This window comes from Neolewinella xylanilytica (assembly GCF_002934605.1).
Taxonomy (GTDB): Bacteria; Bacteroidota; Bacteroidia; order Chitinophagales; family Saprospiraceae; genus Neolewinella; species Neolewinella xylanilytica.
Window position 1 is genome coordinate 2133842 of the sequence record NZ_PTJC01000005.1, and the last position, 115343, is coordinate 2249184.

Consider the following 115343-nt stretch of genomic DNA (forward strand, 5'->3'; position numbering starts at 1 on the left):
CCGGCCGGTCAATCTGGACCACGAGGATCGCCTCGGCCTCGAACTGACCGCCAGCTACCGCCCCGTGGAAGCGTTGACCCTTACGGGGGAGTGGAACTACTTCGGCTACCGGCAGCGGGGGAAGACCGTCGAACGGGACTTCGCCCTCGAACAGCAGAGCTGGACGGCGGGGGCGCGGGCCAGTGTCTCCTTACCCGGCGGGTTCCAGGCGCAGGCGAGCTTCCAGTACAGTGCGCCCTTTGCCACGGCACAGGGAACGCGGCTGGGACTCTCCAGCGCCCTCTTTGGGATGAGTAAGGAATGGGACAAGCTATTCACCCTGACCCTGAACGTCCGTAGCCCACGCTTTCAGCGTACTGTGACCGACTTGCCTGAGCTCTACGAGTCGGGGGAGCGGTTCCAGACCGGATGGCGATTCGGGGCTACGCTGATATACCGCTTCGAGCGCGGAGCAGACAGCCGGGAGCGGGATGCGCGCGGCAACATCCGGTAAGCTTAAAGCCCATATTCCGCCCGCAGCTTTTTGGTCATGCCGGCCACCACCAGGTCGTAGCTGTGATCGATCAACTCTCGCACTAGCGATTCGGGGAGCGTACCCCCCTCGACGTGTACCGTGTTCCAGTGTGCTTTACTCATGTGCCAGCCCTGCATGATTTCCGGATGACGCTCTCGTAATTCGATGGCTCGCTGCGGGTTGCACTTAAGGTTGATACGAAAATCAGCTTCGTCGAGCCCGGTCAGGGCAAACATTTTTCCCGCCACCTTTAAGACCAGGGTAGTCGGGCCGAAGGGTAGCGTCTCCGTTACGGCAGGTTTTTTTAAACAATATTCCCGGAAAGTAAGCAGATCCATCAGGTTGGATTTATAGCCGGAACAAGGTATGGATATCGGGCAAACCGGAAGAAATGTTGTGTAAACAACTATAACCGGCAAGTATTTCACCCCCCTGAAAGGGATAAATACATCCCGGAACGTACCTTTAAGCAGTTCGTTGACCTTGCCTTCACCTGCCCTACCCTGATATGAAACGTGTTGTCTTCGTCTCTCTACTGCTATGGTTCAGTGTTGTTCTTTCCGCACAGTATCACCTGTCGGGGAACGTTAGCGATGCGGACGGCGCGGCCATTCCCTTCGCCAACGTCGCGCTTTACTTGGCCGCTGATTCCTCCCTGGTCAAGGTGGAAACCACCAATGACCTGGGCTCCTTCGACCTGGCAAACGTTCCGCAGGGGGAGTACGACCTCGTGATATCTTACGTCGGAACCCCCGATCTGCGCCAGGCCCGCATCATCCTGTCCGGTAACCGCGACCTGGGCACGATGGCCATGGCCAGGCCGGGCGTCGACCTAACGGGCGCTACGGTCACCGCCCAACGGGCGCTCGTGGAAGTCAAGCCCGATCGCACCATCTTCAACGTACAGGGTACCATCAACGCCGCCGGCAGCGACGGACTGGAGTTGTTGCGCAAAGCACCGGGCGTCAGCGTCGACAACAGCGACAACATCAGCGTCCTGAGCCGCTCCGGCGTACTCGTGTACGTGGACGGCCGCAACGTACCCCTCCAGGGCGCCGACCTCAGTAACTACCTGCGCAACCTCACCGCCGAGCAGATCGAACGCATCGACATCATCACCAGCCCGGGAGCCCGCTACGAGGCGCAGGGCAACGCCGGCATCATCGATATCCGGCTGAAAAAGGCCGAAGACGAGGGGGCCAACGGTAGCATGACCGCGGCCGCCAGTCAGGGGCGCTACGCCCGCTACGCGGTGAATGTCGGGGGCAATTACCGCAATGATCGCTTCAACCTCTTCGGCAACCTGAGCTACGGCTACAATCAGAACTTCAGTCAGAGCAACTTTACCTCCCGGCAGCGCTCCTTCCTGCTGATCGACGATTTGTACAGCGTACCCATTCTGCGCACCCCGGGCATTCGTACCGGACTGGACGTGTACCTCGGCGACCGGCATACGGTAGGCATCCTCTTCACCGGACAGTACGAGGACGGACGCCGGGTGGTCAACAACAGCACCGAAATCTACGAGCGGGAACGTCCGGGGGTTGTGCTGCTCGAACCGGACAGCATCCTCCGCGCCCAGGTATTTGACGACGGCGATCACAACCTGAATACCTTCAACGTCAATTACAACTTCGCCATCGGTGCCGGGCATAACTTGAACCTTGACCTGGACTACGGCCGCTACCGGCACGCAAACGTGATCGATCAACCGAACCGCTATTTCTCCCCGGGGGGGCAGCTGCTCAGCGTATCGGACAACAGCTTCGACACGCCGATCGACATTACCATCCATACCGCGCGGCTGGATTACAACCTACCGATTGGTAAGGGGGCGGCGAGCGCGGGTGCCAAGTATTCCGGGGTGGAGACGAGCAATACCTTCCTGTTTTATCAGGGGTTAAGCGGCGACCGGACCCTGATCGCGGAACGAAGCAATCTCTTTCACTACGATGAATCGGTATTCGCGGGCTACCTATCGTATGGCGGGCAATTGAGTGAATCCGTCAGCTTCTCCGCTGGGGTACGCATGGAAGTGACCGATGCTGCCGGTACCCTCACCGCCGTCGAAACGGGCAGGAGCGAGCCCTCGGTAGATTTTAATTACGTCAGTTTCTTTCCCAACGCCGGATTGACCTACTCCACTCCCGACGGCAATACGATCAATCTGCGCTACGGCCGCCGCATTAATCGCCCCGATTACAGCAGCCTCAACCCCTTCCGCGTCCAACTGAACGAGCTGAGTTATCGCCGCGGCAATCCCTTCCTCCAGCCCGAAAAGGTGAATAACGTGGAACTGGGTTACGTACTGGGCGGACGGTACAACTTCAAGCTCGCCTACAGCCGTACCGACGACCAGGTGGCCCAACTCTTCAGCCCCGACGATTCCATCGCACTGGCCGGTTTCGAGACCTACGACAACCTCGCCCGGCAGACCGTGGTGAACTTTACCGCCAGCGCGCCGATCCAGATCACTGCCTGGTGGCGCTCCTACCTCAACGCCAGCGCCGGCTACATCAGCAACGAAGCCGATTACGGTGAGGGTGGAATCGTAGATATCGACCTTTTCAACTATCGGTTTTACAACCAAAATACCTTCACGCTTCCCGCCGGCTTCACCGGGGAGATCACCGGCCAGTACATCGGACCCGGCGTGGGCGGGGGCATCTTCGTTTACGACGGCTTCGGCGTAGTCAATCTGGGGCTGCAGCGCAGGTTGCTGGCCGATAAACTCACCGCTAAGCTCACGGTCAGCGACATTTTCTACACCTCGATCATCAACGGGGAGTCCAATTTTAACGGACTGATCGCACAGGGTAGGGTAGCGCAGGACACCCGCCGGGTCGGCCTCTCGCTGAGTTATAACTTCGGTAACCAAAAGGTCAAAGTTCGTAGCCGGGACACCGGCCTCGACGAAGCGGCGGGCCGGGTGCACTAAGGCATTTATCGAGTCGACCGCATTGCGCTCTTTCGTCCGATTGTAGCTTGTTTCGCTGACCTGACACGGCGGGCCACGACTTTAGCCAGGCTGATCTCCGTCAGCTTAATTACCCCCCTTGCCGAACCTGGGCTCCTGCGCCCGGCGCCCAAAATAGTCGCCCGATGAGGCGTGACGCATGCCTATCGTTCCGCCGCGGGATCGGCCTGCGGGTTAGCCAAAAATTTTCTGTCGACGAACGAGGAATTTCATCCGACGAGCAACCGTCGGTACGACGCGCTCGTCCCTCTTTTTTTCGCTGATCTAGTCCCGACGTCCACTCGTCGAATGTTTGTCGTGGGGTAGAAAATCGAGGGTAAGTTTGTGAAAACCAATCGTTTAAAAGGATCCCCATGCCAACGTTCACCCACTTCGCTTCCTTATTTTTGATGCTCTTGTTTACGCCGAGCCTTACGCAGGCCCAGGACTCCGCAGCCAATAAATTCATCATTCGTGGTCAGGTACAGGATGCCGCGGGCACGGCCGTCGCTTTCGCCAACGTTGCGCTCTACACGGCCTCCGACAGCACCCTGGCTAAAGTGGAAACGACCGGCGACGACGGACTATTCCGCATCGTCGACGTACCCGGCAATACGTATGACCTGGTGGTCACCTACATCGGCGCCCCCGAGCTGCGGATGCCGGGAATCCGGGTCGACCGGGACGTTGACGTCGAGGTATTACAGCTTAGTCCTGCGGGCGTGGAACTCGCCGAAGCCACGGTGACCGCCCGCCGCGCCCTGGTGGAGGTGAAACCGGACCGAACGGTCTTCAACGTAGAAGGCACCATCAATGCCGTTGGAAATTCCGGTCTGGATCTGCTCCGGAAGGCCCCCGGGGTTACCGTCGATAACAACGATAACATCAATGTACTGAGCCGCTCGGGCGTCCTCCTGTACGTAGACGGACGGCGCATGCCCCTATCGGGCGCCGACTTGGCCACCTACCTCCGTAACCTGAACGCGGAAGAGATTGACCGCATCGACATCATCACGAACCCCGGGGCCCGCTACGAGGCGGAAGGCAACGCCGGCATCATCGACATCCGACTCAAGAAAGCGGAAGACGAAGGTGCTAACGGCAGCGTCAGCGTGAATGGCAGTCAGGGCCGTTACTCCCAGGGGAACGTTACGGCCAACGGTAACTACCGCAACCGGTGGATCAACGTGTTCGGCAGCGCCGGCTATGCCAACTCACAGTGGTATAACGTAACCGGACTGGAGAACTACCAAAACAGTTTGCTACTCGATCAGGTGGTGTTCAATTCTTCCGTCAACTCCTCACCCAATTACCGGATCGGGGCGGACTTTAGCGTTGGCGAAAAACATACACTCGGCTTCCTGGCCAGCGGGCGGTACAATGATAATACGGGCTACGTCCGCGACGACGTCGACATTTTCAATCTGGCTACCGGAGTGGAAACCGTTGACAGTACCCTGGCGGCGCGTACCGACAACGACTCCGATCGGTCGCAGAACGCTTATAACCTGAACTACCGTTATCTCCCCGGGGAAGGGCAGACGCTGAACGTCGACCTTGACTTTGGCCGCTATCGCAACGATGCCTTATCGGAACAGGTCAATGCCTACACCAATGCCGCGGGGTCGCCGCTGTCGAGCATCTATTACTACTTCGATACGCCGATCGACATCGATATCTACACTGCCAAGGCGGATTACGAACGCACGCTTTGGGGCGGTACGCTGAGTGCCGGTGGTAAATTCTCCCGGGTGATGACCGAAAACACCTTTCTGTTTTACGACGTGCATCCCGGGGCGCCGAGCGAGCGCACGCTGGACGAACAGCTCAGCAACCGCTTCGATTACACCGAAAACGTCTACGCCGGTTACCTGAGCTACCAGGGAAAATGGAGCGATCGGTGGCAGTTTACCGCGGGCTTGCGGGCTGAAATCACCGATGCGGAAGGCGAATTGATGCCTTTCCTTGAAGAACTACGGGAGCCGCCCGTCGAGCTGAATTACGTGAGTTTCTTTCCGAATGCCGGGCTGACGTATAGCCTCGATGCCCAAAAGGGAAATACGCTCAACCTGGCATACGGTCGACGGATTAATCGGCCGGACTACAACGTCCTAAATCCCTTCCGCGAGCAGATCAGCCAGCTGACCTACGAGCGTGGCAACCCCTTTCTCCGCCCGGAAATCGTCGACAACCTGGAGCTGGGCTACACCCATGCCTACCGCTACAATTTCAAGCTGGGCTATAGCAGTACGTCTAACCAGATTACGCGGCTCATCGGGCCTGACAACGAAGATCCCCGCGCCGGTTACATCAGCTGGGACAATCTGGCCAGCCAGCGCGTCATCTCCTTCAACGCCAGCGCGCCGATGCAGCTCCAGGAAAAGTGGAATCTCTACGTGAATGCGTCGGCTAGCCACCTGTATAACCAGGCCGACTACGGTGACGGGGCGGTGATCGACGTGAAGGCCTTCACTTACAGCTTTTTCGTACAGAATACCATCAACCTGCCCTGGAATCTCGTCGCGGAAATCGGCGGTTACTTCTCCGGTCCGGGCGTGTGGGGTGGCGTGCTGCGCTACAACGAGCAGGGAGCCCTGAACCTGGGACTGCAGCGGAAATTTCTCAACGATCAGCTCAATGTCAAACTGAGTGCGAATGACATCCTCTTCACCTCCGGTTGGACGGGAACCAGCGAATTCAATGGGCTGCGAACGGTTGGCTACGGAAACTGGGACAGCCGCCGGGTCGCCCTCAGTTTGAGCTATTCGTTCGGAAACCAGCAGGTCAAAAGCCGCAACCGGCGTACGGGGCTGGAAAAGGAAGCGGAGCGCCTTGGCGACGGGGAATAGCGGTCATCGGGGAGGCGGGGCGACCTGACACATCGGATGTCTGACAGAATGTCAGACATCCGATGTGTCAGGTGGGGGGGTTACCTTGCGTCCTCAAAAATTTACTATGGTATCGATCATTATGGGCTCCGATTCGGATTTGCCCATCATGCGGGAAGCCGCCGAAGTGCTGGAAGGGATGGACATTCCCCTGGAGGTCACCGTCGTTTCCGCTCACCGTACCCCCGACCGATTGTTTGACTATGCAAAGGGGGCGGCGGGGCGCGGGATACAGGTGATCATCGCCGGAGCCGGTGGAGCGGCCCATTTACCCGGTATGGTGGCCAGCCTTACCCCGCTGCCGGTAATCGGGGTGCCCATCAAAAGTCGCAATAGCATCGATGGTTGGGACTCGGTGCTTTCTATCTTGCAGATGCCGGGGGGGATTCCGGTGGCCACCGTCGCCCTGGACGGGGCCAAGAATGCCGGACTGCTGGCCGCGCGGATCCTCGGGGCCCAGGACGAAGCCGTACGCGGACGAATGGTCGCCTACCAGGAGGCCCTGCGCGCGGCCGTGGAAACGAAGTACCGGAAGCTCGAAAAAGAAGGTTGGAAGTAGTTGGGTAGGTACCCCGGCGGCCGTGCCGTAACTTCGCACTTTGGAGAAGCGTTACCCCCCAAAGTATATCCATATGTCAACCGCCACCAGTAAAGCCGATAACTTCATTGAGGAGATCATCGTCGAAGATCTCGAAAACGGGAAACACGACGGTCGAATCCATACCCGCTTTCCGCCGGAGCCGAACGGGTACCTGCACATCGGTCACGCCAAGGCGATCGTCATCAATTTCGAAACGGCCAAAAAATACGGGGGTAAGACTAACCTCCGGATGGACGATACCAATCCCAGTACGGAGGAGACATTGTTCGTAGACAACATTCAGAACGATATCCGTTGGCTCGGCTACGAATGGGAAGGGGAGACCCGCTACGCCTCCGATTACTTCGATGAACTCTACGCCCTGGCACTGAAGCTCATCGATAAGGGGTATGCCTACGTGGATGAATCCAGTGCCGCCGACATCGAAAAGCAGAAAGGGGACATCGGCGTACCCGGGACCAACAGCCCCTTCCGGGATCGGAGTCCGGAAGAGAACCGGGACCTCTTCGAGCGCATGCGGGCCGGGGAGTTCCCCGACGGTAGCCGCGTACTGCGGGCCAAGATCGACATGGCCCACCCCAATCTGCTGCTGCGCGATCCGGTGCTGTACCGCATCAAGCACGAAGCCCACCACCGCACGGGTGGTAAATGGTGTATCTATCCACTGTACGACTTCGCTCACGGCCAGAGTGATTCCATCGAGGAGATCACCCACTCCCTCTGTAGTCTGGAGTTCCGCCACCACCGCGACCTGTACAATTGGCTGATCGAGGCCCTGGAGATCTTCCCCAGCCGGCAGATCGAGTTCGCCCGCATGAACGTCGACTACTTCATTACCTCCAAGCGTAAACTGAAGCTGCTCGTGGACGAAGGCATCGTCACCGGTTGGGACGACCCGCGCATGAGCACCCTGGCCGGTCTGCGCCGCAAGGGGTACCCGGCCGAAGCCATCCGGAACTTCTGCATGGATACCGGCGTCACCCGCCGCGACAACCAGCAGAGCCTGGATCTGCTTGAATTTAAGGTGCGGGAAGTACTCAACCGAGACGCTCACCGGTACATGGCCGTGCTCGATCCGGTGAAGCTCGTGATTACCAACTACCCCGAGGGGCAGTCGGAGATGCTGGAATCGGAAAACAACCCCGAAGACGAGCGCGCGGGAACCCGGCAACTCCCGTTCAGCCGGGAGCTATACGTGGAACGGTCTGACTTCCGTAAGGAGCCCCAGAACCGCAAGTACTACCGGCTGGCACCGGATAAGGACGTCCGCCTAAAAAGTGCCTACGTCATTCACTGCGATGGCCACGAAGAAGATGCCGATGGCAACGTCACCCAGATCAACTGTACGTACTATCCGGATTCCAAGTCCGGGGACGATACCAGTGGCGTAAAGGTGAAGGGCACGCTGCACTGGGTGAACGCCGAAACCGCCGTCGACCTCGACGTGCGGATGTACGAACCGCTCTTTACCGACCCCACCCCGATGGACCACGAAGATCGCGACTTCATGGAGTTCGTGAACCCGAATAGCCTGGTATCCATCCGGGCGAAGGGAGAGCCCGCCCTCGCCGAAGCCCAAGTAGGGCAACAGTTCCAGTTCCTGCGTCAGGGATATTTCACGGTCGATCCGGACAGTACCGAAGGACACCCGGTCTTCAACCTTACGGTTGGCCTGAAATCGAGTTGGAAGGGGTAAGGGCAACGTGTTGGGAGCATAACATAACCCACCGGCTTGCCATAGTTAACTGACGTGGATCATAAGGTGGCAATCAGCCGCCGGATTTCTTCACGTCCGTATACCCGAGGTACAGCAGCTCTTCGACGACCCGGTCGCGCTGATTGCCCTGGATGATGATCTCACCGTTCTTGACCGAACCGCCAACGCCACATGCGACCTTTAGTTTTTTGCCGAGGGCTTGCAGATCTTCTTCCGGACCTTCGAAACCGGTGACGATGGTAGCTTCCTTGCCCCGGCGCTGTTTGCGGTCGATGAGAACGCGCAGGGGGGCGGACTTCATTGCTCCCGCGCTTTCGGCGCCCGCTTCTTCCGGTGGGACGGGCTCGTCCGGTCCTGCGGGAAGATCGCTCAGCCCGGAGAGGGAAGCAAACGGGTTATCGGTAGCGGCGGGTTGCTTGGGGGTATAGTCCTTACGGGCCATAATCAGGTAGTTTTAATAGTGGTGGGAGGGCGGACGTCGATTTTGCCCGCCCGGGCCGCCGCCAATATATCCGGCTTAAAACCGAAAACCAAATGGAGGTAGGCCGTGCGCGATGCCAGGAACCACCAGACGAAGAGAATAGCGACCAAACCGATCAGGACGGCGAAGGACGCCAGCATCGACCAGCCGAGCACCCAGTGCAGGAACAATCCTACCCCGAGGCAGAAAAAGCCGGAACCGATGTACGAGATAAACAAGGCACCGTAGTAGAAACCGGGCTCGGGGAAGCAAGGCTGGCCACAGGTCGGGCAGTGGGTATACTGGGCGAAGGGCTGACGGAAAGAAAGCGCGCCGGTGGGGAAGAGATCGCCCCCGTGGCAGGGAGGGTACTTGAGCGAAAAGATGCTGTAGAATTTACGGGCCATGCGCGCGCTTGCAAGTGTTCGAACGTTATAGTATCGGTAACGAGGAGCGGAGGCCAAAGTTAAATCGCGGGGAAATCCAATTTGATTATGCTATTCGGTAACTATTTCCGCCCGCTTCTGCATTATATAATTGCCTGGGTAAAGTTTCCTATATTAGGACTTGCATTTGGGTAATAAATGATTTCAGTTTTGAAAAGGTAGTTGGAATGCGTCAGTTAAAGATCAGTAACAAGATTACCAGCCGCGAAAGCATTGCACTGGAAAAGTATCTGACCGATATCGGAAAGATTGATCTGTTGACTCCGGAGGACGAGGCAGCTTTGGCCGCCCGCATCCGGGAAGGAGACCAGGTGGCTCTGGAACGACTGACCAAGGCTAACCTGCGGTTCGTGGTATCCGTCGCGAAGCAGTACCAGAACCAGGGATTAAGCCTTTCCGACCTCATCAACGAAGGTAACGTAGGACTCATCAAAGCCGCCAAACGCTTCGACGAAACCAGGGGCTTCAAGTTTATCTCCTACGCAGTTTGGTGGATCCGCCAGAGCATTATGCAGGCCATCGTCGAATACAGCCGCCTGGTGCGCATGCCCAATAACAAGGCAGCCGGCTACACCAAGGTAACCGAAGCGATCGCCACCTTCCAACAGGAATTCGAGCGGGATCCGGAGCCGGAGGAACTGGCCGAAATGCTGCAGATTTCCGTAGCCGATGTAAACCGGGCCATGCGTGGACGTATGCGCCACCTATCCTTCGATGCGCCCGTTGCCGGTGACGACAGCGACATTACCATGCTGGATACCCTGCCGAACGACGAAGACTCCAATCCGGATCTGAAAGTGATGGGGGAATCGCTCAGCAAGGAAGTCGTTGCCAACTTAAACTTGCTTGCCCCCCGCGAACGGGCGGTGCTGGCGGCCTACTTTGGATTGGACGGAGAAGAACAACTCAACCTCGAGGAGATTGGCGATCGCTTCGATCTAACCCGCGAGCGCGTCCGTCAGATCAAGGAACGGGCCATTCGTCGCCTGCGCCGCAGCCGGAATAAAAACCTGTTGCGGAGTTACCTGGGCTAAAACCCGCGATGCTCCATCGCCGGTAAACTAGTGGAAATGGCGGCGCCAGCGTTCCGCCACCCGGCTCAACGCTTTACGATACGGAAGCCGAGAGCGGTAATTTCCGGCAGCGGGTCCTGACGGGAAAACTGACTCACCACCAGGCGGTGGTCACCGGTTTGGGTGAAGCGGGTACCTTCCTGAATCGATATATTCGTAACGCAGCCTCCGGAATTACAATCGCCGTACCATTCCCCAAACTTATCGGCCAGTTCGAGGGAAAGCGGTTGACTGAGCACGGTACCGTCGGGTAGGTGGGTATTCAGGTGAACGTAGAAATTTTGATTGGCAAATTGCTGGCCGTGATCGACGGTGAGCACGAGGTCGTAGCTACCGGCGGTATCGGTTACTGGGAAAGCGAAATCTACGCTGTCGGCGTACCGCCACCCTCCGGGGCCGAAGGCTTGCTGTTGCTGATAAACTACATCCGACCCGCAGGAGGCGAGTAAAAGAGCGATCAGGATAGCGAATGCATACCTGCTCACGTGAAGTACTCCTTCATGCGTTCGAAAAAGCCTTTGTCTCCCTTTTCCAGTTTGGGATCGAAGTTTTCCATCCCCCGCATCCGTTCGAGCAGTTCGGTCTCTTCGCGGGTGAGGGTCTTCGGCGTCCAGAGGTTGACGTGAATCAGCTGGTCGCCGCGATGGTGGCTCTGGAGGGCGGGCAACCCCTTACCGCGCAGGCGGAAGATCTTTCCGGATTGCGTGCCCGCAGGCACCTTGATCTTAACGCGTCCGGCGATGGTCGGTACTTCGACCGAAGTGCCCAGGGCGGCATCGGCGAAGTTGAGGTACAGATCGTAAATCAGCTTTTGCCCGTCGCGCTGTAACTCCTCGTGGGGCTTTTCCTGCACGTTGATGAGCAGATCGCCAGGGGGGCCACCGCGGCGGCCGGCATTGCCTTTGCCGCGCATACTTAGTTGCATTCCTTCCTCGACGCCCGCGGGAATATTCACTTCAATGGTATCCTCCCCATAGACCCGGCCGTCGCCTTTGCAGTTGTTACAGGTAGCCTTGATCTGGGTGCCGGTACCGGAACAGGTCGGACAGGTAGTGGTGGTGGCCATTTGTCCGATGAAGGTCGACCGGACCTGCCGCACCACACCCGCGCCACCGCAGGTACGGCAAGTTTCCACGCTGCTCGCATCCTTTGCGCCGCTTCCGTCACATACGTCGCATACCTTTTGCCGCTTCACCTTGATGCGTTTGGTGACGCCTTCGGCGATCTCCTCCAGCGTAAGGGGAACTTTGATCCGCAGGTTGGATCCGCGTTCTCCGCGGGGCTGCCGCCGGGCGCCGCCGGCACCGCCACCGCCGAAAAACGAGCCGAATGCGCCACCCCCGTCGCCGAACATGTCGCCGAATTGGGACATGATGTCTTCCATGGTCATGCCGCCGGGGCCGCCTCCGTAGCCGCCCTGACCGTTAACGCCGGCGTGACCGAAGCGGTCGTAACGCGCGCGTTTGTCGCTGTCGTTGAGGACATCGTACGCTTCGGCGGCTTCCTTGAACTTCTCTTCGGCTGCGGTGTCGCCCGGATTTCGGTCCGGGTGATACTTCATCGCGAGTTTTCGGTAGGATTTCTTCAGGGTGTCGGAGTCCGCGTTTCGATCAACGCCAAGGATCTCGTAATAATCTCTTGCCATAAGGCTATGCTCTTAAAATTGTGCTGGAAAGGGGTGCGGCTTACTTGCCCACGACCACTTTCGCGTGGCGAATAATGCGGCCGTTCAGGGTGTAGCCACGCTCTAAGGTGTCGACTACCTTGCCACTCATATCAGGATGGGGAATCTCGGTTACGGCTTCGAAGAGATCGGAATCGTAATCTTTTCCGGTGCTTTCCATCGGCTTGAGGCCCTGGGAAGCTAACGCGGACAGCAATTTTTTATGTACCAGGCCGATGCCATTATTCCATATTTCCGCGGTTTGCTCGTCCTTTTCGGCGAGCTGAGCGGCACGGTCGAAATCGTCCAGTACGGGTAGCAGGGCTTTCATGGTTTTGCTACCGGCGGTATCCATCATCTCCAGGCGCTCGCGTTGCGTGCGGCGCTTATAATTATCGAACTCGGCGTAAAGACGGAGGTACCGGTCCTCTTTTTCCTCCAGCCGCTGTTGCAGTTCGTCTAGATCTATGGTGTCAGGAATGTCTTCCTGCAGGTCCTTATCGGATTTAAGATCACCCTCGATGGTGTGTTCTTCCGGAGCGGCATCACTGTGCGACAACATTTCGTCGTCGACGATGGGGTCGTCGGGTTTCTTCTGACTCATACTTTTAAAAAATTTTCTCACGCGGTTAAGCGGGCAAATGTAGGGCCATTCGACATTACGGAAACATTGTCACGCCATATCGGCATGTTCTGCCTTGTTGGAAAGGAGATTAGCCCTTTACCTCGAAATTGAATCCTTCGCGGGTTAATTTCCGGTACCGGGTCTCGTCGAATCGGTACAGCCGCGCGGGGCGGTGACTGACTCCCTTCTGCGTTCGGTTGAGGGGGAGGATCAAGTCCATGGACAGTATTTTCTTCCGGAAGTTCCGTTTTTCGAGCTTGGTTTCCCAAATCGATTCGTAGAGGTGCTGGAGCTGGGTGAGCGTAAATTCCGGTGGTAGCAGCTCGAATCCAACCGGCCGGTTGCGAATAGACCGTTGCAACTGGTCTCTCGCCGTAACGATGATTTCGTTGTGGTCGAAAGCGAGTTCGCCCAGGGTGGTCAGATCGTGCCACGCTACCTCCCGAGTGAGCGTCAGTGCCTGCGGCGTGAAGTCGGCGATCTTGACCAAGCTGTAATACGCTACGGTGATGACCCGCCCGTACGCATGCCGGCCTGGTGCTCCGAAGGTGAACAGCTGCTCCAGGTAGACGTTTTCGAGCCCGGTCATTTCCCATAGTACGCGCCGGGCGGCCTCGTCGAGGTCCTCGTTCTGGCGCACGAAGTGGCCCGGCAGTGCCCAACAATCCTCGAACGGTGCCTCGTTTCGGCGAATGAGGAGCACCTTCAGCGCGCCCTCGTCGAATCCGAAGATGACGTTGTCGACCGTGAAAGCCGATTTAAAATAACTATCGAAATGCGACTCAGGCTCCACGAAGGGCTTTTGGCAAAGATAGAACACCAAAGTCGGAGCCGGAGCAGAAAGGAGTAGATCGAAAATATACCGTCGTTCATCGAAGCGAAGCCATCGGTGCGGAGATCGACCTTATCTTCCACGCCATTCAATCAAAGTGATCCGAGCGACCACGCAAACCCGCCTATTTTGAAAAATCTAATTATCGTCTTCCTCACCTGGGTCGTTATGCTGCCACTCGCTGCCCAATCGGTAACGGACGCCCCCCCCGCCGAGGAAATAGCCACGGCTTACTTAGAAACCATCGGTGGCGCCGATGCCTGGAAATCCTTGCAGGCCTACCAATTTGAAGGCAAGGCTAACATGCAGGGGATGGCGTTTCCCCTCACGGTGACTTCCGCGATGGGCGACAAGACTCGGGTGGAAATGAACATTCAGGGTAATAAGATGGTGCAGGCCTACGACGGAACCACCGCCTGGATGTACTTCCCCATGCAGGGCATCACCGAACCCAAGGAAATGTCCGCGGAAGAGGCCGCCGACCTCACGTCCAGTCCGTTCCTGGACGTGTTCGTCGACACCGAAGCCCGTGGGTATACCCTGGAAAACGTAGAAGGCCGCGAAATCGAAGGCGCCCCGACCTACGGCGTCCGCGTCACGAACGACGAGGGCTTCGATCGCACCTACTATTTCGATACCGAGACGATGGTTCCCGTTATGATGTCCTTTGTCAGCGAGGGGGGGCAGATGAAAGGGATGACCATGGAAACCTACCTGAGCGACTACCAGGAAGTCGAAAACCTGGTCGTACCCATGTACATGGAGAATAAAATGAACGGACAGACCATCATGTCCATGACCTTCGAAAGCGCCAACATCAATCCCGAGCTACCGGAGAACTTCTTCTCCAAGGATAGTATGTAGGCAATCGTCCGAACTCCTCCAAGCGTACGCGGACCGCTACCGCACTCACTCCTTGTATTATGCGATCGATTTTGTTATTCGGCGGGCTCTGCCTGTCCGGGCTGCTCTCTGCGCAATCGGATTTTGCCACCACGACCGCCCACTTCGGTGATTTGCGCGCCCGGCAAATCGGCCCCGCCACCATGAGCGGTAGGGTCAGTTGCCTTGCCGTCCATCCCGGGGACGCCGCCACCGTCTACATCGGAGCCGGGGGCGGCGGCGTGTGGAAAACCACCAATAACGGCGCTACCCTCCAACCCGTCTTTGACGATCACGTGCAAAGCATCGGAGCGATTGCCTTGGCTCCCGCCGATCCGCAAACGGTCTACGTCGGTACGGGGGAGCCGTGGGTGCGAAATAGCGTCAGCATCGGAGACGGTGTTTACCGGAGCCGCGACGGCGGCAATCGCTGGCAACACATAGGGCTGGACTCCACCGAGCGGATCGCAGCCATCGTGGTGCACCCCAAGCATCCGGACACCCTTTACGTGGCCGCACTCGGTCCGCTGTGGAGCGATGGGACCCAACGGGGTGTCTTTCGGTCTACCAACGGCGGGGCGGATTGGGACCGGGTGCTTTACCTGGATGAAGCCACCGGAGCAGCCAGCTTGAGTATGCACCCCGAGGATCCGAATATCCTATTCGCCGCCATGTGGAGCCACCGCCGCTATCCCCACACCTTCGATTCGGGCTTCACCGGTCGATCCGGCCTTTACCGGAGCCGCGACGGCGGGGAAAGCTGGGAACTGCTTTCGGAGGGGCTGCCCGCCGAGACCCTGGGGCGCATCGGGGTTGCCGTTGCCCCGGGCAACGGTGAGGTCGTCTACGCCAGCGTGGAAACCGGAAGCAAGGAAACCAAAGGCTTGTACCGGAGCGAAGACGGAGGCGATACGTGGTCGTTAGTCGACCGTACCTTCCCCAATCAGATCCGTCCGTTCTACTTCGCGCAGCTTGCGGTCGATCCCTCGAACGACAGCATTGTCGTTAAATGTGGCCTCAGTGCGGTCATCACTCAGGACGCCGGTAACAGCTGGCGGACTTTCGACCAAAGCGTGCATTCCGATGCTCACGATATCTACATCGACCCAGCCGACGGCCGGCACATCCTGGTAGCGACGGACGGGGGCGTTTACGAAAGCTTCGATCGGGGGTACACCTTCAAGATGTGGCAGAACCTCCCCGTCAGCCAGTTCTACCATGTCTCGGTGGATAATGCCGATCCCTACCGCATCTACGGTGGCCTGCAGGACAACGGGAGTTGGTACGGCCCCAGTAGCCAGCCCGGGGGGATACAGAATTCGGATTGGCGGAAGACGCTCGGCGGCGACGGTTTTTACAGCTTCCGGCATCCCACGCAAACGCACTATGTGTTCAGCGAATACCAGGGGGGGAACCTGGCCCGGTTTGACGAGCGCACCGGGCGTGCCAAAAGCATCACGCCGTATCCGGACACGGAAGCTGGTGAATTGCGGTTCAACTGGAGTGCTCCGCTGCACCTGAGCGCGGACGGCGAGCGACTCTACTTTGCCAGCCAATACCTCTTTCTGAGCACCGATGCGGGGGATAGCTGGCAGCGCATAAGTCCGGACCTGACCACCAATGATACCAGTCTGCAACAGCAATGGAAGAGTGGGGGACTGAGTATCGACAACTCCGGCGCCGAGAACCACACCACCGTTTACGCCGTGGCCGAGAGTCCAAGCGATCCGAACATCATCTGGGCCGGAACGGACGACGGGAACCTACAGGTGACGCTCGACGGCGGTGACAGTTGGAACCTGGTCAACCCCGCGTCCGAAGGACCGCCGCAGGGCAGCTGGGTCACCTTCATCGACGCCAGTCCACACGACTCCCGCACTGCGCTCGTCACCTTCGATAACCACCGGCGGGGAGATATGGCGACATACCTCTACCGGACCACCGATGCCGGGCAAAACTGGGAGCGGCTGAACGGTGAGGCCGTGCGCGGTTACGCCCTGAGCGTCCGTCAGGATCCCAAGCAGCCTACTTTGCTTTACCTGGGAACGGAATTTGGGCTGTACCTCAGCCTGGACGGCGGTGACAGCTGGGCGCCCTTTCGTAACCAGGTTCCGCAGGTGGGCATCCGCGACATGGTCATTCATCCCGAACAGGGAGACCTGATCCTGGCAACCCACGGCCGCGGCGTCATCATTCTCGATGACCTCGAAGCGCTGCGACAGGTAGGACCCGGTCTCGACGCAGCACCCATCACCTTCCTGGAGCGCGACACTTTCTTTTTTTCTGAGCGCGGGGCCGCAGGTGGAAACGAATACGGAGGAGGGGGTATGTACCGCGGTCCGAATCCAAGTGATGACCTGAACATTCTCTACTATGCAAACAGGCGTCACACTTTTGGAAAGATGTTCGTGAACATCTACCATGAGGGGAAGCTGATCCGCACGCTCCAGGCCGGTAAGGGTGCGGGACTTAATGTCGTATCGCTACCCACGACCCTGGAAAAACCCAAAGCTCCGCCGAGTGATAATCGGTCGGCCCAATTTGGTACGATGTACGGACCTCGCCTGCCCGCCGGAGCCTACCAGGTAGCATTGGTCAAAGGTCGCGATACGTTTCAGACGGAGATCGTTCTCGCCGTGGATCCGGAATCACCCTATACGGAAAACGCCCGTGCAGACCAGTACGCCCTGCTGATGCAGCTCTTCAGCGACTCGGAGGAACTAGCCTACCTCCACGAAGTACTCGAACGGGTCTGGAAACAGGCAAAGGAAGCCGACCTAAGCGATTTGGCCCAGCGGGCGGCGGCGCTACAGGCTAACATCGTCTTTACCGGTGGTGACGGCTACGTAGACGAAGGCGAAAAGATCGGCGAAAAGGTCAGTCAGCTTTATTCGGCCGTCTCCTCCTTCCCCGGTCGCCCGTCGGCGAGTCAGCGCACGGAAGGGGAGGAATTACACCGACAGGTGGAGGCGCTGGGCGCCGAAGTACGTGCCTTCACGGAAGGGCTGTCTGGCCACGATATCGCTATTCCGACAAAAGAGGCGTTCTTAGCGGCGGACAATTAACGTACGCCATGCGCATCACCGAACAACCCGGACCCTATCGAGACCTGGAAACGCGTTCCGCCGGGGAACTGCTCACCCTTATCAACGAACAGGACCGGCTGGTAGCTCCCGCGGTAGGAGATTGCATTGCCCCCCTCACGGACCTGGTAGAGGCGATCGTGCCCCGTATGGAAAGGGGCGGGCGGCTCTTCTACATCGGAGCCGGTACCAGTGGGCGGCTCGGAGTCCTCGATGCCAGCGAATGCCCGCCGACCTATGGCGTACCACCGGGCCTGGTGATCGGGCTCATCGCCGGTGGCGACCGTGCCCTGAGGGACGCCGTGGAATCGGCCGAAGACAGCGAGGCACAAGCTTGGAAGGACCTGGAGCCCTATGCGCCCAATACAGACGACACCCTCATCGGAATCGCCGCTTCCGGGACGACTCCTTACGTAATCGGCGGACTCCAACGGGCGGGGGAAGCCGGGCTACTGACGGGCTGCGTTACCTGTAACCCGGGTGCCCCAGTGACCGAGGTTTGCCAGCATCCCATCGTGGCGGTGGTGGGCCCGGAAATCGTAACGGGAAGTACGCGGATGAAAAGCGGTACCGCCCAGAAGCTGATCCTGAATATGATCACGACTTCGGTCATGATCCGGCTCGGTCGGGTGAAGGACAACCGCATGGTGGACATGAAGCTCAGCAATGCCAAACTCGTGGATCGGGGGACGAAAATGATCGTGGAATCCACCGGCCTGCCCTACGAGGAAGCCCGTCGGCGGTTGCTAGAGACAGGGAGCGTTCGCCACGTAATCGACGGAATGTAGGGGTTCCATGCCCAGGACGCTCCGGCAAAATTCGACGATCACGCGCTGCGTCGCCATCCAGTCTTCGGACTTAATATCGCTGGCCATAAAGTGGCTTTTGGGTGTCGGCAGGGTAATGAGCTGTTTTTTGTCTTCGGGCGTAACGAACAGATCCTGGATCTCGGGTAAGCGGGTAACCTCCACGTGCTGATCCTTCTGGAAGAAATTTTCCTTGTAGTAGAGCGTAAGGACCGGACACTCGATGGATTCAAAGGTGGTGTCGCGCATGGTGGTTTGGACCAGGATCTGCAGCTGTACCAGCGCTTCCGCTGGATAAATCGTGTCGAAATACTGGGCTGCCTCGGGTTCGTCGTGGGTTATCTTTCGATTCTGCCCCAAAGCGGCCAGATGGGCCAACTCGTGTCCCCAGGGCGACATCAGCAGCGACGCCCCCGGTTGATCGTCTTCCACGTTGGGGCCGATGTTGATCATGGCGTGCACCCGTTCGGGATAGGTAGCTGCCAGCTGTAACGATAGGGTTCCGCCAGTAGAGGTGGAAAACAAAATGACCTTCTTCCCGATCCGTTGGCCGATAAGGAGGGCGGTCTTAGCATCCTCCCAGGCGCGTTCGGCGGTAAACAACTCCAGTGCATCGTCCGGAAGGAGTCCGTGCCCGGACCAACGGCTCAGGTAAACATTAGCGCCGAAAATAGCCGGTACGTTCACGTTGACGGGGAAGCCATCGCGGTAGCTGGCTCCGAAGCCGTGCAGGTAAACGAAGGCGTATTCCGTAACTGCGTGGGTAGCATCCGCCCATACGATACGGGCTTCATTGTTCTGACGGGTAGGGGCATCCCGTTCCCGCCGTTGAATGAAATCCTCCAGTTCACCCAGTTCCGGCAGCTTGGGCAGGGTCGTGCTGTATTCGGGTGGGTCTAGGGCGGGGCCCATGAAGTAGGCCGCCGCAGCCACCGCGAGGAGCGCCCCGGGCACGATCCACCATTTTGAGGGATACTTCATAGATACAGATCGTTTGGGGAGGAATAAAACGGTGTAACCCTAGTGCTTCGCTTCTTTAGTGACCACCTCGTCTTCCAGGCTCGGGGCTTTCCAGCGTTCGTAACCGATCGGTTCGCTGGCCACTTTACGGATGGCGGAGGTCGTCCGCTTTTTGTCCACCACCATGGCCAGTGTCATGATGAGGCTGGTACCGATGATGATAAAGAGCAAAATGCCGGGTTCGAAGTTAGCGACCTCTAGTTGTTGCGGAATACTGTAAAACAACAGTATCGTGATCAGCCCCCTCGGAGCAACGAAGAGTTGGGGGAAAAGGTCCGCGCCGATAAATATCCGCAACAGGACAAAGCGGATCAGGTAAATACTGAGGATAATCAGAAGACTGACGATGGCCACGTCAACACTGAGGAGGGAAGCCAGGGAAATGGTGACCCCGAAGATCACGAAGAAGAAGGTACGCACCACGAATGCCGTCTCCACCGTGACGACGTGGAGGTCTTCGTAGATGTGCAATGCCTTCTTGTAATTGAGCCATTTCTTGAGTGGTCCCCTGAAGAAGAGCCGCATATTCGCGATAATCAGCCCGAAAATCAGGATGATGATCAGCGAGGAAAGGTGAGCCATCTTGCCGAGCGAGTAAAGCAGCAACAGCACGGCGATCAACAGAAAGAGCTTAACGTGGCTTTTGATATTCTGAAAGATCAGTACGATGGCGTAGCTCGCGACCACGGATGCGGCGATGGTGACGAGAATATTGCCCAGGTAAGCCAAGCCACTCGCGTGGTGTTCGATCACTTCGAGGCCTTCTTCCGGGGCGACCGGGACGGGCGTCTGGCTCAGTAAAAAATAGAATAACATGATGCCGAGGATGTCGGAAAAGGTGCTTTCGTAGATATGGAACTCCCGCTTGGCACCCTTCAGTCCGGTTACGCTCGGAATAATGATGGCGCTCGATAAAATGGACAACGGGGTAGCGTACAGCCAGGCTACCTCGCTTGACATGCCGTCGATAAAGTATTGCAGGATAATCGCCGCCACCCAAGTGGAGGCCACCAGCCCCAGGGCGGCAACCACGAGCGCCTTTCCGATCGACAGGTATTTATCCCGCTCCAGCTTAAGTTCCAGTGCGGCCTCCAGCACGATCATGATCAGGCCGACGATGCCGAGGATTTGCAGGATCGGGAAGAAATTCAAATTGCCCAAGCCCGCCGCATCCAGGCCAAACTTCGCCACGATACCGAGAATGATCAGCATCAGTACGGAGGGGATATTCGTCCGCTTGGCCACCTCGCTGAAGAAAAAAGAGAGGATGATGATGACCGAAGCCTCCATTATCAGGATGTATGGATCGATTTGCTGCATGGTGCGTTCTTGATAAGGTTAGCGCTGTGCTATGGTGGCGGGGTATCCCCATTCCTGTAGAAGGGCGAGAAGTTCGGTGAGATGTTTTTCCTCCCGCACGGAAAGGCGGGCGTGGATGCGATCTTGACCGTATTCGGCGTAGGCCAGTTCCGGGCGGAAACTGCGGTCGAGGTACGGCGTGGTGGTCAACCGGTCGGCAAGTTCCTCCAGCGGATCTTCCCGGTCCTCGGGCGGCGTAAGCACCAACTGATAGTACCCTCCGATGTCCTTGCCGGTTATGAGCGAGTATCCCTGCGTCAGCAACGAGGTGTAATTGACGAAGTGCAGCCCCTCTCCCGTTTGCAGATAAAGTCCGATGCGGTTAATACGGGAAATAACCCCCGTGTACCGTTCGGTCTTCATGCGTTTTCCCACGCTGATCAGGGGAGTGAAGAGGACGATTCTTCCACTCAGGTAATCGCGAAGGCGGGAAAACCCCGCCGCGACGATCAGCAAGGTGACCAGTCCGTGAACACCCGGGTTGATGAACACGAAGATCACGATCAGTACCAGGGCTGCCGTCGGTTCGTAGAGCAGCAGGGCCGCTGCCAGCACGTTGAAGGCCCGGGCCCGAAAGCCTTCGGGGCGTTTTGTTTTTCCCAGCCGGTCACGGAGCAGGTACAGGAGCACGTATACGCCGTACAGGACGACAGCCCCGAGCAGCAGGTCCATCCAGTTAAATAGGGGCAGCAAGCGGTACTCCATGGGTTAGCGGGTATAGGTTAAGTAGGCTTCGGCTTCTAGCTGTCGGCCGACGTCGTTGACCACGCTCTCCGTGATCTCCAGCGAACCGTCGGCGATACGGGTGACCAAGCCGATGCGGATCAGCCGCTGCAAAATGCTGGCGTACCGTTCCTGATAGGCCGGACCGAACAGCTTACGGAGCCGATAATCCCGCGTCCTTTTTTCGAGCAGGATCGTGGAGAGCAGCGTAGCGGTGTCGGGAGAAAGGAAGCCCGGCAAGGCGTACCGGCGCTCCCGGGGCTGATAGACGCGGTCGTCGTCGAAGCGTCGGGTGTAGTAAGCCCAGCGATTGATGGTATCGCCGACGTTGCCATCGGTCGCTCGGTAAATTCGGCGCACCAGTTTGGCAAAGTGGGCGTCGCTGAGAATTTCACCGTCTTCGTCCACCAGCAATTTGTGGGTGGCCCCGTGGCGGATGCGAACGGCCTGCTCCATGTCGGGGAGGGAGAAATTGTCCAAATTGATTTCCGACTGAAAAACCCGGTCGATATCCAGGTACCGACTCAGGTGATTGTAGACCGCATTGCTAGTGGAAACCAGGTAGAAGATCCGGCCGGAGTAATCGTCGATGTGTCTGCCCATCGCCCGCACGTTGGCGGCGAAGGTGGTGGCTTTATCCGTCCAGGTCTCCAGGTCGTCGATCCAGACCAGCGGCCGGGACTGCAGGGTATACTTCTGTACGAAGCTGAGGGCCGCCTCGAGGTCTCCGGTAGTTTTGGTCCGTCGCCCCTGGACGGTTACGGTGGCATGGGGTTGCAGCCGAATGGTATCGTCGGGAAAGAAGCGATTGGTGACCAATTCGCCGAAGAGCGTCTTTCCCGCCAGGCGCTCACCGGTGAGGGCCACGGCGCCACGGTAACCGAACTGCCAGTTTTCGACGAGTTCCCGCAGGTGGTCCGTTTCCTTGTCGCGGCCCACGAGGAAGGATTCTCCGATGTAGCCCCGGGTGATGAGAATATTGGTGTAGGAACTGTTCTGGGCCGAAAGCGTCCGCTGTCGCACTACGCGCACGGTTTTTTCCGCTAGGCTGAGCTTCTCTTCCCGGGTGGCTTCGCCGATGCGGCGGTTCAGTCCGCTGGCATATTTGCCGAACCATTCCCCGACCTGCCCGAGCACCCGTCCCTGTTTGCGGGTGAAGGCGTTGATGCCCCGTTGGAGGGGCAGCGGCAGGAAGCCGGGAACGCTTCGGTAAGCCGAGGCTAGTTCGAGGTCGGTGTAGATAAGGTGTTCCACGCGTTGCCGGAGCGCCTGATACTCCGCCTGGAGTTCGGTGGTTTTCTCCAGGTAGGTAGCCAGCGGTTGCGCGAGCTGGTGGTTGTCGAAGTCGACCTCGTTGCCGGCCTTGATCTCACTGGCTAACAGGATGGTTCGGTTGCGGACGTTCGCGGTGGCCACGTTCAACCCATTGCGCATCTGGGCGCTGAGCTCCCACATTTCGTAGAGCAGCGGCATGATCTGGGCGCTTACCCACTGATCCGTAGCGCGGCGAAAATTGATCTCCTTGAACCGGAGGATTCCTTGCTCGGAGGCTACGGTAACCCGCTGCTGTTCGCTCAGTCGGGCCAGGCCGGCGGTGATCGCGTTGGTGTAGCGGTCCAGTCGGGTAGCGCCCGGATCTTCGGCCACGTAATCCTCCATTTTGGCGGCGATGACCCCGGGCCGTTCCGGGGTGGCGTCTTCCTGTTTGATAAAGCGGACGATTTCATTAGCGCGTTCCTTCGATTGCTCCAGGGTGGCGCGGCTACCGGCGATGGCTTCTTCCACCAGCTCCCGGACTTTAGCGAGGTGGTCGGACTGGTTCGTGAGGCGGTCGTACTCTTCCGCGAGCGATTCGGACTGGCCGGCGATCTTATCCAACTGGTGGCGGTACAGCGGCCACGGATTGTGCTGCAGCTTCCAGGCACGGAGTTGTTTCTTACGGTTACGATCGTTCCGTTGCAGGGCGTCGAGCCGGGTGCCATGGTCGGTCTCCCATTCTTCCAGGGCGGCACGGAGCGCTTCCCGCGATCGGCGGTACAGATCGTTTACCGTTGCCGCTTCGGCCTTGTTTTCGCGGACCATCAGCGATGCGATCTGCAGTTGCAGTTGCACATCGCGGTAGAGGAGTAAAAAGTGTTTCGCCCGTTCCGCCCACTCGAAATGGATTAGCCGGCATTCCAGGTCGGTGGGATCGGCGTCCTCTCCGGCCGGACAAGCATCCCCCCGCTCGATCATCGCCTGGGCCAGTTTGCGGGCATTAGCGGCCATTTCGTGCACCGGGTGCTCGGGGTCTAGCCGCTGAATAACGAGCTCGGCGGCGGTGGAAAAGGAAGCGGGAAGGTCGGCGATCATCGCGGTAAGATAGAAAGGCTACCAAAGAGATCGGTGCACTAAAATCGCCACCCGGATCGGGGCGGGGCATCCAATATGCGGCCCGCGGAGCCGGGAACCAATTGTTATGCAACCTAACAATGCTTACGGGAGAACATCGTGACCGGCGATCCGGCTTACGCAGGTATTCCTCATTCTCAAATACAAACCCATGTTCTACCACGACGGAGGTAAACTCCAATACCACGTAAAGGTCGACAAGCCCGACCCCCTCTTCGCCAAAGCGCTCCAGCAGGCCATCGGCGGCATCCAGGGCGAAATTCGCGTCTGCCTGCAATACCTTTTCCAGGCCTGGGGGTCGCGCGGCCCGGCCAAGTACCGCGACATGCTCCTCGAAACCGGTACCGAAGAGATGGCCCACATTGAAATGCTCGCCACGGCCGTCGCCCTCAATCTGGAAGGCGCGCCCCTCGAGCAGGAGAAAGCCGCCAACGACCCCATCATGCGCGCCACCATGGGCGGTATGAACATCCAGCATGCCATCACGACCTGCATGGCCGCCATGCCGGTGGACGCCAGTGGCAATCCCTTCGATTGCAGCCACGTCTACGCCAGCGGCAACGTCGCCGCCGATATGCTGTCCAATGCCATGGCGGAAAGCACCGGGCGGATGCTCGCTGTCCAGCTCTTCAAGATGACCGACGACAAAGGGATGAAGGACATGCTCCGGTTCCTCATCGCCCGCGACACCATGCACCAAAACCAGTGGATGGCCGCCTGGGAGGAACTGGGTGGAAGGGACAACCACCCCATTCCCAATAACTTTCCCCAGGAAGAGGAACTCGCCGACTACAACTACACCTTCTACACGACGGCCAAGGACGACAGCGTACCGCCGCCCACCGGCCGGTGGAGCGAAGGCGTTAGCTTCGACGGCAAAGGCGTATTCAAAACGAAGCCGATGAAGCCGGTCGGCGGCAAGGCCGATCTCGGTTTCGCCAGTCCTAAAGCCGCCGTGCAAAAGGGACAGGAGAAGCCGTAAGCGCGGCGAAGGACGACAAAATCCGTCGCTCGCACGCCAAAATGGCAGCAACGGGTATCTTGTTGAAGACAAGATGCCCGTTGCCCATTCTAACACCTACCCATGTCACCTGCTTCGGGCGTTGCCCTGCTGTTCCCGGTTTTCGTTTTCTCCTGCGCTCCGGCGCCCGAATCCGACCCCGGCGCCTTGCCGCCCGACCGGGTCTACGCCCTTACCGAGGTCCGACCGCTGGAATTCCTGAACGAGGGCGGCAGGTACGGTATGCTGCGCCTGGAAATCTCGGGAGACAGCGCGCGGATCTACAACCCCTTCACCGAGTACTCCCAGACCTTGGCGGCTATTTTGGCGGACGGAGCGCAGGAGACGACCGACTCCGTGTACTTGAGCTATATCCCCGAGTCCGATTCGACCCTAAGCGCCACCCTGCACACCCCCGCCCAGATATACCAACAGCGCTATCGCGCCGTGGACGCCATACCGCAGGGCGGCTGGCCGACGGATTTGGTGGGGCATACCTACCGGATAGTGCGGGACACCGGCAACTGGGTGGTGCACCTGGCCGACATCGGCGGTCAGCGCGACAAAGCATCTATGCGGATACTTCAGTCGCAGTTACTGCAAATAGACGAAAGCGACGGACGTCAGGTGGCCGAGCGGACGTACGGCTTTGGAATGGTGGAAGGGGAGCGAGTGTACACGTCGTTCCTACTTCCCGGCGGGGAGGACGAAGCGCTCATGCGACCGAAACTAGCGGTTACCGGCCAGTCGGCAGACGGGAAGCCGGCGCTTTACGTCCTGGGCCGCGATACCATAAATGCGGAGCCGGTGGCGGTCTATCACCTGGAGCCCTATCCATCCCTTCTACCCGAGGAGATGGACGAAATGGCGATCCTGGACTTACTAAACCGGAGCCGCATGGTGGTCGGCGAACTACCCGCGGAACCGGATTCCATCGGTATTGCCTACCAGGTTGAGGTGCGGGAACACGATCCGGTACTTAAGCGCGCCGAGGTGGCGGGTATCGATATTGCATTCACCGCGGATGGTGCTTTTACCCTGTTTGCCGGTGAGCGGATCGCCCGGCAGGGTCGCTGGTCGATTTCTCCCGATCGGAATTTTTTCTTTTTTCTAACCCCCGGTATGCAGGCGGAAGGCTTGACGCTCATTTCGGACTACAACGAAAGCTTCCTGGCATTCCCTCTGCCGCTGGACGTGGAAACGGAACGACCCCGGGGCGTGCGGTTGCGATCGTACTATCATCCACTGGTCGACGTCAAATTTTACCATACCACCGAAAGCGGGGACTTGAAATAAGGCCCCCGAACCCTATATTCAGACACGATGCGTACCTACGAAATCTTTTTCCTTTTCGGCTGTCTTTCGCTGGTAGCCTGCGGGCCGCCCGATAGCCCGGCCGAGGTGATGGTGCCGGGGAAGGATTACGTGCTCACCGAGGGAAAGCCCTTGGGCTACCTCCAGATAGGCGGCAGCTACGCGGGTTTTCGGCTGCGGATCGACCGGGACACCGCCCACCTCTTTTCACCGTTTCACGGCCACGGAGAACGCTTGCCGGCCTACGCGGGGGACAGCCTCGCGACCTTCGGCGATCCCCAATATATGGTGTACGACCGGCGGCCGGACAGCTCCTTGGTGGCCGTGCTGCGCGACAGCTCTGGCATCATCGGGCGGCAGCGGTACGAGCTGATCGACGAACTGGCCACGAATCCTCTGGCCGAATCCGCTACGGGTAAGACCTACCGGTTTGCCATTGACGGCCAAGCCTACTATGCGTATTTCGAAGCGCCGCCTACGGCGGACGCGGTGCAGGAAACCCGCGTCCAGCTGTACACCCTCACCGACAGTAGCGGGCGAATTTCCCGGATTGCCGGCGGGATGGGGAATCGCAGTGCATATGCGTCCATACCCGTCTATTTTCCCTACCGCCCGGACCTCACCGAAGGACGACGCGGGGTGCTGCTGTTCTCCGGCGACGAAAGCGGCGCCCCGCAAGTTCACATGAACTACGACGGCGGCGCGGACTACACCTACCTGAGCGGCCCCTACGAGCTGACGGAGCAGGTCTCTCCGCTGCCCGAAGGGATCGGTGCGCGCGAGTTGGTCAACCTGATGAACCGATCGAACATCACCACCGAGCTCCTTACGCCGGAGCCCGCCCGGGAAGCACTGCAATATGCCTACCTGGAAGACTTTTGGCGGCTTGGCGGTATTGAAGCGGGGGAGGCCGGACAGTTGGATTTTGAATTTCGGGAGGAGGGGGGCTTTACTATGTTTTGTGGCGACCGCGTACTGACGCGGGGAAGCTGGAGCCTGAGCCCGGACCGCAACTTCTTCATCCTATCCGACGAAACCACCCAGCACCGGCGCCACCAGTTCATCGATGGCTACGACGGGAGCACCCTCACCCTGACCGTACCCGTGCGCGTCAAAACCAAACTGCCTTACGGAACGGAGCTGCAGTCGTACTACGATGGGCTGGCGGAGGTCAGGTTTTCGCGGTAGGCGGGGGAAATTATTCCCTTAACGTGTCCAATATTCCAGGGTGGGGTCGTTAAAGGGGCATAGTAACCCCAACTCATGAAAAACTACCTACTTGCCCTGGGCATTTTTTACAGTGCATTTTCCTTCGCCCAGGAAATTTCCATCCCGAACGTGACTTACCGCAGCGCGGCGGACTATACGGCCCAGAACGAAAAAGTGGTCGAAGTCATCGATCACCTGCGCCGCTTTCCGGCCGACGTCTACGAATCGCGCCGCAAGGAGGCGGTTTCCTACCTCGTAAAATGGCTAAGCGGTACTCCCGACGTCACCGTGGAGCTACTTCCCTTCACCATGCCCTACCTGAAGTACGGGGAATCCATGGCGATTTTTATGGGTAGCTACGCCAAGCTGGATCTGCAGGACACGGAGGCGGACGAATACAACAAAAATCTTACCGCGTTGCGTAGCGTAGCCGAATACTACCTCGACAACATCGACGTGTTCGGTCGCGACAAGCAGATGGATAAGTTGGTCAAGCTGGAGGAGAAAGACAAACTTGCCAAATTGGTCACTAAGGAACTCGAAAAGATCGAGAAGGAACGTGCCAAGGAAGCGGAAGCCGAAGTTGCGGACGTAGAGAAGGAACAGGCACGGAAGTAGCCGAAGACCGACGAAAAATCAGCAATTGCGATCCGTAGTTTTATCCGACCGTCTACACCCGCGTGGTTGGCGCCCTGGCCCCTTTTAAGCGGAAAGGTCGTTGGGGTTAGTGGAGCGGTAGCCGTCGGTGCCGCCCCGGATTAGGGTTCCGGCGACCCGGATATCCGTACCGGTTATAAATGTTAACGCACCCGGGATCGCGCGATAATCGCGTTGATCTACAAAGCGAATCTCATGAAAAACCTATTACTCACTGCTTTTGCAGTTTTCCTCACCTCCTTTGCCATGGCGCAAGATTCCGATGTGTACGCCTCCGTGGACGTCGATAAGCCGGATCGCGATCCGGTCTTATCCACCGCCAAGGCAACCCGGGTGACCACCGACAACGGGGAGCTTTCCGACGAGGATTACAAGCTCATGGAGTACGTTTACTTTCTCCAGGATAGCCCCGCCAAGAAAAATGCCGGCCGACGCAAGCAGGCCGCGAATTACCTCGGCTGGTGGATCAACCGGAGCGCGGAAATCGATCTCACGCTCGAAGACAAGATGCCCTTTCTGCAGTACGGCGAGTCGGTGCCCATGTTTATGGCCGGTTACCTCGAATTCGTAGTTGCTCACCCCGTTCCGAACGTAGACAAAGCCAATTTGGCCGGCATCCGGAGCGTCATTGCCTACTACAAGGATAACAAGGAGGCGCTCGGTTCGGACGAACTCCTGGAAAAACTCGTAGAGTTAGACGAGGAAGGCCGCCTGCCTGCTTACATTAAGAGAAAGCTGGGTTAATTCGCATTCCCCCCCGACCCGGCAATTCGGCCCCTTCGCTTGCGGAGGGGCCGTTCTTATTTGCGCGGCAGCTTAATCTCCGATCCTGCCCCGTTCCTCCTGGCTCGCACTATCGCGTGCTTCCCGCTTCGTAAGGAAGCGGTTACCGAATTTGTAGGTCACCTTCGCGGAAAAGACGGGCGCCTCCCAGGTGGACAAAATGTCCATATCCTGCTGCTGGTACCGGATCTCTCCCCGGAAGAATTGCTGGACGATGCCCTCACCGCTCAGGATGAGGTTCAGGCGATCGTCGAGGAAGTCCTTCTGCAGCCCCGCGTCGAGCCCGTACATCGGTTCGTAGCGGATGATGCCATCCAGTCCGGAGCCCTGGTACCATCCGTTGATCTGAAATTTCCAATCCTTTGGCAGGCGGATGTCCATCTGCATAAAGCCGGTGACGCTCCACTGATCCTGGTCGAGGTTGCCTCCGAGAAAATCGCTGGTATAATCGTTGTAGTAGAGCATGGCCCCACCGTAACCGCTGATGGATTTACCAATCCAGTCGAGGGGGAAGAACAGGCTGCCGCCGTAGCGTACGTAGCGGTCGAGGTTGACCGTCGTTTGGAAGGCCACGCCCGAAGCTTCTTCCTGCTGGGTGACGTCGGCGATGATGTCGTTGGTATAGTCGTAGCTCAGGTTCAGAAAGGGCTGTTTTTCGTAGGTTACCGATAGTTGTCCGCTGTGGATCAGCTCCGGTTGCAGGAACGGATTACCCTTTTCGTAGGTCAGCGGGTCCAGGTAGGAAATGAAGGGGTTGAGATCGTAGTAGCTGGGGCGTTCGATGCGGTAGCTGTAGGCCAGGCTTACCCCCAGGGCTCCCTTCAGTGGCGCACTTACGCTAAGGCTGGGGAACAACTGACCAAAGCTGCGGAGGTTTGTACTGTCGATCGTGACATTGTGTCCCTCCATGCGGGTGTGCTCGTAGCGAAGTCCGGCTTTGGCGCTCCAGTCGCCCGCTTCCCAGCCGAGTTCGGTGTAGGCCGCCGCAATGTTCTCGTCGTATAGGTAGCGGTTGCTCAGGTTTTCATCGGTTACCAGTGTGCCGTTGATCCGGAGCTTGGCTAGTAGCTCGTTATCCAGCTCGGCGTGACTCGCCTTGGCCCCGGCGGTAAGCAGGAGGGAAGCGGTAAGCGGCTTGCGGTAATCGACCCGCCCGCTAAAGATCCGGGCGTCGCTGGGTTCGAGGTTCAGCCGGTCGGGGTAGTCGTCGCTGCCTTCGGTGCGGAGGGTAATTCGGGTGTCCCGCGCAAAGGTGTTGACGCTGCCATCGAAGGTGAGTTCCTGGCCGCTGGTATCGAGTTTGATGCGGTAGTAGCCGTCCAGGTTGAGGTTGTTCCACTCGCGTTGGCGTTCCCGGTAGGTTACGAAGCGGGTGATGGGGGTGCTGCTTTCCGGCCGGGTGATCCGGGTGAGGTTTTCTCCGAAACTGGGGCTCTGGCCGAAGCCGTACTGTCCGTTGACCCCGATGCGGTGGCGATCGTTGAGGTCGTAGTCCGCTCCCAGCCGGAGACTGTAGCTGTTTGGCACGCCGTAGCCGTCGTTTTCCTGGACGTAGGTACGATCGTCGAAGCGGCGAACGAGGTCCAGGCCTTCGATCCATTCCTGGTGATTGTAGCTGACGCCGCCGGTGAGGTTCAGCGGCCCGCTCTGGTGGCTGAGTTCGGCTCCGGCCCGGTATTTGGCGCGCTCGCCGTAGCCACCACCGATGTACACTTGTCCGTTGGTGCCCAGCAGGCTGTTCTTTTTGAGTACGATGTTGATCACGCCCCCGTTGCCTTCCGCGTCGTAGGCGGCGCCGGGTTGGCTGATCACCTCGATCGATTTGATGTTGTCGGCGGGCATGTCGCGGAGCAGGCTGTTGATGTCCAGGTACTTCGTCGGTCGGCCGTCGATCAGGATGGTGAGGCCGGATTTGCCCGCCATGGCAATTCGATCGCCGGCTACGACGATGCCCGGCACTTTCTTAAGTAAGTCGACCACCGAGCCCCCCTGACCGGTAATCGATTGGTCGACGTTGACTACCAGGCGGCCGGCTTTCTGCTCCAGGAAGGGCTTCTTGGCCGTCACTTCGATCGTGGCCAGGTCCGTGGCCGTGGCGTAGAGGGTGTAGACGGGAAGTTGAAGTTCCATTCCCGCTGCCAGGCCGAAAGCCGGGTGATCGGTTTGTGGCATTCCGATACCGGTGGTGCGGATGAAGTAGTCGCCGGGTTGGAGGCCGGCGAAGCGAAAGGTGCCCGATGCGTCGGCCAGTTCCAATTTGATGACGGCGGAATCGGTGGCCTGCAACAGCAGCACGTTAGCAAATTCCGCCGGCGCATCGGCTACCCGCAAGCTGCCGGCAACCGATGCGGTTTCTTGGGCGGCGAGGGCGGCGGCGGCGCAGGTGAAAAATAGTATTGCAAACAATCGATAGTAGTGGTGGATCATGGTCGTTGGGGTAGCCGGTAAAGCGATACGTCCACAAAACTCAACCGGGAAGGGGTAGGGGACCAACTCCTTCGACGAATGGTGGTGGAACATCGATGATAAACGACGTTCCTTTTTTCCGGGGGTTGCAGGCCGGCTCAGAAATAGTACGGTATGCGCCGGCGGAATTACCGTTCCCGCGGGCCGAAGCTCTCCACGATCAGGGTTTCTTCCGGAGTGAAAACGGTGCGTAAAACCCATTCAATTGCGGAGTAGCGTTTTACCACCAGGATCGCCAGATAGGCGGTAGGCAATCCCCAGGTGTACAGCACGACGTCCAGCTGAAAGCTTGTCTGCATCGCCTCGATCGTATCGAGGTTGTCCGACATCCGGGCGACCACCCGGCTGAGAATGGAAAAAATCACCCACATTCCCCACCAGATGCCGATGGTATCCCGTTTGCCGAGCAGGCCTTCCGCGAGGGGATGGCCCCGCAGCAGGTGGTCGCTCTTAACGTAAAGTTCCTGCATGATCTGGTAAGGGCGGACTAGATTGAGGAAGGGAACGAACCAGGCACCGGCGGCCCACCCTTCACCGTGGTCGACGCGGACAGGCAATTCGTGCAGGTTATAATAGGCCCGGCGAAACCAGCGGATGAAGGTGGTGGCGGCGATCACCAACCCAAGAAGGTACGCGGCAATCAGTCCCTGGAAAATGGTATCCGCCAGATTGATCAGGGTAGGGTCGGGAATATCATCGGCGGCAATGCGGTGCAGTAAGTACAGTTCCGATAACGAACTAAGCACCAATCCGGCCTGCACCGCGACCAGGAAGTACAGGGCGTAGATGGCCTGATTCGCCCGCTCGGCGTTGGGGCGTAAACGTAGGGTCGGTCCGGGCAAAGCAGATGGGTTCGGGGGAGATTGCGGAATGGGGCTGAATGGGAAAACGGTAACGACTTGGGAATTTGGTTCCGTTAACAGCTTATTCCTGCGCCCCGCCGCCAAGTTGAAGCATAGCGATCTGGGTTGTCGATCAGCGGTTGTAGTTAACCTACAATTGATACGCCAGGTCGTAAAAGTGCTTGCCGTCTTCCTGGCGGATGTACATCGTACCCCGTAAACCGAGCAGCTCGTCGGTGCCCGAAGCAGGCACCACCTCCAGGATAAGCCGGGAATCGCCGGCGTGCATCACGCCGAAATGCTGCAGGATAAAACTCCCGCTTTTGCCGTCCAGCGACCCGGTCACTTTTTCCATGGCAACATAGCCGGCCGATCCCTGCGTAGCGGTCATGCCGGTAAGCATTTCGCCCTGGCTGCTGCCCGTGAGCGGTCCGGTGAACGTCTTGTCAAGCGACATGCGGCCAAGGGTGGGACCCGCTTTACCGGAGTCGGCGTAGGGCTCCAGCGGGCTCATTTTTACGGTAAAGGTTCCGGTGACTTTCATGGTCGGCATAGGGCTGTTTCAACATCTAATGTAGGACACCGGGAGCGGAACCAAAAAGCCTGTGGGTAGCAGGCCGCAACGCTGGCTGGGTCACCTATGCCGGCAGCGTATTCGTCGGGGCGGGGGAGCCGTGCCGAGATACGGGGAACCGTGGCTGCCCCGGCTGATCATGTGGCAGCTTAGTACAGCGCGCCAAATGTTAGCTTCGGCCTGGCCAGCGCTAATTAAGCATAGCGCGCAGTTAACTACTGTATTCCGTAACCCCTAAGTCTCTTTCCGACGTGCCCGTTTCCGATGTCCGCGTGTCAACCGCCTTCCGCAACCAGGCCGGTCGGGCGATTTTCGCCATTATCCTGTTCGTGGTTTCGTATCTGCTCATGTTGATCGCCGCGGCGGTATTGTGCGGTGCCTGTCTTTACGCCGGTATCACCCTGTTCGTCTCCCAACCCCAGGCAGGGACCGCCCTGATCGGGGCGGGGATCGGCAGTGCCGGCGTGCTCGTGTTAATTTTCATGATTAAGTTTCTCGTCCATCGGGATACCGAAGCCCCGCCGCCGCGAATTCAGCTCCACGAGCGGGACCAACCGGAGCTCTTTACCCTTATTCGGAAAGTAGTGGCGGAAGTCGGTACGGATTTCCCCAAACGCGTCTATCTATCCAATGAGGTAAACGCCAGCGTTTTCTACGATTCGCCGTTTCGGAGCATGTTCCTGCCGGTGCCGAAAAATTTGTCGGTGGGTATGGGTATGCTGGTATGCACGACCCGGCAGGAACTCCTGGCCGTGCTGGCCCACGAGTTCGGGCACTTTTCCCAGCGTAGTATGCGGGTGGGCAGCTACGCGTATCACGCCAATCGGGTTATTCATAACCTCTTGTTCGACAACTACGGTTACGATCAAATGGTGGCCCGATGGAGTAGTGCTTCCGGCATCTTTTCCTTGTTTGCCGTCCCCGCAATGCTAATCGTGCGCGGAATCCAGTGGTTGCTGGCCAAGGTGTACGTCTTGTTGAACCGTTCCTACCTGGCCCTGTCGCGGGAGATGGAGTTCCACGCCGACGAGGTGGCGGCCCACGTCGCCGGCCAACGGTACCTGGGGGATGCCCTTCTGCGATTCGACCTGGCCCAGGAAGCCTACCACCGCGTGATCGACCATTACAACCACCGGATCGGGGAATGCGTCACCTCCCGGAACCTCTTTACCGAGTTGCAGTATACGCTCCACCAAATCGCCCGCCGGCGCGAGATTCCCTTCCGCCACGCCTTGCCTTTCCCGACGGAGGATACCGCCCAACGGGCCTTCACCACCCGGGTGGTGATCAAAAACGCCTGGGCATCCCATCCCGATCATCAGGACCGCGTCGAACGCTTGGCGGCTACCGGGCTAACCGGGGAGGCGCCCGACCATTCGGCTGCCCTGGATGTGCTCCGTGGGGCCGAATCCTTGCAATGCCAGTTGACGGAGCTGACCTTCGCCGGGGTGCGGTACGAGCGGGACCCCCGGCAAGCCGACCGGCAAGAGTTTATCGAACGGATGACCTACCAGCTCAGCCAGGGGGAACTTCCCGATTGCTATGGCGGCTATTACGATCGCTACCATCCGCTGCTGGAGCCTCGCGATTTCGAGGAATTGCCCCCCGCCGCGCTGTCGGGAGCGCCTTTCCCGCCGGCTGAGATCGCGGAGATGCTCGATCTGTCGATTACCAGCGCGGATGCCGCCGCAATACGAGAAATTGCGCGGGGGAATGTAGAAACACGGTTCTTTCTTTACGACGGACAGCGGTACCCGGCCAGCGAAGCACGCGCCCTTGCCCTGCGCCTCGAACGGGAATGCGAAGCGAGGTTGACTGAACGCCTCGACCGCGATCGCCAACTCTTCCAACATTTTTGCCACTTGGCTACCGAACGAGGAGAGCACCTTCACCTACGGCAATACTACCGGGATCTGCACGCCTTCAACGAACGGTACGCCGGCTTGCAACGGAACACGGTTGCCCTGCGGGAAGGGCTAGATTTTCTCAACACCCCTACGGACGCGGACCGGGCGGCCCTGGCGTTTCAAAACCTGCGTCCGCTAGAAAAGCAACTGGAGGATTCCCTGCTTTTTTACATCGGTCACCCACTCCTGGTCCCGGATATCTTACCAACTACCCGCCGCGACATCGAGCAATTCTGCGCCGGCGAACGCACCTACTTACAGGTCGACGAATTCGATATACCGGCCCTCGAGCAATTAGTTGCCATGATCGAGTGGGCCGACACCGCCCGGGAGAAGCTTTTTTTCCTGCTAAAGCGGGCGCTACTCGTCTACCAGGCGACCCTGTTGACCGGGCATCCGGGAAGCGGGGAAGGTGGAGCGGCCCAAGCGGTCCGAAACCCGGCGTCCACGGGGAAATCATAGCGCTCATCCGCCGCACCGGCACGGGGGGGCAGCTTGATGCTTGGCGTGAGGAGGTGCCCTGCTTACGGCCCGCAGGATGCAACTTATCGTACCCCTCCCGTGTCTTCTCGGTATCCGATAACGGGTCGGTACACCGACGGTTTAGCGAGTCGTCTTTCCCTAGTGTGATTTGCGGCAAAGGCTCCTAATCAGTTGGTCGTCAGCTCGGTGTCGGGATTTAGCCAAGTTTACAAAGCGTGCTCCATGTCTACGAATCCCCCTACCAACGTTAAATTCAGCGTCCTCGATCTCGCGGCGGTTGCCGACGGTTCCACGCCGGCCGATACTTTCCGGAATAGCCTGAGTCTGGCCCGACACGTGGAGCAGCTGGGCTATACGCGGTACTGGGTCTCGGAGCACCACAATATGGCGGGCGTGGCCAGCTCCTCACCGCCGGTGCTGATCGGATACCTGGCGGGAGGGACGAACACACTACGCGTCGGATCCGGCGGGATTATGCTGCCGAACCACGCGCCCCTCATCGTGGCCGAGCAGATGGGAACCCTCGCGACCCTGTACCCGGGCCGTATCGACCTCGGACTGGGGCGCGCGCCGGGCACCGACCCCGTTGCTTCACGGGCCATCCGGGGTGCGGCGGCCTTTACGGCACCGGATTTTCCCGGGGACATCGAGCAACTACAGACTTACTTTTCCGCGGAAAACCGCCACGGCCAGGTGCGCGCCATCCCCGGCGAGGGACTGGACGTGCCGATCTACATCCTCGGGTCGAGCACCGAAAGCGCCTACCTGGCCGGGGTGATGGGACTGCCCTACGCCTTCGCCAGCCACTTCGCGCCGACCCAATTCATGGCCGCCGTGAAGCGGTACCGCGACAACTTCCGCCCCTCCGACGTGCTTCAGGAGCCCTACGTGATCGCCTGTATTAACGTGATCGCGGCCGATAGCGACGAGGAGGCCAAATATCTCGGTACCACCCTGGAGCAGATGATGCTGGGGGTAGTCAGCGGACGGCGGAAACTGATGCAGCCTCCGGTGGACTCCATGGACAAGCTCTGGTCGCCCGCCGAACGTCAGCACGTGGAGCACATGCTCTCTTTGTCGTTCATCAGTGGCCGCGACCGACTGGAGTCGGACCTGCAGCACTTCCTGGCGCAAACGGGCGTCAACGAACTGATGGCTTCCACCCACCTCTACGATCACGCCGCGCGATTACGGTCTTACGAGCTGTTCGCGGACGTAATGCAGGGGGTGGCGGCCTAAACGGCGCCGAACCCGTACATTGGGAGCTATGGTGCTTCTCCGTTTTGTTGCTCCCTTTATCGGCCTGTTGATGATCGGCTGTGCTAGCGGCACGCCGGCCCTGAACGGCCCGCCACCCGACGACGCAGCGGTTCCCGAAGGCTACGCGCTGGTGTGGTCGGAAGAATTCGATCGGGGCACCCGACCGGATACGAGTGTCTGGGGGTACGAGCGTGGTTTCGTGCGCAACGAGGAGGATCAGTGGTACCAGGAAGACAACGTGCGGATCGAAGCCGGCTATCTAATCATCGAGGGGCGGCGGGAGTCCATGCCCAATCCGAGCTATGTCTCCGGCAGTGACAGCTGGCGGACCAGCCGGCCTACCGTCGAATACACCTCCTCCAGCATCAACACCCGGGGTAAATACGATTGGCAGTACGGCCGCTTCGAACTGCGCGCCAAAATTCCGGTGGGGGAAGGTATCTGGCCGGCCTGGTGGACCCTGGGGGTGGAAGGACCCTGGCCCGCAAACGGGGAAATCGACATCATGGAATATTACGACGGGGTGATCCTGGCTAACGTGGCCAGCCGCGACGACGACGGCGGCGCCCGGTGGTCGTCCGTCCGCGTACCGCTGGATAGCCTGGGCGGGCAAGCATGGGCGGACGCCTTTCACGTCTGGCGCATGGACTGGGACCAGGACGCCATTGCACTCTACGTCGACGACAGTTTGCTTAATCGTACGCTGATCAGCGAGATGCCCAATGCGGGCGACTACGATTTCGAGCCGTTCCACCAGCCCCATTACATGCTGTTGAACCTGGCACTGGGCGGGCGCAATGGCGGACCCCTCGACAATACGCCGCTGCCGGCTCGTTACCTGGTGGATTACGTGCGGGTTTACCAGCGGCGATAAGCTATCTTTCGGGATCTAAATTTCCCGCGGATGAGGAGGCGGATGGAGCTTATCGGTGCGCTGCTGGCCTGGACCGCGGTAATCGTTCAGTTCGTTTTGATGATCGCCAACCGCCAGGCCGGGGTGGGGGAGACCGTCGTCCGCTTTTTCAGCTACTTTACCATACTGACCAACACCCTGGTAGCGGTCTACTTTACCTATCGATTGACGGGCGCTCGCGGTACCTTCAACCGTCCTGGCGCTGTTACGGCGATCACGGCCTTTATTCTGATCGTCGGTATCGTGTACCAACTCGTGCTGCGGGGGATCTGGACCCCGACGGGGCTGCAACGGATCGTTGACGAACTCCTGCATTCTGTCAACCCGGTGTACGTGTTGCTCTACTTCTACCTTTTTTCCGGCCGGGAAGATTACCAGCTGCGCGGGATAGGGCCCTGGTTGCTCTATCCGGTGGTCTACTTCGGCTTCGTACTGCTCCGAGGCGGCGTTTCCGGCTTTTATCCGTACCCTTTCGTGGACGTCACTACCCTTGGCTACGGTTCCGTAGTGGTGAATTTCGCGCTGCTCACGGTTTTCGCCTTGTTGCTGATCGGCTTACTCGTTGGTTTGGGACGGTGGAAAAGGGCAGCGCGGCCAGGCTGAGGGGGCGCCGGAGCGCGGGTGAAAAGCCAGCGGCCGCCGGGACGCAGTATCTTCCCCGCGAAAAGCCATTCCATGCGCTACCCGATTGCCTTCTTGTTCCTGGTACTTTATTGCACCCGCGCGCCGGCGCAAACCACTTTATACGAGCGAACGCTCGAAAGCCTGCCGGAATTCGAAGCCTTCCTACGCCTGCCGAACGACGCGGCCGTCGACGGGCAGCTGGAGGCGAACCTGGCTTGGTTGGAAACCGAATTTTCCCGCCGCGGCTTCGCTACCGAGCGGCTGGCCAACGGGGGCATCGACATCTTTTTGGCAACGTTCCCGACGGAGGTGGAGCAGCCGGAGCGGGTCCTCTTTTACAGTCACGTAGACGGGCAAGCGGTCGACCCCGACCGGTGGAAGCTCGCCCCGCCCTTCGAGCCGGTCTACGGCCGAATGCATACCAACGCGGCGGGGGTGACGGAATACGAACCGGCCGACCTTCCCGAACGTCCCGACACCAGCGACGTCCGGCTGTTTGCCCGCTCGAGCAGTGATGCCAAGGCGCCGATCATGATGTTCCTCGTGGCCTGGGATCACTTGATTGCCGAGGGGAAACGTCCCGCCTACGAGGTAAAATTCATCATCGACCCGATGGAGGAGGCCGGTAGCCCCGACCTGGCCGCGGCGGTACGGGCGAACCGGGAAAAGCTGGCGGCGGACCACCTAGTGATCCTCGACGGACCCGTTCACCTCACCAATCGGCCGACGCTCGTGGGCGGCGCCCGGGGTATCGCCACGGCTACGATCACGGTTTACGGACCCAAGGTGCCGCAGCACAGCGGCCATTATGGGAATTACGCCCCTAACCCCGCCCTGCGGCTGGCGGAGATCCTGGCGTCTACGAAAGATCAGCGGGGGCGGGTGACCATCCCCGGATTCTACGACGGGATCGAGCTCGATGCGGACACCCGCGAGTTGCTGGCCGCCGCCCCGGACGACGCGGAGCAGATCGCCCGCCGCATTGGATTTAGTGAACCCGACCGGGTGGGGGGGAACCTCCAGGAGGCGCTACAGTACCCCAGCCTGAACGTACGGGGCATGGCCAGCGGCTGGGTGGGCGCGGAAACCCGTACCATCGTACCCGCCACGGCCACCGCCGAGCTCGACCTGCGGCTGGTGAAGGAGACCGACGGTGACCGGCTGCTCGACCTGCTCCGGCGGCACATTGAAAACCAGGGATACCACCTGATCCCCGGCGACCGCGAACCGACGGAGGAAGAGCGGGCGACCTATCCGCGGCTGGCGGGATTTTCGGGCACGACCAGCTACGGTGCCTTCCGGACCGACCTCGCCGGCCCGACCGGAAGTTGGCTGGAACGCGGATTGCGGCAGGCGCTGGAGGAAGAAGTCGTGCTGATCCGGACCATGGGCGGGTCGGTGCCGATCGCCCCCTTCGTGAATACGCTGGAGGTGCCGGCGGTGGTGCTGCCGCTGGTCAATCCGGACAACAACCAGCATAGCCCGAACGAAAACCTGCTGCTCCGGAATTACTTCAGCGGCGTCCGGAGCCTGTATGGCGTGCTGGCCGAGAAAATAAAGTAGGCGCCTGGTTGGCTGACGGACACAAAGGCCTGCGCTTGCTCAATTATCAGCAAGGACTCCCAGTTTGGGGTTATCTTAGTCCTGGCCTTCGTTAGCCTTTTGATCATGCCGTATACGTTTTTTAGTGCATTTGAAATCCAAGCGAATAGGGTACCTGCTCTATGTTGCCTGCCCCGGACCGGGGTGGGCCGTCCCTGGTTGATTTGGCTCCTGCTCACCGTCGCGTTTTCATCCGTCGGCTTGCTTAAAGCTACCCAGCCGTATACCCCTACGGTGGTGAACCCCCTCACCGAATCCTGGCGCTGGCGGCAATTTCCGGAGTTAAGCGATAAGGGGATACGCTGCATCGTGGAGACGCCCGACCGACGGGTCTTCGCGGGCAGTACCGACGGGGTACTGGAGTACAACGGCTACGATTGGACGGCCCATACCGGTCGCAACAGTCCGCAGGGGTACCCGGTGGAACAACTGCTGGTAGCTTCCGACGGGTCCATCGTTGCGAGCAACCGGGCAGGTATCTTCCGCTACCGGGAGGGAAAGTGGACGCATGAGTTTGTTGCGCCGGATAATTTCCCCTTCAGTTTTACTGCTTTGAAGGAGTTGAACGAAGGGAGTATTCTCGGATGTTCCGATCGTGGGTTTCTGCGACTGGCCGGGGGAAAAGTCAGCATACTTACCTCCGCCACGCGGCAGGAATCGTTGAAAAACGCCTTGCCCGAAGTCACCTGGTTCTTGCTCCCGGACGGTGCCCTGAGCGAATCCCGGTCGTTTCACTCCGCTTCCGACGTCTTGGAAGATGCGCGTGGCGATGTGTGGCTGGCACTGAATACGACCATGGAAAGCGGGAAGCTACTGCGGTTTCACCCGGCCGATTTCTTTGCGGGCGGCGGCCTGCCTTACGAGGTGGTGCAGAGCGCTGCCGGCACCAAGCTCGGGTCGGATCAAAAAGTCCTCGAGGCAAAGGACGGGCGGATTTGGGTGATCAATTCCAGTTCCGATCGCGGGATCGTCGTGTACGACGGGCGGGAGTGGGAAACCATCTCGGTGCACCCGCTCTTCGGGGGAGATGAATACATGACCGATATCGTGCAGTCCGACAACGGCATCATCTGGATCAGCACCATAGCCAAAATCTACAGCTATTCTCCCAATGGTGCATGGGAACTGTACAAAGCCCCCCAGTATCCGATCCCCGCCAACCGCGTACTCCTGCAGAAGAGCCAGAGCGACCAGTTGTGGCTGGCGGGGTATAAAAGCAAGTTGTTGCTCCTGGATTTTTCCCTCAGCCGCTGGCTTACCTACGACGGCTTGAGCTTCCAGTTCGCCGACGGGCCCGACGAGGAATGGTTCGTGGAAGCGGACAACCGGGTCGTTCGCCGTTCCGGTGACGAGTGGATAGCCTACGGCACCGAAGACGGGCTGATGGACGCGCCGGTCCGGTTACTCCGCACCTCCGCCGGGCAGTTGTGGGCGGCGGGCTCCCACCTGGGCAAGGCCGCCACCGCCGTACTGCGTGGAGAGAAGTGGGAGTTGCACCTGCACCCGACCTTATCCTGGGGCATCGATTACCGCGCGGTGTTCGAAGCCAGCGACGGTGGCTTATGGTTCGGGGGTAGCGTGGACGCCCGCAGTCAGGACGGTTTCACGAGTGGTGTACTGGAACTGCGTGATCCGACGGCGGAAACCTTCGAATGGGTCCACCACGTTTATGGCGAAAACGGACTCAACCAGGCCAACGTTTACGGCATTGGCGAAACCCCCGATGGTACCATCTGCATCGGCGGAAGCAAGCTGATGCTCTTTGAAGGCGGCAGTTGGCGACCGGCGGAGGACGAGCGGCTGCAGCAGTACGTCAATTGTCTGCGCAGTACCGAAGACCTTCTTTTGGTCGGTTCGCGGTACTATGGGGTATTCGTGTACGACGGCCAGGAGTGGAAAAATTACACTACCGACGACGGACTCTCCGGCAACACCATCCTGAGCATCGACGCCCTTTCCGATTCCCTATTTATCGTTGCTACGGAGAATGGTACCTGCGCTTTCGACGGCCAGTCGTGGACCTGCGATCTTTTCCCGGACCAGCTGGCCCTCGATTTCGAGGGGGGAACCATCACCCACACCGACGACTATCTCTGGATCGACCACGTGCCCCGCAGCTGGAAGCGCCGGGCCCTCACGGGTAGCACCTTCGAACAAGAGCCCAATACGTTCTTCAGTACGCGGTACCAACCTTCGCGCACCCCACCGGAAACCTCCATCGCATTCTATACCGAGCGCGTGCCGGCGGAGGGCAACGGGATCATTTCCTGGGCGGGAAAAGATTTTTTCGGCAAAACGAACGCCGAGAACCTTGTCTTCAGCTACCGACTCGACGGTGGGCCGTGGTTGCCCTACGGTTCCGATAATGAGTATGCCTTCACGAGCATGCCGGACGGCCCCCACCGGCTTGAGGTGCGGGCCCGGGACATCGATTTTAACGTGGATCCCACGCCGGCCGTGGTGGACTTTGCGGTGTTACCGCCGATCTGGAAACAGGGTTGGTTCATCGGCCTGATGCTGCTGTTTTTGGCCATTTTCGGATTCTACGAATACCGCGTTCTGACCAAGAAGAAGAAACTTGAGGTGGTGAATGCCTCCCTCCACGAGCGCAATGAGGAGATCCGCCACCAGCGCGACAAGCTGGAAAGCATGTTGGTGCAGCTGGAAAACCTGTCGAAAGCCAAACTCGGCTTCTTTACCAACATTTCTCACGAGCTGCGTACGCCCCTCACGCTCATCCTCGGCCCCATCACCCAGTTAGTGGAAGAGCAGGAGTCCCTGTCGGAAACCCGCCGTCGGCAGTTGCAAAGCATGGTGCAGCGAAACGCCAACCGGCTACTCAAACTTATCGATCAGTTATTGGAGATCCGGCGGATCGAGCATACCTCTCTGGAAATCAATCTGAGCGACATCCACCTGGCCCGTTACGTGGAGGCAATCGTGGAGCTGTTCGAAGACCTGGCGCTGGACCGTGACGTGTGCCTCCGCATGACCGACCGGACCGAAGCCCGCTACGCTTCCACCGACCTGGACAAGGTGGAAAAGATTCTGGCCAACCTGCTGTCCAATGCCTTCCGCCATACGCCGGAGGGGGGCACGATCGATGTGACGCTAAGCGAGGAGGCGGCCGAAGCCGCCGACCTGAACCCCTTTTACGACCGCTATTTCAAACTGGAAGTGCGGGACACCGGTACGGGTATCAGTCCGGAAAAGATCGCGCTCATCTTCGACAAATACTACACCTCCGGTACGGGCGTCACTCCGAGCGGAGGGACCGGCATCGGGCTCTCCTACATCAAAGATCTCGTTTACCTGATGCAGGGCGAAATACGGGTGGATAGTACCGACGGCATGGGGTCTACGTTTACCGTATACCTGCCGCTGATCATCGCCCACCCGGCGGGGGCTGGCGAGGGCGCCTTACGCTTACCGGCACTCGCGGCAACCATACGGGAAGCTTCCTTATTGCAGGATAGCTTTGTCGCGCTATCCGAACCCCCGGAGGAAGCAGCCGCCGCTACACCCCGGAAAAACATCCTGGTGGTGGAGGATAATCCGGACATGCTCCAGTTTCTCGCCCAATTGCTGCGCGATAAGTATCGGGTCTCGACGGCGACCAACGGGAGGGAAGGCCTGCAGTTAGCCGAGCAGCGATCGTTCGACCTCATCGTCAGCGACGTCATGATGGCCGAGATGGACGGTATGGAACTGTGCCGGCAAATCAAGGGCAAACTGGCCACCAGTCATATTCCGGTTGTCTTACTCACGGCCAAGGTGCTGGATGAGAATAAGCTTTCCGGTTACCGGATGGGGGCGGACGATTACATCACCAAACCCTTCAATCCGGACCTGCTGCTTGTTCGGGTGGAAAGCTTGCTCGATCAGCGGCAGCGCCTGCGGGAGAAATTCAATCTGGATTTCCGTCTCACCCCGGAAGTGGAGGAATTGCCGTCGGCCGATGAGGAATTTATGAGCCGCTTAGTGACGCTGCTCCAGGAGAAGGTTTCCGAGTCCGAGTTCAACGTCAAGGCGATGTGCGACGCTATGCACCTCAGCCACATGCACTTTATCCGTAAAGTGAAGCAGTTGACCGGAAAGAAACCGATCGATCTGCTAAAGTCTTACCGGATGAAACGGGCCAAGGAGCTATTGGGGCAAGGCAGCCTGACGATTGCCGAGGTGGCTTACCAGGTCGGTTTCGACCTACCCAATTCCTTCAGCCGCACCTTCAAGAAGGAGTTCAATATGACGCCTACCGAGTACGCTAAAAGCATGCAGGCGGAGGAGCAGGTGTGATCCCTTCCGGATGCTTTGGTATGCCACTTTTGCCCGGAGCTCCGGACTTTTCAAATGGTATGCGCATCCAGGCTTTTCGGTGAAATGACCTGGGTATCGCCCAGCTCCGGAGACCGCTCGACCTTGGAACACCCCGACCGAATACCACCATCCAGGGTGGAGACCCTCCGCGTCTACATATCAAACGTGATGCTTTCCAGCGGAGCGTGTTCACCCCGCAATGCGCTCTTCCCAGCTCGGGTATTCCTTTTTAATCAGGTCCTTAGCCCAGTGACCGTAGAAGCCGTAGCCCGTCCGGCGTTCGTTTTCGATGTCCTTTAATTCGTATTTGATGATGCCATCTCGGCCAATGAAAATGGGGCGCCAGGTGCCGATCTCGTAGAAGCGGCCCCAGATCGTGCTGCTGCTATCGGCAACGATGATCCGATCGCGTCCGGTGGGTTGGTCGGGAGCCTCGATGCGGTCCTGGCGGTAACCGTCGATCCGTACCGCGTCCAGCCACTCGACCGCTGCCCGTACGGCTTCCCTGATGTCCTCACCGGGCTGCGGTACCTCCATCAGGAAGCGAACGATCTCTACGCTTTCCTTTCCGCTCAGGCTGACCGGCTCGAAGGCGCGCGCCGGGGCCGGAGCCAGCGTATTGCGATCGTGTTGTGCTCCCCAGGCCGTCAACTTGCCGGCATGCACGTATTGGGTGGCCAGGATGCTGTTGATCCCGTTTTCAACCGCGCGACCGGCGGCTTCCCGCTGAGTGGCCGGCAGGGCGGCGTATTCGGCTTTTCCCTCGGAGACCTTACGGAGCAGCGTCAGCAGGTCGATCGTGACGTTGTCATTATAGGTAATGTGACCGTGGTAGCCGGAAGTGTCGGGGTACTCCTGGGGAAATCCGCCGTTGGCGTACTGGGCGGACAGGATAAAATCGATGCCCATGCTGGCGGCTTTCAGGTAAGCCGGGTTATCGGTTCGTTGGTGGGCCCCTAACAGGTAAGTAATCTCCCGGGTGGTGGACTCGTCATCGAATGTGGTATCGTCCTGGGATTTATCCGCTAAAACCGCGGCGCGCTGCGCTTCCGTAAGCGCTTCGTCGTACGCTACGTCGTCACCGTCGTCCTGCGGCCAGCCGCCGTTACTTCGCTGGTAGAGGAGCATCCGTTCGGCCACCGGGTCGGTGGAATCCGGGGCCGCCATTGCGGAAGTGAGCCGGCCGACGTGGCAACCCATGAACGTGAGAAGAAAAAGCAGCACGATCGAAAATTTCAAGGTATTCATCTTTGTCCGAGCGAATATAATAAGGCCCGGGAGGGCCTAAATGCCCGGTCGCGCGAATGTTAAAAGCAGCTAGGGTATTGATAATTCGGGAATAGAAGGGGAAGAATGGGTGCGGGTATATTTGAGCCGTTCGGTTTTCAGCGTCCGGACTTTCGCTCTGCGCATCCGCGGAAGTTCTGCCCTGGCGCCAATGTTTTCGGTTACCCGTTTACGACATTTCAGATCATGCACAGAATCCTTTTTCTCTTTGTTTCCCTTGCTGCCTTGGGTTGCCAGCAGGCTCCCGCTGACGGTGCGGTGGTCCCTTCATCCGAAACGGACCCGTGGGCGGGCATGCAGACCATTCTGGATGAAATCCAGCCGCCCGAGTTCCCAAACGAAACCTTCGACATAACGGATTACGGGGCCACTCCGGATAGCGCTGCCGATGCCCTGCCAGCCATCACGGAAGCCATCCGTGCCTGTAACGCCGCGGGCGGTGGCCGTGTGCTGGTACCGGCGGGGGCGTACACCGTAAACGGTCCGATCAACCTGCTCAGCAATGTCAACCTCCACGTTTCCGAGGGTGCGACGCTGTTCTTCAGCACCCGCCCCGACGACTACCTGCCCGCCGTACACACCCGCTGGGAGGGCGTGGAAACTTATAATTACTCGGCCCTGGTATACGCCTACGAACAGGAAAATATAGCCCTCACGGGAACGGGTACCCTCGATGGGCAGGCCAGCAACGAGAACTGGTGGCCATGGTCGGGGTCGGACCGCTACGGATGGGAGGAAGGTATGCCTAGCCAGTCGGACGAAAATAGCCGTCCCCAACTCTACGCCTGGAATACCAACGAGGTGCCGCTGGAGGAGCGCCGCTTTTCGGGGGTGAGCTACCTGCGGCCCAATTTCGTCCAGCCTTACCGCTGCAAAAACATCCTGATCGACGGGGTCACTATCCGGAATTCCCCAATGTGGATCCTCCATCCGGTACTGAGTGAAAACGTCACGATCCAAAACGTGCGCGTGATCAGTCACGGTCCGAATAGCGACGGCTGCGACCCCGAAAGCTGCCGCAACGTCCTCATCAAGAATTGCTACTTCGATACCGGTGACGATTGTATCGCCCTCAAGTCCGGCCGTAACCAGGACGGTCGCAACAGCGGCCGTCCCGTCGAAAACGTGGTGGTACAGGACTGCGAGATGAAGGACGGTCACGGGGGCGTGGTGATCGGTAGCGAAGTGAGCGGTGGTGCGCGAAATATCTACGCGGAGAACTGCGTCATGGACAGCCCGAACCTGGACCGCGCCATCCGTATCAAGACCAATAAGGTGCGCGGTGGAACTATTGAGAATCTATACTTCCGCAACATCCAAGTGGGGGAAGTAAAGGAGGCTGTAGTGCGCATCAATATGCGATACGCCATCTTTTCGGACACTTCCCAAACGTTCATCCCCACCGTCCGGAACGTCTTCATAGAAAATGTGACATCGAAAAAGAGCCGCTACGGGCTGCTTCTCGAGGGCTACGACGCGGCGCATCCCATCCGAGACATTCACCTCACCGACTGCCGCTTCGACGGGGTTGCCGAGGGCAATAAGATCGAGGACGTAGAAGACCTGCAGTACCGCGACTTCTACATCAATGGTGAAAAGCTAGAGGCGCCGGCTACCAAGTGACCCAATTACCCCTTTCCTCCGGGTTGATCCGGTCCCCGTCAAATCATGCTATGCGATTCCTTCTATTCCTTTCGTGGTGCTTGCTCATGAATTTCCCGCCCCTGGCCGCCCAGGACGGGCCGGTTGGGTGGGCGGCCGCTAACGGCGGAACCACCGGCGGGGCCGGCGGCGAGGCGGTTACGGTAACCGACCGGGCTGGGTTGCTCCTCCAGATCCGCGGCAACGATGCCAAAATCATCACCATCGTCGACACCATCGAACTGAACCTTTACGAGCGCATCAAAGTCTACGGCAATAAAACGCTCATCGGCGCAACTCCGCAAGCCATGATCCGGTACGGTGGCCTGGAGATCGTCGGAAATAACGTGATCATTCAGAATCTTTCCATCGGCGATTCCTACGATGAGGACGATTTTGACGGAAAGAACCACAGCACGGACGCGATCACCGTATACGGGCAAAACGTCTGGATCGACCACTGTTGGTTCTATTCCGCGGCCGATGGGTTAGTCGACATCCGGAGTGGCAACGGGCTGGACGCTGACTTCATCACGATCTCCAACTGCCGCTTCAGCGACCACAATAAGGTGAGCCTTATCGGATCCGGCAACGATCAAGTCGAAAGTAGGGGCCATCTGAAGACGACCTATTTCAACTGCTGGTTTGACGGAACGTACGGAAAGGGCTTGACCCAGCGCTTGCCGCGGATTCGCTTCGGCGACGTGCACATCCTCAACAGTTACTACGAAGGTATTTTGTCCTACGCCGCTGCGGCTCGCTTCGAATCCAGTCTGGTAGTCGAGAACACCTACTTCCGGGATACCAGGAACCCCCACGTCATTGAAGACGAAGGCATGGGGATTCGGGAGCCGGAGCTGGTAGCCATCAACAACATTTACGATGGTACGACTGGAGAAAGGGAAACCGGCGGCCAAGCTTTCGTACCGGGGGAGTTTTACGCCTACACCGCTCTGCCTACCGAAGAAGTTCCCGCGTACGTCATGAACGCCGCCGGTCCGTTCAACCCGGAGACGAACGAGCCCCCGGTCGCCGGGACCGACACCCTGGACCTGACCGCGGCTATCGTTCCGAGCGTAATCGACGCGGTCGCCAATGACAGCGATGCCGACGGCGGCGACCTGCGCATCGCCCGCATCCTGAACCAGCCTTCGGGCATCGTCTCCGTACGCGATAATAGGATCACCTTCATCCCTCCCGTCGCTTCCACCGGCACGGAAACGATCGACTACGAATTGGTCGACACCCAGGGAGGCGTGACCCAGGGTAGGGTAGTGGTGGTTTACGACACCTCCACCGTCGCTACCCGGGACGTACTGCCGGCCGCGGCCATGCGCATTTCCCCTAATCCGGCTACCGCCACGGTTACGATCTCCGTAGACGACCAACTCGCCCCGGCGGCCCGGCTGCGCATCTTCGACGCTTTCGGGCGGCAATTGCCCGCTAACCCGCTGGCCCCGCGCTTCGGGAAAGGGTACGAATTCGATGTCACCGCATTGCCCCGGGGAATCTACCACGTGGTCATTCACTCCGGCACGGCGCTGCGCAGCGAACGGCTCGTGCTGTCTCGGTAGCTCAAACAAGACAAGATGACACAGAAACTTTATCCTTCGGCCTGCTGCATCGCGGTGCTTGCCGTTCTCCTGCTGTCCGGCTGCCGTTCCTTCGGAATCGGCTCGCCCACGGTATACCTCATCGGTGATTCCACGGCGGCCAACAAGCAGGAGGACAAGCGACCCGAAACCGGCTGGGGGGAGATGCTTGGCGAATACTTCCGTTCCGGGGTCGAAATCGAGAACCACGCCAGGAACGGCCGCAGCAGCAAATCCTTCCGGGACGAAGGCCTCTGGGAAGCCGTGCGGAGCGAGATCGAGCGGGGGGATTACGTCTTTATCCAATTCGGGCATAATGACGGCAAGCCCGATACGGCACGCTATTCCGCCCCGGCGGCCTACGGCGAGAATCTGCGGCGGTACATTGAGGAAACCCAGGAGCGGGGCGGGCGGGCGGTAGTGCTCGGCCCGATCGTACGCCGCCACTTCGACGAAGCCGGTGTACTGCAGCGCACCCACGGCGAGTATCCCGCTACCGCCGAGCGGATCGCCCGGGAAATGAACGTACCCTTCATTGATATGACCGGCCTGAGTCGGGAAGTCGTGACGGAGCTCGGCGATCCCGAATCCAAAAAGCTTTACCTGTGGGTGGCCGAGGGAGAAAACGACAACTATCCGGATGGGGTGGAGGATAATACCCACTTTTCCCCCGAGGGCGCACGCACGATGGCGGGGCTGGTGGCGCGGGCCATTGCCGAGCAGCAGATTCCGCTGCAGCAGCACTTGCGGCCTACCGTAACCAATAACCGCCGCTAAACTTCGCCCGGCTAAACCCAACTGACATCGAACGTATGGTGCCGATCCGTTACGTGATCCTACTGACCCTATTCCTGCTAAACGGTTCGCCGGGAAGCGCGCGGGGGGGCGTGACGGATGCTTCACCCGCGCCCGGCGCCCAACCTTTCCGTTCCCCGCCCGCGGACACCGTGCTGCGGGTTGGACCCGGACATGCATATACATCCATCAACGCGGCCCTGGACGCCGCCCGCTACTTGGATCGTGCGGAGGGCGAACGCATCGTGGTGCTGATCGACCCGGGCGACTACGAGGAAATGCTCTACATCGACGTGCCGAACGTGACGCTCCGCAACGCCGCCGCCGCCCCGGATACTGAGCTGACGAATCGGGGAGTCAACATTGGCCCCGGAGCCGTCCGCGTCTCCTCCTACTACGGGCACGGCTACGACTACTTCAGCCAGGGGAGCCATCACCGCTGGGATGCCGACACACTGGCCGCCAACCTGCGGCGGGGAAAATTGGATGCGGAAAACCCCACCGTGGGTAGCACCAGCGGCTCGTACTGGAGCGCAACGGTCATCGTCGACACTTTTGGCTTTCGGGCCGACCACGTCATCTTCGAAAACTCCTTCAACCAGTATATCTCCCGTCGGGAATCCCGCGACAGCGTCGTGCAGTGGGCCGAAGGCGGTAAGGGAGAACGTCCCCGCGATTTCGGAAACACCGACGTGCAGGACCGGGCGTTCGTGGAGCGGGCCGCGGCCATCGCCCTGACGGAAAAAGCCGATCGTACGGTGCTGAACCGGTGCCGCGTGGTAGGCCGCCAGGACTCCTTCTTCGGTGCCGCCGGAGCGCGGGTGATCGTTTACCGCGGCGTCATGATGGGGGCGGTGGACTACCTCTTCGGCGGCATGAACGCCGTCTTCTACCAAACCGACCTGATGCTGAACGTGAGCGACGCCGGGCACGACCGCTCGTACATTACGGCGGCCCACTATCCGCGCGGTCGGGGCATGCTGTTCTACGAGTGCCGCATCGTATCCCCCCAACCCGGGGTCGAAACGGCTTCCGCATACGGAGCCAAGCCGGGCTTCTTCGGACGGCCCTGGCGGCCCGACAGCAGCGAGGTCGTCTTATACCGTACCCGGATCGACACCTCCTCCTTTCCCGGGGCGGAAGGGCAGTCTTTGGTCGACCCGGAGGGCTGGAAGGACTCCCTCGGCGGGCGATCGCCGTACATGTACGAATACGCTACGGAAGAGCAGTCCGGCCGCTCCCATACCGGCCAGCGGGCGAAATGGACCAGCGTGCCGAGCGCGCCCTTCTTAGCCGACGGACTTCCCATTCAACCCATTACCTTCACGGCCGGCGGGGACGACTGGAATCCTTTACCGGGGCTCCTGGCCGCCGACGAACAACGAGAACCCTGATTTATGGCCGATACGCTAAAAATTCATCCGGCAGATAACGTCATCGTCGCCCTGCGCGATTTCCGGGCGGGAGAGTCCGCTGCTGGCGGCAACGGGAGCATCCAGCTACTCGAAGACATTCCCATTAAGCATAAATTTGCCGAGCGCGACTTCCAGGAGGGGGAGACCATCATCATGTACGGCGTGACCGTAGCCAAAACGTTGCGGGTCGTACCGAAAGGCACGCGCATCTCCACCGAGAACGTAGTCCACGCGTCCAGTGACTACGGGGTAGGGGAGCGTGACCTCCGCTGGGACGCACCGGACGTATCGGCGTTTCGCGACCGGACCTTCCTGGGCTACCACCGGGAAGACGGCAGCGTCGGAACCCGCAACTACTGGCTCGTCATCCCGCTCGTCTTCTGCGAAAATCGCAACATCTCCGTCATTGAGGCCGCCATGGTCGAAAAGCTGGGCTACGTGACCGAGCGGGAGTTCAGCGTGGACGTGGATACCCTCATCCGGCAGTACCGGGAAGGCTCCAGCGCGGAGGATATCCTGCGAACGGACGTATTGCGATCCGGCGAGGAAATACAACGTAACCGGGTATTCCCCCGGGTGGATGGCATCAAGTTCCTGACCCACCAGGGTGGCTGCGGGGGTATCCGCCAGGATTCCGAGGCCCTCTGTCGCCTGCTGGCCGGCTACGTGAACAACGCCAACGTCGCAGGGGCTACCGTGCTAAGTCTGGGCTGCCAGAACGCCCAGATTTCCTTTCTGCGGGAGGCCATCGACCGCATCGCTCCCGACAGCAAAAAGCCGCTGTACATTCTGGAGCAACAGCAAAGCCGCTCCGAGCGGGACTTCATCGCCGAGGCGGTAAAGGTCACCTTCACCGGCCTCATGCAGGCTAACGCCATCGAGCGCAAGCCGGCGCCCATCAGCAAACTTACCCTCGGATTGGAGTGCGGGGGTTCGGACGGCTTCTCCGGGATCACGGCCAATCCCGCCCTTGGCTACGCTTCCGACCTGCTGGTTGCCCTGGGGGGGAAAACCATCCTGTCCGAATTTCCCGAACTGAACGGGGTGGAACAGGAGCTGGTGAACCGCTGCACTACCGACGAGCTGGCGGAGAAATTCGTCCACCTGATGCGGACCTACAGCAAGCGGGCCGAGGAAGTGGGGTCGGCCTTCTCGATGAACCCCTCACCGGGCAACATCAAGGACGGCCTCATCACGGATGCGATTAAATCCGCCGGGGCGGCCAAGAAGGGCGGCACCTCGCCGGTCACCGACGTGCTCGACTATACGGAGCAGGCCACCCGCCCGGGGCTGAACCTGCTGTGTACGCCCGGCAACGATGTGGAAAGCACCACCGGACTGGCCGGCTCGGGCGCCAACCTCATCGTCTTCACCACCGGACTGGGCACGCCCACCGGTAACCCCGTAGCCCCCACGGTGAAGATGTCGAGTAACAACGCCCTGGCCGAGCGCATGGGCGACATCATCGACATCAACGCCGGCACGGTCGTCTCCGGCGAGGACACCATCGAGTCGAAAGGGAAAGAACTCCTGGAATTACTGATCTCCATCGCCAGCGGCGAGCGGCGTACCCGGTCCGAGCAACTCGGGCAGGACGATTTCATCCCCTGGAAGCGGGGCGTCAGCTTATAAACTCCGGGCCGCCAGCCGGTCCGACCCACGAACTATGCAAGCACTTAATCGCAACAACGCCGGTATCGGCCCGGCACCCACGGAAGCCATCCTTCAGTTTGGCGGCGGCAACTTTCTCCGGGGATTCGCCGACTGGATCGTAGAAGTTTACAACCGGCACACCGATCGGCCGCTCGGCGTACTGGTCGCCAATAATTCCGACCGGCAGATTTACCGCGACTGGCGCGCTCAGGACGGCCTCTACCACGTACTCACCCGCGGCATCAAGCAGGGCGAACTCGTCGACAGCCAGGAGCTGATCACCAACGTGAGCCGGGTCATCAGCATGGACACCGATTGGGACACCTTCCTGGCCTCCGCGGAGAACCCGGACATGCGGTACATCATCTCCAATACCACCGAGGCGGGCATCCGTTTTTCGGAGGACGACCGCTTGTCGGACCGGCCCCCCGCGGAATTTCCCGCCAAGCTAACCGCCTGGCTGAACCGCCGCTTTCAGCATTTTAAGGGGGCGCCGGAGCGCGGGTGCGTAGTCATCCCCATGGAATTGATCGAAGACAACGGCAGCGTGCTGCGGGGCCTCGTCATCCGCAACGCCGAGGTATGGAAACTGGGCTCCGGCTTTACCGCCTGGGTCCACAAGCATTGTACGTTTTGCAGTACCCTGGTAGATCGCATCGTTCCCGGCGTAGGAGCGGATGAAATGCAGGAAGTACAGGAGCGGACGGGTTACGAAGACGTGGCCGTCACCCAGGGGGAGCCCTACCACCTGCTGGCCATCAAGGCCCCCGCCGCCGTCCGTAAGCAATTGCCACTGGATAAGATCGGCCTGAACATCCTCTACACCGACGATCTGACGCCCTACCGCCGCAGCAAGGTGGCGATCCTGAACGGTGCCCATACTTCGATGGTGCCGGTGGGCTACCTCAGCGGGAAGGAAACGGTGGGGGAGACGCTCGAAGATGCCCTTACCGGGGCTTACATCCGCGAGCTGCTCTTCGAGGAGATCATCCCGATCCTTTCCCTCCCGGAGGTGGACCTGGAGCAATTTGCCGACGACGTGCTGGACCGTTTCCGTAACCCCTTCATTCACCACCAGCTCCTGAGCATTTCCCTCAACTCCGTGTCCAAGTTCCGGACCCGGGTGCTGCCCTCCCTGCTGGCCTACGTCGAGCAGCAGGGCCATCCGCCCCACCGGATGGTGATCGCCCTGGCGGCCCTGATCCGTTTTTACCGCGGCGATCGCAACGGTCAGGAGATCCCCCTGAAGGACGATGCCTGGGCCATCGCGTTCCTCCAGCAAGCCTGGAAGAATACCGAACCCACCGAAGCCGGGATGCTGCAACTGAGTGACCAAGTACTGGGTTGGGAACGCGCCTGGGAGCAAGATTTGCGTAACTACGCCGGCCTGAAGCAAGCCCTGGCGGAGGCCCTGCTCCGCATGGAGAAAAAGGGAATGGAGGCTACCGTAGCCGAAAGCCTGAAAAAATAAGTGGCATGCGTCAATTCCTTCTTCCCATTTGCCTTATCCTATCGGCCGTGATTACCGCCCAGGATTCCCAGCCGCTTTACCCCGGACCCATCCCCAATGCCCGGGAGACCGCCGATCCGGAAACGATGGTCGACCGGGGGGAGAAGGGCGGCCGGGCCTTTAATGACGTGGCCGTGCCGGAGCTAACGGCCTACCTGCCGGAGCATTCGAATGGCAGGGCGGTGATCATCTGCCCCGGTGGCGGATACGCCCGCCTGGCCTACGATAAGGAGGGCGTGTGGGTGGCCGAGCGGCTGAACCGCGACAGCATCACCGCTTTCGTGCTCAAGTACCGCATCCCACAAGACGCGACGAACGTAGACCGGTCCCTGGCTCCCCTGATGGACGCCCAACAGGCGATCCGGACGGTGCGTAAGAACGCCGACCGGTACCAGCTGGATCCCGGCCGGATCGGTATCATGGGCTTCTCCGCCGGCGGGCACCTGGCCGCTACGGCCGCTACCCGCTTTCAGCGAAATGCCGACCCGAACGAAGGGGATACCACCTCGGTACGTCCGGATTTCGCCGCCCTGATTTACCCGGTGATCAGCTTCGATTCGACGGTTACCCATGCCGGATCCAGGAATAACCTGATCGGTGCTACGGCTGCGGAAGGAATGGTCGAACTGTTTTCGGCCGATCGACAGGTTAGTGCCGCCACGCCGCCTACCTTCCTGGTGCACGCCGCCGACGATCGTGCCGTACCGGTGGAGAACAGCCTGCGCTTCTACAGTAGCTGCCTGGCGCACGGCGTGCCGGTGGAGATGCACCTGTACCCGGCCGGCGGCCATGGTTTCGGGCTGAACAACACCACCACGGTGGACGACTGGACCGAGCGACTGGTGAACTGGATGCGTTCGCTTTGAGGAAGAACGTATAGTTCCTGCGCTCCGGCGCCCATTCGTTGCTGGTTCTCCATGCCTGCCAGCCGGCCGCGCTGCGGGCGTACCTTACCCTTAACAACACGAAGGATGAAAACGAAGTCATTATTGCTCGGCGGGGCACTGCTGGCGGTCGCCGTCGGGCATGGGCAATCCGGTTACACGCCCCGGGACACCTCCTACTCCATCCATAGTACGTACCTAAAGGTGAAAAAGGATCACCCCGCGGTGCGGCCGGTGTATGCCCGTTCCTACGAGGGCGTCAGGGAAGATACCAACTTGGTCTACGCAAGCGTGGAAGCCAGGCGGGATTTACACCTGGACGTCTGGTACCCGAAGGTCCGTGCCGGTCTCCGGCCGGGGATACTGATGATCCACGGTGGCGGCTGGACGACCGGATCGAAGGAGAACCTCCACCCCATGGCCCAGCGCCTGGCCGCGGAGGGGTACGTGACCGTAACGCCGGAGTATCGCCTCAGTGCGGAAGCACCGTATCCGGCGGGGGTGCGCGATCTGAAACGAGCCGTACGCTGGATGCGCGCTCACGCCGAAGAATACGGGATCGATACGAGCCGCATCGCCGCCTACGGTGCTTCGGCGGGCGCTCACCTGGCCTCGCTGCTCGGTACTACGAACGAATTGTCCCGCTACGATACCCCCGGTACTTCAAACGCCTATTCGGATGACGTACAGGCCGTGCTGAACATCGACGGCATCGTTTCCTTCGTACATCCCGATGCGGAACCGGAATGGAGCGGAAAATCGGCCAATGCCTGGTTGGGGGATTACGTATTGAACTACCCCCGGTGGCGGGAAGCGTCCCCGCTGGAATACGTGGATGAAGCGACTCCCCCCTTCTTATTCGTAAACAGCTCCTACCCTAGGTTTCACGCCGGAAGGGAGGAGCTGATAAAAAAACTCAATCAATATAATACGTTCAGCAAGGTGTACACCCTCGAAAATTCACCGCATGGCTTTTGGCTACTGCAACCGTGGTTCGAACCAACGGTGGACCATGCGGTGAATTTTTTGAGGGAAGTATTCGGGCCGCTCTAGAACGGCCGCCACCGGGGATCGCCGGCGTCGTTGCGACCGGCAAACCCGGTGTCCGCGAAGTTGAAGTTGCCTTCGTCGGGAGCTACCCACAACTGTTCCGCGGTGCCGCTGTACGAAATGGCGGGGAAGCCGGGGATTTCCGATCCCGCCGTAAACGTGAATCCGCTGGTGGCATAGGTATTGACAATGTTGAAGCTGGTGTTTTCCAGTCCATCGTTGATTCCACTGACGTCGGTCGCGCCCGTTGCTGCCTGGTCCCAGCCCGGGCCCCAGATGGAGTTGGTGATGGTAATGCCGTTGATCACGTTGCTCAGGAGCCCTTCCTCGCCACGCCACCGGAAGAGAATACCACCGCCGCCATTGCCGACTTCGTAGAAGGTGCAATTGTCAATCCGGACGGACTGGGCGTTCTGACGAGACTGGAAGAACGTTTCGACCCGGTAGAACGTACTGTTGGTTAGGGTGATGTTGTCAACGGCAGCCATGCCGACACCGTCCGTGTCGGTCGTCAGAATCCCGTATCCGCCGATGTCGTGGACGATGGAATTATTGATGGTGTAGTTGCCCAGGAACATTTGGGTGCGGATACGGATAATGCCCCGGAACGTGCTGATAAGACAGTTTTCGAAGGTCAGATTATTCAGTACGGTGCGGGTATCCTTATTCGGGTTGAAGACGTAATCGCCGCTACGGTCCTCCCCGCGCAGCTCGATGTCGATGAAGCGGACGTGATCGATCGTGGCGCCGTCGGCGATGTCCCAGTTGCCCGTAGTGAACATCACGGGCCGCTCGCTGCCGAAACCGTAGGCGGAAGCGAAGGTGAGTGATTTGTCGAGCGGGTCCGAAGGGAAGTTGTAAACGAAGCCTTTTTGCAGCACGATGGTGTCGCCGTCGTTGGCGTTCGCTATCACGGTGTTCAGGGTATCCGCATCACTGGAGTTGCTCAGGTCGATGACCGTTGGGTTGCTCAGGGTAATGGCGCTGGCGATCGTGGTGTAGAACTCGTAGCCCCGCAGTATTTCCCCGTCGGGTCCGCTGTAAATGCCGATGATGTATTCGGTTTCCGGCTGGAGGGCGCGCACGACGTAGATTCCGGAATCCTGCTCCACGGCGTATTCCAAGAGTGGATCCGTCAACCGCTCGTCGGTTCGAGCGAAAACCCGTACGGTGGAGACCGGCTCCCCGGCCTGTTGCCACAACAGCCTTACCTGGGTGTCGATGACGTCGCCGGTAGTCGGGACGGCCAGTATGGAAGGGAAACGCTGTGTACGTACGTCACCGAGTTCGGAGGGGCGGCTATCGAACGCCTCTTCTTCGGCGTGGGCCGTGGCCCGGACCTGGTAGAGCGTGGCGTACAGCAGCGGCTCGCCCCCCGTTTTCGTTTCGTCGATGATGAAGTAGCTCGTGTCGGTTTCGAAGGTATACAGCACCGTAGCGAACGAATCGCGGCTCACCTCGATGGTATAGGAAACGGCCTCCTTAATATTGCCGATGTTAACGATGATCGTATTGAGCTCGCTTTCGAGCGGCTCCTGCAGGACGGGGCGGAAGAGTCGGGTTTCTTCGTAGATCTCCTCCTCCTCACAGCCGGAAACGAACAGGACCGTACAACCGATCAGCAGCAGTAGCGACTGCATTGTCAGTTTATAATATTGCATGATGGATTCTTATTAATTAGCGCGTGTGGACGCGGTTGGTTAGAATTCGTAGCCGTCGTTAGCAAGGGTTCCCTGGCTGTTGGTGATGGCCTCTTCCGGTATGGGGAAGACGTAGCGCACGATGCCCGGCCGGGGGCCTTCGTCGATGTAGTTCCGCCAGTCTTTCAGGATCCACTCGTCGTATACGGTAATTTCATCGCTTAGGGCAAGCGTCCAGGCTTCCCGGTTCCAGGAGTCGTCCGGTGGTACGGCTACTTCGGAATCCGGGTTGAGGACAACGAAATCACCGCTCTCGTCCACTTTCCAGTAGATGTAGTCGGGCAGGTAAGCATATTTACCGGTGCCGGTGACGGCGGCGTCCGCCATCGCTTTCAGGTTTTCGACGGTTTCCTCCATTTTTTCGGAGTAATTACCCCAGCGAATCAGCTCGAATTTCCGGATCATCTCGCCGCCGAACTCCCAGGCGCGCTCATCGACGATAGCCTCGAAGAAGTCTTCCTTGCTGGTGGACACGGTGGAGACGTAGCCATCCACTTTATCGTTCCACTCATTCTCCCGGAAGGCGCGGCGACGCACGCGTTTGAGCGATTCCTGGGCCAGGCCGGTAGGCCCGTTCAGTTCGTTTTCGGCTTCGGCGTGCATCAGGATGACGTCGGCGTAGCGAAGCATCGGCCAGTTGATGCCGGTACCCTTGGCGGTGGAGGCGCCGGGAGGGTTGTCCAAAAACCACCGGCTCCATTTACCCTGGGCGATGTTGGTGATGCCCCCGTTGGTGATTTCCACCTCGCCATCCACGTTGATCTTCCAGAATGCACAGGTTACGTCACGCCGGATATCGGCGGTGTCGAAGGAATAATAATAGGTAGGTGGTATGGCCAGGTAATTGTTGCCAGAGCCATAGTTATGGGCGGCCGTGGCGCCCCCGTCCACCCGAATACCGATGTTCCAGCCCACGTCTCCGTTACCGATGGCGAAGGGCACTTCGAAGAGCACGTCGCTGTTGGTCGGGCTGATAAACTTGGAGTTGTTCAGGAAAACCTGACGGAAATCCCGCGGTAGCTCCCGATCCTTGAGATTCATAAGTCGCTCGGTATAATCCTTGGCGATCTGGTAGTAGTCGAGGTAGTCTCCCTCCCGGGCCTGGGTGAGGTCGGGCTGGAGGTAATAGCCGCCGCGCTGGAGGGCAATTCGCGCGATCATTCCGAGGGTGAATTCCCGGTTTACCTGCTCGATGCCGTAGGGCAGATCCTCCGCCCACATCATGTTACCCTCGACCGCGATCATATCCTCGATGACCTGGCTCAGGATTTCGTTGCGGTTGGTCCGTTCGAGGAAAAATTCGTTACCAGCCTTCGGGGCCTGACGCACGTTCGGCACGTCGCCGAAGTAGTACGTCAGCATGCTGTACCAGTAGGCACGCAGGGTATAGGCTTCGCCGAGCAGGTGGTTCATGGTCCGTACGGTAGCCACGTCCGCTGAATTGATCGCCTCACCGCCTTCGATTCCCTCGATGGCGATGTTGGCATCCCGGATGGCCTGGTAGGCGGCGTTCCACACCCGGCGGAGGTCGTTGTTGCTGGACAGCGCCTGCAGGTCCCAGATCTGGTAGCGATCGCCGGAGCTGGTCCAGCCGCTCTGCCGCTCGATGTCGGTATTGGCCGCCATGTTATTGGATAGCCGCGAACGGAAGGCATCGTCACCGAAGGGTACGTAAATGGCGTTGACCCCTTTACGTGCGTCGTCGACGTTGGAGAAAACGTATTCGGTATCGAAAGTGGATATCGACTCCGGTTCTAGGAAGTCCTGGCAGGAGGCGAGGCAACAGAGTGCGATCGCCCCCAGAATTACGTTGAATTGCATGATTGATCTAGTTGTGAGGGCTTTTAGAAATTGAGGTTGATCCCGAAGGTGTAGGCCCGGTTGCGGGGGAAGGACGAGTAGTCTACCCCCGGCGTCAGGGCGGCGTAGGACGAACTGCGCGAAGTACTTACCTCGGGGTCGTAGCCCGTATAGTTGGTCCACAGCTTCAGGTTGGTACCAGTCACGTACACCCGCAGGCTGGAGATGCCTACCCGAGAGGTCAGGGAAGTCGGAAGCGTATAGCCGATGTTCAGGTTGTTCAGCCGCAGGAAGGAACCGTCTTCCACCGCCCAGTCGGTGATGGTGGCCTGGGCGATACCAAAGCTGTAGTGCGACCAGATTTCCTTGCCTTCGTTTAGCTCGGCCAGTTGGTCGAGGTCGGTGACGATACCGCCCGGGGTGCCGGTGTACGATCCATCGACGTCTAGATACGTGAAGCGGTTGTCGATGCTCATCGTCTCGAGCAGATTACCGTAGTTCACGCGGCGGAACTGGTTATACTGGATTTTGCCGGTGTTGTAGACGTCATTGCCCAATGACCAGTTGAAGAAAACGGATGCATCGAAGCCTTTGAAGGTGGCATTGAAGCCAAAGCCTCCCTGGCTGACGGGGAGCGCGTTGCCGATGACCCGGCGGTCCTCGCTGGTGATCTCACCGTCGCCGTTGAGGTCCCGCAGCTTCATGAATCCGGGGCGGATCTCGGTGTTGCCCACCGTGCCGCCGCTGTTGGCGATACCGTCCTTGAGGATGTATTCGTTGGCGACCGGGTCGTAGCTGCTGAAGTCGTCGGTGGTATAGTAGCCGTCGCTTACGTAGCCGTAAATATCGCCCAACTTGCTGCCAACGCGCAGCAGGTAGTCGTTTTGATCCTTTAGGTCGGTACTCGCCCAGTTGGACTGGAAGAAGCGTTCTTCCGGTCCACCCAGGTCGACCACTTTGGCGCGGTTGAAGCCCACGTTGAACGTACCGGAGAGACTGAAGTCGGGTCGGTTGACGAAGTAGGTGGTGAGGCCGAGTTCCACGCCCTCGTTCGAGGTGGAGCCGATATTGTCCCACTGGGTCGTAAAGCCGGTGTTGGAGGGAATGGCCGAGCGTAGCAGCAAGTCCCGCGTCGTGTTCTGGTATAGGTCCAGGGCGCCGAAGATGGCCCCGTCGAAGAGGGAGAAATCGAGGCCGAGGTTCCGGTTGACCGTAGTTTCCCACCGGATGAAGGGATTATACAGCGTGCTACCCGTCGGCGTGTAGTAGACGTTATCTTCGTTATTGAAACCCGGGCCGCGGTTGGTAGATCCCTGGAAGAGGAACTGGGTGGCCGTTGCATCGATGCGGTCGTTTCCGGTTTCGCCGTAGCTGACCCGCAGCTTGAGTTCCTGCAACCAGTCGACGTCGCTGAGGAATGCTTCCTCGTTCAGTTTCCAGGCCACTGCGATCGCCGGGAAAACACCCACCCGGTTCCCTTCGGCGAATTTGCTCGAGGCGTCCGAGCGCAGGGTGCCGGTGATCAGGTAGCGATCCAGAATGCTGTAGTTCACCCGGCCGAAGAAAGACAGGCGGTTCGAGTTGGTATACACCTGCGTTTCGTGGCGATCCGTCCGTCCGAAGGTCATGTTGGCAAACAGTTCCTCGGGGGTGATGGAAAGCCGGAAATCCTCGGAGCGGATAAAGTCTACATCACCACCGTCGGAGTAAATTTCGTGGCCGAGCAGGAAGTCGATGTTTTGGTTCTTCAGCGAAACCAGGCGGTAGGAGAAGGTATTCAACCAGCGGTAGGAATCGCGCTCAAAGGTACTTTTCTCGCCCAGCGGCATGCTGCCGCCGTTGTTGAAGGATTCACCGGTCAGCGGACCGAAGAAGCGCAACCGCTCGTCGAAGGTCTTCGAGTTGGTGAAGGTCGACTTAGCCACGATATTATCGGAGATGTTCCAGGCCAGGGCGGCGTTGAGGACGTAGTCGTTGGTGGTGCGCTCCCGCCAGTCCTGTTTCACGAGTTCCGTGGGATTCACAAGGCTGCGCAGGAAAGACTGGAAGTCGTCGGATTCGTTGATTTCGTTTAGATCAATATCCAGTTCGTCGGCCACGCCGTTCACGGGGCGGGTCTGTACGGCGTCCTTGATGTTAACCTGTGCGGAACCGGAAGTGCCGGCACCGTCGACCACGGTATTCGTGATCCGGGCACCCGCTTCGAAGATGAGGTTGGGGGTAATATCCTGCTCCAGCTTGAAGTTCAGTGCGTTCCGGGTGAAGCCGGAGCCGATCATCAGGCCCTCGTCCTGGTTGCGGGTGAGGCTTAGGCTGAGTTTGGTGGTTTGGGTTCCTCCGCTCATGCTCAGGTTGTGGTACTGGGAAATCCGGGGATCGCCGAACAGCTCCTCCTGCCAGTCCGTCGGCCGCTTTTCCCGGTAGAGTTCCAGGTCGTCGTACTTACCGAAGAACCGCTCGAAATTCCGCACGTCGGCTTCCGAGCGCAGGGCGGCGTATTCGTAATTCGCCAGGGCATATTCGTAGGGCGACAGTACCTCGTACCGGCGGTCACCGGGAAGTTGCTTGGCCTGGGCGAATCCGTTGTAGTTCACCCGGATCTGACCCGCCGTCGGGCGCTTGGTCGTAATCACGATCACCCCGTTGGAAGCCTGGGCACCATAGATGGCGGTAGCCGCCGCATCCTTCAGTACGCTGATGCTTTCGATATCGGTGGGAGGCACGTCGCGGATACTGTTGACGATAAAACCGTCCACCACGTAAAGCGGGGAGTTGTCTTGCGTAATGGAGCCGCCGCCCCGCACCCGGATGACGACCTCCGCGTCGGGGGAGCCGTCCGTAGTCAGTACGTTCACCCCGGGCAGGCGACCGGTAATGGCCTCGGCGGCGTTGGTGAAGGGGGTACGGGAGATTTTCTCACCGGACAGCGACGCCACCGATCCGGTCAGGTCGGAGCGCTTAACCGAACCGTAGCCCACTACGACCACCTCGTCCAGTAAGGATGCCTCGGAAGACATTTCCAGATCGATAACCTCCTGGTTGCCGACGGCGATCTCCGTAGCGCCATAGCCAGTATAGGAGAACACGAGCGTATCGCTCGGCGCGGCACTGATCTCGTACAGGCCTTCGAAGTCCGTAACCGAACCGGTACCGGTTCCCTTCACCATAATGGTCACCCCGATGAGGGCTTCCCCTTCCGTATCGGTTACCTGGCCGGTAACCTGCTGTTGCGCAGCGAGGGACGTACTCAGTAAACCGAGTACCAGGACCAGGAAACCGAATATAATTTTAGAATACGTTTTTTGCATGATTTCAAGTTTTATACATCCCGTGAGCAGGAAAACTATATGGCAAAGTAACTAAGCCGCATCCTTGCCCGGGGCATATGTGGGTATGCATGAATTAACTTAAGGTGCGCAATTATTAACGTTGCGTCAAATGGGCTGCAGACCTAGTGCCGGTAAGGGTTTTAGGGCGCTTTGTCAGCGTTTGGAGCCCTCTTTCGCCAACTCGAATTGAAGCGCCGCCCGCATGAAGGGGCCGATACCTTTTGGGTCGTTATCGCGTACCGGTTCGCTGATATAATAGGCGTAGGAGCCGTCCCGGTAGGGGTCCCCACCCAGTCCGGCAACGGAGCAACCCATGGTCAGGTGAATCTCTCCGCTGGGATCTTCCCGGACGAAGGTGTCGAGTACGCCTTCCCAACTCTCTTCGGCGGCAGCGCGGTAGGCATCCGGCAGGTACCCCTCGTTGGCGCCCTTGATCATGGCGTAGACGAACATGGTGGAGCCGGTAGACTCGAGGTAATTGCCCTCCCGGTCGGGGTAGTTCAGCACTTGGTACCACACCTTGGTTTCCGGGTCGCGGACTTCCAGCACGGCCTCGAGGGTGCGCAGCAGGAGGCCGATCAGTTCCTGGCGCCGGGGGTGGTCTTCGGGCAGGTAGTCCAGTACGTCCACCAGCCCCATGACGTACCAGCCCATGGCGCGGCCCCAGAAGTGCTTGCTAGTGCCCGTCTCGTCGTTTGCCCAGCGCTGGACCCGGCTTTCGTCCCAGCCGTGGTAGAGCAGTCCGGTATCGGGATCGCGCATATGCTTTTCGGCCAGGATGAACTGGTCGACGACGTGGTCGAACATGTCGGGACGGTCGTAGCGTACGGCGTACTGGGCTTGGAAAGGCTCGCCCATGAACAGGCCGTCCAGCCACATCTGCCAGGGGTAGCGGAGTTTATGCCAGTAGCCGCCTTCCGTCGTCTGGGGCTGCCACTTCATCTGGGTGGCCAGGGTCTCAATGGCTTTACGATATTTTGCTTCGCCGGTTTTCTGGTAGAGGCTGAATACGAGTGGTCCCGGGGCAATCATGTCGATGTTGAATTTCTCCATCTCGTAGCCGTGGATTTCACCGTTGGCGTTGATCATGGTGTCGCCGTAGGCACGGGCGTACTCGAAATATTGCGGCTCCTCGTAGGCCTCGCTTACTTCGATCATGGAGTTGAGCACCAGCCCGATGGTGTAGGTCCATTTCAGGTCGTCCTGGAAATCATTCATCCACGACTCCGGAGCCCGTTTCATGATGGAGCGCGCCATCCGTTCGGACCAGGGGAGTACTTCGTTGGGCGATACGGCGCTAGGGAGGGAATCCCGGGAAGGCTGGGGTGAAGCGGGCGCCGCGGCGCAGGAGAAAAGGACCAGCACGAAGGAAAAGCCGCCGATGAGGCGGGTCAATCGGGCGGGGAAATGAATGCGATGCATACGACGATTAATTGATGAATGGGGAGGTTAGGCCCTAGCGGGCGCTCACTTTGACCTCGAGGGGGTGGCTGAGCCGAACGAGCTGCTCGTCCAGGTATTTTTCGAAATCGGCCTGGGAATCGATCGCGTTGGGTTCCTGCTCCCAGGCGGCCAGGAAGTAGTAGGTCAAGGCATTTTTGCCGTCGGGCCGCAGCACGACCACGTGGCTATTCGCGTCTTCGGTGATCTCGATCAGGTCCTCTATCCGGTAGATCACCGCTAGTCCCAATCCGTCTTCTGCGAGACTCTGGTCGCCCCAGGTAGCGAGGTAAGCGTAATCGCCCGCCTGCCCCCGCAGTGGGGTGCCGGTCTCCAGCTTTACGATACCCGTAGCCAGGTTCGGAAGGGGCTCGCTCAGCCGTACGTCGTGGCGGGTCATCCGGCTACCTGCCTCGATGGAGAGTTCGGAAACCACGTCCGTCTTTTGATCGTGGGCTTCCCATCCGTAGTAGCGGGTACGGATTTTACTGCGCAGCGGACCGTTTTCAGCTACCCGGCTGGATACCGAATCGGTGGTTTCTACCCGCAGGGCCGCTCCTTCCGTCCAGGTAGCCAGCGATCCCAGTCCCAGCGACGGGCCTACCTTCAATACGTCCATCCCCCAGTCCGAGGGCTCGTGGTAGGAGTCGAATCCGTCCTGGCCTACGTTTTGGAGTACCATTTCCGGGCGCTTTTTGCCGAAGACATCCGTGGCATTGCGCCAGTCGAGGTAGAAGCGGTAGCCCACGAGGTCGGACTCCCAGCCTGGTCCTTCGTAGCGGATGTACCAGGAGTGGTCGGTGTGTTCGTCCGGTACCCGCAGGGAATCGACGTTCACGAATTCGCCTTCCAAATATTCCCGGTCCTTCCAGGAGCCGTTGATCTTGTGCGATATCTCGGCCTGGGTGCGCGGTGCGAAGGTGGGGGCCACGTCGTCGCCGAGTTCCCGGGCGGTAAGGGTCGTGGTTGCTCCGGCGGGAAGGTCGAGCATCAGAAGGTAGGCATCGTCCCGATCGTCCCCGTCGGTGTCTACGGTTTGGTAGGGAACTTCCCTGCCGTTGTGCTGGAAGTGATAGCCCATCAGTTTTCCCTCCGCGATGTTATCCGCAGCTACCAGGATGGCGGCATCCTTACGTTCGGTTTGGAGCGGGTTAGTTACCGATAGCTGCTTTTCGGTACTAGCGGATTGACCGGTAGCGGCGGTCGACAGGAGAAGGAAAAAGAGGCCGGAGCCGGTGGTCTTTAGCATGATCGGGTACGTTTGTACGGATTTCTCAGTGGGACATTTCGGGTAATAAAAAGGGGCGAAGTACTTCCTGCTTCGTCAGGCGGGCGGCCTCACCGGGGGTCAGCTGGCGGCTCCAGGGCACGCGGGCGGCTGGCCGGGCACCCGGTCCGGTGTTGCCGTATTCCGCGTAAAGCACGGTATTTTCTTTTTCAGCCGATCCCCAGTTGTGCCATCCCTCGGGTAGGATATGGCTTCCGAGCTGACAATTGACGAAGAGGGTGCGGGCGTGATCGCGCCAGGGTCGGCCGAGGTACACCGCGTCAACCCCTTCATCGGCCGTGAGCCTACAGTCGAGAAATACGAAACCGTACGGCCGGCCTTCCGGGGTGCTCGCGGCCGTGAGGTAGGAGTTCGATTTTGCGTGGATGGTGCAGTCCTCGAAGAGCGCCGTTGCCCCGCCAAAAATGAAATCGGTGGTGCCCTCGATGTAGCAGTTGCGGTAATACTGCCGCGCATGGGCACCGTCGGCGTAGAGGGTGTCCTGGTTACCGAGGAAACGGCAGTCGAAGAACTGGGCGCGGTCCGCTTCCACGGCTACCGCCACCGCCTGCCCCACGGGGCCGGCGGTGTTCTCCACGGTCAGCTTTTGGGCTTCGAAGTTGTCACCCTGCACCAGCAAGGTAGCGGTATGGAAGGTGCTGTTGCGCCCCCGGTCGATGCGGTCGAAGTAGTCGCCGTACCGGATGATGGTGGAATCGGTGCTTTCTCCGAGCAGCGTGACGTTGTTGTTCCAGGCGTAGACGGTTACTTTCTCTTCGTACACCCCATTGGCCACGTGGACGGTGATCCGTTCATCCGGGAAAGACTTGGTCGCATCGATGGCGGCCTGGATGCTGGTGTACTCGGCACTGCCGTCCGCGGCGACGTAGAGGTCGACGGCGTATTGGGCGTGGAGCAGGCCGGCCGTTAGCAAGAGGGATATGGGGAGCAGACGTTTCATTCTTCAGTTCGGAACCAGTCGTAATTAGCGTATCCCCCGTCGTTTTGGTGGACGTCCCGGGTGGCGAAAAGGCCCATCTTCGCTCCGATCCATTTCCCCTCCCGGGCCTGGAAGACTTCTCCCAGCTCCGTGAAAGAGGTCCCGTCGATACTGTAGGAGAAGCGGCAGGCCCCACCCTCCTCCATATTGACGCGGAGGTACACCTCGGCCGTGTTTATGGGCTCACTGGCCACGGTCGTTTCCGGCGCACCGTTCTCGGCATCTTCGCAGGTGACCTGTTTCACGACCAGGTCGTCTCCCTCACGTGTCAGGGCGATATACGCGTAATCCCGCCCCATCATAATCAGGCCGGTCTGCTCGCTATCGAAGTGGTGGTAGAAGGTAACCTTGGTCGTCGTGGTAAAGGATGCCGCCGGTAGTTTGGTGAGTAGGAGATGGGGAGCGTCCCACAGGTTGCGGTAGCCCGGATCTACTACCAAGTTCAGCCGTAAGAAACCCATGGCGGTGGGGTAGGCCCATTCCGCTTTCGGATTGGCCTGCCACTGCCACTGCAGCCCCAGTTCGGGGTCGTTGAACTCGTCGTCGGTCGCAGGGGCGGGATTAGCGACCGGATGGGCCGGTTTGGGCATAGCGTAGGTGCTGACCGGTTCGCCGATTCCATCCCCATTCCGGTCTGTCCCGATCATCAGCCAGCCGGATTCCCAGCGCGCGGGCTGCAGGTGGACGATCCGACCGTAGGGCTGTTTTTCCTGGAAGTGAACGAACCAGTCGTCGCCGTTTTCCAACTCCACCCAAGCGCCCTGGTGGGGGCCGTTAACGTCCGTTTCGCCCTGGTCCAGAACGATCTTGTCCTCGTAGGGACCGTAGATATTCTTCGAGCGGAGCACGGTCTGCCAGCCGGTGGATACCCCGCCCGCCGGTGCCAGGATGTAGTAATAGCCATCGCGCTTGTGCATTTTGGTTCCTTCGATGGTGCCGTGGGCTTCGTGACCGTCGAAGACCAGCACGCCGTCGTCCAGCAACTCGGTACCGTCGGGGCTCATTTCGTGGAGGACCACGACGCTCTTCATACCGGCGCGACTGCCGGCGAAGGCGTGGACGAGGTACGCCTTGCCGTCGTCGTCCCAGAAGGGGCAGGGATCGATCCATCCCTTGGCGGCCCGCACGAGGACGGGTTCCTCCCATTCGCCAGCCGGGTCGTCGGTACGGACCATATAAATGCCGAAGTCGGGGTCGCCGTAATAAATGTAGTAGTAGCCATCGTGGTAGCGGATGGCCGGCGCCCACACGCCGTTGCCGTGCTGGGGGCGGGCGAAGGTGTCGAGCGGGACCTGCACGTCGATGGCGTGGTTGATGAGTTCCCAGTTGACGAGGTCCCGGGAGTGCAGGATCGGCAGCCCCGGCGCGGCATTGAAACTGGAGGCCGTCAGGTAGAAATCGTCCCCAACCCGTACGACGTCGGGGTCGGAATAGTCAGCGTGCAGGATAGGGTTGCTATACGTTGCGTCCCCGGTATCGGCCGAACCGGATTGGGCACCAAGGGCGGAAGCGCAAAGCAACAAAAGGATAAAAAAGGAATGGGAAGGGTAGGAGGCCACCTTACTTGTTTGCAGTCCGCCGGGCTCATAGCGTAGCGGAAAATGTGATCGACGCACCGGCGACGCAGTACGCTCCGGCCCCGGGTATTCGGGTAGGACCAAATGTAGCCCGGACGTTCGCAGTCCCATGGCGCAATTATTCACTTTGGCGTAGCGGTTTTTTACCTGGTAGCGGGCAGTAGGGCCGGCGAAGATTTTGGCACCCGCGCTCCGGCGCCCTGTTTGTTCCGGTGTAAACGTGGTATATTAAGGGCTCGCTTTAGTTTTCGATCATGCTATACAATCGATTGTTTGCCTGCGGCCTGCTCCTGGTCTGTACGGTTCCGCTCCGGGGACAAGCTAGTGCCCGCGTCGCCGCCTTTACCGTCGACGCCGGCGCCTACGACCGGTGGGATACGCCGGTGTGCAGCGAAATGGCCCTGGACTCGACCGGTGCCTATTCGCTGGTGGAGACAACCGGCGATGCGCCCCGCCCGGTTGCCGTACAGTACGCCGATAGCCGCCTGTGCTGGCGATTATCCGGTGAAACGCCCGCGGGCCAACAACGAACCTTCCAGCTCATCAGTGAGGCAACAGGTCCGTCCCCTGAGGCGGTCACGGCCGAAAGCGCCGGCGGCAGGGTGGTGTTCCGCATCGGGGAGCGGGAGGTTCTCACCTACCAGGACGCGGCGGTAGCGGTTCCCGAGGGGGTCGATCCGATTTTTTCCCGCGGTGGGTTCATTCATCCGTTGCGAACCCTGAACGGGGCCACCCTTAGCCGGATTCAGCCACCGGATCACTACCACCACTACGGAGTGTGGGGACCGTGGACCCATACGCGCTACCGGGACCGGGAAATCGACTTTTGGAACCTCGTCCGGGGCCAGGGGACGGTGGACGCCCGCGGCGTCAGCGCTGTGGGGGACGGAGCGGTATACGGCGACCTCACGGCGGCACGTACCTACCTGATTTTTCAGGATAGCGCGGTCACCGAAAATCCGACGGAAGTGTTGGACGAAACCGTCGATCTGCGGGTATACGCTACCGATCCCGGTGCCCCGGGTTACCTCGTGGATTTTACCTCCGTACAGCGAAATATTACCGAGTTTCCGCTGACGGTGGAAGCGTACCGTTACCAGGGCTTTTCCATCCGCGCGACGCCCGAATGGAACGACGACAACGTGGAACTGATCACCTCGGCCGGGTACGGAAAGGCCGATGGCAATGGCACGCGGGCGCGCTGGGTAAAGGTGAGCGGGCCGACCGAAGCCGGCCAGGCGGGACTGCTCATGATGACCCACCCCGACAATTTTAACGCCCCCGAACAGATCCGAATCTGGCCGGTGGGGGCCAACGAGGGTAAGGAGAACGTTTTCGTGAACTTCAACCCGGCCCAGGACCGCGATTACGTCCTGCAGCCCGGCCGCGCCTACGAGCGGAACTACCGCCTCTACGTGTACGACGGTCAGTTGGATACGGTGGCCGCTAATCGCCTGTGGCAGGATTTTGCCTATCCGCCGGTGGTAAAGCGTACGGATCGCGCCGGTGCGCTGGAGGGGAAACGGGTCCTGGTCTATACCCGTAACGGGGAGGGCTACGTGCACGAGAATATCCCGGCCAGCGTGGACGCCCTGCAGCAGCTGGGGCGGGACCACGGGTTCAGCGTCACGGCTACCGAGGATCCGGGGGTGTTTACCCCTGACGGCCTGGCGGACTTCGACGTGCTGGTCTTCTCGAATACGAATAACAAGATATTCGATACCCCGGAACAACGGGAGGTATTCCGGGCGTACATCGAGGGGGGAAAAAGCTTCGTGGCCATCCATTCCGCCTGCGGTAGCGAGCGCGACTGGCCCTGGTTCGCCAAAACCCTCGGCGCGCGCTTTTATCGCCACCCGCCGCGGCAGGACTTCGACGTGGTCGTGGTGGACGAAGATCATCCGTCCACGGATTTCCTTCCCCCGACCTGGCATATCCGCGACGATGAGTGCTACTACATGACCCACCTCAATCCGCAAAACCACGTCTTGCTGGCCACCGACCTCACCACGGTCGAAGACGAGCGCGCCTCGGAATACCCCGGCGCAACCTTTGGCGACCTGTTTCCCGCCGCCTGGTACAATACCGCCCACGGTGGCCGGCAGTGGTATACCTCCCTGGGCCACCGGAGCGAACACTACCGGGATCCCCTATTTCTCCGGCACATCCTCGGTGGTATCGAGTGGGCCGCTACCAAATCAAAATAAGCATCCTATGAACCGTCGATCGTTACTCAAGCATTCCCTGGCCGCCGCGGCCGTCACGGCCTTTCCTACTATCGTTCCCGCCCATGTGCTCGGTGGCCGCCTGGCACCCAGCAACCGATTGAATATTGGACAAATCGGCTGCGGTCGCATCGCCCGGGGGCATGACCTGCCCGAGACCATGAAGAACGAAAGCGCCCGGGTCATGGCGGTCTGCGACGTGGATAGTCGCCGCAAGGACCTGGGCAAGACCTTTATAGAGGGCTGGTACCGGGAAAACCGGCCCGATGATAAGGTATCCGTAACGACCTACGACGACTACCGCGAGCTGCTGGCTAATCCCGACATCGACGGAGTAATCATCTCGACGCCCGACCACTGGCACGCCCAGCCGGCCATCGAGGCGGCCCTGGCGGGAAAGGATATTTACCTGCAAAAACCAACCTCCCTGACGGTGGAAGAAGGACGGATGATGAGCGATACCGTCCACCGCACCGGGGTGGTGTTCCAGCTGGGCAGCCAGCAGCGGTCGATCGACCCCTGGCCGCAATTCCGTCATGCCTGCGAATTGGTGCGTAACGGGCGCATTGGGCGATTGACCGCCGTTAAGGTCGGATTACCCAGCGACCCCGCCGGGGGCGATCCGAGCCCGATGCCCGTGCCCGATAACCTCAACTACGAAATGTGGCTGGGCTCCACGCCTTATGTCCCCTACACCGTTGACCGGGTACACCCCCAGGACGACTTCTCCCGGCCGGGCTGGCTGCGCTGTGAGCAGTTCGGCGCGGGCATGATCACGGGTTGGGGCGTACACCACATAGACATTGCCCACTGGGGGATGGGCACGGAGTATACCGGTCCGATCGAACTCGATGCGACGGCGTCCTTCCCGGTCGAGGGGCTGTGGAACGTGCACGGGCCCTACCACGTGACCGCCAAGTATGCGAACGGGGTGGAAATGACCATCGACGGCGAACTGCCGAACGGCGTGCGCTTCGAGGGAACGGACGGTCACATTTTCGTATCCCGGGGCAGGGTAGCGGTGACCGCCAGTGACCCGGATTACGGTAAGTCGGAGGCCTTTCAGACCAGTCTCACCGACCCCGAAGCACTCAAGATCGGCGAGGGTGACCTGCGGCTCTACGCCAGTCCGGAGCAGCATGCCAACTGGCTGGACTGTATGAAATCGCGCGAACTGACTATTTCCCCGGCGGAAGTGGCCCACCGCTCCTGTACGGCCTGCCTAATCGCTCACATCTCCATGAAATTGCCGCGCAAACTGCACTGGGACCCGGTGAACGAGCGCTTCCAGAACGATGACGAAGCCAACCGGATGCTGTCTCGCTCCCAGCGCTGGCCCTACGGCTACGAGAACGTGCCCGTACTCGCCCGTGGCTAACCTACATTTACGCGTATGAATCGCTTACTTGCCGTATGGCTGCTAGGGGGGCTGCTCGGCTGCGCCAGCAATAACGAAACCGCTGAACGTATGTCTGTATTCGCTGCGGATGGTGCCGATGGGAGCGGCACCATCGCCCGACTCGTCACTGTGGATCCCGGCCACTTTCACGCCGCGCTGGTTCAAAAGTCCATGTACCCTCAGGTGGATTCCACCGTCCACGTTTACGCTCCCGAAGGTGCGGACGTTGACCTCCACCTGGAACGCATCCAACGGTACAACGAGGGGGCGGAAGCTACCCGGTGGGAAGAGGTGGTGTATCGCGGTCCGGACTTCTTCGAGCGCATGATCGAGGAAAAGCCGGGCAACGTGGTGGTCCTTTCGGGCAATAACGGACGCAAAACCGAATACATCGCGGAAGCAATTGGACAGGGCATGCACGTGCTGGCGGACAAGCCCATGGTCATCGATCCGGCACAGTACGACCTACTCAAGGCTGCCATGGCGGAAGCGGAGGAACGCGATTTGCTGCTGTACGACATCATGACGGAGCGCTTCGAAATTACCACGATGCTGCAACGGGCATTTTCCCAGCGGCCGGAGATTTTCGGAACGCTGTTGCCGGGCACGGTAGCCGAACCTGCCATCTCGAAGGAAAGCGTCCACCACTTCAGTAAGACCGTTTCCGGGGCACCCCTCATTCGGCCGGCGTGGTTCTTCGACGTGCGGCAACAGGGGGAGGGAATGGTGGACGTGGCTACCCACCTGGTGGATCTGATTCTCTGGGAAACTTTTCCGGGCGAGCCCATCGATACCACCGAGGTGGAGGTGCTGAGTGCCCGCCGCTGGTCGACCGCCCTCAGCCGGGAGCAGTTCGCCAAGGTGACCGGGCTACAGGACTTTCCGGAGGAGCTCGGCCCCGACGTCCGCGACCGGGAGCTCGAAGTGTATTCGAATGGGGAGATCGATTTTACGGTAAAGGGCATTCACGGGAAGGCATCCGTAATTTGGAACTTCGAGGCACCTCCGGGGGCGGCCGATACCCACTACTCGATCATGCGCGGTAGCGCCGCGGATTTAGTGATTCGCCAGGATGCCCCCCAACAATACGTGCCGACCTTGTACGTCGAATCCAAGGATCCGCTGCCGGAAGCGGAAATGGAAGCCGTCGTTGCGGAACTCCAGAAAGACTTTCCGGGCATCGGTTACCGAGCGGTGGACGAAGGCTTCGAGATTACGGTTCCCGAATCGCTGCGCAAGGGGCACGAGGCCCACTTCGGCCAGGTGATGGAGCAATTTTTGCGCTATTTGGAAGCCGGTGACATTCCGGCGTGGGAGCGGGAGAACATGCTGACCAAGTACTATGTCACCACCCGAGGGTATCGGATGAGCCGGTAGCAAACATTGTGGGTTGGTAGGCCTTTCCACTGGTGAATACCTGCCCCAGTTGACACCACCATGGACCACCTCCTTAATCCCGAATTACCCATACTTCCCCAGGTCGCTCCAACCTGGCGGGGCAACCCAATCCTAGACGGTCAATTTCAGTACGTCCACGATCCTTTTGTTCCGGAATGGACGTCCATCATGCGGATGCTGGTACTGCCCAACCCACAGCGCGCCGAAAAGAAGGCCGATAAATGGGTGCCACCCGTCAATGGGTCCGTGGATTACCTGGCGGACCGGAGTAAGAACTGGATCGTTTGGCTCGGCCACGCCTGCTTTCTGCTGCAGTTGAACGGACAACGTTACCTCATCGATCCGCAACTGGAGGACATGCCCCTGATCCGGCGGCGGGTTTCCCCTCCGTTTCACTACCGCGAATTGACCGGCATCGACTACCTGCTGCTGAGCCACGACCACCGCGACCACGTGGATGAAGACTGCATTCGTACCATTTGCGCGAACAATTCCATCCGGAAAATCCTGGCTCCGCTCCGGCTATCCGACATTATCGGCGACTGGGTAGGCGACACGCCGATCGAGGAGGCTGCCTGGTATCAGCAGTACGCGTTGCCCGCCGCCGGGGGCGTGACCGTCACCTTCTTACCGTCCCGGCACTGGTGCCGGCGGGGCCTCACGGACTTTAACGAGCGCCTCTGGGGTAGCTTCATGATCGAGGTGGGCGCCGGGGGCGCAGGTGAAATGCAAACGGAGAACGGCGCAACGAATCGCACCATTTACTTCGGCGGCGACAGTGCGTTGACCGACTACTGGAAAGAAATCGGCGAGTTCTTTCCCAATATCGACCTTGCTATGCTGGGCATCGGGGCTTACAAACCCGAATACATGATGCGCAGCAACCACGCTAACCCCTCGGAAGCCTTTATCGGCTACCGCGACCTGGGGGCTACCTACTGGTGGCCGATGCACCACGGCACCTATGACCTGAGCAACGAGCCGGCCTCCGAGCCGATCCTGTGGGCAACCAAGATTATGGGCAAGCACGGGCTGGGGGAGCGGCTGGTGCAACCTGCAGTGAACGAGCCGTGGTGGTTTAATTCGTCGCGCGAGTAGTGGTCGGACGAGTAGTGGTCGCGCCAAAACTGGTCGGACGGCCGGCCGTCCGACCAGTTTTCGTCGGACGACTAGTACGGCACAACACTCGCATCTGGTGAGAGTAAGGTTAAATTTGCGATTCATCGTGCCGGTCCCCTGGTGAGTAGTAGCGGGAGCGGTGCAAATATCCCTTTCGGCTATGCACATCGATATTATTACCGTGGTTCCCGAGTTGCTGCAAAGTCCGCTATCGCATTCGATTCTGCAGCGCGCCCAGGACAAGGGGCTGCTAAGCGTGCAAGTACACGACCTGCGGCCGTACGGGATCGGCAAGCATCATAGCACCGACGATTATCAGTTTGGTGGTGGAGCGGGCATGGTCATGCGTTGCGAACCCCTGGCCACGCTGATCGACGAGCTAAGGGAAAAACGGAACTACGACGAAGTCATTTACGTGACGCCGGACGGAGAGCGCTACACTCAGCGCCGCGCCAATCGGCTAAGCTTATGCAATGACCTCTTGGTCATCTGCGGCCATTACAAAGGCATCGACGAGCGGATCCGGGAGGAATACGTCACCCTGGAAATTAGCATTGGCGATTACGTACTGTCGGGCGGTGAACTCGCCGCGGCGGTGTTGGTAGACAGCATCGGCCGCCTGCTACCGGGCGTGATCGGCGACGAAACCAGTGCCCTGACCGATACCTTCCAGGATGACTTGCTAGCCCCTCCCGTATATACGCGGCCGGCCGAGTGGCGGGGGAGGGAAGTACCGGCCATTCTACGCAGTGGAAACACCCCGGCGATCGAGGACTGGCGACAGGAAGCCGCCGAAAAGCGTACCCGTGAGCGGCGGCCGGACTTGCTCGGCGATTAGGGGGGAGCATGAGTAAAGGGGGAAGAGATAATTAGGTAGCTGCCGGGTAACCTTATCGCATCGGCGGGGATAAATACCCAAATTCGACCCGGCGCGAATGTACCTCACGAAGCAAGCTCGATACCTGCCGTTCCGCCGTTCCTTTCCCGGCTGATTTAGCTAGAAGTTAGCGCGGGCAGAAAGCCACCGATTTATACTTTCATCACTGACACATTATGAAAACTCAATATACACTCCCCCTCCTCCTTTTTTGTATCCTGACATCCGCCAATGTTTCTTCACAAGGCTACTTCGGTCTGCGGATGGATAACTACGCCGGTATCCATGGCGTGACCCTGAATCCCGCCGAACTTGCTAATTCCCGCGTTGCCACGGAAATCAATCTGGGTTCCGTAAGCACTTACCTAAGCAATGATTACCTGACCGTGGACTTCTCTTCGGACCTGGTAGACGATTTCGATGGGCTATGGGAAGAATCCATCATTCGTAACCCGCAATCCGACAACCGCCTCAACGGCAATATCGACATCGTCGGACCTTCCCTCATGTTCCGGGCGGGCAAAAAGTCGGGCATTGCTTTCTCCACCCGGCTACGCGGGCTCTACCGGATCGATAACTTTTCCGGACAACTCCTCGAAGGGGTCCAGGATGATTTTGACGCCTTTTCTGCTTTCGACTTCGCGATGAATAATCACCGTAGCTTCCTGCATACCTATCTGGAGGCCGGGTTCAGCTACGGTACCGTCGTGATCGAAGGACTACAGAGTCAGCTAAAAGTGGGGGGTAGCGTTAAGTACCTACAGGGTGTCGGAGCTAGCTTCACGTCCAGCGAATCGCTCACCGGTAGTTATAACGGTGATACGGAGCGAATCGACTTCAATGGCGATTTTACGTACGGTACCACCACCGACTATTACTACGACGAAATTCCCTTTGGCGAACTCACCAGTGGCTTCGGCTTCGATGTCGGGGTAGCCTGGGAGTGGTGGTCCAAGGAGTTGCCCGACTCGCCCTTACTGCCCCCTTACCGCCTGAAGCTCGGGGCATCCATCACGGATATCGGTACGATAAGCTACGAAGGCGCCGACCAATCCAGCTACCAGGTGAACGGAACCTTACGGTCGGAAGAGGTAGAAGGAGAAGAAGTGGAGTACATCCTGGACGGAAACTTCGATGGTACCGAATCTACCCAGACCGTGGAGGCCGGTCTCCCCACGAGCCTGAACCTGATGGCGGATTTCCGCGTCGCCGGCAAATTGTACTTCAGTGCGGTGATGAACAAATCCCTCAGCAGCCGTGACGAGCTGTTTTCGAGCTCCTTCCCAACCGTCGTTGCCGTTACGCCCCGCCTGCAAACAAAATGGTTAGGACTGTACGCCCCGGTGGTTTTCGGCGGGTACGAAGGCCCTACCGTGGGTGCCGGGCTCCGCTTCTGGATACTCACCGTCGGGTCGGGCAGTCTGCTCACCGATCTGGTGCTGGGTGATAATCCCTACTCCACCGACGTATACGTTGGCGTCAAACTTCCTTTTTACCGCCGGACCAAGCCGAATAAGAAGGATGTAGAGCGGATGGAAGCGGAAAAGGAGGAAGCGCTAGACACTGACAGTAGCGATGACAAGCCAGCTGCCAAGGAGTAAATCCGAATGCGTCGGGCTTCTTGACAGCAATCCAGTACGCTCTGATCTGTCATCCCGGTTCAACCTTGATCCTAGCTCCGGCCGTGCGGAACGTTTTCCGTTCGTTCAGCCCCTCAACCATAGGCTCTTTATTCCCGAAGTATTTGCGTCCCTCACCGCTACCAGTATATGCGAGCGGGCGGGTACGTGGGGGTAGCTTCGGCGGGCGTGCGGTTTCCTACACCCTTTTGCGGCATGCGGGGAAAGCGGTTAGTGGGAAGCACGCCCGCTGCATTCATCAAGCTACAGCGGGGTATAGCTGCCCCTCGGCGGGTAACAATTTTACCCGCCAGGTAATTCTCTGGTATGTCGGCATTACCATCTCCTCTATCCCTTTCCGCTAACGGAGTGAGCCTGGGCGTTCACTTCTTTTGTACCGTTCGGGGCAATCCAGGAACCCAACTCCATACCCTGCAACCCTACCTCGCCCGCATGCCGGCACCGCACTTGGTGTCGGTTGCCCGGGCGACGATCGTCGTGGTAGAAAAACTCCCCGGAGGAAGACCGACGGGGGGTGGTTTTTTTACCTCCTTCCTGGATTGGATGGGCCGGGAAAGAAAAACCGGAATCCCCGACTCCTTTTTCGCCTTTCGCCCGCGATGCCACATCATCGCGATTACCCGACGGGCCTTCGACGACGCGGACACGCGGCCCTTTACTTTTTTTCATGAGTCCGCCCACTGTATTCATCGATCGTATCCCATTTATCCTCACGGAGCCACCTTTAGAGACTACGCGGGCATCCGCTACACCCGTAGCAACGCGGTAGAGGAATACGCTGCTGAAACCTACTCCCGGTACATTGTTAATCCCCGACGGATTGCCCGGGTGGGCGAAGTTCCGATCGGTCAGAGCATGCAGGAATGTACGCGCAGGCTGATCGAGCAGCTGATGGCTTCGCCCGCTGGTCGGCACTTTCGGCAGATGAATCAACGGGGTAGTGATGCCGATGGGGACATCTCACCGATGCCTTATGAGTATCCCTGGTGAGGTTTCAATTGAGGTGTACCATCCGTGCCATTAGTCCTCAGATGACTTTCGGACAAGGTAGGCCTTGGAGGTCGCGGTATGCCTATCGAACGATGGTATATTTCAATTAACTCAAAAACAGCGTGGTCCTTACCATACCCCCGTGAAGCGTTCTGTGGGGGATAATTGCTTAGCGATTAAACACTTGATGGGACGGGTAACGATTATTTGGGAGGCGCGACCACCAGCCCGATACTTGTCTTGATCCCGGTGGTCTGTGTCGAATAGCACCTTCACGAGCTTTTCGTGATTCATGCCGTCCCTCCACGCTTGCTTTGCGGTGTTAATGGATATCGGCATCCGCTTACCCTGGTAGACCTTTTCAAATTTTTTAGCATCCCATTTTGATCCCCGGCCTTGCTTGTCATAATTGAAAAAGTTATCCGTGGAAAATTCAGCCCAACCGCCCAGTTCGAAATCGCAAATACTGGGAAGATGGATGGCCATCGCAACGTACATTTTCAGCTGCTGGTACCGATCGGGTAGCCCAAGTTCCTTTACAATCTGGCTTGCGTTCAGTCCTCGAATGAAATACTCCTCCGTGAAGCATCCAACTAGATCGATCATGTGGCCTACAACTAGCTTTTGCGTGATCATTCAGGCTTTTAAGGATTAATGCACAAATAGCCCATAAGTAACTTCACTCACCAGCTGCCGATGCGCTATCTCGTACCGGATTGCACGTGAAATACATTTGCCCGTTCGATGGATACGTAGTACTTCGCCTGCATCCCCCGGACGCGTTCCATGATCAGACTATACCCTTCGGCCGCTAATTCCTTCTGTAACCGGCGCTTCTGCTCCAGACTCAACCGCCGTACGGACACATCGATAGCGTGCCCCGCCACGTGATAGAATCCTTGCTGCTTGCGGGCCGTTTCGCGAATGGTCTGGTGCAGCCACGCTTCCCGACCTTTGTACAGGGTTTTTAGGTAATTGTCGTCGGTCAACTTCTTTTCATCAAGGTCAAAGGCCTGGACCGCCTGCCGGAGGGTTTTCGGATATTGTTTCGGACGAGCCTGGACGAATTGTGCCTGGATGGCGACCGAGCGAATGCCGGAATCCGTGATGAAGGCGCCGGGGTATTTATCTAGGATTCGCTGTAGCTTCTGCTTTTCCACAATTCGAAGTTTATCCATTTATATCCCACGAAAGTCGAAAGTAACCCTGAGCCTATAGTCAACGGGTACAGCTACCAACTATTAATGGACAACAGATCGCGAAGTCTGCGACGGCACTCAGGCGATACGGGCTGACTGAGCCCTTCCCCTCATTCGGGCTATTGCACCCCCTCCCGCCAGCTCACACATTCCACGTCCCCGACGCTCATGCTTTCCGCCCCGCCGTAGATGACTCGCTTACGAACAGACTTATTGACCAGGGTAGCCACCTTGTCCAAATTTGTCCGCAACCGATGCCGGTATGTGGAGGTCGCTTTGATTTCCGTAAGGATGATTTCAGTGCCGGTTGGTTCGAGGAGTTCGACTTCCAACTGATGATTATCGCGGTAGAAATACAGCGGGTGCTGGTTGCCGGCGTTGAAGCGACTTTTACGGAGATTAGCTACGATTAGGTTTTCGAAGAGCGCGCCGTACCCTTCGAAAGCTTGTACCTGCGCCCCGTCGCCCAGTTGCAAAAGATAGGCGGCCAGTCCGGTGTCGGTGAAGTATAATTTCGGGGACTTCACCAGTCGCTTGCCGAAGTTCTCGAAGTAGGGACCGACAGTGAAGATGACGTAGCTCCCCTCAAGGTAATGCAGCCAGGTTTTCACGGTGGGAACGGAAAGCTGTAAGCGCTTGGCGAAGGTGCTGTAGTTCAGCGTTTGGCCCACGGAAGCGGCACAGAGAGCCATTAGCCGCCGGAAATCGCCCATGTTGGCGCTACGGACCAGCGGCGTGACGTCGCGCTCGAGGTAGGTACTTACGTAACTTGGATAGAAAAAGGCGGAGGGTAGGTCGGTCTGGTAAAGCTCGGGATAGAATCCTCTGACTATGGCATCGGGTGGAGTAGGCGGCAGCAAATCGGCTGCACTGAGTTCGGCAAAGTCGAGGGGCCGTAACCGAGCCACGCCGACCCGACCGGCCAGCGATTGCGTAATGCGCTCGCAGAGCAGGAAGTTTTGGGATCCGGACAAGACGTAGCGGCCGGGCTCCCGATCTTATCAACATGGGTCTGGAGGTAGGAGAAGAGGTCGGGTACCCGCTGGGCTTCGTCAAAGATTACTTGGCGGTCGTAGCGCCGGAGAAAGGAGAGGGGGTCCTCCTCGAAGGATTCCCGGTTGGGAATGTCTTCGAAGGAGACGTAGCGGTAATCTGGAAAGAGTTGCTTGAGCAAGGTGGTCTTGCCAGATTGGCGGGGACCGGTGAGGCTGATTACTGGGAAGAATCTTCTCAACTCTTCGAGGTGGCCGGATAAGCTGCGTGGGATGAAGGCCTTCATTTCGTGTTTTGCACACAGATAACTTCAAATTTGACACCGTTAATTTTGATGTAGCAAAGAAAATCGTGCGATGTGGGGTCACTATAAGTTACCAACCCTTCTAGAGGCATTCGTTAAAACAAATGCTTATTTAATCTGCCATCAAGCCAGAATCTTAAAGAGTGAAGTAAAAATTATTGGTTATTAGCTAAAATTTGTTTTACGACTTCTTCATAGTTTGAAGGTAAAGACTCAAAATTATGTTCAATTATAAATTTATACATTTTCATAGTAGATTTGCTCGTTATGGTAATTTCTGTTGACATTTGGCGTGTCACCCATTGGTCAATTACGAAATATCCTTTAATTTGGACAAATGAGGATTCAAAATATGCGCTATCAATACCTTGTTTTTTGTCCATATCATCAAACGTATATGCACATTGAATGATGATATAATTCTCAGGATCTACTCCATCGTCTGCATATGATATCAAATAATACTCGTCCTCTTCGATATCAGAAGCTTGAATATTATACGCTGTAAAAGAAAATTCTGGAGTTTTCACTAGTGACATTTAGATTTTATTTTCTTTCCATCCTCGTAAGTCATACGCCGAGGAATACCATCCTCAACCCACAGATACTCGACTGTTCTTCCCCCAGAAGATGCTCTCCTCATAGCTCCTTGGCATGAGTTGCAAGGTGGGTACTGTCCAATAATCTCCATTCGGTGACCAGGCTCAAGCGGAATATTTCTGACAGCCCTGTTTTCTGTATGTGTAGCTAATGTACTTTGAGGAAATCCTAGGGCCTTTTCTTCAGGGGTCATATTTCCACTAACTAAATCCTCTTGGTGTAGAATATTATCACTTTGATCAAAAACTGTCACTGAAGCGGAATGCTGACCTTTTCCACTTCCGAAAGACAATCCAAAAACATCCGTCCAGGAATTAGTATCAGGTACGTAGGCAATTAAATTGAATGTATTGGAGGCCAAACGTATAGGATCCTGACTAACATACCCCCCCACCTCAGGATCAAAATACCGAAACCGATTATAGTACAAGCCCGTCTCCACGTCCTCGTACTGCCCGGGGTAGCGGAAGGGGCATTCCCCGCGCCAGCCATCTAAAGTACGGGTATCACCGTAAATCGACAACTCCAGTTCCCAGCTTTTCGTGCCTGCCTGCGAGTACATACTCAGGGGCGTGCCGAGGTGATCGGTTACGATGCCGTAATCCTGGGTAGGGGTGAGCTTGGCCAGGGGGGAAAAGCTCTCCGGTTCGAAGAGCCAGGTGGTGAGGTCGCCGGCGACGGCCGTGATGGTTTCGGCGGGCTCGTCGACTGCAACCGGCTTAGCGTGACCGTTCCCATTGGCGGAGGGGGGCGCCTGACCGGGGGAAGTGCGAAGTTGCTCGTCGCGCCGGCGGATGGTAATCCGTTTACCACGGTCTTCCCCGCCGGGGTCTTGCTGCCGCGTAGCAATGGGCGTAGGCGGTGCCTCTTCCCGCCACTCGTGCAGCATCACGTTGCCGTCCCACACCCAGCGGGTAAGGTGCCGGCCGTAGCGTTTCGCAATCCGGCGGCCCAGGGCGTCGTAGGTGAAGGTGACCACGCGGCCATCCGGGCGCACTACCCGCGCCAGCATCCCCGCCGCGTTCCATTCGTAAGCCCAGCGCTCGCCGTTGCTTCGGGTCTTGCTGATCAAATTCCCTTCCGGATCGTATCGGAAAGTCGTGCCGTCCGCCTCCAGCAGCTGCCCCGCCGGACCGTATTTCCGATCCCCACGATTACCGGTCTTAAATAGATTTCCCACCGCGTCCGGCATCCGCAGCTCCCGACTGCCGTCCGGGTAGGTGGCCGCCGCCAGGTTCCCGAAGACGTCGTGCTCGAACTCGAAGCGACCTTTCGCGGAGTCCACGATCGACTGCAGCCGGTCGTTCACTCCCCACTGATAGGTTCTGCTGCGCTCCCGCTCCCCGCCCACCGTAGTGATCTGCTTGGCCGGTCGCCCCAGCCGGTCGCGCTGCCACCTGCTCCGTACGCCGCCCGGTAAGCTCCGCTCCAGTTCCAGACCCAGCATGTCCCGCTCGAATTGCACCGCCCAGGGGTCGGCCTTGCCCGTCTGACTGATCACTTCCTCCACGTCCCCCATCTTGTTCCTTCGGATGGCTACGTCCGCGCCCAGACTGGACGTCAATCCTACCCGATTACCCAGCTTGTCGTACTTAGAAGTCACTACGAAGCCGCCCTGCCGCTCGGTGAGTACCCGCCCCACACGATCCCGCTCGAAGCTTACCCGGATCGCCCCGTTGACCGCCGCCGTCAGTTCCCCGTCGGCCCGGTAGGTGTAGCGTTCCGCGCTGCCGTCCCAGTGGTTGACCTCCGTTACGCGGCCTACCCGGTCGTAGGCGTAGTCCGTTTCCCGGTCGCCGGGCCGCCGCACGCGCACTACCTGTCCGGCCGCGTCCCGCACGTAGGTACGCGTCAGCCGGTCGAATCCGGATTCCCTGACCACCCGCCCGCAGTCGTCCAGCCCGAAGGTGTAGACCGAACCATGCTCGTTCTCAATGGCCACCAGCTCTTCCTCCGTATTGTACCGGAAGGCCACCCGCGTCCCCGCCTCGATGCGCGCCGCCAGCCGGTTCATGCCGACGTACTCGAAGGCCACGTCGTACTGCCGGTCTTTAGCACGCACGATGTTTTCCTCGCCGTCGTAGTCGAGCACCCGTACGTTGCCGTCCGGTTCCCGCACCTTCAGGGTATTACCGAGCAAATTCAGCTTGCGGTTCCGTACGTTGCCCCGGGCGTCCGTGGCCGCCGTTACCCGCCCCAGGCGATCGTAGCGCCATTCGCTGCTGGCACCGTCGGCCGTGCTCAGCCGTGTTAGATTGTATTCTTTGTCGTAGGCGAGCACGGTCCGATTACCCGCCGGATCGACGATCGCGGTCAGGTTGGGGCCGGAATAGCCGTAGGCGGTGGTGGCCCCGGTCGGATCCGTCCGGGCGACCAGGCGATGCAGCTCGTCGTACACCCAGCTCCAGCTGCCCCCGACCTGGTCCTTCGCGGCCGCCAGCAGGTGGTCCTTTCGCGTTAGCTTGATCCGGCTGCCATCGGGGTAGGTAATCTCGCTCCGGTGGCCCAGCGCGTCGTAGACGTAGCTCGTCACCCGGCCGAGTTCGTCCACCTCCCGCAGCAGTTCGCAGGCCTCGCCGTACAGGCTCAGCCGCTCGTGGCCCAGCGGGTCCACGGTCTTCCACACCAGTCCGTCTTCGTTATAGTGGTACAGCGTCACTTGCCCGAGGCTATTCACCACCCGCGTCACCCTGTTTTCGGTGTCGTAGGTGACCGTATTGTCGTGGATGCCGCCGTCGCCCCAGGTATGCACGCAGCACGCCTCCTGCCCCTTCCCCGTATATTCGAAGTAGAAGGAGAGCTCGTTGCGGTTCGTCTCGCGGGTCAGCAGGTGATCCCGGTAGGTGTACCGGAAGCTTCCGCCCACCGCGTCGGTGCTTTCCACCAGGTCGCCGGCCGCATCGTAACGGTAGCGGACCAGTGTCACCTTAGCGCCGTTGTCACCCGGTTGGGGGTGGGGGGCTTCTATGGCCGTAATTCTTCCCCGGGCATCCGTCAGTACGGTAAGACGCCGACCGGCGCTGTCAACGATCTCCCGCAAGCAGCCCCGACCGTCGTAGGCAAACGTAATTTTCGGGGCGCCGGGGCGCAGGATACAATCCAACTTCGCGGAAGCATTGACCGTCAGGTCGTCGATCCGGAAGTAGTGCGCGGTGTAGTGCTCGTCGGTGACGATGAAGTGGGTGTCGTCGCGCGTAAACCGCAATTTTTCCTGTCGCAAGTACATCTCCTCGCCGGGGAAGAAATAGTCCACAAAGGCGTTGCGCCCGTCGGGCAGCCGCAGTTCCAGCGTTTCCTCCTCTCGGCTTAACTCCAAGTCGTAGTTATGGTGCCAGCCGTGGCCCAGCGCGCCCGCGTGCCCGGAAGTCGAATACCAGATCCGTTCCCATACCAGCGGGATCGGCCCCGGTAACTCGAAGTCCACGCGATCGGTAAACACCTTCCCGGTCCCGACGTCCACCGGGTGCCCGATGACGCTACAGATATTCCGGTGGATCTTATTGCGCAGGTTCTCCGGCAGGTGCCGGGTCACCAGGCTCGCCGCGTCGTGAATTTTGGCGCACAGTTTTTTATACGCCCCGGAGTTCTTCACGAATCTATTGAAGAACTTCCCCCCGGCCGCCATGCCCAGCTTCATCCCGATGGCCATCATCGAAATGGTCGGCGGTCCCCCCACCATCACCAGTTGACCGCCCGGAATGGCGATCAGCACGGAGGTGGGCAATTTCAACCCGGCTTTCGCCTTCCCCTTCGGCCGTGGCGGACTCGGCATGCCGATACAGGAGCAGCTCAACACCGGCGAGGACATCCGGCTAAAGGGCTCGTCCTCCACCACTACGGTAGCACTGCCCATGAAGATCTCCCCCTCGCTGTCTACCGGCTTGATAAAGGTGCCGCCCAGCGGTATGTGGGGTGGAACTCCCTTCGCTTCGTTGCCCGCCTGCGCCCGGGGCATGCCGTTGACCCAGGTGGAAGCGCCGATGAAGGGCAGGAACTCCATCGGGTCCATGACCATACCGATGAAGGGGTGGGGGAACGGGATGGGCGGCACCGGTCCCGGTGGCTGTACGATGTGGATGTCCACGCCCATCACCATGTCCATCATCTTGGCGGCGATCATGGCGTAGCGGGGGTTTGGGCGCGTTCGATCAACTCCTCCCAGTCGGCACCCACCAGCCGTTCCATCCGGTGGCGGATGTCGCGGATGGCATCGTGCCGGTTCATCCGCTCGACGCCTTCGAGCAGGGCCTGGCCGACGTACGGCAGGGTGGATCCACGAAGCAGGTCGGGGGAGATGGTTTCGGCTGTTTGCAGGGCATCGAGGTTACATTGCCAGGCTTGTTCCTGCGCTCCGCCGCGATCAAAACACCAGGCCGCCAGCCGGTAAGCCTCCATGCGCTGGAAGGCTTCGTCTTCCCGGTCCGCCCGGGCGGCGGCTTCCTCGTAAGTTGCCGCGGCGGCGGGGTATTCCTTGGCGTGCAGTAAGCCCGCCGCCTCGAAGTTCAGGCACTGGAGCAGGACGGCCCGACCCGCGGGATTGCCTACGTCGATAGCCAGTTGCGCGGCCTCGCGGGCCTGCCGGAAGAGGGAAACGGCTTCTTTACGCCGGTCTGCGTGGGGAAGCAGGTGGGCCCCCTGGGCGGCCAGAACGGTGGCGACCAGGTGCTCCCAGCCGATCTGTTGCTGGGCGAGTTGCCGGGCCGCTTCCCCCTGCTCCCGCATGCTGTCGAAGGCGCCCCGACTTCCGGATTGACTCATTTCCAAGAACAGGGTGCGAAAGCGGACCGCCGGGTCTTCGGGGTCCCCCTCGGCCGCCAGTTCCCGGGCGAGTTGGTCCATATGCAGCTCCGGTCGCAGGGTGCGGACATGCCAATCTTCCCGGCCGGTGAAGCGGCGTCCGAGCGGCCCGTCTTCGGTGTCGCAGACCATGACGTCTAGGCCCGCAGGGAGCCCGGAGACCAGCAGCTGCTGCAGGGTAGTAGCCAGGGAGTCGGAGGGGCGACCTTGCGCCGGGTTGAGGAAGACGACGGTTCGTCCCCGGTGATGGGTGAGCGTGCCGGCAAACGAATGAATGCGGCGGAGAAAGCCGGTCAGTCCGCCGGAGCGCAGGGGTGTCAGATACGGCTCGAAGGGCACTCCCTGCCCGAGCAGGGTATCGCGCGCGCTTTCCAGTTGGAGGCGAAATTCCGCGTCCAGGTTGGCGAGGTAGTCCGACGTATCGGGATTACCCTGAACGAAGGTCAGGAAGAGGTCGCGGGTCACCGCCCCGGCGGAATCTTCCGTCAGGACGAAGGCCTCGATCATGGGTTTCTCCTCCGGCCCGGCGATCCAGAGCATCAGCCTTCCGGCTTCCGTGGTAACCGACTCGGTATACAGGCGCTGTACCTGCCGTAAGCGGCGGACGGCGGCGTTGCTGTGCGGGTTGGTGGACAAGGCGCTTAATTAGACCGGTAGCACCGGGGGTGAATGGGTGAAGGAGTACCGCCTCGGATGGAGGGAGCCTACGTAGGTCTATTCAGGGTCCATCAAAAAAGTTACCACCTTTTTCAAATTTTATAGTAACCTCTCCGTCGGGTGCAGCATAAAGGGTCAATCGATCACCTTTAATCAAAATTTAAATTGCTCACTCTCGGGAATTACACCACCGATCTGCGCGAGGCTAACCGCATTGCCGCCGCCATTGCCCGGGAATACCGGGGCAGTCAGTACGGCCCGCCGCACCTGCTGAAGGCGGTCCTCCACGACGATGTCGGCCTGTCGAGTATGCTGCGCACCATGGACGTCGATCTCAACCGCCTGCGGGAATGGGCGGAGGTGCGCCTGCGTCGGTATCCGAAAAGCGCCCGCCCGGCGACCGAGCCCACCCCCGACGACGCGGTCGAGCGGGTACTGAGCACGGCGGATATCGTTCGCCTCAAGCTTTCCCTGGACCGGGTCGACAGCGCCTGCGTCCTGGCTGCCCTGTGCAAACCCGGCGTCGGGTTTACCGCCGAGGAACTCAAGTCGTTCCCCCTGACCGAGCAGCAACTGCTGGCCAATTACGTGGCCGAGGTAGCCAACCAGCCGGTAGAGAAGTCGGCCCGCAACGGCGTCGCTAGCGGCAACGGCGTGGCGGCCGGCGGCAAGGGCAAGCAGCTGGAGCGATTCTGTACCGACAAGACCGCCGCCGCCCGGGCGGGCAAGATCGATCCCATTATCGGCCGGAACCGGGAGATTCGCAAGATCGCCGAGATACTGGGGCGGCGCACCAAGCCGAACGCCATCATCGTCGGGGAGCCCGGGGTAGGTAAAACCGCCCTGGTCGAAGGCTTCGCCCGACTTATCGTAGCGGGCGAAGTACCGGAGCGCCTCCGGGAGGCCACGCTTTGGGAGCTGGACACGGGTTCCCTGATCGCGGGCGCGGCCTATAAGGGGGAGATCGAAGAACGGCTCAAGTCCATCCTCGCCGAAATCAAGGCGCGTCCGGGAACCATCCTCTTCATTGATGAAATCCACATCCTCCTCGACCCCCAGGGCGGGGCGGGGGGCGCGGCCAACTTACTGAAGCCGGAACTGGCCCGCGGCGAACTGACCGTTATCGGGGCCACCACCCACGCCGAGTACCGGAAATACATCGAAAAGGACGATGCGTTCAAGCGCCGCTTTGACACCATCGAGGTGGAGGAGCCCGATGAGGAGAAGGCCGTCCGGATGCTCCAGGCCCTGGCCCCCGCTTACGGGGAGCACCACCAGCTTACCCTCACCCCCGGCGCGCTGCGCGAGGCCGTCCACCTGGCCACCCGCTACCTCAAGGACCGGCAGCTTCCCGACGCCGCCATCGACCTGATCGATCGGACCGCCGCGGCCGTACGTATGATGGTCGAGACAAGCGGTGATGAGGTAGCCCGTTACCGCCAGCGACTCACCGAGCTGACCGAAACCGGAACTGAACAGGATCCCGATCTGTACCTGGCCGAACTCAAGTGGTTCGAGAGTGAATTGCGCGATGCCGTTTCGCCGATCCTGCTGGGTAAGGTGCCAGACCTGCTGGACGTAGGGGGGATGGAGCGTTCGGAAGACCTGATTGCCTACCTCCACCGCTTGCTGGACTCCCTTGACGGGCACGCCGAGTCGGACAAAGACAGCATCCTCAGCGGGGACGTGGCCGCCCTGGTCGCCTACGCCAAGGGCATCCCGATCGGCAAAATCCAGTCGGACGAAAAACAGAAACTCGACACCATGGCCCAGCGCCTGGGCGAGCGGGTGATCGGGCAGGACCAGGCCATCCAGTCGGTGGTCAGCGCCGTGAAGGTGAGCCGGGCCGGAATCGCCGACGCCGGTCGCCCCGTCGGGAGTTTCTTTTTCCTGGGACCCACCGGTACCGGAAAGACGGAACTGGCCAAAGCCCTGGCCGATTTCCTATTCAACGACGAATCGGCCCTGATCCGCTTCGACATGTCGGAGTACACCCAGCAGCACGCGGCCGATACGCTGACCGGCGCACCTCCGGGTTACGTCGGCTACGAGGAGGGCGGCATACTGGTGAACCGTATCCGCCGGCAGCCCTATTCGGTGGTGCTGTTCGATGAGATCGAAAAGGCCCACCCGGAGGTCTTCAAGGTCTTCCTGCAGGTGCTGGACGACGGCAAGCTGACGGACAAGCAGGGGAAGGTGGGGGACTTCACCAACGCCATCATCCTGTTCACCTCCAATATCGGCCACGAGTACATCGTGGACAGCTTCGAGCGCGGCGACATCCCGACCTCGGCCCAGTTGACCGAGCACATGAGCCGGCACTTCAAGGACGAATTCCTGGGCCGGCTGACGGAGATCATCCCCTTCGGCCCGATCACGGAAAAGAACATTGTAAAAATTTTCCGCATCCAGGCCCGCAAACTCGGTAACAGTTTGCGAATGAAGGGAATAGACCTGCAAATGACGCCGGAAGCGGAACGGCACTACGCCATGCTGGGCTTCTCGCCCCGCTTCGGCGCCCGGCCGCTGCGCCGCGTCATCCTGAACGATCTACAGAAGCCCATCTCGCGGCTCATCATCTCCGGCGAGCTCGCCGACGGGCAGCAGTTGCGCATCGACCTCGACGAAGCGGGGGAGGCCCGATTCAACATTCAATAAACCACACACATGGCAGACTTCACCTCCAACCAAGACTTACGTAAGAACGGCTTCATCTACGAAACCGTCGACGCCGCCAACGAAGCGATGGCCGACATTCCCAAGAACCGGACCATCCTCACCGCCGACCTGACCGACAAGCCGGCCACCCGCCCGGAGATGACCTACGAGCTGGAAACGATCGAGGACGTCTTCGAGCACTTCCAGCCGAGCGTAAAGATGGAATTCAACGACGCGGAAGGGGCCTCCATCAACGAGGAACTTCACTTCACCAATCTCGGCGACTTCGGGGAAAAGGCCCTGCTCCGGCAGAGCGAATTTCTTGGGAAGACCAGCCAGCAGCGCGCGAACTATTCCACCTTCGCCACCCGCCTGCAGAACAACAAGGTGTTGCAACGCGTCCTGAGCGACCCCGAAAAGAAGGAAGCCTACCTCACCGTACTGCGCTCCATGTTGCAGGAACTGGAAGACGAAGCATAAACCGAGTACTTAACACTGAAGCACAATACAAGCACCATGGCACAGGAAGAATTACAGAGCGCGGCAACCGGCGCCCCGGCCGAAAAGACGGCTACCCGTACCGACGCGGTACCCGCCGAGGCGGTGGCCCACGCGGTCGACTCACTGGAGGAATACGGCGGCTTCGATCTGGTCGCCGGCAGCGTCGACGGCGCCGAAAACATGGAGCCCGATTCGATCCTGAAGGACATCTTCCTTGAAGAGGAAAGCAACAAACGGGAACGGCAGCAGCTCCGTCAACGCCTCGCGGACTGGATCGCCCTGATCACGGAAGTGGAGAACGTCGGCGAAATGATCGAGCAGAGCAACGCCCGCCACGAGGCGGCGGACGCGCTGCTCAAGCAGAACCTGAAAAAGACGCTCGGCCGGATCGCGAAGCTGGAAACGAATTACCGGTCGGTGGCCAACTTTTACCGCAACGCCGCGGGCGATAAGCCGGTCAAGAACCTCACCCTCGTCAATGCTCCGCTGGAGAAACTGAACGACCTGGATAACCCCATTTTCCTGAAGGCGATCGGTGACGAACTCCAGCAGAAATTTGACCGGCTCGACCTGATGAACAGCTACGGTCTGGTGGTCGTACCCGGTTTCCTCGGTTCCAAAGCCGTCATCGACGAATGGGCGCGGACGGCCCAGGAGGCGAAAGCGATGCTACTGACCGACTTCCGCGACCTGGCGAATCCCGATCAGGTCATGAAACTCTGGGAAGCCGGTAAATACACTGGCGCCGACGAGCATAAGGGCAACGTGATGATGACCTGTAACTGGCTGGTGGGCCGGCCGGCCAACGAGGATGTCGGCGAATCCGACCCGCTGTATATCCCGCCCTCCACCGCCCTTGCCGGAAGGATGTACGCCAACAACATCGCCCAGGTATCCGCCGGTAAGAAATTCGGCGTGCTGCGCGGGGTGGAAGGTACCCGTTTCGTCACCCGCGCCAACGAGCTTTCGGACCTCGGGGAAATGGGCCTCGTGCCTATGGCCTACGAATACGGACAGGTGCAGGCCTTCAGTCAGCGCACCCTCTTCAACGGCGATAACCTCGGTATGCAGACGTACTCGGTGGTGCGCACCTTCGACTGGCTCACCAAGAGCCTGATGGACTACCTCAACCGAATGCTGTTCGTCAACATCAGCACCAACGCGGAGATGAATATTCACCGCGAAGTAGCCAAATTCTTCTTCAACTGCCAGAAGAACGGCATCCTGGAAAAATACGGGAAGGTGGAAATCAAACGGGATCCGAATCAAAAGGACCGGGTGTGGGTAAAGGTCCACGCCACCCCCTTCTTTCCCGCCCGCAATTTCGTGATCAACCTGGAAGGCAAGAGCGGCGACGACCCGAATTCCCCGCCCGACTGGGATAGCAACGTAGCCTGAGCAGGCAAGACTATAACCGGTTTCGTCCCGCCCCGGGAGGGTAGGGGACGGCCGATTCAATTCACCCTTTAATTCATTACACCATGTTTGAAGCAAAGTTAAAGTTAGACGGCGGCGAGCCGGTGGAAGTGCTGCAGTGCAGCTACCAGATGGATCGCGAGACGGATAAGTCCGGCATGCCGGCGACCGGCGTCCACGGCGGTAAGATCAGTCTCACCATTAAGTCATCTTCCGATATCACCTTATTCGACTGGATGATCAATGCCTTCGCCCAGAAGAACGGCGAGATCGAGTTCTACAAGCGCAACGACCCCACGCCCGCAAAGGTGCTGTCGTTCGAGAACGCCTACATCGTCGAGCACGGCGAAACCTTCAACGTCCTGAACGGGGAGGTAGACCAGCCGATGGTCGAGCACTTCACCGTCTCCGCCGAGACCATGAAGATGCAGGAGAGCGAGCTCAAGAAGACCTGGGTTAGCTAAATCTCATTCCGGAGGCCCGGCATTCGCTGATGGCCTCCGGTCTCCTCTTTTCCATTACCCAATCATTTTCTCATGGCGGGCAAGGCCGTACCGGATATCGTAATCGACGGAACCCCCCTGGGGCCGATTTCGGTATTGACCCTGGAACAGCCCTGGAACGATCACCATTCGTTTTCGATCGTTTGTCCTTACCGGGAACGGTCGGGCGCCCTGATGGAACTGGGAAGAACGTACGTCGGTAAGCCGATCACCATCCAGCTCCGCGCCGGTATTCGCGCCGGTAACGGTCAGCTCACTTTCAAGGGCATCATCACCAACGTCAAACTCAGCAAGCAGGCCAGCTCGGTCATTCAACTCGTGTTACAGGGCTTCAGTCCGACCCGCCTACTAGACGACGGACCGCACAACCGCTCCTTTTCCGAGCAATCGCTGGCGGATGTTATCCAGACGGTAACCGGTGATTTTCCCGATCTCGCGACGAAGGTAGACGTGCGGTATACCGAACCCTTACCGTACGTTACCCAGTACCGCGAGACAGCCTACCGTTTTCTCCGCCGGCTCACCGCCACCCACGGGGAATGGTTTTACTACGACGGCGAAACCGCCCGCTTCGGCGCCCCCGCCGAGGGCGAGGAATCGGAATTGCTTTTCGGAAAGGATCTCAGCGGGATGGAAGTAACGGCCGACGTCGTCCCGGCCAATTTCAAGCTCTTGGGCTACGATTACGTAGGTGACCAGCACTTCGATGTTTCGGCCGAGCGCGCCAAGGTGCGCGAACTGGACGATTTCAGCCAACTGGTCTTCGACACCTCGGTCGGGCTTTTCCAGCATGCGCCGGTCTTCGCCGAACCCTTCACCGCTCCGGATAAAGTGCACCTGGAGCATTTTGCCGAGCGACGGCGGGGCGGCCAATCCGCCAACCTCATTAATCTGTTCGCGGAAAGCTCCCGCCTGGATCTGCAGGTCGGTCAGGTCGTCAACGTCCGCACGGTACCCGGCAACTTCAACGGAAATGCGTCCGAAAGTGCCGACGATTACGGCAGCTTCCGCCTGTTGCGCATCACCCACCACTGCGACGGGATGGGCAACTACCACAATACCTTTCAGGGGATACCGGCCAACCTGGAGGTGCCGCCCATCAGCGACCACAACATTGCTCCGCCCGCCGCGGAGACCCAACCCGCCGAGGTCACCGACAACCAGGATCCGGAGCAACTGGGTCGCGTGCGGGTCACCTTCGCCTGGCAAAAGGAATCCGGCGAGCAAACGCCGTGGTTACGGGTCGCCGCCGCGGGTGCCGGCGGGGGGCACGGCGCGTACTTCGTGCCCGAGACCGGCGATCAGGTCATGGTAGGTTTCGAATACAACAACCCCGACCGGCCGGTCGTACTCGGCAGCGTCTACCACGGCAGCGTCAAACCGGCCAACGCCGCCGACCCCAGCAACAATTCCAAGATCATCCGTACCCGCAGCGGAAACCAGGTCATTCTCTCCGACGCGGACGGTGAGGAAAGCATTACGATCGAGAACGGGATGAATTTCATACGACTCAGTCTCCAGGGCGATACCTCCATCGACATCATGACGGCGGGAGATCTCAACCTCACCGGAAAAAATATCACGATCACCGCGGAGGAAAACATCACGGTCTCCGCCGGCCAGGCCGCCGACCTAAGTGCCGGACAGGGATTCTCCGTGTCCGCAGGCCAGGACCTCAGCCTCACGACGAACGCGAACCTGGACGCCACCGGTCAGAACATCAACCTCAGTGCACAGATGAGCGTAGCGGCATCCGGTGGGTTGAGCGCCGAGTTCAGCAGTGCGAATACGACCCTTAGTGGGGACGCCACGGTCACCGTTACCGCCCCCATGGTCAAACTGAACTAAGCCCCATGAAGAACTACGCTCTCCCGACCGATTTTACCGCTTTGATGCGCCCCGGTGGCCGCGCACCCACCGTCGATCTCCACGAATCGGTACGGCAGCACATTTTACTGATGCTGATCTCTCACTTCGGCAGCCTCCGGGCCGATCCCGCCTTCGGTTGTGCTTTCTGGGAGTACGATTTCGAGTCGGGAGCCAAGCTGGAAAATCGTCGCCACCAGCTGGAGCAGAGCATCCGTACGATGATCACGGAGCGGGAGCCCCGCCTGGATCCGGCCACCCTGAAGGTAAATTTCCGGGTATTCAACAGTCCGCTCCCGTCCTACCGGGGCCGGCGTATGCTTTCCCTTAAAAAACGCATCGAGATGCAGGTTTCCGGGAGGCTGTTACAGACCAATACGGCCTTCTCGCCCCCGCCCTTCCAGCTGTACTTCAGTCCGGTGGCCATCGAGCAAACAAACGATCGGTGATGGACGGACAAGAACAAATCAGGAACCGCATCCTGCGCGCCGCCGCCCGCCACTGGGGCTACCAGGAGTCGGACATGGATCTGCAGGCTTTTGACCCGCTGGTCCGCCTCCTCGTCGAAGCATGCAGTGGAGAAGTAGCGCGACTGGAGCGCATGCTCGCCGAGTCCGAAACCCGCATCATGGAGCGCATGCTCGAGCAGCTCGCCCCGGAAGTCAGCACGGGGCCGCGGCCCGCCCACGCCATAGCCTTCGTGCGGGCGCTAAAGGGAACCGAAACGGTAACGCCCGATCTTCAGCTGTACACCTCGATCGACCGCAAGGGGCAAAAGGAAGAGGTCTATTTTCGGCCCCTCGGCCCGACGCCGGTGGTCAACGGACGTATCGCCTGTCTGGAGGCGGGCGGGTCGACCCTGTGGGCGATTAGCGAAAAACAGGGGCGGGAAAAAATCGCTGCCGGGAAGGGGGGACTGGCGGAACGGGGCAGTACCCTGTACATTGGCCTGGACCTGGATCGGAGCGTATCCACCCTATCCAATTTGCGCTTCTACTTCAATTGGATGAACGCCCTGCACCTGGACGAAAACCTGGAGTGGCTGCGGCAAGCCGAATGGAGTTGCGGCGGCCACCCGCTGCGGGTGGCCGGTGAAAGCGACCTTCAACGATCGCGTAACGGCGCGGCCACGGCGGACAGGTTTCTAGAGAGCGAATACCGGCGCTACCCCCGTGAAGTAGCGGAGATCAGTAGTTTCTACGCCGACCATCTCGTCACCGTGGAAGGTTTTGCCGCGCCGCGCGCCGAGCTCGAGCTTTCGTCGCTGACCGCCTTCTACCCACCGGAATTCGAAACCCATTACGCGCCGGAGAAGCTAGTGGTACTGGATCGCAAGCTCGTCTGGATCCGGGTGGTTTTTCCCACCCAAATGAGCAGCCGGGAATTACAGGCCACCACCTGCGTCGTGAACCCCGTGACCGTAGCGAATCTGCGTCCCCACGAAGTCGCCGGGCGACTTCGTGACCAGGTGAATATTATTCCCCTGGATACCGACCACTATTATTTTGACATCCTGGCGGTCAGAAGTCGCCGCGGCTTGGCCTACGACGAAGTCCCGCTGACCAATATCCGCCGCTACCAGGCCGGTCAGTACAGCGTGCGCCAGCGCGATCTGGGCAAGTTCGAGCACCGCGATGCCGGACGCATGCTTTACCAGCTGCTCGATCTCCTGCGCGAGGAAAGCGCCGCCTTCAGCGCCTACGGCAAGGACGCCCTGCAGAGCAAAATTACCGCGCTAAATCAGCACCTCAAGGATCTGGAACAACAGCTTCAACTGGAACCGGAAGGGGTAGGTAGCCGGGCCTTCGTGATCGTCAGCCCACTGAGCGAAGACCGCTTCGTCGACGTGGTGTACCTCAGCACCCGGGCCGAAGCGGCGAACGACATCCTGGCCGGCGAATCCCTGGAGCTGGTCCGCTTCGCCGGAATCGATCGGAAGAGCCTGCACCTGGTCACGACCACCGCCGGCGGTCGGGCCCCCCTGTCCTACCAGGAGCGGAAGTACGCGTACAAAAAAGCCATCGTATCCCGGGGACGCATTGTGACCCGGGAAGACATCCGGGCCTTCTGTGAAGCCGACCTGGGGAGACTGCTTACCGGGGGCGTCCGCATCCGAAAAGCCTACGCCCGCGGCGACGGGGGGCAGCACGGCGTGGAGCGCATCCTCGAAGTCAGCGTGGACGTTGCGGGAAAGGAAAGCGGAGAAATTGCTGCCCGGCTGTCGGCGCTCGAGCGTCAACTCAATCGGAACAGCGCGGGCGTACTGCCCATCCGGGTGATCGCCGCCGAAAAGCTGGCGGTATGAAAGCGGCCCGGCTGAACGAAATCGAACAGGTCCTGAGCCGGCACCCGGCCCGAATGGAATTCCTGTTGGCCGAGCTGGTAAACGCCGACATGCTTTCGCCCGAGGAACTGAGTATCCGGGCCACGAGCACCTTCGCGCGGAATTACCGACAAGACATCGCCGGCACCAAGGTGAAGGAGGAGCCGTCGGGTGACCTGCTGGAGGTCCGTACCCACCGGGAGGGAATGTACGACCAGCTTCCCTATCACCTTTTTCACCGGCCCGAACCGTACGGCCCGACGCAAAAATTGAAAAGCCGCCTGGCCGAGAGTGAAGCCGCCCGGGCACGGGAAGCAGCCGCCCGGGCCTTCTTTTTCCCCTTCGAACAGGTCCTTAGTGCGACAGCCATCAAGGTGGCCCTACAGGAACGGAATCTTACGGACGCCTTCACCAGCCCCCTTTACCGGAACCTGCTCCTAAAGCTTTGGCCGGGCTGCGCGGCCGTTCATCCCGACCGTTTGCCCCTGCTGGGCTATGTCCTGCCACTGGCACACCGAATCAGTGGCGATCTGGAACTGATGGCGCTCTGCTATCGCAGCCTGCTACTGGCTCCCGTTCAGTTGGCTTACCGCCGGTCAGCCGGCCCCTCCAAACCGGGCGAACCGGCCCCTGCCGGAACCATCCTTGGCCTGGATTTCACGCTCGACGGCCGGCCGGAGGAAGAACTTCCCGGCCTGGTCGTGACCGTCGGTCCGCTGAGCCGGCAACGCAGCGAGGAATTTCTGCCCGCCGGCCAGGGAACGGCCATGCTCGAACTTCTCCACGAATGCCTGGTGCCCTACGAAGTGGATGTCCGGCTGCAAATCACCCTCCAACCCGCCGAGGAATCCTTCCGCCTGGCCGACGATCGGATACCGGCCTCGCGCCTGGGTCTGACGGCCACCTTAACGCCTTCCGTATGACCTACGAAGCAATCTTCATTGTCCTGGCCGTATTGCTTCTCCTGGCCGTCATCTGGATGTACGCGGCCCGGGGAGACAAAAAGATCTTCACCGGCAAAATGGTCGGATTGGCCATGCGTACGGTAGCGACGGCTACCCTGTTCGCGCTCGTGGGTTTACTGTACCGTCGACCGGGAGACTACATCGGTTTAGTAGGGCTGCAGTTACTGCTTTTTCTGGCTTTTGCCCTTTTTGCCTGGTGGTATTGGCACAAGCAGCATTTATCGGAGCTTGACGCCCAGGCTATCTGGCGGTGGGAGTTGCCCCAGGCTTCGGCGCTCTGGGCGTTGGCGACGCTGGTCCTCCTGTCCGCCCTGCTGGCCAAAGGCCTGGTGTTTCCCGGCGATCCGGCAGGAATGCCGGACGATGTCCCCCTGGCCTACGCCGCCAGCGCCTCCCTGCTGTTGTTGGTGCCCCCGGCCGTATTCCAAGCCTACCGGCGGTGGAATGCGATACCCGTGGTGATCAAGTACCGGGAGCCCTGGATGCTACCCGTACACCGGGATGCTCCGGTCATCGAGCCCTCGGCCGACGCCCTGCGTATCTTCTTCGAGATCCCGTTCCGGGAGGGGGATTCGGATACGGTCACTTACGATCTGAGTATTCCGCGGCGTACCTCCCTCGGCCAGGCTTTTCATCATTTACTCTACCAGCATAACGTACAACGTCGCTCTCCCCGGCAGATCGCGATTGCTTTCGAAAATAAATCCGACTTCCTCTACGGTTGGCTGCTATACCGTCCGGCCCGCAGTTGGTGGGGAAGTTACCGCGATTATTTACCCATGGAGGATCCGCTGCGGGCCACCGACCTCCGGGATGGCGAGCGAATCCTGGCCGAACGGGTACGGGTCTGGGAATCTAAAACGTAGACTATGAAGACGAGAGAATTCTGGCCGGTCAACTGGGTGGACGGCATGAAGATTAATAAATCCCACTTTCAGCAGCAGGAGTCGAACCTCCACGAGCAGATCGCCCTGACCCAGTCGGCGATGCTGACCGACCACCAATACGGGTTGCTCCCGTCCTCGGCGAACTACGGCGGGCTGGATCTGGTCGTCACCCCCGAAAGGGTGGAAGTGCGGCGCTGCCTGGCCATTACCCGCGCCGGCTACCTCCTGGTGGTCGGCCCCGAAAACAACGCCGAACTGCAGCGAAGGATGTCGGACCTCATGTACGGCCGCGATTTCTCCGAAGCGGATACCTGGCACGTGGTGCTTCGGATCCAGCCGGGCGAACGGATCGGTATCGGTAGTCCCGCCCCGGAGGAGGTGCCCCTGCGTCAACCCTTCGCCGCCGCGAAGGTGCATCTGGAGATCGTACCCGCCATTGACCTGGTGCGGGCGGACAATATGACGCACGGTCTGACGCTGGCGCGCATCATCAAGACCTACCAGGGTATCGAACGGGACCGGGATTTCATTCCTCCGGTCGTGCGCGTCAACGTCAGCGAACAGCTGCTGCACCACCACCACCAGTGGAAGGAACAATTACTTGCCACGGAGGGGGACAATTTCGAGATCATCCGAAAGATTAAGGACAAGCACCGCAACAACCAGGGTAACCAATTATCCGCCGATCTGCTCAGTTTGTCCCACGCCTGCATCCGCTACATCAACGAGCACTTCGACACCTACCGCCTGGTATTGCCACAGGGTGAGCCCATTCTGCTCTTCAACTGGTTCATGGCGCTGGCCCGGACGATCCGGAACGAGGTACGACTGGCCGGCAACCAGGAGAACATGTTGAACTACCTGGCCCACTTTATCGACGGGGTAGCGGCTACCGACCTCATGCGCTTCTGTAACGATCTGTGCGACTGCGATTATCAGCACTCCGATATCCATCACCTGGTCACGCAAGTCAATAAGTTTATGGGCTTCGTGTCCCGCCTGTTTTCTCAGATCCGGCAGCTGGATTACCACGAGATCGCCACGCCCACCATCATCAACAACCGCAGCTATGGGCGTATGGACAATAGCAACGCCGCCCAACCTATTCGTCCTACGGTTCGCCCGGCCGGTGCTTCCTTGCGAATTACCACCCGCAACCACCCGCGCGATTCTTCGCAGGATAACCATGCCGGAGACTCGGATGGCTGGGGATTGAAATGATCTCTCGTGAGCAGCCGTCGCAAAATCAGCATCCATAGCTCCTCCGCTACCTCACCGCGGCGCGGATTTCGGATTCGGGTGACGGGCCTGGTCTTACTGGGCGTCGGGGTCGTCATCGCCGGATGGCTGCTGGTGCGCGCGGCGGGCAGCGCAACGGGCCAACCGGAGGCCGAAGTCGAACAGCAGGCGGGCGACGGAGCGCAGGTAAAAAGTCCGCCCCAAACCGCCATCTCCGACGGAGTCATCCGGCAAGATGTAGCGCTGCCGGAGCTGCTCGCCAAATTCAATATCGGCCCGGAGGTGAGCGCTACCCTCCTGGCCCATCCGGCCGTTCCCCCCGACCTGACCGTCCGTTCCGGCACGCTTTATCGGGTGGAATACGGTACCGATCCTGGCGGCCCGGCCCGGGTACTGACCTTCGAGCGGGACGACACGACACTGCTCAGTCTGCGCTTCCAGCCCTATGCGCACGTCACCGCTATTCCCCGCGAAGTGACCGTTCACGAGGTACGGTACGCCGGGATCATTACGGAGAATTTCTGGGTGTCTATCCTGGAAAGCGATCGGCTGCACCACACCCTGTTGCCGGTCGTTGAGGAGGCACTCAAGTGGACGGTGGACCTATTTCACCTGCGCCCCGGCGACCGCTACAAACTGATCTACGATGAGGAACGCCGTGACGGACGCCCCATCGGCGTCAAGGCGCTGAAGGCGGTGGAAATTGAAACACCCGGACAAGCCTACCGCGTATTTGGAATTGGCGCGGCGGACGCACCGGCCTACGTGGATTACTACGGCGGTACCCTGCGCCGGCAATTCCTCCGGGCGCCGGTCAAGTTCGGGATCGTTTCCTCGCGGTTCAATCCCCAGCGCCGCCACCCCGTGACGGGGGAAATTAGGCCCCACGGCGGTACGGACTTTGCGGCGCCGGAAGGAGCACCTATTTACGCCCTGGCTTCGGGCCGCATTACCCGGCGGGCGGAAGATCCCAACAATGGAAAGTACGTAGAGCTATCCCACGACGGGCGCTTCCGTACCATGTACCTGCACATGAGCAGTTTCGGACCCGGTACGGAGATCGGTACGCCTTTACAACAGGGAGACGTGATCGGTTTCGTCGGGTCGACCGGTTTATCTACCGGACCGCACGTCTGCCTGCGCTTCCGGGATCGAGGCGTGGAGAAGGACTTTTTGCAGTACCGCGACGAAGCGGTGATTGCTTCCGGAGTGGGGGTGACCGGCCACTTTACCGACCGGCGGGATTCTCTACTGGATATTCTGGATAGCCTGGAGTACGAAGAGATAATTTTTTAGCGGGAGCGGTAACAATCGCTGAGGGGAAGCATAAAGGGATAACCGGTTTGCCAAAGGAAATAAGGTCCATGCCTACGGACGCCTTGCAAATGGTGGGTCACTTGCCAGAACAGCACAATAATGTCACCAGGAAAAGAACAGTGGGATGAAGTGTATCGACTCCTCTCGTGGTGGGATGCCGAAAAGGTAGCGGCCGCACGCGTGCTGGTAGTGGGCGCCGGTGCGCTGGGAAACGAGGTGCTCAAGAACCTGGCACTCCTTAATGTCGGACACATATTCGTAGTCGATTTCGACGCGATCGAATACGGGAATCTTAGTCGGTCGGTCTTGTTTCGCCCGGGGGATGTTGGCCGGATAAAAGCGGAGGTAGCCGCCGAGCGGGTCCGGGATATTAATCCAAACTGCGAGGTCGGCTGGTTTAACGGAGACATCATCTACGATCTCGGCCTGGGATTCCTGCATACCATGGATGTCTTCATCGGTTGCCTCGACAACCGCGTCGCCCGACTGCACCTGAACCGCTACGCCTACCGGTTGAACAAGACCTGGATCAACGGCGGTATCCTCAATCTGGCCGGTTCGCTGGACGTTTTTCAGCCCGGTGTTTCCTGCTACGAATGTGGCCTGCGGCCCCAGGAATGGCAGATCATTCGGTACCGACTGGGGTGTAACGACGTCGCCAAACGAAATGCCAACCAGGGCCGCCTGCCGACGACGCCCATTTCTTCCTCGATCATCGGGGCGATGCAGGTCCAGGAGGCTTTTAAAGTTATCTACGGCAACCACGCCCAGTTGCTGAGCCGGCAGCGGTACTTCTACGACGGGCAGAGCAACGAAAGTAAATTCTATCCCGCCAAACCCCTCCAGGCGAATTGCCTGAGCCACTCCACCTGGGAAAATATCGTAGAAGCCGACATGCTTTCCGCGCGTATGTCCGTAAGGGAGCTCCTGGACGAACTGAGTCTTCTGCTGGACGTCGAAAGACCCCGCGTTCATCTGGAATACGACGTGGTGCTGGAATTGTACAGCGAGGATAGCCAGGTAGCCACTCCGGTGCTGTTGCCGCGCTTCCGAATTGACGAACAGACCTACCGAAACCACCAGTTCTCGGCGGGGGAAACGGTCCGTATACCGCCCGAAATGACGGTCAGTACACTGGACGAGACCTTCCCCCGGCCCGACGCCAGCCTGCTCGAGGTCGGCATCCCGCCCTGGCAGATCCTACAAGTAGAGGCGAATGACGAGATGCATTTCGTATCGCTCGGCGGTGATCGCGGAAGCTACTTCTCCCTGAATACGGTCGTGCCGGCGGAAGACCGAGCCATCCGCGCACCCATCCAAAATCTATAATACCCAATTATGTCAGACTTCCTCAACATTGTCGTACGCGTGATGCCCGGTGGCGAACAGCTCGACGTCGAATTACCGCGCTTTTCAACCGGTCAGGAGATACTCGAAGGATTGCTGAGTGAGAATGTTGCTCCGCGACAAACGCAGCAGGGTGAACCGCTTTTTTACGAGCTCATATCGAAGACGGGCAACGTGCGCATCGAAGATCATAAGACGCTGCATGACCTCGGCATACACGATGGCGAAACCATACTCCTGGTTCCCGATCTGGTGGCTGGTAGCCGTATTGACCGCTAAATCCGATACTCATGCCGCGCCCGAACTACGACTTCGATCATCCCATCTTCAAGACTAAACGCAATTGGCTGCTCTACGCCAAGGAACATGTGGACCTGTGGGACCTTCAGGAAAACAGTGACGTCATTGAGTGGACGGTACAGTCCACCGTAGGTTCTCTCGAGATTCCCACGGTCTACCACGTCACCTATCATTTACGGACGATAACGGGTATTGACGCAGAGGCCCAACCGATTTACGGTGACCGGCACGTAATGGAGCTGACTATTCCCACCCGTTATCCGCTGGTCCCGGCCTCGATCTTCATGCGTACCGACGTCTGGCACCCCAATATCCAGTCGGTCGGTCGGTTCAAAGGCAAGATCTGCGGGAACGTCAATAGCTATGGGATCGATTACAGCCTTCGCCAGCTGGTGTTGCGGGTTGGAGAGATCCTGCAGTACAAAAACTATCTGGCGGATTTCGTGCCTCCCTACCCGGAAGACCCCAAAGTGGCGGAATGGGTGAAGGCCTACGGTGAACCGCGTAATATCGTCAACCGCAAGGAGGGTATTTTTACCGACGACCAGCCCCTGATTCGACCGATCGTGCGGGCCGCGGTACCGCCACCCGCCGATACCCCCGTCAGATCGGAAATGGACCGGCCGGAAGACAAGCCGGCCCCCCAGATTCGTATTGGGAAACGTACGCAGGTCCCCGACCCCCCGCGGCGGACCATTCGCATCGGCGGTAACCACGCCAAGCAGGATAAATCATGATTAGCCGCGCGAGCCTTCCGGGGCCGGCACGATGTATTTGGACGGTCCTGATGGTTACGCTCCTTACGGCTACCAGTAGCGTCGTGGCTACGGCCCAGCAATTCTCCATCGTGAAAAATGCCCGGGTTGACATTATGGACGGTAATTATCGACGGGGTGAATTGATTTATGATGTCTACGTTTTGGATGCCGATCGAATGGAAGACAACACCTACGATTTCCGGGGGGCCGAGCAGGCGCGTATTCGTGTCGACCTACGCGTAGAAGCCAGAAACGACAAATGGGGCGAACGGATGCGTGTCGGTATCAGCTCGCGGGCTTTTGCCCAGCACCAGCCCGTTTTCTGGAAGGCCGTAGGCCCGCGGGACGTAATCCTGGATACGGCGAGCCCCGTCCATCGGCTGACCTTCGAAGCTACGCGGGAGGGTACCTCGAATTACTTTCTCCCGTTTACTTTTCTGGATACCGAGGAGGAGAATTGGCAGCAATCGTCGGACTGGTATTTGTCAACCGCGACCAAAAACCGCATCGCTGTTCCCCGGATCACCGTCCGCGGACTGGGTACCAAGCCGGAATTTGACTGGGACGCCATAACCGCCAATACCGGCAGCCTGATTGCATTCGTGAATAATCCGGAATCCGACACCGACATGGTTACCGAGGGAAGGAGCCTGCTAGCGAAACGGATTAGTAACGACGTTAAAAGACTGATCTACGGTGACCGGGGAAAAGCCGGTGTCGAGGAATTCGTTGACCTGTACGAAAAGCACGTAGGGAAAGGCATCGATGCAATCGACGATAACGTGGCCATGAGCAAGCGGCATTTGGCTACCCTCACCGTTGATCCAAAGCCGGAACCGAATCCAAAACCCAAGCCGGGTCCCGCTCCCAACTATCGGACTGGCATAGCGGCGATCAATTTAGCGCTGCAGCAGGGCGATACCGCGGAGGCGCGTCGCGTCATCGAGCAATTCGGAGATCTGCACCCGGAGGAGGTGCTTCCGCTCCGCGATAGCCTGGTTTGCTGGCTGCCCGCGACGTATCGCGTACTTGACCGCAGCGGCGAAAAGGAACGGATCGAGCTAGTCAATTTTCTGGCGCCGGCCTACTACGATGTGTTTGCGGGGCGGTTAGCGATCGATGATTCGTTGCTGGCCAAGCAAAAACTGCTGGAGGTGGTGGTATTGCGCAGCGAACCGATGGCGCTCGAGGTAGTAGACAAGCAATGCCCCACAAAATCGGTCCTCATTTCCTTGGAGAATCTGATGAGCGCCGAGATGATCGGCGACACCCTGAATGGTGTGTACCACATTCGCTTTCGCGGGGGAAAGAAGCCATACGGACTGCAGCTGGTTGCCACCGACGGTTCCGATCGCTCCTGGTCGCGGAAGGGTATTCAGGAAAATGAGGTCATTCTGACGCGCGATAGCCTGCAGGCAGCCGGCCTGGCGGGTCCCTGGCGCGCCGAAGCCTTCAGTACCGGTTCCGATAGCCCGGTGCCGGTTTCCGGTCGGGAGATTGTGATTCCTGCGAAGCCCACCCCGGCCTGGATTCTTCCGGCGCTGACGGTGCTGGCCCTTGGCGGAGTGGCTCTCTTATTGCTCTACATCATCCGGAGGGGCGGTAGCCGCCATCCAACCATATTCGATGAGGGATGAGGTGGATGAATCACATGGCGGATGCCTGCTGGATGCCATTCTGTTGGCTGGGATGCCTTGGTCTGGCTGGGGCACCACTTTTGGCGCAACGGGCCGAACTATTCGAATACCGCGTTCAACCTACCGAGGAAACGGTTGACTATACAATTTACTTTACCACCGCGTTTCACTACCCCGATGCACTCCCTCCAAAAAGTGCTGTCTCCGCCGAACGCCAGGACACCACACGGGTACGACTCTGGCTGGGTGATTATCGTGTCAGCGGCCCTGATTCCGCCGTGGCCGCAATGATCAGCGTCCGCGTAACCTTACCGGAAACCATACCTGGCGAAACGATCTTCCTAAGTAGCCTGATGCGGGAAGGAAGCACGCCGGCCTTTCCGGCCAGGATCGGCGATCGGGTCGCGGAAACCGGTAGCGTGACCATTTCCTACGCCGGGCGGGAGGTCACGCGGACCATCATTGGTTTCGCGCATACGATTGATCCTCCCCAACCGTCGCCCAAGTTGGTACTTAACAAAGAGGAGGGCGCGTTTCCTTCTTCCCCCCCGGCCGGTTCGACGAAACCCAGCCAACGGGAAGAAGCCTACCAACTGGATTACCGGCAATTATCTCCAGAAGCCTTCATCAAGAAGTGGCCCGGTCAGCGGTCGCTTGTCCGTAGCGCCCTAGAACGGATTCCCTTGCGGGCCCAAGTGGAAGAAATTGCTACGAACGTTTACGAACTGCGACTTCCGTACGTACGGGCCGCTCGAATCGATTCCGTTACGGGCGGACAGCGATACAGTATACTTGCCGACGAAGCGGATCCCCCCCATGGTCACCGGTTCGTGGTGGAAGTGTCGGATACCGGGCTCTATCGCTTGCATCTTTCGGATACGACGAAGTACCAAGGATCGACCATCGTCACCCTGGATAATTTGCTCGCCGGCACCTTCGAGCAATCGGCAGACTCCGCAATCTTCACCTTCCACGGAGGGCACCCACCCTATATGCTCTTGTTCTTGCGTAACGGAGCGCCCATTACCGATTACGAACTAGGCAATGACACCGTATGGCACGCTGACCTGGCTTCGCTCAGGACGCTAATCGGTACGGCAGGCTCCTACGGCATGCAGTTGACGGATAGCCAGCGATCGGTGACCTGGAATTTTGGTGGGGCCCAATTACAACTTGAGCCACCCCACCGACCGCTTACTGATTTTCGCGTTCCATTGGCCGTACTAGCCGCGCTAGTGTTGTTCGGTGTTGGATATGGCTTACATAAGCGTCGGCAAAAAAGGCGGGGCCGGCTAATTCGCGAAAAGCTGCAAACCGAGGCATCCCGACTGAGCCACAATAGTGGGAGCTATCCTTCCGAGTCAGTAGTTGGATCCATAGCAAATGGTACGCGCTTAAGGGAAAACCGACGTCCGGCAACCGTACCGGTAGGCTTTCGGGTAACGAAACGGGATGTCCGGGACCGCTTCAACGGACGCTTCAATCCCGATGAAACTCCCGACCAATTCCTATCCCTTGACCTGGCCGAATTATGGTCCGCCTCACGCGTGTCGGAGCTGCTCTTCGGGAAAGTGGCCATCGCTGCCCTGGATAGCTTTTTGCGCAAAGAAAATATAGATAAAATCATTGCCGCCGGCCGTAACGAAGCGGGCGAAAGTTGGGAACGAAACGAAGATATTCCGGAAATCGGCGGTATGCTCATGGGACAGTACCAACCTGATGCCAACGGCCAGCGCTACCGGGTATCCGTGGAGCAGTTCATACCCCTGGCCGCCCGGGTTCAAAACCTGGTTAAAATGGAGATCGATCCCATGAGCCTGGCTCGTGACCTGAGTCAGGCCCAGGACGATCATCCACATCTTACGGTAGTAGGCTGGTTTCATACCCACCCCGGCCATGGCCTCTTTCTTTCCCAGCCGGACCTAAAGGTGCAGTACAACCACTTCCGGAAGCCTTACCATTTCGCGATGGAAATCGACAGTTTGACGAATCAACTCGAAACAGCCTTTTTTACCTACATGCCCAATGAGCGCATGAATAACCGCGACACGCGCCGGCACGACCGCGGCTGGTTCTCCTGGACGGAAATCGAAAAATTCAGTCGGCAACAGACTAATTCTCTACCATGAAACCTCTCGCTGGACTACTAGGGCTATTATTCCTCGTGGGTATGCCGGGTGGTCTGCCGGCACAGGGCAGCCCTTGCGAACCGCAAATTCAGTTGGTTTCCGCTACGGCGGATCGCCAGGCGGGCTTTGTTGCTCTCCAGGTGCTGGCGCGTGGATTAGACTGTGATGTTATCGAGCAACTCGAAGCCGGTGATCTCCATATAAGCGAACGGATCGGCAACCAAGCTCCACAGACCATCAGCATCGTTCGCGTCACGGATTCCCTGGTCTACGACACCCTCAATATGAACCGGGATAGCGTGGATGTTCTCTTTTTGGTCGACGCCAGCCGGGATGCCCAACTATCGGCCTCGTTGGATATGATCCAGACCTTTCTTGAGCGACACAACAATGCTAGAGGGAATTATCAGGTGCAAGTTTTTTCCGACAAGATTGAGCCGCCCATTCCGATCGATCCAGCGCGCCCGATGGATGCACTGCGGAGCGTCAAAACCAGGTCCGGTCAACCTCACCTCTACGCCGCTTTGCTGTCCGTTCTCCAAGGGCGGGAAAAAGCTTCGAATAAACAACTCATCTTCCTTTTCTCCGGGGGTGCCAATGTGGCGCCGGACTATACAGACCGTCCCCGCCTTCCGCCCCAAGCGGAGCACGTCTACCGGGCAGTGGAAGCACTAGGGAATAAGCTGTACCTCTTTACCATAACCAATACCGGCGCAATCAGCTCGGGGCCCGAAGCTGAGGGAGCGCCAGGGGACTTTTTGCGCCAACTTCCCCTGAAAACGCCGGTAGGGGATGACGGCCATGCGCGGGGAAGCCTCCCGGATGGGGTAGAACAAGTATTCGGGGGCGGTCGGCGGGTGGCGACTTCGCACTTGGTGATGGTCAAACCGCAAGACTTGGTATTCACCGGCCGGCTGCGGCAATACGGGCTGGTGGATGCCCACCGTGCCGATGCCGATACCAGCTACGCCACATTCAGTATGGGTAGCTTTAACGATCCGGTACGCATCGGCGAGTTGCGGCAGGCGGTATCGTGGTTTGGTCCTACGCTCTTCGGTCTCCTGGGGGTAGGTGGCCTATTGGCAGTATTCTATTTCGTGGTCCCCCAGATTCGGCGGCGGCAGTTTCGGCACGATCACGTAGTACCCTACGCAAGCCAGCCAGGGCGGCAGGTACTCGACCCCATGACCCGCGAACCCATCCGGGACGGCGATCCAGTGGTCAACATATGTTCTATGGTCGTCCCCTTACAAACCTGGAAGGACTGTGGCGATCAGTGCCCACACTATCCGGGATGCACGAATAATAACCTGCAGTGCTCGGGGGCGGGGCGTGGGCAGAGCCTCAATTTTTTTGCACTACACGGTGTGAACCGACGCCTGAACTGGATCTGGTTCGGCGCACTTGGCGGATTTAGCGGGTGGGTGCTTTATGCTCTCATTGCCGGTGCGGGACGCAATTGGTTGGCTACCGCTGCCGGTAATTTATCCGCATACCAAAATGCGGAATCCTTACTGCGTGAGGCGGTGATCGGGGCGTGTTTCGGACTCGGAATGACGCTCATGCTAGCCATAATGGAAGAGCGTTCCCAGTCGCGCCGTATTTCCGTCCGGCGTATCCTGCTCCGCACGCTACTGGGAGGTTTGGCTGCCACAATTGCCTTTGGCGGTGGATTCTTGTTGCTCGAATGGGAACTTGTAGCGAGTCCGATCGTGTCAGCGGCCATCTCCTGGACCGTTTTCGGCGTGGCGCTCGGTTTTGTGCTTACCCTGCGTTCCACCATTGAGCGCAAACGCGGATTATTAGGTGGGTTGATCTCCGGAGCGATCGGATTCGTGGTGTATTGGCTGTCGCAGAAATTTTTGGGTACGGATCTAATCCCCAAGGTAATCAGCCTGCTGATTTCGGGAGCCTTGCTGGGGCTGGTACTTGACACGGTAGTGAAGCTAGCGGAAAACTACGAGATCGAATACATTAGTCCGGCCAACTACTACCGGAAAGTGCCCCTAAGCAAATGGCTCAAAAGTAGCTGGGACATACTGATCGGTACCCAACCGGGTTGTCAGGTCTACATCAAGTGGCCCGATGAGAATGTCCTGCCCGAACACGCCCGCATTAAGCTGGAGGGTGGGCGGGTGTATCTCTACCCGCAGGGCGAAACGCTGGTCAACGGCGAGATTATTCACGGACAGAAGCGCGTTCAACTCCAGTCTGGAGATACGCTACAGCTAGGTCGGCGCAGTACCACGCAGATGCGGTTTTGGGAGCGGTAAGATTATGCTGGTTCCAGGAAGCTTGTGGGTGGAGTGGGGAAAACAGATGCTATCTATTAACGTATTCGTGCTGCGTACTTCTGATGACGTAGGGTGCCCCCTGCCCCTAACCCGGCTAACTTGCCGCTATTACCTGGATAAATCTGCCGAGTATTCAATTGGTAGCGTAAGGTGCCGCGATGGGGGCGCGCAGGTAGTGGGGGAAAGCGGGTAACGCCTCTAGCGGAAAGGGGCGGACGGATTTTTCCCCGGAGTGGGTGGGAATCCCAACCAGCCGCCGCCGCACTGGCTCCCCTTGATCCGCACTCACCACCGCCCACAACGATGGCCCTCCGGGCATACCCTGCAAGCATGCGGATCGAGTGAAAAGGGTACACCACTATCCGTCCACCCGGGCCCGGGCGGTTTCAGCGGTTACCTATGTGATTTGCAACGTGATATGGCGGTTCCCATCATGCCATGCGAGAGGACGCCACCCAACAATTATACAACATTTTGTTGAAATATCAACGCTGGCCCACCCAAAAATTTAAAAAATATGCTCTTATTCAACTCGGGAATGATCAAGGGTGCCCCGCCTGAATGCAATCAGTACGGGCGATATCCTACTCAATGATCTCCAGCGCCGATTCGATTAGCCCGACTTGCGTGAGAATCTCGGCTTCGATTTCCGCTACCTTACGTTTCCCGACTACCCCTGTCGGCAATTGACGGGAAATGGCTTCAATCCGAACGGTTGCCCCCTTAATCGTTGCTTTCTCGGCCTGGAAGCTGACCGGCGGGGGGACGTCCCCCGATTGCGCAAGCTGACTGTTCAGCAAGTTGATCCGCTCATCCTTGATCTCCAATTTGCGTTTTGCCTGATCCAGTGCTGTCTGTAAGTCTTCTAATTCGTCGTCCAGCACTTCTTCCTGTTCGGCGATAGATTCGGACATTCGCTTTTGGTCGTCATTCATGGCCTGGTAGGCGCGCCTTTGATCGTTAAAGTACTGACCGCACTGCTCGATCAAATTGTCGTAGAGATGGGTGATGGGCACGATGGACGACTCCTCAATAATGTCCCGTCCCGCAATGCTACCCTGTAGCTCGTTCATGGCCTGGGAGTAAGTAGTCAGGTCCTGGCGCACTTGTTTCGTCCAGGCTGAGAGAGGATCCTGCCCGAAAGCAAAATCCGAACCTCCCTGGGCGACTATCTGGCTAAACTCTTCCTTGCGCGCGTCCCTTGCTGCTACGAGCAGCCGGGTCAGGGAATCGACTTCTTCCACGAACTGGGCCTGTTCGGCCAACTGCGCTTCTGCCCGTTCGGCTCGCTCCTGCATCCGTTGCACTTCCGCCCGATTGATTCCGGTGTCCGCGGTTGCCGCCCGACCAGCCACGTACCCGATCATCCCGGCCAATAGGAGGGGGAGCGTAGCGGCTAGTAAAAAGTCACGTAGGGGAGTGGCCCGCTTCTCTTCACGGCGGGAAATTTTGACGGACATGATGCTGGGCGTTTCCCGTTTATTCCCGAAAACTGAGTTAAGTTACCGCGCGAATAAAGGATTTAAGCGCGGACTTGATGGTGCCGTCGTCGTCCCAACCGAATAGGAAAATAAGCACCATCGCAATCACCACGAGTACAGTGTAAGCCAGGTATTTGCGGTGCTGAGTCTGAAGCATCCCTGAAGATACTTCCTTAAATTATGACCGGCAAGTGCAACGAAGCCTTTGGTTGAACCAACAATTTGTTGCACCGCCGGTTATCATCCAGCAAGCGAAACCACCCCACTCATGGCCTTCAACCTCACCTCCAAATTCGACCCCACCGGCGATCAACCCCAGGCGATCAAAAAACTGGTCCATGGTGTACGGGAAGGGGAGCGAGGGCAGGTGTTGCTGGGGGTTACCGGGTCCGGGAAGACGTTCACCATGGCGAACACCATCGCCCAGCTGAACCGTCCGACCCTGGTGCTTACCCACAACAAAACACTGACCGCCCAGCTCTACGGTGAATTCAAGGAATTCTTCCCGGACAACGCGGTGGAGTACTTCGTCAGCTATTACGATTACTACCAGCCCGAAGCCTACATCTCTACCTCCGATACCTACATCGAGAAGGATTTGGCAATCAACGAGGAGGTCGACAAACTACGGCTGCGGGCGACCTCCAACCTGCTAAGTGGTCGTCGTGACATCATCATCGTAGCCTCGGTTTCCGTCATCTACGGTATGGGTAACCCGGAGGACTATAAATCGGGCATCATTCGCCTCGAAGTCGGGCAGACCAAGAGTCGCAACGGCTTTCTGTACGACCTGGTGGATAGTCTGTACAGCCGTACGGAAACCGACTTTCGCCGGGCCACCTTCCGTGTCCGGGGTGATACAGTAGACATCAATCTTCCTTACGTGGATTTCGGTTACCGCGTGGTCTTCTTCGGCGACGAGATTGAAACCATCGAACGGATCGAGATCGAGAGCGGAAAACGGATTGAAACGATGCGCAACGCCGCCATCTTCCCGGCTAACCTGTACATCGCTCCCAAGGAGCGCCTCAATGGCATCATTCGCAATATCGAGGACGAGCTCTACGAACAGGAGCGCTACTTCGAACGGGAAAGTCGGTTGTTGGAAGCCAAGCGGATCCACGAGCGTACCAGCTTCGACCTCGAGATGATGCGGGAGCTGGGATACTGTAACGGTGTCGAGAACTACAGCCGCTTCTTCGATGGCCGTCGCCCGGGTACGCGGCCATTCTGTTTGTTGGACTACTTCCCGGACGACTACCTGATGATCATCGATGAGAGCCACGTCACCGTCCCCCAGGTGCGCGGTATGTTCGGCGGCGACCGGGCGCGAAAGCTGTCTCTCGTCAACTTCGGGTTCCGCTTACCCTCGGCGATGGACAACCGGCCGCTAAATTTCACCGAGTTCGAAAGCCTGATTAATCAGGTAGTGTACGTTTCCGCTACGCCCGGCGACTACGAACTGGAGCAGACGGGCGGGGAGATCGTGGAACAGCTAATTCGACCCACCGGCCTGCTGGATCCGCCCATTGAAATCCGGCCGAGTATAAACCAGATCGATGACCTCATCGAAGAAATCGACGAGCGCCGGAAAGTAAACGAACGGGTTTTGGTTACAACCCTGACCAAGCGGATGAGCGAGGAACTGACCAGCTACTTCGCCAATATGAATATTCGAGTCCGCTACATCCACTCCGAGGTGGACACCATGGAACGGGTGGAAATTCTGCGCGATCTGCGCCTTGGAGAGTTTGATGTGCTGGTGGGCGTTAACCTATTGCGGGAAGGACTTGACTTACCAGAGGTTTCCCTGGTTGCGATCCTGGACGCAGACAAGGAAGGTTTTCTACGTAATGAGCGCAGCCTCACCCAAACCGCCGGTCGCGCCGCCCGCAATAGCAATGGCCTGGTGATTTTCTACGCCGACGTCGTGACCGATTCCATGCGGCGCACCATCGACGAAACGAATCGTCGGCGCGCCATCCAGATGGCGTACAACGAAGAACATGGCATCATTCCAGAGACCCTCGCCAAAACCCGGGAGGAGATCATTAACCGGAGTACCATCCTGGATATTCGCGGCCGCAAAGCTCGGAATGCTTACGTGGAGCAAACCGAACCGAGCGTCGCCGCCGACCCGGTCCTTCAACATATGTCCAAGGATCAATTAGAGCTGGCGATCGCCGAATCCGAACGGAAGATGAAAAAGGCAGCGAAGGAACTGGACTTCATGAGTGCCGCCCAGTACCGGGACGAAGTCTTCGCCCTAAAGGCCAAGCTCAAGATGGGCAATATGGTGCTGAAGGAGAACTAGGGGTGGTTTTGCACCGGCTAGTGTAGCGGCTTTTACTAATAATCACTGTCAACCCACGATTTAACACCACTCTCACCGTATGCGAGTAGTGCTTCGTACTAGTCGCCCGTACGCAATGTCGTCGGACGACTACTCGCCCAACGATTACTCGTCCGACCACTACTCGCCCAACGATTACTCGCCCAACCACTACTCGCCCAGCCAAAACACCCCATCCCAGCCTTAACACCGAAACACTACCCAAACCCTCGCGTTCCCAAGCTAAACCGACCGGCAGATCATGAACAGCACCCTCCACCACATCCTCCAACGGCACCTGACTACCGAAGGGAACGATTGGTTGGAAGCAAAACTGGCGGAAATACGGCAAGACTTCAAGCCCCGCACCTTCTACCTCGCTTTCGGAGCCTGTGCCCGCTATCTGGGCAAGGAGAACCTGACCTTTACCGAAGCCGAGTACAGCTCCTTTCACACCTTCTATCCGAATTTCGCCGCTACCGACTGGACCGCCGACGAGCTCGGACGCATCCTGCTGATGACCGCCCTTCCCCAAGCGCGGAACCAGGAGGTGCTCGACGAATTATTTGCCAGCGCCGACTACCGCGAAGCCATGGCGATGTACCGCGGCCTCTACTTTCTCGATAACGCCGTCGAATTCTCGGACCGCGCCCGGGAAGGCCTGCGCACTAATATGGTCGGTGTGTTCGACGCCATCGCCCTGGAAAATCCCTATCCCGCCCGCTACCTTTCCCAGGACGCCTGGAACCAGATGGTGCTGAAGGCCATGTTCATGCAGCGCCCCATGTACCGAATCTACCGCATCGAAGACCGGAAGAACGAAACGCTCGCCGACATCTTTATCGACTACGCCGAGGAACGGTGGTCGGCCCACCGGCCGGTAAGCCCGGAGCTGTGGCGCTTCATCGCCGGATACGCTAACGAGCGCTCCTTCCCGGCCCTGCAAAAAACCGTCTCGGAAGGAAACGAATGGGAACGTGCCGCGGCAACCAAAGCTATCCGGGAAAGCAATTATGTGCCCGCGAAAGAATGGCTGGACAGCCAGCCGGGAGACACCTCCAGGCTCCCGGGATGGAACGAGATCGGGCGGGCGGCGGCACCCCGATGAAACCCCGCCCGCTCGCGCGTCGTTGCTTTCTACGACCGTACATTACCCAACCTATCCACTAGCTGACCAACCGCTCCCGCCCTTATGCAATTCATCGACCCCCACGTTCACATGGTTTCCCGCACGACGGACGACTACGAGGCCATGAGCGCCGCCGGCATCGTCGCCCTCATTGAACCGGCCTTCTGGCTCGGGCAGCCGCGCACGGCCGTCGGGTCCTTCCGCGATTACTTCAGTACGCTGGTGGGGTGGGAGCGCTTCCGCTCTTCCCAGTTCGGCATCCGGCACTACTGCACCATCGGCCTGAACAGCAAGGAAGCCAACAACGAACCACTGGCCGAAGCCGTCATGGATCTGCTACCGCTCTTCGCGAGCAAGGAGGGCGTAGTCGCCATCGGGGAGATCGGCTACGACGATCAGACCGAGGCCGAGGATAAATATTTCCGGCAGCAGATCGATCTCGCGAAGGAACTCGACCTCCCCATCCTCATCCACACCCCCCACCGGGATAAAAAGAACGGCACCTACCGGAGCATGGATGTCCTCGAGGAGCACGGCTGTGACCCCACCAAGGTAATCATCGACCACTGCAACGAGGAAACCGCTCAGGAAGTCCTCGACCGCGGCTACTGGACGGCCTTCACCATCTACCCCGGCACCAAGATGGGTAACGAACGCATGGTGGACCTGATGAAGCACTACGGCCCGGAACGCATCATCGTCGACAGTTCCGCCGACTGGGGCATCAGCGACCCGCTCTCCGTTCCTAAAACCGCCGCCCTCATGTTCCAGCGCGGCATCTCCGAAGCCGACGTTCGGAAGGTCACCTACCAGAACGCTCTCACCGCCTACTCCCAGAGCGGACAAATGCGGGAGGAACACTGGCTCGACGCCCCGGAGATCGACCGCAGCCAGCTCTTCAGCGGCAACAGCGTACTCCGCAACGGCCGCAAAACCGAACGCACCGATAACGTAGTGGAAAACTAGCCCATGACCGCCTCCCTGCGACCCTACCTGACCCTGATGCGGCCGGCCAATCTGGTCACCGCCGTAGCGGACATCCTCGCCGGTGCCAGCGTTGCCGCGGCAGTGAGCGGCGGTTGGGATAGTCAGGTTACTTGGCTCTGCCTGGCTACGATCGGCCTGTACGGTGGTGGGGTGGTATTCAACGATGTTTTCGATGCGGACCTCGACCGGATCGAGCGCCCCGAGCGGGCCATCCCCAGCGGCCAGGTTACCCTCGCTTCGGCTATCCTGCTCGGCGGTATCTTGCTAATCGGTGGGGTGGTGGCCGCCGCCCTGGTAGGTAGCAGCAGCGCGGCCATCGCACTCGCCGTGGCCACCCTTGCCCTTGTATACAACGCCAAGGCTAAGCACCATCCCGTTTTCGGTCCGCTGGTGATGGGCATGTGTCGCGGGGGAAATCTTTTACTAGGGATCAGCCTCACCGCACGCGCTTTCGAACAGTACTGGTGGCTTGGCCTGCTGCCCGTGCTCTTCATCGCCGCGATTACCCTAACCAGCCGCGGCGAAGTCGGGGGAAATAACCAACGTTCGATCGGCCTGGCCATGTGGCTCGACGGCATCGTAGCCGCCGCCATTCTCCTGCTGCCCTGGTACACCGTCGCCGAGCCGTTGCCGGCCTATCCCTTCTTCGCCCTCTGGTACGGCATGAACTTCCTGGCCAAGCGGGACGCCATCCGCGACAACCGGCCTCCGCTCATTAAAAAAGCCGTAAAAACCGGGGTGCTTTCCCTGATTCCACTCAATGCCTGCCTGGCCGCCAGTTTTATGGGGTTACCGGCCGGCTTCCTCGTGTTGGCACTCCTGCCGTTGTCGATCGGGTTGGCGCGGTACTTTGCCGTTACCTAGTTCCTGTTGCACCCGCGCCCCGCCGCCATTATGAAGATTTCCCCTCACGGTCACCTTACTTACTGCACCAATATTCACCCCGGTGAAAGCTGGGAGGAGGTGCGCAGCAGCCTCCATCACGTGCTGGATGTCAAACGGAGGATGTGTCCGGATCGCCCCTTCGGCATCGGCCTGCGTCTATCCGCCCGGGCGGCCGCCGAGCTTACGGAACCGGAGCGCCTGCAGGCGTTTAAAAGCTGGCTCGACCGCCACGACTGCTACGTTTTTACCATGAACGGCTTC

At 59.2% G+C, this 115343-nt stretch carries 87 protein-coding genes and 1 pseudogene (2 of these 88 running past the window's edge); 57 read left to right on the forward strand and 31 right to left on the reverse strand.

Annotation, left to right across the window (positions count from 1 at the left end):
- A protein-coding gene (locus CLV84_RS08285; protein ID WP_104419247.1) for an outer membrane beta-barrel family protein crosses the window boundary here: on the forward strand, positions 1-493 show its 3' end. 1895 nt of this gene lie to the left of the window's left edge; 493 of the gene's 2388 nt are visible here — the last part of the coding sequence; its start codon lies off the left edge, out of view; its stop codon occupies positions 491-493.
- A gap of 2 nt (positions 494-495) precedes the next feature.
- Here the strand turns inward: CLV84_RS08285 and CLV84_RS08290 are convergent, their stop codons facing one another.
- Positions 496-852 carry an MmcQ/YjbR family DNA-binding protein gene (locus CLV84_RS08290; RefSeq protein WP_104419248.1) on the reverse strand — a complete coding sequence of 119 codons (357 nt, stop codon included), beginning with the start codon at positions 850-852 and terminating at the stop codon, positions 496-498.
- 170 nt (positions 853-1022) lie between these two features.
- Between CLV84_RS08290 and CLV84_RS08295 the strand changes: the two genes are divergently transcribed.
- From CLV84_RS08295 to CLV84_RS08310, 4 genes are all read left to right on the forward strand, one after another.
- Positions 1023-3452, forward strand: coding sequence for a TonB-dependent receptor domain-containing protein (locus CLV84_RS08295; protein ID WP_104419249.1), 2430 nt, complete (start codon positions 1023-1025; stop codon positions 3450-3452).
- A 392-nt stretch (positions 3453-3844) separates the two neighbouring features.
- Positions 3845-6319, forward strand: a complete 2475-nt coding sequence (locus CLV84_RS08300) for a TonB-dependent receptor domain-containing protein (RefSeq protein ID WP_245911416.1) — start codon at positions 3845-3847, stop codon at positions 6317-6319.
- A gap of 106 nt (positions 6320-6425) precedes the next feature.
- On the forward strand, positions 6426-6917 hold the full coding sequence (gene purE / locus CLV84_RS08305) for a 5-(carboxyamino)imidazole ribonucleotide mutase (RefSeq protein WP_104419251.1): 492 nt from the start codon (positions 6426-6428) through the stop codon (positions 6915-6917).
- A 73-nt stretch (positions 6918-6990) separates the two neighbouring features.
- Positions 6991-8655, forward strand: a complete 1665-nt coding sequence (locus tag CLV84_RS08310) for a glutamine--tRNA ligase/YqeY domain fusion protein (protein WP_104419542.1) — start codon at positions 6991-6993, stop codon at positions 8653-8655.
- A gap of 73 nt (positions 8656-8728) precedes the next feature.
- Here CLV84_RS08310 and CLV84_RS22070 read toward each other — a convergent pair whose 3' ends face one another.
- The gene (locus tag CLV84_RS22070) at positions 8729-9118 is read right to left on the reverse strand and encodes a translation initiation factor (RefSeq protein WP_245911418.1); all 390 of its coding nucleotides are present in this window, start codon (positions 9116-9118) and stop codon (positions 8729-8731) included.
- Between the two features lie 2 nt (positions 9119-9120).
- The gene (locus tag CLV84_RS08320; protein WP_104419252.1) at positions 9121-9543 is read right to left on the reverse strand and encodes a DUF983 domain-containing protein; all 423 of its coding nucleotides are present in this window, start codon (positions 9541-9543) and stop codon (positions 9121-9123) included.
- Positions 9544-9749: 206 nt separating this feature from the next.
- On the opposite strand from CLV84_RS08320, the gene CLV84_RS08325 reads away from it, so the two are divergent.
- A complete protein-coding gene (locus tag CLV84_RS08325) occupies positions 9750-10616 on the forward strand; it encodes a sigma-70 family RNA polymerase sigma factor (RefSeq protein ID WP_104419253.1) in 867 nt (288 codons plus the stop codon).
- A gap of 65 nt (positions 10617-10681) precedes the next feature.
- Here CLV84_RS08325 and CLV84_RS08330 read toward each other — a convergent pair whose 3' ends face one another.
- The 4 genes from CLV84_RS08330 to CLV84_RS08345 all read right to left on the reverse strand — a co-directional run bounded on the left by CLV84_RS08330 (position 10682) and on the right by CLV84_RS08345 (position 13736).
- On the reverse strand, positions 10682-11140 hold the full coding sequence (locus tag CLV84_RS08330) for a gliding motility lipoprotein GldH (RefSeq protein ID WP_104419254.1): 459 nt from the start codon (positions 11138-11140) through the stop codon (positions 10682-10684).
- Positions 11137-12300 (reverse strand): molecular chaperone DnaJ, encoded by a 1164-nt coding sequence (gene dnaJ / locus CLV84_RS08335; protein WP_104419255.1) that lies wholly within the window; start codon positions 12298-12300, stop codon positions 11137-11139. The genes CLV84_RS08330 and dnaJ overlap by 4 nt, the downstream gene beginning before the upstream one ends.
- 40 nt (positions 12301-12340) lie before the next feature.
- Positions 12341-12922: a nucleotide exchange factor GrpE gene (locus CLV84_RS08340; protein ID WP_211295203.1), complete on the reverse strand. Its 582-nt coding sequence runs from the start codon at positions 12920-12922 to the stop codon at positions 12341-12343.
- Positions 12923-13031: 109 nt separating this feature from the next.
- Positions 13032-13736 carry an NUDIX hydrolase gene (locus CLV84_RS08345; protein WP_104419545.1) on the reverse strand — a complete coding sequence of 235 codons (705 nt, stop codon included), beginning with the start codon at positions 13734-13736 and terminating at the stop codon, positions 13032-13034.
- A gap of 168 nt (positions 13737-13904) precedes the next feature.
- On the opposite strand from CLV84_RS08345, the gene CLV84_RS08350 reads away from it, so the two are divergent.
- Genes CLV84_RS08350 through murQ form a run of 3 tightly spaced genes read left to right on the forward strand, consistent with a single transcriptional unit; the run spans position 13905 to position 18528 of the window.
- Positions 13905-14639, forward strand: coding sequence for an outer membrane lipoprotein-sorting protein (locus CLV84_RS08350; RefSeq protein ID WP_146088755.1), 735 nt, complete (start codon positions 13905-13907; stop codon positions 14637-14639).
- 59 nt (positions 14640-14698) lie between these two features.
- Positions 14699-17722: a WD40/YVTN/BNR-like repeat-containing protein gene (locus CLV84_RS08355; RefSeq protein ID WP_104419257.1), complete on the forward strand. Its 3024-nt coding sequence runs from the start codon at positions 14699-14701 to the stop codon at positions 17720-17722.
- Positions 17723-17730: 8 nt separating this feature from the next.
- Positions 17731-18528: an N-acetylmuramic acid 6-phosphate etherase gene (gene murQ / locus CLV84_RS08360; RefSeq protein ID WP_104419258.1), complete on the forward strand. Its 798-nt coding sequence runs from the start codon at positions 17731-17733 to the stop codon at positions 18526-18528.
- Here murQ and CLV84_RS08365 read toward each other — a convergent pair.
- From CLV84_RS08365 to CLV84_RS08380, 4 genes are read right to left on the reverse strand one after another with little or no spacing between them, the layout of a single operon-like run.
- On the reverse strand, positions 18487-19527 hold the full coding sequence (locus tag CLV84_RS08365; RefSeq protein WP_104419259.1) for an alpha/beta hydrolase: 1041 nt from the start codon (positions 19525-19527) through the stop codon (positions 18487-18489). The two genes, murQ and CLV84_RS08365, sit on opposite strands and share 42 nt — an antisense overlap.
- A 39-nt stretch (positions 19528-19566) precedes the next feature.
- Positions 19567-20886: a cation:proton antiporter domain-containing protein gene (locus CLV84_RS08370; protein ID WP_104419260.1), complete on the reverse strand. Its 1320-nt coding sequence runs from the start codon at positions 20884-20886 to the stop codon at positions 19567-19569.
- An 18-nt stretch (positions 20887-20904) separates the two neighbouring features.
- Positions 20905-21630, reverse strand: coding sequence for a hypothetical protein (locus tag CLV84_RS08375; RefSeq protein WP_104419261.1), 726 nt, complete (start codon positions 21628-21630; stop codon positions 20905-20907).
- 3 nt (positions 21631-21633) lie between these two features.
- Positions 21634-24000, reverse strand: a complete 2367-nt coding sequence (locus tag CLV84_RS08380; RefSeq protein ID WP_104419262.1) for a hypothetical protein — start codon at positions 23998-24000, stop codon at positions 21634-21636.
- 190 nt (positions 24001-24190) lie between these two features.
- Between CLV84_RS08380 and CLV84_RS08385 the strand changes: the two genes are divergently transcribed.
- The 5 genes from CLV84_RS08385 (at position 24191) to CLV84_RS08405 (ending at position 28963) form a co-directional block, all read left to right on the forward strand.
- A complete protein-coding gene (locus CLV84_RS08385) occupies positions 24191-25021 on the forward strand; it encodes a manganese catalase family protein (RefSeq protein ID WP_104419263.1) in 831 nt (276 codons plus the stop codon).
- Positions 25022-25123: 102 nt separating this feature from the next.
- A complete protein-coding gene (locus tag CLV84_RS08390; protein ID WP_104419264.1) occupies positions 25124-26335 on the forward strand; it encodes a hypothetical protein in 1212 nt (403 codons plus the stop codon).
- Between the two features lie 27 nt (positions 26336-26362).
- Complete coding sequence (locus CLV84_RS08395) at positions 26363-27541, forward strand: hypothetical protein (protein ID WP_104419265.1); 1179 nt, start codon at positions 26363-26365, stop codon at positions 27539-27541.
- Between the two features lie 75 nt (positions 27542-27616).
- Entirely contained in the window at positions 27617-28180 is a 564-nt protein-coding gene (locus tag CLV84_RS08400) for a hypothetical protein (RefSeq protein WP_104419266.1), read from the forward strand.
- Between the two features lie 234 nt (positions 28181-28414).
- On the forward strand, positions 28415-28963 hold the full coding sequence (locus CLV84_RS08405) for a hypothetical protein (protein WP_146088756.1): 549 nt from the start codon (positions 28415-28417) through the stop codon (positions 28961-28963).
- Between the two features lie 72 nt (positions 28964-29035).
- Here CLV84_RS08405 and CLV84_RS08410 read toward each other — a convergent pair whose 3' ends face one another.
- The 3 genes from CLV84_RS08410 to CLV84_RS08420 form a co-directional block, all read right to left on the reverse strand.
- On the reverse strand, positions 29036-31429 hold the full coding sequence (locus CLV84_RS08410; RefSeq protein WP_104419268.1) for an outer membrane beta-barrel protein: 2394 nt from the start codon (positions 31427-31429) through the stop codon (positions 29036-29038).
- A gap of 167 nt (positions 31430-31596) precedes the next feature.
- Positions 31597-32310 (reverse strand): DUF4328 domain-containing protein, encoded by a 714-nt coding sequence (locus CLV84_RS08415; protein ID WP_170067624.1) that lies wholly within the window; start codon positions 32308-32310, stop codon positions 31597-31599.
- Between the two features lie 151 nt (positions 32311-32461).
- Entirely contained in the window at positions 32462-32863 is a 402-nt protein-coding gene (locus CLV84_RS08420; RefSeq protein WP_104419270.1) for a DUF3224 domain-containing protein, read from the reverse strand.
- Between the two features lie 272 nt (positions 32864-33135).
- Here CLV84_RS08420 and CLV84_RS08425 point away from each other — a divergent pair, with 272 nt between their 5' ends.
- From CLV84_RS08425 to CLV84_RS08450, 6 genes are all read left to right on the forward strand, one after another.
- On the forward strand, positions 33136-35253 hold the full coding sequence (locus CLV84_RS08425) for a M48 family metallopeptidase (RefSeq protein WP_104419271.1): 2118 nt from the start codon (positions 33136-33138) through the stop codon (positions 35251-35253).
- Positions 35254-35496: 243 nt separating this feature from the next.
- A complete protein-coding gene (locus CLV84_RS08430; protein ID WP_104419272.1) occupies positions 35497-36513 on the forward strand; it encodes an LLM class flavin-dependent oxidoreductase in 1017 nt (338 codons plus the stop codon).
- 28 nt (positions 36514-36541) lie between these two features.
- Entirely contained in the window at positions 36542-37408 is an 867-nt protein-coding gene (locus tag CLV84_RS08435; RefSeq protein ID WP_104419273.1) for a glycoside hydrolase family 16 protein, read from the forward strand.
- 30 nt (positions 37409-37438) lie between these two features.
- The gene (locus tag CLV84_RS08440) at positions 37439-38050 is read left to right on the forward strand and encodes a Pr6Pr family membrane protein (RefSeq protein ID WP_104419274.1); all 612 of its coding nucleotides are present in this window, start codon (positions 37439-37441) and stop codon (positions 38048-38050) included.
- A gap of 72 nt (positions 38051-38122) precedes the next feature.
- Positions 38123-39634: a M20/M25/M40 family metallo-hydrolase gene (locus CLV84_RS08445; RefSeq protein ID WP_104419275.1), complete on the forward strand. Its 1512-nt coding sequence runs from the start codon at positions 38123-38125 to the stop codon at positions 39632-39634.
- A 240-nt stretch (positions 39635-39874) separates the two neighbouring features.
- The gene (locus CLV84_RS08450; RefSeq protein ID WP_170067625.1) at positions 39875-43969 is read left to right on the forward strand and encodes a hybrid sensor histidine kinase/response regulator transcription factor; all 4095 of its coding nucleotides are present in this window, start codon (positions 39875-39877) and stop codon (positions 43967-43969) included.
- A 210-nt stretch (positions 43970-44179) separates the two neighbouring features.
- Here the strand turns inward: CLV84_RS08450 and pelA are convergent, their stop codons facing one another.
- Positions 44180-45229, reverse strand: coding sequence for a pectate lyase (pelA, locus tag CLV84_RS08455; protein WP_211295204.1), 1050 nt, complete (start codon positions 45227-45229; stop codon positions 44180-44182).
- A 234-nt stretch (positions 45230-45463) separates the two neighbouring features.
- Here pelA and CLV84_RS08460 point away from each other — a divergent pair, with 234 nt between their 5' ends.
- The 8 genes from CLV84_RS08460 (at position 45464) to CLV84_RS08495 (ending at position 55820) form a co-directional block, all read left to right on the forward strand.
- On the forward strand, positions 45464-46900 hold the full coding sequence (locus CLV84_RS08460; RefSeq protein ID WP_104419277.1) for a glycoside hydrolase family 28 protein: 1437 nt from the start codon (positions 45464-45466) through the stop codon (positions 46898-46900).
- 50 nt (positions 46901-46950) lie between these two features.
- Positions 46951-48492, forward strand: a complete 1542-nt coding sequence (locus CLV84_RS08465) for a pectate lyase family protein (protein WP_104419278.1) — start codon at positions 46951-46953, stop codon at positions 48490-48492.
- Positions 48493-48507: 15 nt separating this feature from the next.
- Complete coding sequence (locus CLV84_RS08470) at positions 48508-49287, forward strand: rhamnogalacturonan acetylesterase (protein ID WP_104419279.1); 780 nt, start codon at positions 48508-48510, stop codon at positions 49285-49287.
- A 35-nt stretch (positions 49288-49322) separates the two neighbouring features.
- Positions 49323-50699, forward strand: a complete 1377-nt coding sequence (locus tag CLV84_RS08475; RefSeq protein WP_104419280.1) for a pectinesterase family protein — start codon at positions 49323-49325, stop codon at positions 50697-50699.
- A gap of 3 nt (positions 50700-50702) precedes the next feature.
- Positions 50703-52352, forward strand: a complete 1650-nt coding sequence (locus tag CLV84_RS08480) for a UxaA family hydrolase (RefSeq protein ID WP_104419281.1) — start codon at positions 50703-50705, stop codon at positions 52350-52352.
- Between the two features lie 34 nt (positions 52353-52386).
- Entirely contained in the window at positions 52387-53844 is a 1458-nt protein-coding gene (locus CLV84_RS08485; RefSeq protein ID WP_104419282.1) for a tagaturonate reductase, read from the forward strand.
- Positions 53845-53849: 5 nt separating this feature from the next.
- Positions 53850-54749, forward strand: a complete 900-nt coding sequence (locus CLV84_RS08490; RefSeq protein ID WP_104419283.1) for an alpha/beta hydrolase — start codon at positions 53850-53852, stop codon at positions 54747-54749.
- Positions 54750-54854: 105 nt separating this feature from the next.
- Positions 54855-55820: an alpha/beta hydrolase gene (locus CLV84_RS08495; protein ID WP_104419284.1), complete on the forward strand. Its 966-nt coding sequence runs from the start codon at positions 54855-54857 to the stop codon at positions 55818-55820.
- Here the strand turns inward: CLV84_RS08495 and CLV84_RS08500 are convergent.
- The 7 genes from CLV84_RS08500 to CLV84_RS08530 all read right to left on the reverse strand — a co-directional run bounded on the left by CLV84_RS08500 (position 55817) and on the right by CLV84_RS08530 (position 67912).
- A complete protein-coding gene (locus tag CLV84_RS08500) occupies positions 55817-57478 on the reverse strand; it encodes a DUF5123 domain-containing protein (RefSeq protein WP_104419285.1) in 1662 nt (553 codons plus the stop codon). The two genes, CLV84_RS08495 and CLV84_RS08500, sit on opposite strands and share 4 nt — an antisense overlap.
- A gap of 39 nt (positions 57479-57517) precedes the next feature.
- Complete coding sequence (locus tag CLV84_RS08505) at positions 57518-59338, reverse strand: RagB/SusD family nutrient uptake outer membrane protein (RefSeq protein WP_104419286.1); 1821 nt, start codon at positions 59336-59338, stop codon at positions 57518-57520.
- A 23-nt stretch (positions 59339-59361) separates the two neighbouring features.
- The gene (locus tag CLV84_RS08510; protein ID WP_104419287.1) at positions 59362-62625 is read right to left on the reverse strand and encodes a SusC/RagA family TonB-linked outer membrane protein; all 3264 of its coding nucleotides are present in this window, start codon (positions 62623-62625) and stop codon (positions 59362-59364) included.
- 174 nt (positions 62626-62799) lie between these two features.
- On the reverse strand, positions 62800-64068 hold the full coding sequence (locus CLV84_RS08515) for a glycoside hydrolase family 88/105 protein (protein WP_104419288.1): 1269 nt from the start codon (positions 64066-64068) through the stop codon (positions 62800-62802).
- 34 nt (positions 64069-64102) lie between these two features.
- A complete protein-coding gene (locus CLV84_RS08520; RefSeq protein WP_104419289.1) occupies positions 64103-65335 on the reverse strand; it encodes a DUF4861 domain-containing protein in 1233 nt (410 codons plus the stop codon).
- 25 nt (positions 65336-65360) lie between these two features.
- Positions 65361-66314, reverse strand: coding sequence for a pectinesterase family protein (locus tag CLV84_RS08525; protein WP_104419290.1), 954 nt, complete (start codon positions 66312-66314; stop codon positions 65361-65363).
- Positions 66311-67912, reverse strand: a complete 1602-nt coding sequence (locus CLV84_RS08530; RefSeq protein WP_245911419.1) for a glycoside hydrolase family 43 protein — start codon at positions 67910-67912, stop codon at positions 66311-66313. Before CLV84_RS08530 ends, CLV84_RS08525 begins: the two co-directional genes overlap by 4 nt.
- Before the next feature lie 272 nt (positions 67913-68184).
- Between CLV84_RS08530 and CLV84_RS08535 the strand changes: the two genes are divergently transcribed.
- The 7 genes from CLV84_RS08535 (at position 68185) to CLV84_RS08565 (ending at position 77578) form a co-directional block, all read left to right on the forward strand.
- On the forward strand, positions 68185-70137 hold the full coding sequence (locus tag CLV84_RS08535) for a ThuA domain-containing protein (protein ID WP_104419292.1): 1953 nt from the start codon (positions 68185-68187) through the stop codon (positions 70135-70137).
- Positions 70138-70144: 7 nt separating this feature from the next.
- Positions 70145-71533, forward strand: coding sequence for a Gfo/Idh/MocA family oxidoreductase (locus CLV84_RS08540; protein ID WP_104419293.1), 1389 nt, complete (start codon positions 70145-70147; stop codon positions 71531-71533).
- Positions 71534-71548: 15 nt separating this feature from the next.
- Complete coding sequence (locus tag CLV84_RS08545; RefSeq protein WP_104419294.1) at positions 71549-72931, forward strand: putative oxidoreductase C-terminal domain-containing protein; 1383 nt, start codon at positions 71549-71551, stop codon at positions 72929-72931.
- Positions 72932-72991: 60 nt separating this feature from the next.
- Positions 72992-74050, forward strand: a complete 1059-nt coding sequence (locus CLV84_RS08550; RefSeq protein ID WP_104419295.1) for an MBL fold metallo-hydrolase — start codon at positions 72992-72994, stop codon at positions 74048-74050.
- A gap of 181 nt (positions 74051-74231) precedes the next feature.
- Entirely contained in the window at positions 74232-74909 is a 678-nt protein-coding gene (gene trmD, locus CLV84_RS08555) for a tRNA (guanosine(37)-N1)-methyltransferase TrmD (RefSeq protein ID WP_104419296.1), read from the forward strand.
- Between the two features lie 215 nt (positions 74910-75124).
- Entirely contained in the window at positions 75125-76549 is a 1425-nt protein-coding gene (locus CLV84_RS08560; protein WP_146088758.1) for a DUF5723 family protein, read from the forward strand.
- Between the two features lie 345 nt (positions 76550-76894).
- Positions 76895-77578, forward strand: a complete 684-nt coding sequence (locus tag CLV84_RS08565) for a hypothetical protein (RefSeq protein ID WP_146088759.1) — start codon at positions 76895-76897, stop codon at positions 77576-77578.
- Positions 77579-77707: 129 nt separating this feature from the next.
- Here the strand turns inward: CLV84_RS08565 and CLV84_RS08570 are convergent, their stop codons facing one another.
- The 7 genes and pseudogenes from CLV84_RS08570 to CLV84_RS08600 form a co-directional block, all read right to left on the reverse strand.
- A complete protein-coding gene (locus CLV84_RS08570; RefSeq protein WP_104419299.1) occupies positions 77708-78214 on the reverse strand; it encodes a hypothetical protein in 507 nt (168 codons plus the stop codon).
- Positions 78215-78279: 65 nt separating this feature from the next.
- The gene (locus tag CLV84_RS08575) at positions 78280-78738 is read right to left on the reverse strand and encodes a hypothetical protein (RefSeq protein ID WP_146088760.1); all 459 of its coding nucleotides are present in this window, start codon (positions 78736-78738) and stop codon (positions 78280-78282) included.
- Positions 78739-78896: 158 nt separating this feature from the next.
- The gene (locus tag CLV84_RS08580; RefSeq protein WP_245911421.1) at positions 78897-79751 is read right to left on the reverse strand and encodes an ATP-binding protein; all 855 of its coding nucleotides are present in this window, start codon (positions 79749-79751) and stop codon (positions 78897-78899) included.
- Between the two features lie 83 nt (positions 79752-79834).
- Positions 79835-80056: pseudogene (locus CLV84_RS22300) on the reverse strand (AAA family ATPase); the annotation flags it as partial.
- A gap of 173 nt (positions 80057-80229) precedes the next feature.
- A complete protein-coding gene (locus CLV84_RS08590; protein WP_104419303.1) occupies positions 80230-80613 on the reverse strand; it encodes an Imm10 family immunity protein in 384 nt (127 codons plus the stop codon).
- Positions 80604-84794 (reverse strand): DUF6531 domain-containing protein, encoded by a 4191-nt coding sequence (locus tag CLV84_RS08595; RefSeq protein ID WP_104419304.1) that lies wholly within the window; start codon positions 84792-84794, stop codon positions 80604-80606. Before CLV84_RS08595 ends, CLV84_RS08590 begins: the two co-directional genes overlap by 10 nt.
- A complete protein-coding gene (locus CLV84_RS08600) occupies positions 84791-86107 on the reverse strand; it encodes a hypothetical protein (RefSeq protein WP_104419305.1) in 1317 nt (438 codons plus the stop codon). Before CLV84_RS08600 ends, CLV84_RS08595 begins: the two co-directional genes overlap by 4 nt.
- Before the next feature lie 186 nt (positions 86108-86293).
- Between CLV84_RS08600 and CLV84_RS08605 the strand changes: the two genes are divergently transcribed.
- The 17 genes from CLV84_RS08605 (at position 86294) to CLV84_RS08685 (ending at position 108247) form a co-directional block, all read left to right on the forward strand.
- Positions 86294-88786: an ATP-dependent Clp protease ATP-binding subunit gene (locus CLV84_RS08605; protein ID WP_104419306.1), complete on the forward strand. Its 2493-nt coding sequence runs from the start codon at positions 86294-86296 to the stop codon at positions 88784-88786.
- 9 nt (positions 88787-88795) lie between these two features.
- Complete coding sequence (locus CLV84_RS08610) at positions 88796-89266, forward strand: type VI secretion system contractile sheath small subunit (RefSeq protein ID WP_104419307.1); 471 nt, start codon at positions 88796-88798, stop codon at positions 89264-89266.
- Positions 89267-89302: 36 nt separating this feature from the next.
- On the forward strand, positions 89303-90685 hold the full coding sequence (locus CLV84_RS08615) for a type VI secretion system contractile sheath protein TssC (RefSeq protein WP_104419308.1): 1383 nt from the start codon (positions 89303-89305) through the stop codon (positions 90683-90685).
- Positions 90686-90768: 83 nt separating this feature from the next.
- Positions 90769-91167: a type VI secretion system tube protein TssD gene (tssD, locus tag CLV84_RS08620; protein WP_104419309.1), complete on the forward strand. Its 399-nt coding sequence runs from the start codon at positions 90769-90771 to the stop codon at positions 91165-91167.
- A gap of 72 nt (positions 91168-91239) precedes the next feature.
- Entirely contained in the window at positions 91240-93054 is a 1815-nt protein-coding gene (locus tag CLV84_RS08625; protein ID WP_104419310.1) for a type VI secretion system Vgr family protein, read from the forward strand.
- A gap of 5 nt (positions 93055-93059) precedes the next feature.
- Complete coding sequence (locus CLV84_RS08630) at positions 93060-93521, forward strand: GPW/gp25 family protein (RefSeq protein WP_104419311.1); 462 nt, start codon at positions 93060-93062, stop codon at positions 93519-93521.
- Positions 93521-95377 (forward strand): type VI secretion system baseplate subunit TssF, encoded by a 1857-nt coding sequence (locus tag CLV84_RS08635; protein WP_104419312.1) that lies wholly within the window; start codon positions 93521-93523, stop codon positions 95375-95377. The genes CLV84_RS08630 and CLV84_RS08635 overlap by 1 nt, the downstream gene beginning before the upstream one ends.
- Positions 95374-96318 carry a type VI secretion system baseplate subunit TssG gene (locus CLV84_RS08640; protein WP_104419313.1) on the forward strand — a complete coding sequence of 315 codons (945 nt, stop codon included), beginning with the start codon at positions 95374-95376 and terminating at the stop codon, positions 96316-96318. Before CLV84_RS08635 ends, CLV84_RS08640 begins: the two co-directional genes overlap by 4 nt.
- Positions 96315-97226, forward strand: coding sequence for a TssN family type VI secretion system protein (locus CLV84_RS08645; protein WP_104419314.1), 912 nt, complete (start codon positions 96315-96317; stop codon positions 97224-97226). The genes CLV84_RS08640 and CLV84_RS08645 overlap by 4 nt, the downstream gene beginning before the upstream one ends.
- Positions 97227-97229: 3 nt before the next feature.
- Positions 97230-98468 carry a hypothetical protein gene (locus tag CLV84_RS08650; protein ID WP_104419315.1) on the forward strand — a complete coding sequence of 413 codons (1239 nt, stop codon included), beginning with the start codon at positions 97230-97232 and terminating at the stop codon, positions 98466-98468.
- A 6-nt stretch (positions 98469-98474) separates the two neighbouring features.
- Positions 98475-99782 (forward strand): peptidoglycan DD-metalloendopeptidase family protein, encoded by a 1308-nt coding sequence (locus tag CLV84_RS08655; RefSeq protein ID WP_104419316.1) that lies wholly within the window; start codon positions 98475-98477, stop codon positions 99780-99782.
- 120 nt (positions 99783-99902) lie between these two features.
- Positions 99903-101132 (forward strand): HesA/MoeB/ThiF family protein, encoded by a 1230-nt coding sequence (locus CLV84_RS08660; protein WP_104419317.1) that lies wholly within the window; start codon positions 99903-99905, stop codon positions 101130-101132.
- 9 nt (positions 101133-101141) lie between these two features.
- Positions 101142-101429, forward strand: a complete 288-nt coding sequence (locus tag CLV84_RS08665) for an EsaB/YukD family protein (RefSeq protein ID WP_104419318.1) — start codon at positions 101142-101144, stop codon at positions 101427-101429.
- A gap of 11 nt (positions 101430-101440) precedes the next feature.
- Positions 101441-102187: a ubiquitin-conjugating enzyme E2 gene (locus CLV84_RS08670; RefSeq protein ID WP_104419319.1), complete on the forward strand. Its 747-nt coding sequence runs from the start codon at positions 101441-101443 to the stop codon at positions 102185-102187.
- 50 nt (positions 102188-102237) lie between these two features.
- Positions 102238-103845, forward strand: coding sequence for a hypothetical protein (locus CLV84_RS08675; protein ID WP_104419320.1), 1608 nt, complete (start codon positions 102238-102240; stop codon positions 103843-103845).
- Complete coding sequence (locus CLV84_RS08680) at positions 103842-105974, forward strand: MPN domain-containing protein (RefSeq protein ID WP_104419321.1); 2133 nt, start codon at positions 103842-103844, stop codon at positions 105972-105974. Before CLV84_RS08675 ends, CLV84_RS08680 begins: the two co-directional genes overlap by 4 nt.
- Positions 105971-108247, forward strand: a complete 2277-nt coding sequence (locus tag CLV84_RS08685; protein ID WP_104419322.1) for an FHA domain-containing protein — start codon at positions 105971-105973, stop codon at positions 108245-108247. Before CLV84_RS08680 ends, CLV84_RS08685 begins: the two co-directional genes overlap by 4 nt.
- Positions 108248-108852: 605 nt before the next feature.
- Here CLV84_RS08685 and CLV84_RS08690 read toward each other — a convergent pair.
- Both CLV84_RS08690 and CLV84_RS21820 read right to left on the reverse strand, forming a co-directional pair.
- Positions 108853-109728 carry a hypothetical protein gene (locus CLV84_RS08690; protein WP_104419323.1) on the reverse strand — a complete coding sequence of 292 codons (876 nt, stop codon included), beginning with the start codon at positions 109726-109728 and terminating at the stop codon, positions 108853-108855.
- Between the two features lie 37 nt (positions 109729-109765).
- On the reverse strand, positions 109766-109906 hold the full coding sequence (locus tag CLV84_RS21820; protein ID WP_170067626.1) for a hypothetical protein: 141 nt from the start codon (positions 109904-109906) through the stop codon (positions 109766-109768).
- Between the two features lie 111 nt (positions 109907-110017).
- On the opposite strand from CLV84_RS21820, the gene uvrB reads away from it, so the two are divergent.
- From uvrB to eboE, 5 genes are all read left to right on the forward strand, one after another.
- Positions 110018-112063, forward strand: a complete 2046-nt coding sequence (uvrB, locus tag CLV84_RS08695) for an excinuclease ABC subunit UvrB (RefSeq protein ID WP_104419324.1) — start codon at positions 110018-110020, stop codon at positions 112061-112063.
- Positions 112064-112343: 280 nt separating this feature from the next.
- The gene (locus tag CLV84_RS08700) at positions 112344-113189 is read left to right on the forward strand and encodes an EboA domain-containing protein (protein WP_104419325.1); all 846 of its coding nucleotides are present in this window, start codon (positions 112344-112346) and stop codon (positions 113187-113189) included.
- Positions 113190-113273: 84 nt separating this feature from the next.
- Entirely contained in the window at positions 113274-114176 is a 903-nt protein-coding gene (locus tag CLV84_RS08705; RefSeq protein WP_104419326.1) for a TatD family hydrolase, read from the forward strand.
- Positions 114177-114179: 3 nt separating this feature from the next.
- Complete coding sequence (gene eboC / locus CLV84_RS08710) at positions 114180-115061, forward strand: UbiA-like protein EboC (RefSeq protein WP_104419327.1); 882 nt, start codon at positions 114180-114182, stop codon at positions 115059-115061.
- 6 nt (positions 115062-115067) lie between these two features.
- Positions 115068-115343 carry the 5' portion of a metabolite traffic protein EboE gene (eboE, locus tag CLV84_RS08715; RefSeq protein ID WP_211295205.1) on the forward strand. Its footprint extends 903 nt past the window's final position, so 276 of the gene's 1179 nt are visible here — the first part of the coding sequence; the start codon lies at positions 115068-115070; its stop codon lies beyond the right edge, outside the window.

Bases quoted from the DNA above. Each gene is read 5' to 3' on its own strand.
- CLV84_RS08290 (WP_104419248.1), bottom strand. From the start codon at position 852: ATGGATCTGCTTACTTTCCGGGAATATTGTTTAAAAAAACCTGCCGTA.
- CLV84_RS08295 (WP_104419249.1), top strand. From the start codon at position 1,023: ATGAAACGTGTTGTCTTCGTCTCTCTACTGCTATGGTTCAGTGTTGTT.
- CLV84_RS08300 (WP_245911416.1), top strand. From the start codon at position 3,845: ATGCCAACGTTCACCCACTTCGCTTCCTTATTTTTGATGCTCTTGTTT.
- purE (WP_104419251.1), top strand. From the start codon at position 6,426: ATGGTATCGATCATTATGGGCTCCGATTCGGATTTGCCCATCATGCGG.
- CLV84_RS08310 (WP_104419542.1), top strand. From the start codon at position 6,991: ATGTCAACCGCCACCAGTAAAGCCGATAACTTCATTGAGGAGATCATC.
- CLV84_RS22070 (WP_245911418.1), bottom strand. From the start codon at position 9,118: ATGGCCCGTAAGGACTATACCCCCAAGCAACCCGCCGCTACCGATAAC.
- CLV84_RS08320 (WP_104419252.1), bottom strand. From the start codon at position 9,543: ATGGCCCGTAAATTCTACAGCATCTTTTCGCTCAAGTACCCTCCCTGC.
- CLV84_RS08325 (WP_104419253.1), top strand. From the start codon at position 9,750: ATGCGTCAGTTAAAGATCAGTAACAAGATTACCAGCCGCGAAAGCATT.
- dnaJ (WP_104419255.1), bottom strand. From the start codon at position 12,300: ATGGCAAGAGATTATTACGAGATCCTTGGCGTTGATCGAAACGCGGAC.
- CLV84_RS08340 (WP_211295203.1), bottom strand. From the start codon at position 12,922: ATGAGTCAGAAGAAACCCGACGACCCCATCGTCGACGACGAAATGTTG.
- CLV84_RS08355 (WP_104419257.1), top strand. From the start codon at position 14,699: ATGCGATCGATTTTGTTATTCGGCGGGCTCTGCCTGTCCGGGCTGCTC.
- murQ (WP_104419258.1), top strand. From the start codon at position 17,731: ATGCGCATCACCGAACAACCCGGACCCTATCGAGACCTGGAAACGCGT.
- CLV84_RS08365 (WP_104419259.1), bottom strand. From the start codon at position 19,527: ATGAAGTATCCCTCAAAATGGTGGATCGTGCCCGGGGCGCTCCTCGCG.
- CLV84_RS08370 (WP_104419260.1), bottom strand. From the start codon at position 20,886: ATGCAGCAAATCGATCCATACATCCTGATAATGGAGGCTTCGGTCATC.
- CLV84_RS08375 (WP_104419261.1), bottom strand. From the start codon at position 21,630: ATGGAGTACCGCTTGCTGCCCCTATTTAACTGGATGGACCTGCTGCTC.
- CLV84_RS08380 (WP_104419262.1), bottom strand. From the start codon at position 24,000: ATGATCGCCGACCTTCCCGCTTCCTTTTCCACCGCCGCCGAGCTCGTT.
- CLV84_RS08385 (WP_104419263.1), top strand. From the start codon at position 24,191: ATGTTCTACCACGACGGAGGTAAACTCCAATACCACGTAAAGGTCGAC.
- CLV84_RS08390 (WP_104419264.1), top strand. From the start codon at position 25,124: ATGTCACCTGCTTCGGGCGTTGCCCTGCTGTTCCCGGTTTTCGTTTTC.
- CLV84_RS08395 (WP_104419265.1), top strand. From the start codon at position 26,363: ATGCGTACCTACGAAATCTTTTTCCTTTTCGGCTGTCTTTCGCTGGTA.
- CLV84_RS08400 (WP_104419266.1), top strand. From the start codon at position 27,617: ATGAAAAACTACCTACTTGCCCTGGGCATTTTTTACAGTGCATTTTCC.
- CLV84_RS08405 (WP_146088756.1), top strand. From the start codon at position 28,415: ATGAAAAACCTATTACTCACTGCTTTTGCAGTTTTCCTCACCTCCTTT.
- CLV84_RS08410 (WP_104419268.1), bottom strand. From the start codon at position 31,429: ATGATCCACCACTACTATCGATTGTTTGCAATACTATTTTTCACCTGC.
- CLV84_RS08420 (WP_104419270.1), bottom strand. From the start codon at position 32,863: ATGCCGACCATGAAAGTCACCGGAACCTTTACCGTAAAAATGAGCCCG.
- CLV84_RS08430 (WP_104419272.1), top strand. From the start codon at position 35,497: ATGTCTACGAATCCCCCTACCAACGTTAAATTCAGCGTCCTCGATCTC.
- CLV84_RS08435 (WP_104419273.1), top strand. From the start codon at position 36,542: ATGGTGCTTCTCCGTTTTGTTGCTCCCTTTATCGGCCTGTTGATGATC.
- CLV84_RS08440 (WP_104419274.1), top strand. From the start codon at position 37,439: ATGAGGAGGCGGATGGAGCTTATCGGTGCGCTGCTGGCCTGGACCGCG.
- CLV84_RS08445 (WP_104419275.1), top strand. From the start codon at position 38,123: ATGCGCTACCCGATTGCCTTCTTGTTCCTGGTACTTTATTGCACCCGC.
- CLV84_RS08460 (WP_104419277.1), top strand. From the start codon at position 45,464: ATGCACAGAATCCTTTTTCTCTTTGTTTCCCTTGCTGCCTTGGGTTGC.
- CLV84_RS08465 (WP_104419278.1), top strand. From the start codon at position 46,951: ATGCGATTCCTTCTATTCCTTTCGTGGTGCTTGCTCATGAATTTCCCG.
- CLV84_RS08470 (WP_104419279.1), top strand. From the start codon at position 48,508: ATGACACAGAAACTTTATCCTTCGGCCTGCTGCATCGCGGTGCTTGCC.
- CLV84_RS08475 (WP_104419280.1), top strand. From the start codon at position 49,323: ATGGTGCCGATCCGTTACGTGATCCTACTGACCCTATTCCTGCTAAAC.
- CLV84_RS08480 (WP_104419281.1), top strand. From the start codon at position 50,703: ATGGCCGATACGCTAAAAATTCATCCGGCAGATAACGTCATCGTCGCC.
- CLV84_RS08485 (WP_104419282.1), top strand. From the start codon at position 52,387: ATGCAAGCACTTAATCGCAACAACGCCGGTATCGGCCCGGCACCCACG.
- CLV84_RS08490 (WP_104419283.1), top strand. From the start codon at position 53,850: ATGCGTCAATTCCTTCTTCCCATTTGCCTTATCCTATCGGCCGTGATT.
- CLV84_RS08495 (WP_104419284.1), top strand. From the start codon at position 54,855: ATGAAAACGAAGTCATTATTGCTCGGCGGGGCACTGCTGGCGGTCGCC.
- CLV84_RS08500 (WP_104419285.1), bottom strand. From the start codon at position 57,478: ATGCAATATTATAAACTGACAATGCAGTCGCTACTGCTGCTGATCGGT.
- CLV84_RS08505 (WP_104419286.1), bottom strand. From the start codon at position 59,338: ATGCAATTCAACGTAATTCTGGGGGCGATCGCACTCTGTTGCCTCGCC.
- CLV84_RS08510 (WP_104419287.1), bottom strand. From the start codon at position 62,625: ATGCAAAAAACGTATTCTAAAATTATATTCGGTTTCCTGGTCCTGGTA.
- CLV84_RS08515 (WP_104419288.1), bottom strand. From the start codon at position 64,068: ATGCATCGCATTCATTTCCCCGCCCGATTGACCCGCCTCATCGGCGGC.
- CLV84_RS08520 (WP_104419289.1), bottom strand. From the start codon at position 65,335: ATGCTAAAGACCACCGGCTCCGGCCTCTTTTTCCTTCTCCTGTCGACC.
- CLV84_RS08525 (WP_104419290.1), bottom strand. From the start codon at position 66,314: ATGAAACGTCTGCTCCCCATATCCCTCTTGCTAACGGCCGGCCTGCTC.
- CLV84_RS08535 (WP_104419292.1), top strand. From the start codon at position 68,185: ATGCTATACAATCGATTGTTTGCCTGCGGCCTGCTCCTGGTCTGTACG.
- CLV84_RS08540 (WP_104419293.1), top strand. From the start codon at position 70,145: ATGAACCGTCGATCGTTACTCAAGCATTCCCTGGCCGCCGCGGCCGTC.
- CLV84_RS08545 (WP_104419294.1), top strand. From the start codon at position 71,549: ATGAATCGCTTACTTGCCGTATGGCTGCTAGGGGGGCTGCTCGGCTGC.
- CLV84_RS08550 (WP_104419295.1), top strand. From the start codon at position 72,992: ATGGACCACCTCCTTAATCCCGAATTACCCATACTTCCCCAGGTCGCT.
- trmD (WP_104419296.1), top strand. From the start codon at position 74,232: ATGCACATCGATATTATTACCGTGGTTCCCGAGTTGCTGCAAAGTCCG.
- CLV84_RS08560 (WP_146088758.1), top strand. From the start codon at position 75,125: ATGAAAACTCAATATACACTCCCCCTCCTCCTTTTTTGTATCCTGACA.
- CLV84_RS08565 (WP_146088759.1), top strand. From the start codon at position 76,895: ATGTCGGCATTACCATCTCCTCTATCCCTTTCCGCTAACGGAGTGAGC.
- CLV84_RS08570 (WP_104419299.1), bottom strand. From the start codon at position 78,214: ATGATCACGCAAAAGCTAGTTGTAGGCCACATGATCGATCTAGTTGGA.
- CLV84_RS08590 (WP_104419303.1), bottom strand. From the start codon at position 80,613: ATGTCACTAGTGAAAACTCCAGAATTTTCTTTTACAGCGTATAATATT.
- CLV84_RS08595 (WP_104419304.1), bottom strand. From the start codon at position 84,794: ATGATCGCCGCCAAGATGATGGACATGGTGATGGGCGTGGACATCCAC.
- CLV84_RS08610 (WP_104419307.1), top strand. From the start codon at position 88,796: ATGGCAGACTTCACCTCCAACCAAGACTTACGTAAGAACGGCTTCATC.
- CLV84_RS08615 (WP_104419308.1), top strand. From the start codon at position 89,303: ATGGCACAGGAAGAATTACAGAGCGCGGCAACCGGCGCCCCGGCCGAA.
- tssD (WP_104419309.1), top strand. From the start codon at position 90,769: ATGTTTGAAGCAAAGTTAAAGTTAGACGGCGGCGAGCCGGTGGAAGTG.
- CLV84_RS08625 (WP_104419310.1), top strand. From the start codon at position 91,240: ATGGCGGGCAAGGCCGTACCGGATATCGTAATCGACGGAACCCCCCTG.
- CLV84_RS08630 (WP_104419311.1), top strand. From the start codon at position 93,060: ATGAAGAACTACGCTCTCCCGACCGATTTTACCGCTTTGATGCGCCCC.
- CLV84_RS08635 (WP_104419312.1), top strand. From the start codon at position 93,521: ATGGACGGACAAGAACAAATCAGGAACCGCATCCTGCGCGCCGCCGCC.
- CLV84_RS08640 (WP_104419313.1), top strand. From the start codon at position 95,374: ATGAAAGCGGCCCGGCTGAACGAAATCGAACAGGTCCTGAGCCGGCAC.
- CLV84_RS08645 (WP_104419314.1), top strand. From the start codon at position 96,315: ATGACCTACGAAGCAATCTTCATTGTCCTGGCCGTATTGCTTCTCCTG.
- CLV84_RS08650 (WP_104419315.1), top strand. From the start codon at position 97,230: ATGAAGACGAGAGAATTCTGGCCGGTCAACTGGGTGGACGGCATGAAG.
- CLV84_RS08660 (WP_104419317.1), top strand. From the start codon at position 99,903: ATGTCACCAGGAAAAGAACAGTGGGATGAAGTGTATCGACTCCTCTCG.
- CLV84_RS08665 (WP_104419318.1), top strand. From the start codon at position 101,142: ATGTCAGACTTCCTCAACATTGTCGTACGCGTGATGCCCGGTGGCGAA.
- CLV84_RS08670 (WP_104419319.1), top strand. From the start codon at position 101,441: ATGCCGCGCCCGAACTACGACTTCGATCATCCCATCTTCAAGACTAAA.
- CLV84_RS08675 (WP_104419320.1), top strand. From the start codon at position 102,238: ATGGTTACGCTCCTTACGGCTACCAGTAGCGTCGTGGCTACGGCCCAG.
- CLV84_RS08680 (WP_104419321.1), top strand. From the start codon at position 103,842: ATGAGGTGGATGAATCACATGGCGGATGCCTGCTGGATGCCATTCTGT.
- CLV84_RS08685 (WP_104419322.1), top strand. From the start codon at position 105,971: ATGAAACCTCTCGCTGGACTACTAGGGCTATTATTCCTCGTGGGTATG.
- CLV84_RS08690 (WP_104419323.1), bottom strand. From the start codon at position 109,728: ATGTCCGTCAAAATTTCCCGCCGTGAAGAGAAGCGGGCCACTCCCCTA.
- CLV84_RS21820 (WP_170067626.1), bottom strand. From the start codon at position 109,906: ATGCTTCAGACTCAGCACCGCAAATACCTGGCTTACACTGTACTCGTG.
- uvrB (WP_104419324.1), top strand. From the start codon at position 110,018: ATGGCCTTCAACCTCACCTCCAAATTCGACCCCACCGGCGATCAACCC.
- CLV84_RS08700 (WP_104419325.1), top strand. From the start codon at position 112,344: ATGAACAGCACCCTCCACCACATCCTCCAACGGCACCTGACTACCGAA.
- CLV84_RS08705 (WP_104419326.1), top strand. From the start codon at position 113,274: ATGCAATTCATCGACCCCCACGTTCACATGGTTTCCCGCACGACGGAC.
- eboC (WP_104419327.1), top strand. From the start codon at position 114,180: ATGACCGCCTCCCTGCGACCCTACCTGACCCTGATGCGGCCGGCCAAT.